Origin of the sequence: Gordonia sp. Z-3, from assembly GCF_036233855.1 — a bacterium.
In the GTDB taxonomy this organism is placed as follows: Bacteria; Actinomycetota; Actinomycetes; order Mycobacteriales; family Mycobacteriaceae; genus Gordonia; species Gordonia tangerina.
Genome location: NZ_JAZARS010000008.1, coordinates 57672 through 173014, shown reverse-complemented (window position 1 = coordinate 173014; position 115343 = coordinate 57672). Strand labels below are relative to the sequence as shown.

The 115343-nt window shown below is 67.1% G+C and carries 103 protein-coding genes and 1 pseudogene (2 of these 104 cut by a window edge); 20 read left to right on the top strand and 84 right to left on the bottom strand.

Features of this window, described 5'->3' with window-relative positions:
* A protein-coding gene (locus VX037_RS11560) for a hypothetical protein (protein ID WP_372474986.1) crosses the window boundary here: on the bottom strand, positions 1-88 show its beginning. The gene continues 188 nt to the left of window position 1, outside the view; 88 of the gene's 276 nt are visible here — the first part of the coding sequence; the start codon lies at positions 86-88; its stop codon lies off the left edge, out of view.
* A gap of 132 nt (positions 89-220) precedes the next feature.
* Between VX037_RS11560 and VX037_RS11555 the strand changes: the two genes are divergently transcribed.
* On the top strand, positions 221-643 hold the full coding sequence (locus tag VX037_RS11555; RefSeq protein WP_266061071.1) for a DUF1801 domain-containing protein: 423 nt from the start codon (positions 221-223) through the stop codon (positions 641-643).
* Between the two features lie 41 nt (positions 644-684).
* On the opposite strand, the gene VX037_RS11550 is transcribed toward VX037_RS11555, so the two are convergent.
* Positions 685-1452 (bottom strand): glutamine amidotransferase, encoded by a 768-nt coding sequence (locus VX037_RS11550; RefSeq protein ID WP_328714317.1) that lies wholly within the window; start codon positions 1450-1452, stop codon positions 685-687.
* A gap of 134 nt (positions 1453-1586) precedes the next feature.
* Between VX037_RS11550 and VX037_RS11545 the strand changes: the two genes are divergently transcribed.
* Positions 1587-2240 (top strand): MBL fold metallo-hydrolase, encoded by a 654-nt coding sequence (locus VX037_RS11545; RefSeq protein ID WP_328714316.1) that lies wholly within the window; start codon positions 1587-1589, stop codon positions 2238-2240.
* Here VX037_RS11545 and VX037_RS11540 read toward each other — a convergent pair.
* From VX037_RS11540 to VX037_RS11530, 3 genes are all read right to left on the bottom strand, one after another.
* A complete protein-coding gene (locus VX037_RS11540; protein ID WP_235723117.1) occupies positions 2224-2673 on the bottom strand; it encodes a DoxX family protein in 450 nt (149 codons plus the stop codon). The two genes, VX037_RS11545 and VX037_RS11540, sit on opposite strands and share 17 nt — an antisense overlap.
* Before the next feature lie 105 nt (positions 2674-2778).
* Positions 2779-4392 carry an SLC13 family permease gene (locus VX037_RS11535; protein WP_328714314.1) on the bottom strand — a complete coding sequence of 538 codons (1614 nt, stop codon included), beginning with the start codon at positions 4390-4392 and terminating at the stop codon, positions 2779-2781.
* A 143-nt stretch (positions 4393-4535) separates the two neighbouring features.
* Positions 4536-5213, bottom strand: a complete 678-nt coding sequence (locus tag VX037_RS11530; RefSeq protein ID WP_235723119.1) for a phosphoribosyltransferase — start codon at positions 5211-5213, stop codon at positions 4536-4538.
* Between the two features lie 114 nt (positions 5214-5327).
* Here VX037_RS11530 and VX037_RS11525 point away from each other — a divergent pair, with 114 nt between their 5' ends.
* Positions 5328-5954 (top strand): DUF2461 domain-containing protein, encoded by a 627-nt coding sequence (locus VX037_RS11525; RefSeq protein ID WP_266061150.1) that lies wholly within the window; start codon positions 5328-5330, stop codon positions 5952-5954.
* A gap of 3 nt (positions 5955-5957) precedes the next feature.
* Here VX037_RS11525 and VX037_RS11520 read toward each other — a convergent pair whose 3' ends face one another.
* A complete protein-coding gene (locus VX037_RS11520) occupies positions 5958-6368 on the bottom strand; it encodes a YchJ family protein (protein WP_235723135.1) in 411 nt (136 codons plus the stop codon).
* Positions 6369-6503: 135 nt separating this feature from the next.
* On the opposite strand from VX037_RS11520, the gene VX037_RS11515 reads away from it, so the two are divergent.
* From VX037_RS11515 to VX037_RS11505, 3 genes are all read left to right on the top strand, one after another.
* A complete protein-coding gene (locus VX037_RS11515; protein ID WP_235723136.1) occupies positions 6504-6845 on the top strand; it encodes a hypothetical protein in 342 nt (113 codons plus the stop codon).
* A 137-nt stretch (positions 6846-6982) separates the two neighbouring features.
* Positions 6983-7801 carry an SDR family oxidoreductase gene (locus VX037_RS11510; RefSeq protein ID WP_235723137.1) on the top strand — a complete coding sequence of 273 codons (819 nt, stop codon included), beginning with the start codon at positions 6983-6985 and terminating at the stop codon, positions 7799-7801.
* 192 nt (positions 7802-7993) lie between these two features.
* Positions 7994-10105, top strand: a complete 2112-nt coding sequence (locus tag VX037_RS11505; protein WP_235723138.1) for a glucose PTS transporter subunit IIA — start codon at positions 7994-7996, stop codon at positions 10103-10105.
* Between the two features lie 21 nt (positions 10106-10126).
* Here VX037_RS11505 and VX037_RS11500 read toward each other — a convergent pair whose 3' ends face one another.
* The 3 genes from VX037_RS11500 to VX037_RS11490 are packed head-to-tail and all read right to left on the bottom strand — an operon-like array spanning position 10127 to position 12529.
* Entirely contained in the window at positions 10127-11017 is an 891-nt protein-coding gene (locus VX037_RS11500) for a sucrase ferredoxin (protein ID WP_328714312.1), read from the bottom strand.
* Positions 11010-12266 carry a cupin domain-containing protein gene (locus VX037_RS11495; protein WP_235723140.1) on the bottom strand — a complete coding sequence of 419 codons (1257 nt, stop codon included), beginning with the start codon at positions 12264-12266 and terminating at the stop codon, positions 11010-11012. Before VX037_RS11495 ends, VX037_RS11500 begins: the two co-directional genes overlap by 8 nt.
* Before the next feature lie 8 nt (positions 12267-12274).
* The gene (locus VX037_RS11490) at positions 12275-12529 is read right to left on the bottom strand and encodes a BatC protein (protein WP_235723141.1); all 255 of its coding nucleotides are present in this window, start codon (positions 12527-12529) and stop codon (positions 12275-12277) included.
* A gap of 210 nt (positions 12530-12739) precedes the next feature.
* Here VX037_RS11490 and VX037_RS11485 point away from each other — a divergent pair, with 210 nt between their 5' ends.
* On the top strand, positions 12740-14377 hold the full coding sequence (locus tag VX037_RS11485) for an MFS transporter (RefSeq protein ID WP_328714310.1): 1638 nt from the start codon (positions 12740-12742) through the stop codon (positions 14375-14377).
* A 7-nt stretch (positions 14378-14384) separates the two neighbouring features.
* Here the strand turns inward: VX037_RS11485 and VX037_RS11480 are convergent, their stop codons facing one another.
* The 27 genes from VX037_RS11480 to nadA all read right to left on the bottom strand — a co-directional run bounded on the left by VX037_RS11480 (position 14385) and on the right by nadA (position 44853).
* Positions 14385-14687: an SHOCT domain-containing protein gene (locus tag VX037_RS11480; protein WP_328714308.1), complete on the bottom strand. Its 303-nt coding sequence runs from the start codon at positions 14685-14687 to the stop codon at positions 14385-14387.
* A gap of 44 nt (positions 14688-14731) precedes the next feature.
* Entirely contained in the window at positions 14732-15169 is a 438-nt protein-coding gene (locus VX037_RS11475) for a DUF6325 family protein (RefSeq protein ID WP_235723144.1), read from the bottom strand.
* A gap of 115 nt (positions 15170-15284) precedes the next feature.
* On the bottom strand, positions 15285-17120 hold the full coding sequence (locus VX037_RS11470; RefSeq protein ID WP_328714306.1) for an AMP-dependent synthetase/ligase: 1836 nt from the start codon (positions 17118-17120) through the stop codon (positions 15285-15287).
* Positions 17121-17262: 142 nt separating this feature from the next.
* The gene (locus VX037_RS11465; RefSeq protein ID WP_235723146.1) at positions 17263-19116 is read right to left on the bottom strand and encodes an ABC transporter ATP-binding protein/permease; all 1854 of its coding nucleotides are present in this window, start codon (positions 19114-19116) and stop codon (positions 17263-17265) included.
* A 142-nt stretch (positions 19117-19258) separates the two neighbouring features.
* Positions 19259-19735, bottom strand: a complete 477-nt coding sequence (locus VX037_RS11460) for a hypothetical protein (RefSeq protein ID WP_328714304.1) — start codon at positions 19733-19735, stop codon at positions 19259-19261.
* 25 nt (positions 19736-19760) lie between these two features.
* The gene (locus VX037_RS11455; protein ID WP_235723148.1) at positions 19761-20636 is read right to left on the bottom strand and encodes an acyl-CoA thioesterase; all 876 of its coding nucleotides are present in this window, start codon (positions 20634-20636) and stop codon (positions 19761-19763) included.
* Between the two features lie 227 nt (positions 20637-20863).
* A complete protein-coding gene (gene pyk / locus VX037_RS11450; protein WP_266061050.1) occupies positions 20864-22297 on the bottom strand; it encodes a pyruvate kinase in 1434 nt (477 codons plus the stop codon).
* A gap of 104 nt (positions 22298-22401) precedes the next feature.
* Complete coding sequence (locus VX037_RS11445; protein ID WP_328714302.1) at positions 22402-23907, bottom strand: glutamate synthase subunit beta; 1506 nt, start codon at positions 23905-23907, stop codon at positions 22402-22404.
* Positions 23900-28471 carry a glutamate synthase large subunit gene (gene gltB, locus VX037_RS11440; RefSeq protein WP_328714300.1) on the bottom strand — a complete coding sequence of 1524 codons (4572 nt, stop codon included), beginning with the start codon at positions 28469-28471 and terminating at the stop codon, positions 23900-23902. Before gltB ends, VX037_RS11445 begins: the two co-directional genes overlap by 8 nt.
* A 208-nt stretch (positions 28472-28679) precedes the next feature.
* Positions 28680-30068: a prolipoprotein diacylglyceryl transferase gene (gene lgt, locus VX037_RS11435; RefSeq protein ID WP_442903658.1), complete on the bottom strand. Its 1389-nt coding sequence runs from the start codon at positions 30066-30068 to the stop codon at positions 28680-28682.
* Positions 30069-30102: 34 nt separating this feature from the next.
* Positions 30103-30924, bottom strand: a complete 822-nt coding sequence (gene trpA, locus VX037_RS11430; RefSeq protein ID WP_328714298.1) for a tryptophan synthase subunit alpha — start codon at positions 30922-30924, stop codon at positions 30103-30105.
* Complete coding sequence (gene trpB / locus VX037_RS11425; protein ID WP_328714296.1) at positions 30921-32237, bottom strand: tryptophan synthase subunit beta; 1317 nt, start codon at positions 32235-32237, stop codon at positions 30921-30923. The genes trpA and trpB overlap by 4 nt, the downstream gene beginning before the upstream one ends.
* A gap of 61 nt (positions 32238-32298) precedes the next feature.
* A complete protein-coding gene (gene trpC / locus VX037_RS11420; RefSeq protein WP_328714294.1) occupies positions 32299-33117 on the bottom strand; it encodes an indole-3-glycerol phosphate synthase TrpC in 819 nt (272 codons plus the stop codon).
* 78 nt (positions 33118-33195) lie between these two features.
* Complete coding sequence (locus VX037_RS11415; RefSeq protein WP_442903657.1) at positions 33196-34092, bottom strand: TIGR02234 family membrane protein; 897 nt, start codon at positions 34090-34092, stop codon at positions 33196-33198.
* Positions 34089-35642, bottom strand: a complete 1554-nt coding sequence (locus VX037_RS11410; RefSeq protein WP_328714292.1) for an anthranilate synthase component I — start codon at positions 35640-35642, stop codon at positions 34089-34091. Before VX037_RS11410 ends, VX037_RS11415 begins: the two co-directional genes overlap by 4 nt.
* Positions 35639-35818, bottom strand: coding sequence for a tautomerase family protein (locus VX037_RS11405; protein WP_066162994.1), 180 nt, complete (start codon positions 35816-35818; stop codon positions 35639-35641). The genes VX037_RS11410 and VX037_RS11405 overlap by 4 nt, the downstream gene beginning before the upstream one ends.
* A gap of 82 nt (positions 35819-35900) precedes the next feature.
* The gene (gene hisI, locus VX037_RS11400) at positions 35901-36248 is read right to left on the bottom strand and encodes a phosphoribosyl-AMP cyclohydrolase (RefSeq protein WP_328714290.1); all 348 of its coding nucleotides are present in this window, start codon (positions 36246-36248) and stop codon (positions 35901-35903) included.
* Complete coding sequence (hisF, locus tag VX037_RS11395; protein WP_235723158.1) at positions 36248-37021, bottom strand: imidazole glycerol phosphate synthase subunit HisF; 774 nt, start codon at positions 37019-37021, stop codon at positions 36248-36250. The genes hisI and hisF overlap by 1 nt, the downstream gene beginning before the upstream one ends.
* The gene (locus VX037_RS11390) at positions 37018-37878 is read right to left on the bottom strand and encodes an inositol monophosphatase family protein (RefSeq protein ID WP_235723159.1); all 861 of its coding nucleotides are present in this window, start codon (positions 37876-37878) and stop codon (positions 37018-37020) included. Before VX037_RS11390 ends, hisF begins: the two co-directional genes overlap by 4 nt.
* Before the next feature lie 14 nt (positions 37879-37892).
* Complete coding sequence (gene priA / locus VX037_RS11385; RefSeq protein ID WP_328714288.1) at positions 37893-38636, bottom strand: bifunctional 1-(5-phosphoribosyl)-5-((5-phosphoribosylamino)methylideneamino)imidazole-4-carboxamide isomerase/phosphoribosylanthranilate isomerase PriA; 744 nt, start codon at positions 38634-38636, stop codon at positions 37893-37895.
* Positions 38629-38982: a hypothetical protein gene (locus VX037_RS11380; RefSeq protein WP_328714286.1), complete on the bottom strand. Its 354-nt coding sequence runs from the start codon at positions 38980-38982 to the stop codon at positions 38629-38631. The genes priA and VX037_RS11380 overlap by 8 nt, the downstream gene beginning before the upstream one ends.
* The gene (gene hisH / locus VX037_RS11375; RefSeq protein ID WP_328714284.1) at positions 38979-39623 is read right to left on the bottom strand and encodes an imidazole glycerol phosphate synthase subunit HisH; all 645 of its coding nucleotides are present in this window, start codon (positions 39621-39623) and stop codon (positions 38979-38981) included. The genes VX037_RS11380 and hisH overlap by 4 nt, the downstream gene beginning before the upstream one ends.
* Positions 39623-40249: an imidazoleglycerol-phosphate dehydratase HisB gene (gene hisB, locus VX037_RS11370; RefSeq protein ID WP_235723163.1), complete on the bottom strand. Its 627-nt coding sequence runs from the start codon at positions 40247-40249 to the stop codon at positions 39623-39625. The genes hisH and hisB overlap by 1 nt, the downstream gene beginning before the upstream one ends.
* On the bottom strand, positions 40246-41385 hold the full coding sequence (locus VX037_RS11365; RefSeq protein ID WP_328714282.1) for a histidinol-phosphate transaminase: 1140 nt from the start codon (positions 41383-41385) through the stop codon (positions 40246-40248). Before VX037_RS11365 ends, hisB begins: the two co-directional genes overlap by 4 nt.
* A complete protein-coding gene (hisD, locus tag VX037_RS11360) occupies positions 41382-42722 on the bottom strand; it encodes a histidinol dehydrogenase (protein ID WP_328714280.1) in 1341 nt (446 codons plus the stop codon). Before hisD ends, VX037_RS11365 begins: the two co-directional genes overlap by 4 nt.
* A 159-nt stretch (positions 42723-42881) precedes the next feature.
* Positions 42882-43796: a carboxylating nicotinate-nucleotide diphosphorylase gene (nadC, locus tag VX037_RS11355; RefSeq protein WP_328714278.1), complete on the bottom strand. Its 915-nt coding sequence runs from the start codon at positions 43794-43796 to the stop codon at positions 42882-42884.
* Positions 43789-44853 carry a quinolinate synthase NadA gene (gene nadA, locus VX037_RS11350; RefSeq protein ID WP_328714276.1) on the bottom strand — a complete coding sequence of 355 codons (1065 nt, stop codon included), beginning with the start codon at positions 44851-44853 and terminating at the stop codon, positions 43789-43791. Before nadA ends, nadC begins: the two co-directional genes overlap by 8 nt.
* Positions 44854-45103: 250 nt before the next feature.
* On the opposite strand from nadA, the gene VX037_RS11345 reads away from it, so the two are divergent.
* Positions 45104-45667, top strand: a complete 564-nt coding sequence (locus VX037_RS11345; RefSeq protein ID WP_328714274.1) for a helix-turn-helix transcriptional regulator — start codon at positions 45104-45106, stop codon at positions 45665-45667.
* A gap of 54 nt (positions 45668-45721) precedes the next feature.
* Complete coding sequence (locus VX037_RS11340; RefSeq protein ID WP_287015015.1) at positions 45722-46435, top strand: NUDIX hydrolase; 714 nt, start codon at positions 45722-45724, stop codon at positions 46433-46435.
* Positions 46436-46489: 54 nt separating this feature from the next.
* Here the strand turns inward: VX037_RS11340 and map are convergent, their stop codons facing one another.
* A complete protein-coding gene (map, locus tag VX037_RS11335; RefSeq protein WP_266061035.1) occupies positions 46490-47263 on the bottom strand; it encodes a type I methionyl aminopeptidase in 774 nt (257 codons plus the stop codon).
* 126 nt (positions 47264-47389) lie between these two features.
* On the opposite strand from map, the gene VX037_RS11330 reads away from it, so the two are divergent.
* Complete coding sequence (locus tag VX037_RS11330) at positions 47390-47665, top strand: helix-turn-helix domain-containing protein (protein ID WP_235723171.1); 276 nt, start codon at positions 47390-47392, stop codon at positions 47663-47665.
* 86 nt (positions 47666-47751) lie between these two features.
* On the opposite strand, the gene VX037_RS11325 is transcribed toward VX037_RS11330, so the two are convergent.
* From VX037_RS11325 to VX037_RS11300, 6 genes are all read right to left on the bottom strand, one after another.
* Entirely contained in the window at positions 47752-48390 is a 639-nt protein-coding gene (locus VX037_RS11325) for a DUF2567 domain-containing protein (protein WP_328714273.1), read from the bottom strand.
* A complete protein-coding gene (gene bsaP / locus VX037_RS11320; RefSeq protein ID WP_328714389.1) occupies positions 48387-48674 on the bottom strand; it encodes a biotin synthase auxiliary protein BsaP in 288 nt (95 codons plus the stop codon). The genes VX037_RS11325 and bsaP overlap by 4 nt, the downstream gene beginning before the upstream one ends.
* Before the next feature lie 16 nt (positions 48675-48690).
* Complete coding sequence (bioB, locus tag VX037_RS11315; protein ID WP_328714271.1) at positions 48691-49731, bottom strand: biotin synthase BioB; 1041 nt, start codon at positions 49729-49731, stop codon at positions 48691-48693.
* 102 nt (positions 49732-49833) lie between these two features.
* Positions 49834-50577, bottom strand: a complete 744-nt coding sequence (bioD, locus tag VX037_RS11310; RefSeq protein ID WP_328714269.1) for a dethiobiotin synthase — start codon at positions 50575-50577, stop codon at positions 49834-49836.
* On the bottom strand, positions 50574-51785 hold the full coding sequence (locus tag VX037_RS11305) for an 8-amino-7-oxononanoate synthase (RefSeq protein WP_328714267.1): 1212 nt from the start codon (positions 51783-51785) through the stop codon (positions 50574-50576). Before VX037_RS11305 ends, bioD begins: the two co-directional genes overlap by 4 nt.
* On the bottom strand, positions 51785-53086 hold the full coding sequence (locus VX037_RS11300) for an adenosylmethionine--8-amino-7-oxononanoate transaminase (protein ID WP_328714265.1): 1302 nt from the start codon (positions 53084-53086) through the stop codon (positions 51785-51787). Before VX037_RS11300 ends, VX037_RS11305 begins: the two co-directional genes overlap by 1 nt.
* Before the next feature lie 136 nt (positions 53087-53222).
* Between VX037_RS11300 and VX037_RS11295 the strand changes: the two genes are divergently transcribed.
* The 4 genes from VX037_RS11295 to treY all read left to right on the top strand — a co-directional run bounded on the left by VX037_RS11295 (position 53223) and on the right by treY (position 61103).
* A complete protein-coding gene (locus VX037_RS11295) occupies positions 53223-53819 on the top strand; it encodes a TetR family transcriptional regulator (protein ID WP_328714263.1) in 597 nt (198 codons plus the stop codon).
* Positions 53820-53997: 178 nt separating this feature from the next.
* Positions 53998-56193 (top strand): acyltransferase family protein, encoded by a 2196-nt coding sequence (locus VX037_RS11290; protein ID WP_328714261.1) that lies wholly within the window; start codon positions 53998-54000, stop codon positions 56191-56193.
* Between the two features lie 70 nt (positions 56194-56263).
* Positions 56264-58747, top strand: a complete 2484-nt coding sequence (gene glgX / locus VX037_RS11285) for a glycogen debranching protein GlgX (RefSeq protein WP_328714259.1) — start codon at positions 56264-56266, stop codon at positions 58745-58747.
* A 10-nt stretch (positions 58748-58757) separates the two neighbouring features.
* Complete coding sequence (gene treY / locus VX037_RS11280) at positions 58758-61103, top strand: malto-oligosyltrehalose synthase (RefSeq protein ID WP_328714257.1); 2346 nt, start codon at positions 58758-58760, stop codon at positions 61101-61103.
* 52 nt (positions 61104-61155) lie between these two features.
* On the opposite strand, the gene VX037_RS11275 is transcribed toward treY, so the two are convergent.
* The 9 genes and pseudogenes from VX037_RS11275 to VX037_RS11235 all read right to left on the bottom strand — a co-directional run bounded on the left by VX037_RS11275 (position 61156) and on the right by VX037_RS11235 (position 70599).
* Positions 61156-62049 carry a hypothetical protein gene (locus VX037_RS11275; protein ID WP_328714255.1) on the bottom strand — a complete coding sequence of 298 codons (894 nt, stop codon included), beginning with the start codon at positions 62047-62049 and terminating at the stop codon, positions 61156-61158.
* Positions 62050-62063: 14 nt separating this feature from the next.
* Positions 62064-63248, bottom strand: a complete 1185-nt coding sequence (locus tag VX037_RS11270) for an MlaD family protein (protein ID WP_328714253.1) — start codon at positions 63246-63248, stop codon at positions 62064-62066.
* Positions 63245-64381 carry an MlaD family protein gene (locus tag VX037_RS11265; protein WP_442903662.1) on the bottom strand — a complete coding sequence of 379 codons (1137 nt, stop codon included), beginning with the start codon at positions 64379-64381 and terminating at the stop codon, positions 63245-63247. The genes VX037_RS11270 and VX037_RS11265 overlap by 4 nt, the downstream gene beginning before the upstream one ends.
* A gap of 14 nt (positions 64382-64395) precedes the next feature.
* Positions 64396-65517 (bottom strand): MlaD family protein, encoded by a 1122-nt coding sequence (locus VX037_RS11260; protein ID WP_328714251.1) that lies wholly within the window; start codon positions 65515-65517, stop codon positions 64396-64398.
* Positions 65511-66500 (bottom strand): MCE family protein, encoded by a 990-nt coding sequence (locus tag VX037_RS11255; RefSeq protein WP_328714249.1) that lies wholly within the window; start codon positions 66498-66500, stop codon positions 65511-65513. Before VX037_RS11255 ends, VX037_RS11260 begins: the two co-directional genes overlap by 7 nt.
* Positions 66497-67531: an MCE family protein gene (locus VX037_RS11250; protein ID WP_266061013.1), complete on the bottom strand. Its 1035-nt coding sequence runs from the start codon at positions 67529-67531 to the stop codon at positions 66497-66499. Before VX037_RS11250 ends, VX037_RS11255 begins: the two co-directional genes overlap by 4 nt.
* The gene (locus tag VX037_RS11245) at positions 67528-68868 is read right to left on the bottom strand and encodes an MlaD family protein (protein ID WP_328714247.1); all 1341 of its coding nucleotides are present in this window, start codon (positions 68866-68868) and stop codon (positions 67528-67530) included. Before VX037_RS11245 ends, VX037_RS11250 begins: the two co-directional genes overlap by 4 nt.
* 10 nt (positions 68869-68878) lie before the next feature.
* Positions 68879-69745, bottom strand: coding sequence for an MlaE family ABC transporter permease (locus tag VX037_RS11240; RefSeq protein ID WP_266061009.1), 867 nt, complete (start codon positions 69743-69745; stop codon positions 68879-68881).
* Between the two features lies 1 nt (position 69746).
* A pseudogene (locus VX037_RS11235) lies at positions 69747-70599 on the bottom strand (MlaE family ABC transporter permease).
* Between the two features lie 290 nt (positions 70600-70889).
* Between VX037_RS11235 and treZ the strand changes: the two are divergent.
* A complete protein-coding gene (gene treZ / locus VX037_RS11230) occupies positions 70890-72707 on the top strand; it encodes a malto-oligosyltrehalose trehalohydrolase (RefSeq protein WP_328714245.1) in 1818 nt (605 codons plus the stop codon).
* Here treZ and ilvA read toward each other — a convergent pair.
* Positions 72695-74080, bottom strand: coding sequence for a threonine ammonia-lyase IlvA (gene ilvA / locus VX037_RS11225; RefSeq protein WP_287015028.1), 1386 nt, complete (start codon positions 74078-74080; stop codon positions 72695-72697). The genes treZ and ilvA overlap by 13 nt on opposite strands.
* Positions 74081-74326: 246 nt before the next feature.
* Between ilvA and VX037_RS11220 the strand changes: the two genes are divergently transcribed.
* On the top strand, positions 74327-75268 hold the full coding sequence (locus tag VX037_RS11220; RefSeq protein ID WP_266061145.1) for an SMP-30/gluconolactonase/LRE family protein: 942 nt from the start codon (positions 74327-74329) through the stop codon (positions 75266-75268).
* Between the two features lie 15 nt (positions 75269-75283).
* On the opposite strand, the gene VX037_RS11215 is transcribed toward VX037_RS11220, so the two are convergent.
* The 4 genes from VX037_RS11215 to lspA all read right to left on the bottom strand — a co-directional run bounded on the left by VX037_RS11215 (position 75284) and on the right by lspA (position 80983).
* Entirely contained in the window at positions 75284-75538 is a 255-nt protein-coding gene (locus tag VX037_RS11215; protein ID WP_235723192.1) for a hypothetical protein, read from the bottom strand.
* A 112-nt stretch (positions 75539-75650) separates the two neighbouring features.
* Complete coding sequence (gene dnaE, locus VX037_RS11210; RefSeq protein ID WP_235723193.1) at positions 75651-79196, bottom strand: DNA polymerase III subunit alpha; 3546 nt, start codon at positions 79194-79196, stop codon at positions 75651-75653.
* A gap of 271 nt (positions 79197-79467) precedes the next feature.
* Positions 79468-80394 (bottom strand): RluA family pseudouridine synthase, encoded by a 927-nt coding sequence (locus VX037_RS11205; RefSeq protein WP_235723194.1) that lies wholly within the window; start codon positions 80392-80394, stop codon positions 79468-79470.
* Positions 80387-80983, bottom strand: a complete 597-nt coding sequence (gene lspA, locus VX037_RS11200) for a signal peptidase II (RefSeq protein WP_235723195.1) — start codon at positions 80981-80983, stop codon at positions 80387-80389. Before lspA ends, VX037_RS11205 begins: the two co-directional genes overlap by 8 nt.
* A gap of 54 nt (positions 80984-81037) precedes the next feature.
* Here lspA and VX037_RS11195 point away from each other — a divergent pair, with 54 nt between their 5' ends.
* Entirely contained in the window at positions 81038-81964 is a 927-nt protein-coding gene (locus tag VX037_RS11195; protein WP_287015031.1) for a hypothetical protein, read from the top strand.
* Between the two features lie 98 nt (positions 81965-82062).
* On the opposite strand, the gene VX037_RS11190 is transcribed toward VX037_RS11195, so the two are convergent.
* Positions 82063-82605: a hypothetical protein gene (locus VX037_RS11190; protein ID WP_235723197.1), complete on the bottom strand. Its 543-nt coding sequence runs from the start codon at positions 82603-82605 to the stop codon at positions 82063-82065.
* 240 nt (positions 82606-82845) lie between these two features.
* Here VX037_RS11190 and VX037_RS11185 point away from each other — a divergent pair, with 240 nt between their 5' ends.
* Positions 82846-83802: an asparaginase gene (locus VX037_RS11185; protein ID WP_287015032.1), complete on the top strand. Its 957-nt coding sequence runs from the start codon at positions 82846-82848 to the stop codon at positions 83800-83802.
* 25 nt (positions 83803-83827) lie between these two features.
* On the opposite strand, the gene VX037_RS11180 is transcribed toward VX037_RS11185, so the two are convergent.
* A complete protein-coding gene (locus VX037_RS11180) occupies positions 83828-85222 on the bottom strand; it encodes a DNA polymerase IV (protein ID WP_396572170.1) in 1395 nt (464 codons plus the stop codon).
* 104 nt (positions 85223-85326) lie between these two features.
* Positions 85327-85776: a nitroreductase/quinone reductase family protein gene (locus VX037_RS11175; RefSeq protein WP_235723199.1), complete on the bottom strand. Its 450-nt coding sequence runs from the start codon at positions 85774-85776 to the stop codon at positions 85327-85329.
* 112 nt (positions 85777-85888) lie between these two features.
* Here VX037_RS11175 and VX037_RS11170 point away from each other — a divergent pair, with 112 nt between their 5' ends.
* A complete protein-coding gene (locus tag VX037_RS11170) occupies positions 85889-86590 on the top strand; it encodes a TetR/AcrR family transcriptional regulator (RefSeq protein ID WP_328714243.1) in 702 nt (233 codons plus the stop codon).
* A 13-nt stretch (positions 86591-86603) separates the two neighbouring features.
* On the opposite strand, the gene VX037_RS11165 is transcribed toward VX037_RS11170, so the two are convergent.
* The 24 genes from VX037_RS11165 to VX037_RS11050 form a co-directional block, all read right to left on the bottom strand.
* Positions 86604-87506, bottom strand: coding sequence for an RNA polymerase sigma-70 factor (locus VX037_RS11165; RefSeq protein ID WP_328714241.1), 903 nt, complete (start codon positions 87504-87506; stop codon positions 86604-86606).
* Positions 87503-88696, bottom strand: a complete 1194-nt coding sequence (locus VX037_RS11160; RefSeq protein WP_328714239.1) for an NAD(P)/FAD-dependent oxidoreductase — start codon at positions 88694-88696, stop codon at positions 87503-87505. The genes VX037_RS11165 and VX037_RS11160 overlap by 4 nt, the downstream gene beginning before the upstream one ends.
* Positions 88697-88779: 83 nt before the next feature.
* The gene (gene ileS / locus VX037_RS11155; protein WP_328714237.1) at positions 88780-92007 is read right to left on the bottom strand and encodes an isoleucine--tRNA ligase; all 3228 of its coding nucleotides are present in this window, start codon (positions 92005-92007) and stop codon (positions 88780-88782) included.
* Between the two features lie 364 nt (positions 92008-92371).
* Complete coding sequence (locus VX037_RS11150) at positions 92372-93166, bottom strand: hypothetical protein (protein WP_328714235.1); 795 nt, start codon at positions 93164-93166, stop codon at positions 92372-92374.
* 24 nt (positions 93167-93190) lie between these two features.
* Positions 93191-94021, bottom strand: coding sequence for a DivIVA-like cell division protein Wag31 (gene wag31, locus VX037_RS11145; protein WP_328714233.1), 831 nt, complete (start codon positions 94019-94021; stop codon positions 93191-93193).
* A gap of 381 nt (positions 94022-94402) precedes the next feature.
* Positions 94403-94723 (bottom strand): YggT family protein, encoded by a 321-nt coding sequence (locus VX037_RS11140; RefSeq protein WP_235723206.1) that lies wholly within the window; start codon positions 94721-94723, stop codon positions 94403-94405.
* Positions 94724-94812: 89 nt separating this feature from the next.
* Positions 94813-95550: a cell division protein SepF gene (locus VX037_RS11135; RefSeq protein ID WP_328714231.1), complete on the bottom strand. Its 738-nt coding sequence runs from the start codon at positions 95548-95550 to the stop codon at positions 94813-94815.
* 93 nt (positions 95551-95643) lie between these two features.
* Entirely contained in the window at positions 95644-96399 is a 756-nt protein-coding gene (locus tag VX037_RS11130) for a YggS family pyridoxal phosphate-dependent enzyme (protein ID WP_328714229.1), read from the bottom strand.
* Positions 96386-97120: a peptidoglycan editing factor PgeF gene (pgeF, locus tag VX037_RS11125; RefSeq protein WP_235723209.1), complete on the bottom strand. Its 735-nt coding sequence runs from the start codon at positions 97118-97120 to the stop codon at positions 96386-96388. The genes VX037_RS11130 and pgeF overlap by 14 nt, the downstream gene beginning before the upstream one ends.
* Before the next feature lie 8 nt (positions 97121-97128).
* The gene (gene ftsZ / locus VX037_RS11120; protein ID WP_235723210.1) at positions 97129-98301 is read right to left on the bottom strand and encodes a cell division protein FtsZ; all 1173 of its coding nucleotides are present in this window, start codon (positions 98299-98301) and stop codon (positions 97129-97131) included.
* A gap of 190 nt (positions 98302-98491) precedes the next feature.
* On the bottom strand, positions 98492-99208 hold the full coding sequence (locus VX037_RS11115; RefSeq protein WP_328714227.1) for a cell division protein FtsQ/DivIB: 717 nt from the start codon (positions 99206-99208) through the stop codon (positions 98492-98494).
* Entirely contained in the window at positions 99205-100791 is a 1587-nt protein-coding gene (murC, locus tag VX037_RS11110) for a UDP-N-acetylmuramate--L-alanine ligase (protein WP_328714225.1), read from the bottom strand. Before murC ends, VX037_RS11115 begins: the two co-directional genes overlap by 4 nt.
* Before the next feature lie 64 nt (positions 100792-100855).
* On the bottom strand, positions 100856-102055 hold the full coding sequence (murG, locus tag VX037_RS11105; protein WP_235723213.1) for an undecaprenyldiphospho-muramoylpentapeptide beta-N-acetylglucosaminyltransferase: 1200 nt from the start codon (positions 102053-102055) through the stop codon (positions 100856-100858).
* 108 nt (positions 102056-102163) lie between these two features.
* The gene (ftsW, locus tag VX037_RS11100) at positions 102164-103840 is read right to left on the bottom strand and encodes a putative lipid II flippase FtsW (protein WP_328714223.1); all 1677 of its coding nucleotides are present in this window, start codon (positions 103838-103840) and stop codon (positions 102164-102166) included.
* Positions 103837-105408 carry a UDP-N-acetylmuramoyl-L-alanine--D-glutamate ligase gene (gene murD, locus VX037_RS11095; RefSeq protein WP_328714221.1) on the bottom strand — a complete coding sequence of 524 codons (1572 nt, stop codon included), beginning with the start codon at positions 105406-105408 and terminating at the stop codon, positions 103837-103839. Before murD ends, ftsW begins: the two co-directional genes overlap by 4 nt.
* Entirely contained in the window at positions 105401-106495 is a 1095-nt protein-coding gene (gene mraY / locus VX037_RS11090) for a phospho-N-acetylmuramoyl-pentapeptide-transferase (protein ID WP_235723216.1), read from the bottom strand. Before mraY ends, murD begins: the two co-directional genes overlap by 8 nt.
* A 168-nt stretch (positions 106496-106663) precedes the next feature.
* A complete protein-coding gene (locus VX037_RS11085; protein WP_328714219.1) occupies positions 106664-107119 on the bottom strand; it encodes a UDP-N-acetylmuramoyl-tripeptide--D-alanyl-D-alanine ligase in 456 nt (151 codons plus the stop codon).
* Positions 107119-108753: a UDP-N-acetylmuramoyl-L-alanyl-D-glutamate--2,6-diaminopimelate ligase gene (locus tag VX037_RS11080; protein ID WP_328714216.1), complete on the bottom strand. Its 1635-nt coding sequence runs from the start codon at positions 108751-108753 to the stop codon at positions 107119-107121. Before VX037_RS11080 ends, VX037_RS11085 begins: the two co-directional genes overlap by 1 nt.
* Positions 108754-108904: 151 nt before the next feature.
* On the bottom strand, positions 108905-110809 hold the full coding sequence (locus VX037_RS11075; RefSeq protein WP_235723219.1) for a peptidoglycan D,D-transpeptidase FtsI family protein: 1905 nt from the start codon (positions 110807-110809) through the stop codon (positions 108905-108907).
* 21 nt (positions 110810-110830) lie between these two features.
* Positions 110831-111727, bottom strand: coding sequence for a hypothetical protein (locus VX037_RS11070; RefSeq protein WP_328714214.1), 897 nt, complete (start codon positions 111725-111727; stop codon positions 110831-110833).
* Positions 111724-112671, bottom strand: coding sequence for a 16S rRNA (cytosine(1402)-N(4))-methyltransferase RsmH (gene rsmH / locus VX037_RS11065; RefSeq protein ID WP_328714387.1), 948 nt, complete (start codon positions 112669-112671; stop codon positions 111724-111726). Before rsmH ends, VX037_RS11070 begins: the two co-directional genes overlap by 4 nt.
* A gap of 312 nt (positions 112672-112983) precedes the next feature.
* Positions 112984-113424: a division/cell wall cluster transcriptional repressor MraZ gene (gene mraZ / locus VX037_RS11060; protein WP_235723221.1), complete on the bottom strand. Its 441-nt coding sequence runs from the start codon at positions 113422-113424 to the stop codon at positions 112984-112986.
* A 517-nt stretch (positions 113425-113941) separates the two neighbouring features.
* Positions 113942-114346, bottom strand: coding sequence for a DUF3040 domain-containing protein (locus VX037_RS11055; RefSeq protein WP_328714211.1), 405 nt, complete (start codon positions 114344-114346; stop codon positions 113942-113944).
* 162 nt (positions 114347-114508) lie between these two features.
* Positions 114509-114982, bottom strand: coding sequence for an SAV_6107 family HEPN domain-containing protein (locus tag VX037_RS11050; protein WP_235723223.1), 474 nt, complete (start codon positions 114980-114982; stop codon positions 114509-114511).
* A 314-nt stretch (positions 114983-115296) separates the two neighbouring features.
* On the opposite strand from VX037_RS11050, the gene VX037_RS11045 reads away from it, so the two are divergent.
* A protein-coding gene (locus VX037_RS11045; RefSeq protein ID WP_328714209.1) for a GNAT family N-acetyltransferase crosses the window boundary here: on the top strand, positions 115297-115343 show its beginning. The gene runs 628 nt beyond the window's last position; the window shows 47 of its 675 coding nt (coding positions 1-47); its start codon is at positions 115297-115299; its stop codon lies beyond the right edge, outside the window.

Sequence of the window (115343 nt, the reverse complement as noted above, 5' to 3'; positions counted from 1 at the left end):
GTCGCACGGCATCGACATCCCCGTAATGCGCCTTCAGCGTGACGAGGTGATGCCGCAGCGCCCCGATGCTGCGATGGAGATCCTTCATGTCGGCCGCTACCATGGTTTTCCCTCCAGAATGATGTGACAAACACCACACTACTGGGTGGGTCGGCCGAGTCAACGGCTTTGACCGAACGTGTCCCGTGACTTCTCGACCGGCGCACAATACGTTGTTGCCATGACGATCAAGACCCAGCCGACCGATGCGTCGGTGCAGGAGTTCCTCGATCGCGCCACACCCGCCCACCGGGTCACCGAAGGGCACCGCGTCGACGAGATCATGCGTACGGAGACCGGCGTGGAACCGGTGATGTGGGGGCCTTCGATCGTCGGGTACGGCTCGTATCACTATGTCTCACCGTCGAAAACCTCTCGTACGGAAGGAGACTGGCCCAAGGTCGGTTTCTCCCCCCGCAAGTCGGCACTATCCTTCTACGGCCTGAAGGATCTCCCCGAAGGAGCTGCGCTGCTTCCCGACCTCGGCACCTACACCGAAGGCGCCGGGTGTGTGTACGTCAAACGCCTGGAGCAGATCGACCTTGATGTGCTACGCCGACTGATCCGCATCGCCTACAGCCGAGGCGACGATCCACGTAGCTGACCACCGAGGTGTATGTGTCCGATTCACTTGCGGCGGGCCACTCAACGCCGGTAGCGCTCGGTGAAGCGCTTCAGAATGGTGGGCGGGTGCTGTGCGTCGGTCGCCCGCGCGGTGGCCTGTAGCGCGCTCGCCTCGCTCGGGTCGAAGTAGCCGAAGTCGCGGTAGACGTCGATGCGCGTGCACAGACTCTCCGCGTCGAGTTCAGGGTGGAACTGGGTGGCATAGACATTGGTCCCTACCCGAAAGGCTTGCACCGGACAGTCAGGTGAAAAAGCGAGGTGTACCGCGTGCTCAGGTAGCCGCGTCGCTGCTTCTTTGTGCCCGCCGTAGGCCGCGAAGCCGACCGGTAGATCGGCGAACAGCGGATCGTGGTGCGCAGCGTCGGTCAGGGTGACCATCAGCGGCCCGACCGGCTCGCCGTGGGTGCGGTCGATTGCGGCACCGATCGCCGAGCCCAGTGTGCCCACGCCGTAGCAGCAGCCCAAGAAAGGGAAATCCGCGGCGACGATCCGTTCGGTCAGCTCAGACAGCTCCGCCTCCACGCGACGCTGGGTCGCGTTCTTCGCCGCGATGGGGTCGCTCACGTTGTAGGGTCCGCCGCCGAGGATGATGCCCGACCAGTCGTCGAGATCGACGTGTCCCAACGGCCGCTGGGTCAGATTGATCGCGCGTAGTTCGTTCTCGGCCAAGGCACCCAACCGCAACACAGACCGATGCTCGTCCACGGCGGCCGCCGGCTCGGCGCGGATGGACAACAGCAGGAAAGGGCGCGCACCAGCTGTCGTCGGCGGATCCTCTCGTCTGGGCACGAACAATCATTGTGCCCTGACCGATCATCGTTGCCGCCCGAATTGCCAACGGCAGACCCGAATTGTCTCCGGCAGACTTTGTAGAGTCGGTGACGACAGTCAACCGCCGATTCAACCCTCACGCCGGAGGAATCATGCGCCTCACCAAGCACACTCACGCGACCGTCACCCTCGACAAGGGTGCGGGCGTGCTGCTGATCGATCCGGGGGCGTTCACACCGAATGCGGCAGAGCTGCTGAGTCAGGCCGACACCGTACTGATCACCCACGAGCACTTCGATCATTTCGACGGTGACGCGATCGTGGCGGAGATGCAGCGCCGACCTGAGTTGCAGCTGTACGGGCCCGCCGCCGTCACCCGCACGCTCACCGACGTCGCCGACCGCGCGCATGCGGTCTCGAGCGGGGATACGTTCACCGCAGCCGGATTCGACGTCGTCGCCTTCGTCGCCGATCATGCCGTGATCCACCCGGAGATCCCGATGGTCGACAACGCGGGCTTCCTCATCGACGGGCACGTCTTCCATCCCGGCGATGCGTACCTCAACCCCCACTGCGCGGTCGAGGTGTTGCTTCTGCCCATCAGCGGTCCGTGGATCTCGACGGAGCAGGCGATCGACTATGTACGAACGCTCGCCCCGAAACGCACGATCGCGATTCATGACCTCATGCTCAGTGACACCGGCAAGACCAGTTCGGAGATGTTCCTCGGCGAGAACTCGCTGACGAAGACGCCGATGGAGATCATGGGTGTCGGCGAGGTCACCACTCTTATCGTGTCGGGCTGATCTGCTCGACTCGTCGATCACCTCGCCTGCCGTCGGACCCGGCGATCAGCGCCCACAGGACCAGTACCGGCTGGAAGAAGAGACGCACCAGTCGCTTGGTGTCGGTGTCGAGCCCGAATGCGTCGATGTGCTCGAGGTATTGATATACGTTGCCCGGGAACACGGCGACGAAGAACGCGGCCGCGATCCAGGACACGAGCTTGCGATACCTGGGCAACGCGATCAGCGCCAGACCCAGCACGATCTCGACACCACCCGACGCAAGCACGACGAAGTCCTTGTCCAACGGCACCCAGTCGGGCACCTGCGCCTGGAACTCGGCCCGTTGGGCCGTGAGATGCCCCACGCCGGCGACCACCAGCACGACGCCGAGCGCCACGCGTGCGATCGCTCGTCCGAGAGACTGACGAGTGGTGTTCGGTGACAACAACATTGATCCCCCAGACGCTCGTTCTCGGACGTCGCGACACCGTCCCGGCACGTCATCGACGGTAGCCGAGATTTATGTGGTGCACAACAATGTTGCACACCATAGAGATCAGAAGGAGATTCCTAGCGACCAGGCGAACAGCGTGTACCCGGCAAGCGTGATCAACACGATCCCGATGAGGTTGAGCCAGACGCCACCGCGGATCATCTGACCGATCGTGACGTATCCGCTGCCGTAGGCGACCGCATTGGGTGGGGTGGCCACCGGCAGCATGAACGCACACGTCGCCGCGAGGGCGACCGGCACCGTCAACGCCAGTGGGTCGATGCCCATCCCCATCGCCACCCCGCCCGCCACCGGCAGGAAGGTCGCCGCTGTCGCGGTGTTGCTGGTGATCTCGGTGAGAAAGATGATCGCCGCGGTCACCACGATGATCAGGACGATCACCGGGATGGCGTCGAGGCGTGCGGCGACGTCACCGATCCATGTGGTCAGGCCGCTGGAATCGAACTGTTCCGACAAGGCCAACCCACCGCCGAACAGCAACAGGACACCCCACGGCAGCCGCACCGCCGTCTCCCAGTCGAGTAGCCGGACTCCTGGTGTGACGCCACTGGGGAGCAGAAACAACAGGACCGCGGCCGTCATGGCGATCCCGGTGTCGGAGATGGGTGGGTCCTCATCCCAGATCAGCGGAACCGCAATCCACGAGGCAGCGGCGAGGGCGAAGATCACCGCCACCCGGATCTCGCCCTGTGACATCGGTCCGAGGTCGTCGAGTTCACCTCGGATCAGCTTCCGACCGCCAGGAATGTCATCGATCTCCGGTCGGAACAAGACGTGCGACAACAGAAACCAGGCGATGACGAGGAACACCACGGCCAGCGGCACCCCTGCGATCATCCACTCCAGGAAACCGATGTCGATGCCTTCGCCCTCCAGGTACCCCACCAGCAGTGTGTTCGGCGGCGTGCCGATGATGGTGCCCAGCGATCCGATCGATGCGGCATACGCGATGCCCAACATGAGCGCGGTGCCGAAGTTGCTGGTGATCACGGCCTGGGTGATCGCGTGCTGATCGCTTGCTGTCGCCGCATCGGTGCCCTCGGTCGAGTCCGACGTCTCGGTGTTCGACCGCAGATCGAGGACCAGGATGAGTACCGACACCCCGATCGGGATCATCATCACCGCGGTGGCCGTGTTCGACACCCACATCGACAGGAATGCCGTGGCGATCATGAAGCCCGCGATCACCATCGTCGGCTTCGTCCCCATGGCGCTCACCGTGAGCAGGGCGATGCGGCGGTGCAGGTTCCACCGTTGCATCGCCAGCGCGAGGATGAAACCGCCCATGAACAAGAAGATGATGTTGTTGCCGTAGGAGGCACCGACGTCGTTGACCGAGACGTCGGAGTCGAACACCGGGAAGATGACCAGCGGAAGCAGCGCCGTCGCCGGGATCGGGATCGCCTCGGTCATCCACAGCACGCCCATCAGCACGGCGGTCGCAGCGGTCAATCGCGCGGGATGGTCGACATCTGAGGGCAACACGAGGTAGACGATGACCGCGAGGAGTATGCCCGCGCCGAGTCCGAGCCACTGACGTCTGCGCCGGCCCGGCTTCACCTCCTCGGCCCGCTCGCCGGCGGATCGGCGGTCGACCTCGTCGAACTGATCGGCCGATCGCTGATCGTTGTGATCGCCACCGCCAGCCTGTGCCATGCGACCTCCTCGTCTGCGGTCACCATGGCACGTTTCCTGTCCGCAGCACGCGGGAATGGCCATAACATCGTTGCCAACCACGTGGCGAGATCGCTCCTACCAGCCGGTACGAGGTGCGATCGACGCGTCGGGCACGACTGCGCTCAACGGGTGCCGGCGTAGCTCAGCAATTCTCGGATGTCCGCATCGGTGATCGGCTCGAATTCGTCGTAGGCCGCGCACGCACCGCGGAAGGACTCCAACAGAGTCGGGCAGATGACGTGGTCGACATCGCCGAACCTCTCCGACATTCCCGGCGGCCCCACCGGGACCGCAACAGTCACCTGTGCCGCACCGAGACGGCGTAGCGCGCCGACCGCCGCGCGCATCGTCGCTCCCGTCGACACCCCGTCATCGACCACGACGACGTGAGCGTCACGGACCGCAATCCCGGCACGTCCATGACGATGGACACGGGTGCAGCGTTCGAGTTCGGCCCGCGTACGACGTACCAGCGTGTTCCATTCATCCGGAGTGATGCCGAGGCCGCCGATGATCTCGTCATTGGTCACCATCACCCCCGGGTACGCGATCGCACCAGCCGCGAGCTCCGGTTGATCCGGTACACCGATGGTGCGCACGGGCAAGACGTCGAGGGGGGCGTCGAGGTGTTCGGCAACTTGTCGAGCCACCGGCACTCCCCCGCACGGCAGCGCAATCACGGACGTCTCGGCGGCCGGTGCGGGCAGAGCGGAGAGGTGCCGCTCGACGTGCTCGGCGAGGATTCGCCCGGCATGCACCCGATTGCGGTACGCCCGCCCGGCGAAGATGTGGCTCGTCATGACAACCTCGTTTCAGCTCAATGCCACGCGACCGGTTGTCTGAAGCCGCACCAACGCAAATGAGACTACCCGCGACGAACGGTCCGAAACATGACTGCGCGTAGGCTGCCGGTCATGGCCTTCACCGGTTTCCCCGAGGCTGCACTCGACTTCTACGACGACCTGGAAATCGACAACTCCAAGGTGTATTGGGAGCTCCACAAAGGGACCTATCGCACTGCGGTCGCCGTGCCGATGGCTGAACTCACCGACGAGTTGGCCGCCGAGTTCGGCTCAGCCAAGATCTTTCGCCCCTACCGCGATGTTCGGTTCTCCAAGGACAAAGCCCCTTATAAGACCCATCAGGGAGCGTTCGTCGCGGTCGGTCCGGCGACCGGCTACTACGTCCAGATCGGAGCGCCCGGCGTGCGGGTGGGCGCCGGGTTCTACGAGGCTTCCGGCGAACGTCTCGCCGCTCTGCGATCGGCTATCGACAATGCGATTCACGGCGCCGAACTCGAGCAACTGGTCAACAAGTACACCCGAACCGGATGGGAACTCGGCGGTGACGTGCTCAAGACCGCGCCGCGGGGTTGGTCAACCGATCATCCGCGTATCGAACTGTTGCGACACAAATCGTTGACGATCGCCCGCGACTACGGCTTCGACGAGATCATCCACTCGGCGGCCCTGGTCAAGCAGATACGCAAGGACTGGCGTGCCGCAACGCCGCTCATCGACTGGGTGTGCCGGCACGGGTGACGCTCAGCCTTCGACGGTTCCGTCCAGGTAGACCCACCGACCGTCGCGCCGTTCGAACCGGCTGCGCTGGTGCAGCGCTTTGCGCTCGCCGTCCGCCCGATAGTGCGCGGTGAACGTCACCTCGCCGGTGTTGTCGAAAGGCGTTCCCCCCGAGGCGGACTCGACATCGAGTCGATACCACTGGATGCCGTCGTCGACGACGAGCCGACGCGGACGGGTCCGCGGGTGCCAACTGTCGAGGATGTGGTCACGATCGCCGATGGCGAAAGCGCTGAACCGCGACCGCATCAATGCCTCGGCGGTCGGCGCGCGGCGTGCGCCACTCAGGATCGGACCACAGCATTCGCCGAACGTGAGACCCGAGGTACAGGGGCAGCGTCGATCTCCATCCGCAGCACCGGTCACGTCACTCATGTCGGCGAGGATAGCGCCGACCGCCGGGGTCGCCCGCCCCAGGTGCTCGCACAGACGTCCCCGGCCGGGCAGTGCGCAGCGAACTGACAGCCACGCCACACGTCCATCGCAGGGCGCGACGATGACATGGGTGCCATGAACAACACACGACAGCTCCATACGACCACTCCCACCGCCACCACAGACAGCATGCTGGTCGTGATGGACGGCAGTACCCGGGCGCAGTCGGTGGTGCACGAGATCCTGCGGTCTGGCCGTCGAGTCGTGTTGACCTCCGCCATCTCCCACGACCTCGTTCCGTTCATTGACGCGTCGGTCAGCGGCCGGGTGTGGGCGGTGGTGTCCGACCCGTCCGATCCGGTCCAGATCGAGTCGATCATCGAGCGCGCCGAGGACCGGATCGGTCCGGTGGTGATGATCGTCGATCCGGGTGGTCTGCTCACAGACGTGGCGGCCGCCGATCGTCGCGTGGCCTGACCGCGAGTCGTCTGACCGCGAGTCATCTGACCGGCTCACCGGCCCCGTACGAGGACATAGCGGGACCATCGACTCTGGTGCCACACATGCGAGATGACAGACTGTCGAAGGTGATTCGTCGACAGTGAGGAAGCGACATGCCGGACAGCATCGTGGTGGTCATCGGTTCGGGCGGCATGGGTCTGGCCATCGCCCGACGTCAGGCCTGCGGGCGTAAGGTCGTCCTCGCCGACGTCGACGACGCCCGCCTCGAACGGGACGTCGCCGCCCTCGGCGACGAGGGCTTCGATGCGGTCGGACGCACGGTTGATGTCGGATCGGCGGACTCGGTGACAGCGCTGGCGGAGTTCTCGGCGTCACTGGGCAACGTCGACCAGGTGATCCACACGGCTGGGCTCTCCCCGGTGCAGGCACCGGTGGAGGCGATCCTGCGGGTCGACCTGCTGGGCGTGGCGTTGTCGCTCGACGCGTTCGGCGCCGTGGTCGCCCAACGCGGTGCCGGGGTCGTCGTAGCCAGCATGGCGGGCCACATCTATCCCCCACTCGCGGCCGACCACGCCGCCGCGCTCGCCATCACCCCGAGTTCCGAGCTGCTGTCGCTTGACTTCCTGACCGAACTGGCCGGGGACCCGGGAAGCGCCTACGCGATTGCCAAACAAGCCAACCATGTCCGGGTGCGTGCCGCGGCCGGCGTATGGGGTGCGCGTGGCGCCCGCGTCAACAGCATCAGCCCCGGGGTCATCGCGACCGCCATGGGGCAAGCCGAGCTCGGCGGCGACAGCGGTGATGCCATGCGTGCCATGATCGCGATGTCGGGAACCGGCCGACTCGGAACCGCCGCCGACATCGCCGACGCCACCGCTTTCCTGTTGAGTCCGGCGGCCTCCTTCATCACCGGGACAGATCTGTTGGTCGACGGTGGCGCCGTGGCAGCGATCGCCACACCACGCGAGTGAGTCGATTCGCGTCGCAACAGCACTGAACTGCGCCCCGGATGGTCACTGTTGGCCATCTCCTTTCCGATCCGCCCTCGCAGGTCCGGTGCCACGGGATAGCATCCAGAACGCCGTCGATGCCGCTCCGGACATGACTGCCGGCGGGCTTCGCGGTCGCCCACACCTGCAGACTGGACAGCTCAAGGGAGAGTCATGTCTACCTCGACCAACACGGCATCCGAGATCGTCACGGGCGTCGGCGGCGCCGGCAACATCGAGAGTCTGACGCACTGCGCGACCCGTCTGCGTTTCCAATTGCGCGATGCCTCCGAGGTCGAGCAGGGCACCCTGGAAGCGATCGACGGCGTCATGGGCGCGGTACCCCAGGCAGGCAACCGCTACCAGATCGTCATCGGCGGTGCCGTACAAACGGTCTACAACGAGATCATGGCGCTGCCACAGATGGCCAACGCCGGCGGTGACGCGGCGGCCATCAAGGCGGCCGCACGGGCGAAGGGACCGCGCGGCAAGAACGCGTGGTTGGATTCCCTGTTCGAATACCTGTCGGATTCCTTCCGACCGATCCTGGGCGCTTTGCTCGGCGCCTCTTTGTTCATCACGTTCATGTCGCTGATGAGCACCCTGGACATCATCGGCAACTGGGCCGACCCCCGCACCGACCTGTCCCCGTCGTGGCAGTTCGTGAACCTCTGTTGGCAGTGCGTGTTCGTGTTCCTGCCCCTGATGATCGCCTACAACGCGTCGAAGAAGCTGGACGCGGATCCGTGGGTGGGATTCGCCATCATGGCCGTACTCATGCTGCCCGGCTTCACCGCGTTCATGGATCAGGCGACCACCAACACCGTCTTCGGCTTCGAAGTCCAGACCATCGATATCTTCGGCATACCGCTGACGGTCTTCGACTACAGCTCCCAGGTGTTCCCGCCGCTGCTGATGGCAGCCGTTCTGGGCCCGCTGTACAAGTACCTCAAGAAGATCATCCCGGAGAACGTGCAGCTCATCTTCGTGCCGTTCCTCGCCATGCTCATCATGATCCCGTTGACGGCGTTCATCATCGGGCCGATCGGCGTCTACGTCGGTGCGGGTCTGGCCGACGTCCTCAAGTCGATCAACGACTTCTCCCCGTTCATCTTCGCGATCGTGATCCCGCTCGCCTACCCGTTCATGGTCCCGCTGGGCCTGCACTGGCCGATCAACGCGATCATGCTGCTCAACATCCAGACCATCGGCTACGACTTCATCCAGGGACCCATGGGCGCCTGGAACTTCGCGTGCTTCGGGGCCACTGCCGGTGTGCTGCTCATCGCGTGGCGCGAACGCGACATGCAGATGCGGCAGACCGCCACCGGCGCGCTGGCCGCCGGACTCCTGGGCGGCATCTCCGAACCCTCGCTCTACGGTATCCATCTACGCTTCAAACGGATTTATCCGAGAATGTTGGTCGGCTGCTTCGTCGGCGGACTGATCATCGGTATCGGCGGCGGCGTGACCACGAACGCGTTCGTCTTCACGTCGCTGCTGACGATCCCCGCATTCGACAGCATCGTGCTCTACGGCATCGCGGTCGCCGCCGCTTTCGCCGTGGCGATGATCCTGGTGGTGTTGTCCGGGTACCGCACTGCCGAACAGCAGGCGCAGTTCGAGGCCGCCCGCGACGCCGGACTCGAACGTGCCGGCGCGATCCCGATCGACGATTCCGCTGAGGGGGTGGCCGCGGCCGCCGCAGCCGCCGCGGTGCCGAGCGGCGCCGCCACCGCCGTGAGCACCGCGCCCGCCGCGACCGCCACCGCGCCGTCCACAGCCGAGTCGGCCGCCCCCACCGAGCGGGGCGTCGTCACCGAGATCGGCGCTCCGCTCGAGGGAACCGTGGTGGCGCTGTCTGATGTACCCGATCCGGTGTTCGCCAAGGGCACCATGGGTGGCGGCGTGGCGATCGAACCGTCCGGCGATACCGTCTACGCTCCCGCAGCGGCGATGGTCGTCGCCGCGCAGCCCACCGGTCACGCCTTCGGCCTTGTACTCGACGGTGGCATCGAGCTGCTCATCCATGTCGGCATCGACACCGTGCAACTCAAAGGCGAAGGGTTCGACGTCAAGGTGAAGGCGGGACAGAAGGTCGATGCGGGCACCCCGCTGGTGACCTTCGACCGAGCGGTGATCGAGAGGGCGGGCTACCCGCTGATCACACCCGTGGTGGTGATGAACACCAAGAAGTTCGCGTCCGTCGATCAGATCGCCGAGGGCACCGCCACCGTGGGCACCCCGGTGATCGCAGTCGAGGCCAAGCCCCGGCCGCCGGCCTGAGCCGCCGCCCGACCGGACGGCTCAGCTTGTCACCCGGTTCATCCCTACCATCACGAACTGCCGGACGCGCCCGGCCACCGATGCCGCACACGTCGAGTGCAGCGGATCAGACATGTGCTCTGCCAGGGTCACTCCGATGGGTCCATCCGGCCCCGACAGCACGACCTCGATCTGGTGGTCGCCTCGGCGGACGTCGACCGGACTGAGCGCATCGATGCGGTCGTCGCCGGTTGCGCGACGCACGAAATACTGGGCGGCCTGCACCGCGTGTGGCAACGACGTACGGCCGCGAAGGAACTCGTTGTCGAGCCGACCATGCGTGTAGCGACGCACGATGGCCGACGGTTCGTCAGCGGAATCGACTGCGCCATAGCAGAGCCCATGCGGAAACAGGATCATCGTCGCGGCGAATCGATCCCCACCGAGGTGGGAGCATTCCCACGTCCACTCCGGGTACTCCGCCGCTATTGCCGCGGTGGCGGCGCGCCCCCGCACCGCGCAGCACTGGTCATGTTTGCCGTGCGCGCACACGGCCACGAGCGGATCATCGAACCGTTCGCCGTCCGTCCCATCGAGCGCCAAGTCGAGATACTCCGCCGGTGAGGCGACCTCACCGTGGTGCACCGTTTCTGATCCAGGACGCGCGTCGACGATGAACCACCGCCACCGGGGCACCGATGGGCGCCGACCGGGACGACGAATCGCGACGATCCGCATTCGCTCGGTCTCCACGCGCCGCACGATCGCGCGGCCGAGCCGGGGGTCGAGGATCCGCGGGGATTCCAGGAACGCTGACGGACCCCACGCACCGCTCATCTCGAGGAGCACCCACTTGTTCCCGGCCGACGCGGTGCCGAACATGGGATCACCGCGGTCGCGGGCGGAGTCGCTGCACGGGAGACGATCACCCATCGGACTCGGTGCTGTCGTGGGGCGTCGGCTCGATCGGGCACGGCTCGACGGGCACCAGCACGGCCTCACGCAGTAGTCTGCGCACCAGCACACATCCGTCGGAACCGTCAAGCCCGGGCAGGTTTCCTGCCATCACGGGTTGCCCGGACCGGATCGCCACGAGCGCGTCGGCGCATGAGGCCGGAAAGGTGATGCTACGGTCCGGAAGCCGAAGTGTGACAGAGCTGTTGGAATGCCGGAGGGAACCGATCAAACCGGGTCGCCAGCGGAACGCCGTCGTTGTGTCCACTCGGCCGATCGCGTCGAGCGTCGCCAACGGTGCCACCGCCACCGCACGGGTTCGTTCGGCGTGGCGTCGTGACAGACGGGTCGCTGCCGCATCGGCGAGTTCGTCGGTTTCCTCGCGCAGCACGTCGATCACCGAGGTGAGTACCGAGCGGGCGGTGACCGCGGTCTGATCATGATCGGCCAAATCCAGTGGAATGGCCAGAGATTCGCGAAGCATGTCGTTGTCGCCGAGCGCGTCGACGATGGCTCGGACGACGTCGTGTCGGGTCACTGCGGAGACGCCCACGGTGAGGTGAATCGAGGTCTCCCCCATCGCCTGCGCCGAATGCACCCAACCGCGCGGCAGGTACACCGCATCGCCGGGCTCGAGGACCGTGTCGATCACCGGCTGTTCGCGCGCCCGCGCTTCGATGGCGGGCCGGTGATCGGTCCACGGCTGGGTGTCGAGCGGATCGCGGTGCACCGGATCGTGCACCAACCACCGTTTGCGGCCGGACACCTGAAGGACGAACACGTCGTGGACGTCGTAGTGCGGGTCGAATCCACGATTGGCGGGTGGGGTGATGTAGGCGTTGGTCTGCACCGGGTGGCCGAGATCGTCGACCATGCCCCGCGCGAAGTCGATCACCGGCGGCCACAACCGGTGCAGTCCCTGCAACACGATCGTGGCACCCTCGGCAAAACGCGACAGCACCTTCGCCGAGTCCACTTGATCGCCGATCTCCGCTCCGAAGCCTGCCGGACCGACATAGCAGTCCCGAGCCAGCAACCCGCCGTCCTTCGCCATCCGGATGAAAGGGGCACGCACCCCGCGTGCGGTGAGCAGTTCGTCGACGGTCGCCGGCGAGAGCAGATCACCGAAGTCACGCGGGAGCGTGTCGGCCCGGCTGAGCAACGGGCGCCGGCCCCAATGATCGCGTGCGAAATCCGCGGCACCGATCGAGATACAGCGGCTCAGCATTCCGTCGTTCAGGCGGTGCCGTCGGCGCCGCCGTCATGACCGTCCGGGTTGGAGCCGCCGTCGGCAGGACCCTCACCGGCATTCGCGGTGCCATCGGCCCCACCGTCGTGTCCACCCGGATTGGAGCCACCATCGGCAGGACCCTCACCGGCATTCGCGGTGCCATCGGCCCCACCGTCATGTCCACCCGGATTGGAGCCACCATCGGCGACGCCTTCGCCGCCGGAGTCGGATGTCGTGATGTCATCGTCGTCGAGGGCCATCGATCGTCCTTTCGTCGGCGGAGCCGTGGTTGTCACGACTCCTCTTCCACTATGGGCACTGCCTCGGGCGCGCGGGTCCGGTTCACGAGATCGCCTCCGGGCCGACGCGTCGACCTACCGGCGTACCGGGCTCACCCGTTTTGGATGATTCCCCGCGGCCAGCCGCGACAAACATCCGGCGCGCGCGAAACCGGGCGTAGCGTGAACGCGGTGCGAAAGTGGAGCGTTCTCATCATCTTGTGCGCCGCACAGTTCATCATGGTGCTCGACACGACCGTGATGAACGTGTCGGTGTCCAGCGTGGTGGAGGACCTCGACACCACGCTGACGCAGGTTCAGTTGGCAATCACCCTGTACACGCTGGTGATGGGCTCGTTCATGTTGTTCGGCGGACGGCTCGGCGATCTGTTCGGCCGGCGGAGGGTGTTCGCGATCGGGTTGCTGGTCTACGGGACCGGTTCACTCATCACCGCCTTCAGCCCCAACATCGGTGTGCTGCTGTTCGGTTGGTCGTTTGTCGAGGGCGCCGGTGCGGTGCTGGTGATGCCGGCGATCATCTCGTTGACCGCCGCCAACTACGAGGGGCGCGAGCGTGCCACCGCCTACAGTGCCCTCGGCGGGATCGCGGCCGCGGGCGCCGCCGCCGGCCCGCTCATCGGTGGATGGGTGACCGAGACGTTGACCTGGCGGGTCGTTTTCGCCGCCGAGACGGTGGTCTGCATCGTCGTCATCGCATGCGTGAGGGTCATCGCCGACACCAAAGTGTCGGGCTCGCGTCGCCTCGACTGGGGCGGCACGGCGCTGTCGGCACTCGGGCTGGGTCTGATCGTGATCGCCCTGTTGCAGGCCGGTTCGTGGGGCTTCATCCGTCCCTCCGGCGCATTGACCGTCGCGGGGACCGAGATCACGCCGTTCGGTTTCTCGGTGGTGCCGTTCATGATCGCGGCAGGCGTCTTCGTCTTGATCGGGTTCGTCGGTTGGGAGAACCATGTCATCTCGCGCGACGGCACACCGCTGATGCATCCTCGGCTGCTGCGAACACTGCATCTGCGCAACGGATTGGTGATGCTCATCGCCCAGCAGACCATCATCGGCGGGATGTTCTTCGTCATCCCGATCTATTTGCAGTATGTGCTGCTGAAGGACGCGTTCGACACCGGCCTGAAGTTGGCTCCCATGTCGGTGGCGATGCTCATCGCCGCCTTCGCCAGCCCGAAACTCGCTGCGACACAGTCGCCGCGGCGAATGGTCCGGATCGGTTTGGTACTGGTGATCATCGGATCGTTCACCTTGGTGAGCACCATCGAACCGCAACTCCAGGGTGTGCCCTTCGCCATCGGGATGGCGGTGTTCGGCGCCGGTTTCGGCTTCATCGCATCGCAGTTGGGCAATGTGATCATGTCGTCGGCGAGTGAACGTGACCGCGGTGAGGCAGGGGGATTGCAAGGGACCGCGCAGAACATCGGAACCTCGGTGGGGGTCGCGATGCTGGGTGCGCTGCTGATCGCCTCCCTCAGTAGCGGCTTCAACCAAATGGCACAAGCCGACCCCGACTTGTCCGAAACGACCAAGAGCCAGATCGCCGACGCATCTGCCGACGGTATCGAGATCATCAGCAGAGATCAGCTCGATGATGTCGCGGCGGCGAACGCGATCCCGGAGCAGGAGGTCGCAACGCTGATCGACAGTTATGTCGACGCGCAACTCACCGCGATCAAGGGAGCGATCCTGTTGGTGATCTTCCTCGCTGCGCTCGGCCTGGTGATAGCGCGACGACTGCCGCGGATTCCGGGGGCCGAACTCGGCACCCCGGATACCGACGACAGTCGTCGCGTCTCGAACGGCTGAGGACCCGTCAACTCCCGAGGATCTTGGCCTTCTGGGCAGCGAATTCCTGCTCGGTCAAGATGCCCTGCTGATAAAGCGCACCGAGTTCTTTGAGTTGTTCGATGGTGTCCTGTTGCGGTGCCGCTGCCGGGGCGGGTGCAGGAGCCGGGGCGGGAGCGGGAGCCGGCGCGGGCTGCGCGTAACGCTGCTGGTTCTCGTACTCCTGTTGCGCCCAGCGGTTTGCCTGGCGACGTGAGACACGATTGCTGACCGAGGTTGCGGTACCGGCGATGACCGCGGTGCGCGCGGCCGCGCGGATGAGTCCGGGCATGAGGTTCTCCTTGCTGTGAGTGGTCAGGGGGGACGGCCGAAGCGTCAGGCGTCCGCGGCGTCGGCAGCCTCGACGGCTTCGACGAAGGCATCCATCGGGATGCGACCGGACGCCACCATCTGGGCACCGTTTCGGCGTAGGGCACCGGCAAACGGTGCCGCCCAGGCATTCTCGTAGACCATGATCGCCGCGGCGGTTCCAGGTTGCAGGACCGACGCGGCCTCGGCGATGTCGTCCTCGCCGATCAGATCGCTCGCCGCACCGTCGAGAACCTCGAAATCGACGCCGAGTTGGTCGATCTCGAGGTGCGTCAGGGTCCCGTCCTCACCCTTCTGCACAAACGCGAGATCGATGACGCGGATGATGCCGCGGTCGACCAGTTCGACGAGGTACGGGATGGCTTCTCCGGTCGGCTGCTGCCCACTCCACTCCAGAACTATGTAATCGATGGGTCCGATGTCGGGAACGACTTCTTCGGTCATGACGACTTCCTCGCTGCGTCGCGATTGACAGGGCAGTGTCCGGTCGCGGCATGACGCACCTACCCCGACCGTCCTCCACGATCCTAGTGTCCCGCGCGACGCGCGTGGGTACTTCTCAGCGCAGGTCGATCACGTCGGCGTCGCCGGCATCGTCGTACAGCTTGCCGATCCGCTCGGCGTACTTGGTCGCAATCGGCTTACGACGAAGCTTCATCGTCGGGGTGAGTTCGTCCCCACCCGGGTCCCATGCCGCCGGGACGATCGTGAACCGCTTGACCTGCTCGACCTGAGAGAGTTTGCCATTGCCCTGCCGTACTGCCGCGGTGACCTCGTCGATCACCTCAGTCCTGCTCGACAGGGTCGCCATGTCGGCGTCGGGGATGTTGAGCATCTTCGCCCGGGCAGCCGCCGCGTCGGGGTCGAGCACCACCAAAGCCGAGATGTAGGGCCGCCCATCGCCGATCGCCACCACCTGGCCGATGAGTGACGAGGCGGCCTTCATGGCGTTCTCGATGTTGGTCGGCGACATGTTCTTGCCCGACTCGTTGATGATCAATTCTTTCTTGCGATCGACGATGGTCACGTTGCCCTCGTCGTCGATCTTTGCGATGTCGCCGGTCGCAAGCCACCCGTCCGCGTCGATGGTCTCCGCGGTCTTCTCGGGCTGCTTGCGGTAACCCCGCATCACCACGGGCCCTCGGATGAGCAGCTCGCCGTCGTCGGCGATCTTTGCCTCCACCCCGGTGACCGTCTTGCCGACGGTACCGATCCTGAGGTTCTCCGAGGTCGTCATGGTCGAGACACCGGTGGTCTCCGACATCCCCCACACCTCCAGGACGGGGACGCCGAGGCCGAGGAAGAACTCCAGCACCTCTGCGGGGATGGCCGCGGCACCGGAGCCGGCGAAGTGGACCTGGTCCATGCCGATCGCCTCACGCACCTTGTGCAGGACCAGCTTGTCGGCCAGGCCGTGTTGCAGCCCGCCGACCCGCCCCGGGTCGCGGCCTTCGAGGTGGGCACGTGCGGCCGAGGCGCCGGCGCCCAGAGCCCATGCCGCCAGGTTCTTTTTCACGGGGCTGGATTCCTCGGACATCTTCGCCTCGATACCGGCGCGGATCTTCTGCCACACACGCGGCACGCCGAAGAAGAACGTGGGACGCACTTCTGGCAGCGCAGCGGCGATCTCCCGCGGATCGGGAACCGTGGTGATCTGGATACCGCGCACCATGTTGGCGGCGTGCGACGATACGCGATCGGCGATGTGCGCGGCGGGGAGATACGAGATCACCCGGTCGTCGAAGCCTGCCTGGACATGCTCGGCGAGTGCCGCGAGTTCGGCGATGATGTTGCGGTGGGTGATCTCGACACCCTTGGGCGGCCCGGTGGTCCCCGACGTGTAGATCAGGGTGGCGAGGTCGTCGGGTTGCACCGCGCGCCACGACGCCTCGAAGTCGAAACTGTCAGGTGCGGCGGCCTGTTCGAGGTCGGCAAGCGACATCGCATCACTGGCCGTGCCGTCGACGACGATCGTCGTGGTGACATTCGTGGTCGCCGCGCGAATCGCCGGCAGGAACACCTGTTCGGTGACCACGACTGAGTTCTCCGCGTTGCCGAACAGGTACTCGATCTGGTCCGACGCGCTGGTGTTGTAAATGGAGAACGGAATTGCGCCCAGGTGCAGGGCGGCCGTGTCGACGAGATGGAACTCGGGGCGGTTGGTCAGCATGATGCCGACGGTGTCGCCGTGGCCGACACCGAGTGTCGCGAGCCCACGGGCGATCGCCTCCACCCGCCGCCCGTACTCCGCCCACGTGATCTCCTGGATTCCGCCGACTGTGCGCAGGGCTACTGCGTCGGGGCGGACGGTGATCGACTGTTGGAACGCCTCGGGCAATGTGGCCACCTGGGCCCCCGTCTCGTGGGGAAAGGTGATCTGTTCTGTCTGCGTCATGACCGATGTCCTCGCTCGTCTGGTCAGAGTGGTCGACATCACAGTACCGAGCACTGTGCGGCGCCGACAGACTTCCGTGAGAATGGTAATCCGAAAGTAAAACGACGTCGTCAGACGATCATTCGCGATCGGCCGAGCAGACTCAGGTGGTCACCGGGCGCAGCTCCCACTCGCCACCGCCGGTGAGTTCGAGGACCTCCGTGTGGTGCTGATCGGTGGTACTGCGATGACTCACCGACACCAGGATCGTCTCCGGCAGTTCCGCGCGGATCAGCGAGTACAGCGAGTACTCGAGCCCCTCGTCGACCGCCGAGGTCGCCTCGTCCATGAACACCACCTCCGGACGGGTCAGCAAGATGCGCGCGAATGCCACCCGCTGCTGCTCCCCCGGTGACAGCACCTTCGACCAGTCCTCTTCCTCGTCGAGACGGTCGACGAGATGCGGAAGGAAGACCCGCTGCAAGGCGGAGCGGATCGCGTCGTCGCCGACGTCGTCGGGCGCGGCCGGGTAGGCGACCGCGGTGCGTAGGTCGCCGAGCGGGATGTACGGGATCTGGGACAGGAACAGGGTGCGTCGTCCGAGCGGACGATCGACCTCGCCGTCGACGAACGGCCACATCTCGGCAATGCCGCGCAGCAGCGTCGTCTTTCCCGAACCGGAACTGCCCTTGACCACCAGTGCGTCTCCAGGTGTCATCGACAGCGACAACGACCTCACCAACGGACGGTCATCAGGTGTGGTGATGTCCACGTTCTGCAGCGCAAGACGCCGCTCTTGGCTCTCCTCCGTCGGTATCCGCCTCAGCTCGCGTGACTTGTTGTTCGCGTCGTGCAGACCGTCGAGACGGATCAGCGACGCTCGCAGTTCGGTGAACTCGTCATAGGACTCGCGGAAGAACGAAAGCGAGTCATGCATGTTGCCGAAGGCTGTCGACGACTGCATCACCGCTCCGAGGGTGATCTCGCCGGCGATGAACCGAGGAGCCTGAACTATCAGCGGGAAGACGACAGCGGTCTGATTGACCGTGAGGTTCCACCCGTTGAACTTCAACGTCCGGAAGACAATTCGCCAGAAGTTCCGAATGACCTCAGCAAAGCGAGAGAGCAGGCCCGCACGCTCCACCCCCTCCCCGCGATAGAACGCCACGTTCTCGGCGCCATCGCGAATGCGGACCAACGCGTAGCGGAAATTGGCGGTGAGACGTTCGTTCAAGAAGTTCAGTCGAATCAACGGTCGGCCGATATAGAACGCGATCACTGTGGTCACCAAGACGTAGCTGAGGACGATCCACATCATCGCGCGCGGGAACGTGACACCGAGGATCGTCAACGGTCCCGAAAGGTCCCATAAGATCTTGGTGAACGACACGATCGAAACGACGGCGGAGACGGCACCAAACGCGAGGCCTCGCGAATACGTGACGAAGTTGGTGATGTCTGCTTCGATGCGCTGATCCGGGTTGTCGATGTTGGCCTCGCCGACGAAACGGTTGCGGTAGTAGGCCTGTCCGTCGAGCCAATCGGCCGTCATCCGGTCGGTCATCCACGTTCGCCATCGAATATCAAAGGCCTGACCGGCATAAAAGTCGACGAGAGAACGAATGACGTGGAGGGTGGCCAACAAGCCAAAGATCCCGATCGCACGCCAGAACGCGGACGCGGCGGAGTCGCGCGCAGCGAGATCGCCCTGGACGAGTCCCTCGGCGATACCCTGCATTGCGGTGTACATGTCGTTGTACTGGTAGGAAATCAGAACGTTGAGGCGCACGCTGAGCAGGGTCAACAACAGCAGCCCGGCAAGGATGGTCCACGTGAGCCACTTGCCTGGGCCGGTGAAAAAGCCCCGGGACAGACGCCAGAATTGACGGCCCCACTTCGTGTATCGCGCAAGCGCGGCGCAGATGGCGATTCCGGCGGCAGCCGAGATCGCGAACGCGATGGCCAGCCAGATCGTCGAGGCAAGCCACTCGTGGCTCCAGTCGATGCTCTCGTCCACGCATCCCCTCCATGCACACGTCAGCGCAAGCCGACGACCGACAGATCGCCGAAGTCTAACCCGGGTGAACGCCACGCACCGGACAACGGCACATGGGACAAGGGCACATGGGACAAGGGCACATGGGACAAGGGCACACGCGTCACGACACGGGTCGCAGCACTGCCCCTTCGCTGAGCGCGGTTTCGGACACGGTCTCCTGGAGGGAATCTCCGATGCGTACGACGTAGCCACCCCGTGCGGCGGGCACATCGTCGGCGGTGAACGGCATCTCGCAGCGCCCGTCCTCGGTTCGCGGGGCACCGAGCCGGGTGGACGCCAGTTCTTCGCCGGTCTCGTCATAGATCCGCACCGGCGATCCGGGGGCCACGTCGGCGGCACCGGTCGCGCAGAGCACGACCCCGTGCGCTTCGAAGGAGGCCGCGGCGACCGAACCCACCATCACCGCGAGCACAGCGACCGCGGCCAGCACCAAGCCTGCGACCGCACTGACGAGGATGATCGGCGAGCGGGTACGTCGTTGCCAGGTACGTTGCGGCAGCATCGGTCCGGGCTGCAGCCAGTATTCCGGCTGTGTATGCGGCCACCCATCCGACCGGGGCGGCTGGGCTGAGGTCATGGCGACCAGTGTGCCATCTGTGCGGTCAGCTCTTCGGTGGGAAGTATTTGATCAGCGCTTCTTGCACCACCGAGGTCGCCAGCGTGCCGTCGCGCATCCAGAAGCGTCCCGATCCCATGCCGCGCGAGCCCGATGCCACCGGAGAGCGGGTGGCGTAGAGCAGCCAGTCATCGAAACGGAACTCGCGGTGAAACCACATCGAATGGTTCACCGTGGCGGCGAAAAGACGGTCGATCCCCCACGACAACCCGTGCGTGGTGATGATCGAGTCGAGGACGGTGGTATCCGAGGCATAACACATGGCGGCCACATGCATGATCGGATCGTCGGGCATCTCACCGTCGGTCTTCATCCAGACCCGATTGTCCTTGAGCTTCTCCCCTGCGTCGCGCACCTTCCAGGTCGGGTCGTTCGCGAAGCGAATATCGATCGGGTGCATAGCGTTCACGAAGGTCGCGATCCGATCCTCGAAACCCTTGAAATGCTCGCCCAACGGTGGCAATTCCTCCGGGTAGGGCACCTGCGGGATCTCCACCGCGTGCTCGAGCCCGGCCGCATTGTCCTGAAAGGCCACCAGCATCGTGAACACCTCGGCACCGTCCTGCATGGCGGTGACCTGACGGTTTGCGAAGGCTTTTCCATCGCGGAACCGCGCGACGTGGTATTCGAGCGGCTTGTTCACGTCACCACCGCGGATGAAATGCGCGTGCAACGCGTGGATCGGCGGGTTGCCCCGGGTGAGGGTGCGCGATGCCGCGACCACACCCTGCCCAAGGAGCTGTCCTCCGAACGTGCGGGCCGTCTTCTGCTCGGGGTGCTGCCCGATGAAGAGGTCGTCGTCGCGCTGTTCGACGTCGAGCAGGGCGAGCAGTTTACCGAGGTCCTCGGATTGTGCGGTCATGAGAGCACACCCTATGTGTTGAGGGTGCGGGGTCTCGATACGCCTCCTCGCTGCCGCTCGTCGGCTACTCGACCAGCGGAAAGGGCGCGCACTCCTCGGCTACCCGACCAGCGGAAAGCGCGCGCACTCCTCGGCTACCCGACCAGCGAAAAGGGCGCGCACTCCTCGGCTACCCGACCAGCGGAAAGGGCGCGCGCTCGGTGGCTACTCGACCTGCGGGAGGTGGGTTAGTGATCCTGTTCGCCGATGCGGTGGACGTGGATCATGTTGGTGGAGCCGACGGTGCCGGGCGGTGCGCCCGCGACGATCACCACCACGTCACCCTCCTTGAGGCGACCGATCTTCAGGAGCTGATGATCCACCTGGTCGATCATGTGGTCGGTGGTGTCGACGTGATCGACGATGAACGTCTCCGTGCCCCAACTCAATGCGAGCTGACTGCGCACCGCCTGGGTCGGGGTGAACGCGAGCAACGGTAGCCGTGAATGCAGTCGGGCCAAGCGACGCACGGTGTCACCGGACTGGGTGAACGCCACGAGCGCCTTGACCTCCAGCCGCTCGCCGATGTCGCGGGCAGCATAGGAGATGATGCCCCGCTTGGTTCGCGGCACATGCGACAGCGGCGGCACATCACGCGAGCCGCCCTCGACGGCGCGGGCGATCTTGTCCATGGTCAGCACCGCATCGATCGGCCACTTGCCCACCGAGGTCTCACCGGAGAGCATTACCGCGTCTGCACCGTCGAGCACGGCGTTGGCGACATCAGAAGCCTCAGCGCGGGTCGGGCGCGAGTTCTCGATCATCGAGTCGAGCATCTGGGTCGCCACGATGACCGGCTTGGCGTTCTCGCGCGCCATCTGAATGGCCCGCTTCTGCACCAGCGGCACTTCTTCGAGGGGCAACTCGACACCGAGATCGCCGCGGGCGACCATGATGGCGTCGAAAGCCAGGACAATCGCCTCGAGGTTGTCGATCGCTTCCGGCTTCTCGAGCTTCGCGATCACCGGCACGCGCCGCCCGACACGGTCCATCACCTCGTGCACGATCTCGATGTCGGCCGGGCTGCGCACGAACGACAGAGCGATCATGTCGACGCCGAGTTTCAGGGCGAATTCCAGGTCGGCAATGTCCTTTTCCGACATCGCGGGCACCGAGACGTTCATGCCGGGCAGTGATAAACCCTTGTTGTTACTGACCGGACCGCCTTCGGTGACCCGGCAGACGACGTCGTTGCCGTCGATCGCGGTCGCGGTCAGCCCGACCTTGCCGTCATCGACCAGCAGGCGATCGCCCACCGATGCGTCCTCGGCAAGCTGTTTGTAGGTGGTCGACACCCGATCCTGGGTACCTTCGATGTCGTCGACGGTGATCCGCACTTCGTCGCCGGTGTCCCACATGACCTCGCCGTTGAGCGTCCCTTCGTCGCGGAACTTCCCCAGCCGGATCTTGGGTCCCTGCAGGTCAGCCAGCACACCCACCGCTTTACCCGCGGCGTCGCTGGCCTTGCGCACACGCGCATAGACCTCTCGATGGACATCGTGGGTGCCGTGGCTCATGTTCATCCGAGCCACATCCATGCCCGCCTCGACGAGCTCTTTCAGTTTCTCGTCCGAGCTTGTGGCCGGTCCGAGGGTGCAAACGATCTTTGTACGACGTGTCACTGTGATCACCTTAGTCCCGTTGCCACGCCATCTCTATCCCGGTGACGATTGGTCATCCGCTCGCCATGTCGGGTTGTCGAAATCACCATCGGATGAGTGAACACTCATCGCACCGACAGCGGCAAGGCCGCCGGCCGGACCGGTGACGGCAGGTCCGATTCACCCATCAGGAACTCATCGACGGCCCGGGCGGTGGACCGTCCCTCCGCGATCGCCCACACCACCAGCGATGCCCCACGATGCGCATCCCCACACACGAACACCCCGGGCGCGTCGGTTTGCCAGTCGCTTCCACACGAGAGCGCCCCGCGCCGATTCGGCTCGATACCGAGGTCGTCGAGCAACTGACCCCTACGCACACCGGCAAAGCCGATAGCGAAAAGGGCCAATTCACAAGGGATCTCGAACTCCTCACTGACCGGTGTCACCACTCGGCGACCATCGGGCTCCCGGGTGACCTCGACTTCCGCGAGGACCATCGCCGCAACGTTGCCGTTGGCATCGCCGACGAAACGCTGCACTGCCACCTCGTACTTGCGCACACCGCCCTCGGCGTGGGCCGAGGATGTGCGCATCACCAGTGGCCAGGTGGGCCACGGTGATCGGTCGTCGTCGCGGTCCTCGGGCAGCGCCGGGTTGTAGTCGAGCTGCACCACCGATGCGGCACCTTGGCGATGTGCCGTACCCAGACAGTCCGCACCGGTGTCACCGCCGCCGATGATGACCACGTGTTTACCGGCCGCGGTGACCGGCGAGAGCCCGTCACCTTCGCATTCCTTGTTGGCCGGCACCAGATGCTCCATGGCCAGGTGTACGCCGGCCAGGTCGCGTCCGGGGACAGGGTTGTCGCGTGCCTCCATCGCACCGATGGCCAAGACCACCGCGTCGTGCTTCGCCTGCAGATCGGCGACAGACAGATCAACACCCACATCACAATTGACGACCAATTCGGTGCCCTCGGCTCGCATCTGCGCGACCCGGCGATCGATGTCGGACTTCGGCAGTTTGTACTCCGGGATGCCGTAGCGCAGCAATCCGCCGATCCGATCGTCCCGCTCGTAGACGGTCACGTCGTGACCGGCCCGGGTGAGCTGCTGAGCGGCCGCCAGACCCGCTGGCCCCGACCCCACCACACCGACCGACTTGCCCGATCGCGATGCCGGCGGCTCGGGCCCGATGATCGCCTCCGCCCACGATTCGTAGGCGATGGTCTTCTCGATGCGTTTGATGGTGACGCTGCCGCCGGTGGTGGCCTCCGAGATCGACAACACGCATGCGGCCTCACACGGTGCCGGACACACCAACCCGGTGAACTCGGGAAAATTGTTGGTGGCGTGCAACCTTGCGCTGGCCGCATCCCATCGTCCGCGACGCACCAGATCGTTCCACTCTGGGATCAGATTCCCCAGCGGACAACCGGCAGTGCCGGAGTGACAGAACGGGATCCCGCAGTCCATGCACCGGCGCGCCTGTTCGGACACATCAGTGAGCTCGAGCATCGGGTTGTCGGGATGGGCGTACACGTCGCCCCAGTCCTGCACCCGCTCGGCGACGGGACGGTACTTCGATTCCTTCTTCGGAACCTCCAGAAATCCGCGCGGATCAGCCACGTGCCGCCTCCATGATCGCTGAATCGACGTCGCGGCCTTCGGCTTCGGCCATCCGCGCCGCATCGAGAACCCGTTTGTAGTCGGTCGGCATCACCTTGGTGAAGCCCAGGCATCGCCGCGGCCAGTCGGCCAGCATCGACGCACCGATCGCCGAGCCGGTCAGTTCGGTGTGTCTGGTGATCGTGTCGTGCAGGAACTGTAGGTCGTCGGGATCCGGGCGAAGCAATTCGACCATGGCCATGTTCACCTTGGACTCGTCGAGGTCGTAGACGTATGCAATGCCGCCGGACATACCCGCCGCCAGATTGCGCCCGGTGGGTCCGAGGATCACCACCCGACCGCCCGTCATGTATTCGCAGGCATGGTCACCCACACCCTCGACCACCGCTGTGGCACCCGAATTGCGGACGGAGAACCGCTCGCCGACCCGTCCGCGCAGGTACACCTGACCCGACGTCGCGCCGTACAGGATGGTGTTTCCCGCGATCACCTGGTCTTCGGCGATGAACCACGCGTCGGGATTGGGCCGGACGATGATCTTGCCGCCACACAGCCCCTTGCCGACGTAGTCGTTGGTGTCGCCGGCCAGGCTGATGGTGACGCCCGGGGGCAGGAATGCGCCCAGCGACTGTCCGGCCGAACCGGTCAGGTTCACCGTGATGGTGTCCTCGGCCAGCCCCTCGGCACCGTAGCGGCGGGTCACCGCCGATCCGAGCAGGGTGCCGACTGTGCGGTTGACGTTGCGCACCGGCAGTTCCAGGGTGACCGGGTGGGCGTCCTCGAGCGCTCCTTCGGCGAGCTGGATGAAGGTCTGATCGAGCGCACGGTCCAGGCCGTGATCCTGACCGCGCAGCCGGCGGGTGGGACCTTTGTCCTCGAACTTGCGGAAGATGGGAGCGAGGTCGAGGCCCTTGCTCTTCCAATGCGCGACGGCCTCATCGGTGTGCAGCCGCTGCGACTGCCCGATCGCTTCATCAAGCGTGCGATAACCCAACTGCGCCAGATACTTCCGGACGTCCTCGGCGACGAAGCGGAAGAAGTTGACCAGATGTTCGGCCTGACCGGTGAAACGTGAACGCAACACCGGGTTCTGCGTTGCGACACCTACCGGGCAGGTGTCGAGATGACAGACCCGCATCATGATGCAGCCGGCCACGATCAACGGGGCGGTGGAGAATCCGTACTCTTCGGCACCGAGCAGCGCCGCCATGATGACGTCGCGGCCGGTCCGCAGCGCACCATCACACTGCACGGTGATGCGGTCGCGTAACCCGTTGAGCATCAATGTCTGTTGGGCATCGGCGAGGCCGATCTCCCAGGGGGTGCCGGCGTGTTTGAGCGACGTCAGCGGCGACGCGCCGGTGCCTCCGTCGTGACCGGAGATCAGCACCACGTCCGCGTGTGCCTTCGACACACCGGTGGCCACCGTGCCGACTCCGACCGCGCTCACCAGTTTCACGTGGATCCTCGCGTCGGCATTGGCGTTCTTGAGGTCGTGGATGAGCTGGGCGAGATCCTCGATCGAGTAGATGTCATGATGTGGCGGCGGTGAGATGAGTGCAACGCCGGGCGTGGAATGACGGGTCTTGGCAATCCACGGGTACACCTTGTAGGCGGGAAGCTGGCCGCCCTCACCGGGTTTCGCGCCTTGGGCCATCTTGATCTGGATGTCGGTGGCGTTGGTCAGATAGTCGCTGGTCACGCCGAAACGACCAGAAGCGACCTGCTTGACCGCACTGCGCCGCTCCGGGTCGTAGAGCCGGTCGACGTCTTCGCCGCCCTCACCGGAGTTGGATCGGCCGCCGATCCGGTTCATCGCGATGGCGATCGTCTCATGCGCCTCGGCCGAGATCGATCCATAGCTCATCGCGCCGGTGTTGAACCGCGTCATGATGGCTTCGGCCGGCTCGACCTCTTCGAGCGGGATAGGGTCGCGGGCACCGAGGTCGAAGTCGAACAGCCCGCGCAGTGTGCCACCTTCGCGGGACAGTTTGTCGACCTCGTCGGAGTACTTCTGGAAGACCTCCGCCTGGCCGGTCTTCGTCGCATGCTGCAGGAGGAAGATCGTCTCGGGGGTGAACAGATGCAGTTCACCCTCGCGGCGGTACTGGTATTCACCACCGACGTCGAGGCGCCGGTACACCTGTTCGGTCGGGTTCTCCGGGAACGCGCGGTGATGCCGCATACGTACTTCTTCGGCGAGTTCGTCGAGGCCGACACCCTCGATGCGCGACACGGTCCGCGTGAAGTACTCCTTGACCACCGCCGACGACAGGCCGACGGCCTCGAAAGCCTGTGCCCCGGTGTATGAGCTGATGGTGGAGATACCCATCTTGCTCATCACCTTCAGCACGCCCTTGCCGAGCGCTTCGAGATAGTTGCGGGAAGCCTTCGACGGCGACACACCGATGAGTTCACCCTCGGCGATGAGGTCGTCGATCGTCTCCAACGCGAGGTACGGATTGACTGCGGCGGCACCGAAGCCGATGAGGGTGGCGATGTGGTGGACCTCGCGGGCATCGCCGGATTCGATCACCAGCGCGACCTTCGTGCGCTCCTTGGTGCGCACCAGATGGTGATGCACCGCCGATGTCGCCAGCAGCGACGGGATGGGGGCATGGTCGCGGTCGGTGTGGCGATCGGAGATCACCAATGTGGAGTGCCCCTCGGCGATCGCCTGACTCGCCCGGGTACGCAGATCTTCGAGGCCGGCGGCCAACCCGGCACCGCCGTCGGCGACGTCGTACAGGCTGTGCAGCACCTTCGCCGACAAACCGGGGTTGTCGCCGTCGTCATTGATGTGCACCAGTTTGGCGAGGTCGTCGTTGCCGATCACCGGCCAACGCAGCAGGATCTGGCGGCATGAGGCCGCGGTCGGGTTCAGCAGATTCTGTTCGGGTCCCATCACCCGTGCCATCGAGGTGACGATCTCCTCGCGGATGGCGTCCAATGGTGGGTTGGTGACCTGCGCGAACAGTTCGACGAAATAGTCGTAGAGCAGCCGGGAACGTTGGGACAACACGGCGACGGGGGTGTCGGTACCCATCGAACCGAGCGGCTCGTAGCCCGACGCGGCCATCGGTGTGAGCAGGACACGGAGATCTTCTTCGGTGTACCCGAACGACAGTTGCCGGCGGACCACGGTGTCGTGGTTGGGTTTGTACACCGGTCGCGCCGGCAGCGTTGCGATGTCGAGAAGTCCGGCGTGCAGCCACTCGTCGTAAGGTTCGGCGTCGATGAGGTCGGCCTTGATCTCCTCGTCGGGGACGATCCGGCCCTGCCGGGTGTCGACCAGAAACATCCGGCCGGGTTCGAGTCGCCCCTTGGCGATCACGTCGTCGACCGGGACGTCGAGGACGCCGGCCTCCGATGCCAAGATGACGCGGCCGTCGCGGGTCTGCCACCAGCGTCCGGGGCGCAGTCCGTTTCGATCGAGGACGGCGCCCACCACCGCGCCGTCGGTGAAGGTGACACACGCGGGACCGTCCCATGCCTCCATCATCGAGGCGTTGAATTGCAGGAACGCGCGGCGCTTGGACTCCATGTGGGGCACGTTTTCCCATGCCTCGGGCACCATCAACATCACCGCGTGATGCACGCTGCGACCGCCGAGGTGTAGCAGTTCGAGTACCTCGTCGAGGGACGCCGAGTCCGACGCCTCCGGTGTGCAGATCGGGAATGCCCGCTTCAGGTCTCCGGGGATGAGGTCGGTCTCGAGCAGCGCCTCGCGCGCCCGCATTCGGTTGCGATTACCGCGCACGGTGTTGATCTCACCGTTGTGGGCAACGAACCGGAACGGGTGGGCCAGCGGCCACGAGGGAAAGGTGTTGGTGGAGAAGCGCGAGTGCACGATCGCGATGGCGCTGTGGCAGCGATCGTCGCGTAGGTCGTCGTAGTACAGCGGCAGCTGCATCGTGGTGAGCATGCCCTTGTAGACCATGGTCCGACTCGACAGCGACGGGAAGTACAGCCCGGTCCCGGCTTCGTCGATCTCGGCGGTGACACGTTCGGCCTGTTTGCGGAAGGGGTAGATGAAGCGGTCGAGTTCGAGGCCGCCAATGCGGCCGGCGCCGGCGGCGGGCTCGACGGTGACGAACAGCTGCATCATGTAGGGCATGCAGCCCAGTGCGGTTTCACCGATGTCGGCGCCGTCCGGGTCGACGGGCAGGTCGCGCCAACCGAGGATCGTGATGCCCTCGTCGGCGGCGAGTGCGGTCACCCGCTCGATCGCGCGTTCCCGCAACGCCGGGTCGACCGGCAGGAAGCAATTCCCGGCGGCGTAGGTGTTGTCCCCGGCGGCGGTGGGTGCGGGCAGGTCGAAGTCGACCACTGCCCGCAGCAACTCGTCTGGCAGCTGGATGAGGATGCCCGCACCGTCGCCCGAGTTGACCTCCGCGCCGGCAGCGCCGCGATGCTCGAGATTCTCAAGGGCGAGCAACCCGTCGGCGACGATCGAATGGGACCGACGGCCGTACACGTCGGTCACCATGGCAACGCCACAGGAATCGACTTCTGCTGCGGGGTCATACAACCCCTGTTTGGCCGGCAGCGCAGAAAACAACATCTCGAACCTCCACTCGACTCGTGACGAATCGCAATGCTCGATTGTCCTCAGGGACAACGCTGGCCCGTGGAGCAACATCGGCGACCGAGTCGGATGGGCTGATCCGGGACGCCGTGAAAAACCACTCTATCCGACCGAAACCAGCGGTGCCGATTTCCGCGCTGTGATCGATGCCGGATCGTCGTCCGGACGTGTGCCGGGCGGGCTGCTACTTGGCGTCGGTGTCGTCGGCGGTGTTGTCGGCGTCGTCCGAGGTTCCCTCGACGACATCCGGGGTTCCCTCGGCGTCCTCGGGGGTTCCCTCGGCGTCCTCGGGGGTTCCCTCGGCGTCCTCGGGGGTTCCCTCGGCGTCCTCGGGGGTTCCGTCGGCGTCCTCGGGGGTTCCCTCGACGACATCCGGGGTTCCCTCGGCGTCCTCGCGGGTTCCCTCGGCCTGCTCGGCGGTGTCGCGGTCGGACTCGAGGACCCACGCGTCGCTGCTGCTCGACGACGTGATCGGTTCACCTTCCGCGTCCCGTGGGGTGTGCCGGGCGATGGCGGCAGCCAACGCGTCCTGCGCAGAGCTCGGTTGTCGGTCGGCGGCGCGCGCTTGTTCGTCGACCTCATGATCGGGGCCGTCGGCGCGGTCGTCGATGTAACCGACCGCACCCATCGCCTCGAGTTCCTCGGCGCGGTCGGCGTGGTAGATCTCGAGTCCCTGCTCGCGACCTTTCGGCGCGACCAGGAAGTAGGCGGCCGCACAGGCGAACACCAGCACGGCGGTGAACACGTTGATGCGGGTGCCGAAGATATGGGTCGCGGGGTCCGAGCGCATCAGTTCGATGCCGAATCGACCAACGCAGTAGCCCGCTACGTACAACGCGAACAGGCGCCCGTGGCCGATCCGGAACCTCCGGTCCACGGCGACGAGCACGATCACCACCGCGACGTTCCACAGCAATTCGTAGAGGAACGTCGGGTGCACCACTGCGACGACGGTCCCGTTCGACGTGCCCGAGATCAGGCCGGGGTCGGCGAAGCCGTTGGCGTCGACCCGCTCGTAGATCTCCAGTCCCCACGGCACGGTGGTCTCGCGGCCGTACAGTTCCTGGTTGAAGTAGTTGCCGAGTCGACCGATGGCTTGGGCCAGCAGGATCGCCGGGGCCAGTGCGTCGCCGAACGGCGGCAATCTGATGCCGTGGTGGCGCGCGCCGATCCAGGCCCCCAGCGCACCGAGCAGGACCGCACCCCAAATGCCGAGTCCGCCGTCCCAGATCTTGAGGGCGTCGATCGGGTCCTTGGGCCCGTCCCCGAAGTAGGTCTGCCAGTCGGTGGCGACGTGATAGAGCCGTCCGCCGATCAGGCCGAACGGCACCGCCCAGATCGCGACGTCGAGGACCTCACCATCCTGGCCGCCGCGGGCGATCCAACGCCGGTTGCCCCACCAGACGGCGACGATGATCCCGACGATGATGCACAACGCGTACGCCCGGATCGGCACCGGACCGAGATGCCAGACACCCTCAGGAGGGCTCGGGATGTAGGCCAGGATCGTCGATGTCGGATGCGTCGATCCGGTGATCGTCGTCGGCCCAGCGAGGAGTGTCGGCACCGTCACGCTGCCACCCTAGCCGACCCGTGGTCGGCCCAGATCAGGGTGCCGTCGAGACCGGGGAACGCACCCCGTCGGCCAATTCGGTGACAAGAGATGCGAGGGCGTCGACACCTGTCTTCGCCGCGCTGACCAACGCCGACCCGACGATCACGCCGTCCGCGTAGCCCGCAATCTGCGCCGCCTGCACCCCGCTGCGCACACCGAGACCCACGCCGATCGGGATGTCGGAGTGGGCGCGAACCCGCGCGCACAGTTCCGGTGCCGCGTCGGACACGGCGTCGCGCGCCCCCGTGACACCCATCGTGGACGCGGCGTAGATGAATCCGCGCGAGGCGTCGACCGTCATGGCCAGGCGCTCGGCCGTCGAGGACGGGGCGACCAGATAGATCCGGTCGAGGTCGTGCTCATCGGAGGCGGCATGCCATTCGGCTCCCTCTTCGGGAATGAGGTTCGGGGTGATCATTCCGGCCCCACCGGCCGCAGCCAGGTCGCGCGCGAACCGATCCACCCCGTACTGCAGAACTGGATTCCAGTAGCTCATCACCACGGCCTGCCCACCGGCATCGGCAATGGCCTGCACGGCGGTGAACACGTCTCGAACGCGGACCCCGCTGCTCAGGGCGGTGTCGGCAGCCTCTTGGATGGTCGGTCCGTCCATCACCGGGTCGGAGTACGGGACGCCGACCTCGATGATGTCGCAGCCGGCGGCCACCATCGCGCGGAAGGACTCCAGCGACGTCTCCACGGTGGGATAACCAACCGGAAGATAGCCGATCAGGGCGCCGCGGCCTTCGTCACGGCACCTCGCGAAAGTGGCGCCGAGCCGGGACGGAGCGGTGTGTCGGATCGTGGCGGTCATACCGTCTCCCCCGTCTGTTCGCCGCCCGCGGACGCCTCGTCCTGTGACGGCGGTTTGTCGAACAGCTCGAACCAGCGGGCAGCCGTGTCGACGTCCTTGTCTCCGCGACCGGACAGACTCACCACGATGATCGCGCCGTCACCGAGCTCACGGCCCAGCTTCAGCGCACCGGCCACCGCGTGCGCGGACTCGATCGCGGGGATGATCCCCTCCCGACGACTCAACAGGGCCAACGCATCCATCGCTTCGGCATCGGTGATCGGCCGGTACGCGGCCCGCCCGATGTCTTTGAGGTAGGCGTGCTCGGGTCCGACCCCGGGATAGTCGAGTCCGGCCGAGATCGAGTGCGACTCGGTGGTCTGCCCGTCTTCGTCCTGCAACAGATAGGAGTACGCGCCCTGGAATGCGCCCGGGGTGCCGCCGGTGAACGTGGCCGCATGCCGACCGGTCTCGACGCCGTCGCCGGCCGCTTCGAACCCCACCAGGCGGACGTCGGTGTCGTCGATGAACGGGTGGAAGATGCCGATGGCGTTGGACCCGCCACCGACACAAGCGGTCACCGCGTCGGGGAGCCGCCCGGCCTGCTCCAGGATCTGTGCGCGTGCCTCCAACCCGACCACCCGCTGCAGATCGCGCACCATCATCGGGAACGGGTGCGGGCCGGCGGCGGTGCCGAAGCAGTAATAGGTGTTGTGCGCGTTGGTGACCCAGTCACGCATGGCCTCGTTGATGGCGTCCTTGAGGGTCGCCGAGCCGTTGTCCACCGCGATCACGTCCGCGCCGAGCAGCCGCATCCGCGCCACGTTCAGGGCCTGCCGGTCGGTGTCCACGCGGCCCATGTAGACCACGCACTCCAGGCCGAGCAGTGCACACGCGGTCGCCGTCGCCACCCCGTGCTGTCCGGCACCGGTTTCGGCGATGACCCGGGTCTTGCCCATCCGCTGCGCGAGCAGCGCCTGACCCAGCACGTTGTTGATCTTGTGGGATCCGGTGTGGTTGAGGTCTTCGCGCTTGAGGAAGATCCGCGCCCCACCGGCCGCCTCACGCAGCCGCTTCGCCTCGTACATCGGAGACGGCCGTCCGGTGTAGTCACGCTGTAACCGGTCGAGTTCGGCGAGGAAGTCGTCGTCGGACCGGACCTTCTCGTAGGTGGTGGTGACCTCGTCGATCACCGCCATCAGGGCTTCGGGTACATGACGGCCGCCGTACACACCGAAATGCCCGCCCTGATCGGGTTCGATGGAGGTGCGCGATGCCAAGCCGGCGCTCGCTGTCGGATACCTGACGTCTGAGCTGTGGGTGTTGGCGGTCACTGTTCTCTCGTCGTACTGGCAGGGGTGGGAAGCAAGGGTTTCGCCGGGACCGAACCGCCGGTCAGCGAACCGGTTTCGGGCAGGACGGATGCGTACCGGCGGTAACCAACTCCGAGACGGCGGCCCGCGGATCACCACTGGTGACGAGTCCCTCGCCGACCAGCACGGCGTCCGCGCCGGCACCGGCGTAGGCGAGCAGGTCTGCCGTGCCGCGTACACCCGACTCCGCTATTCGGATCACCTGGGTGGGCAAGCCGGGGGCGATCCTGGCGAAACTGTCGCGATCGACCTCGAGGGTCTTGAGATTGCGGGCGTTGACGCCGACCACCGATGCTCCGGCCTCCAGCGCGCGGTCGGCTTCTTCTTCGGTGTGCACCTCCACCAGAGCGGTCATGCCCAGACTCTCGGTGCGGTCCAGCAGTGCGGCGAGAACATTCTGTTCCAAGGCCGCCACGATCAGCAGGATGACATCGGCGCCGTGCGCGCGGGCCTCGTGAATCTGGTAGGGCCCGACGATGAAGTCCTTGCGCAACACCGGGATGTTCACCGCGGCGCGCACACTGTCGAGGTCGGCCAGCGACCCGCGGAAGCGCCGTTCCTCGGTGAGCACGCTGATGATGCGCGCACCACCGGCTTCATAGGCGCTCGCGAGTTCCGCCGGATCACCGATGGCGGCCAGATCACCCTTCGATGGGCTGGCCCGCTTGACCTCGGCGATCACGCCGATGCCGGGCTGACGCAATGCGGCCATCGCGTCCTTGGCTTCTGGAGCCTTGGCCGAGGCCGCCTTGATCGCGGCATAGTCGATGACGGCCTCGCGTGCGGCCACGTCGGCTCGCACTCCTTCGATGATGGAGTCGAGGACAGTTGGCGTACTCACGCGGGTGGCCCCCTTTCGGTGTTCGTGTGCTCTCAGCGTAAACCGGTGCCGGATCTGCGTTGTGCCCGGGTTGGCCGATCAGCCGCGGTCGGATCGTCGGTTGTCGGGCTCGTCGGATCGACCGTCCGATGGCGCCTGTGGCGGGTCCGCGCGGGGCCCGGCCTCGGGACCGGTGGCCGAGGTGTCGCCGTCGACGTCGGTGGGGTCGATCCCGGTGTCCAACGCGTCCCACATCATGCGTTCGTTCGCGGGCGGTGCGTCGTTACCTCCCGCAGGGTCGTCGGCACGCGCGGGGCGGCGCGCGGGCGCCACACCACCGTCCTGGCCGTCCGGCTGGTGTCGGCGCTGCTCGTGCTCGGCGAAGATCTGGCGTTCCAACTCTTCCCGACGCGCGCCCGGCGTCTGGTACTTCGATGACATGCCCGACGCCCCGCCGGCAACCCGCAGCAGCAGGACCCCGGCCAGCACCGAGCACAACGACCCCACCAGAACGACAGCCGCAGCCCAGTCGACAGTGGTGATGAGCAGCACCTGAAAGCGCCCGGGGATGTCGGCGGCGCTCGCGGCGTAGTCGGAATCGGCGCCGCCGGTGATCAGGGAGAGCGCCGGTACCGCCGAGAGCACTCCGGCCGCCGCCACCAGGATCGCGATCACGCGCAATCCCCAACCACGCAGCGAGAAGGCGGCCAGGATCGCCGCCAACAAGACCAGCGCGAGCGGGGTCAGCCAGGGACTCCAGTCCGAGCCTTTGACCTCGAATGTCCGCGGCGGCGCCAACCCGTCGGAGGCGAGCACCCGACACCACACCAGCCGCGACGCCGACCACAGCGCGAGCGCCGACACCGCCAGCAGAACGGCGGCCAGCACCTGGCGCCGACGCAGATACGACTTGGTCGACATGGCCGGATCGAGACGCGAGGGCGCCGAGCCCGACGGCGTCCGCCCGGCGGATTCGGCCGGCTCCGGGGTGCTCATTGCGACGCCTTCCCGGTGCCGGACCCGACCCGCTCCATCGTCGCGGCCGCCGCCACCGCATTGAGGACCGCGGTGGCCTTGTTGCGCGCCTCGTTGTATTCGTATTCGGGTTCGCTGTCAGCGACCACACCGCCGCCGGCCTGCACGAAGGCCCGACCGTCGGCCATCAGGGCGGTACGGATCGCGATGGCCGTGTCCGCGTCGCCGGCAAAGTCGAGATAGCCGACGATGCCGCCATACAGTCCGCGGCGCGTCAGTTCGTGCTCATCGATCAGTTCCATCGCGCGCACCTTGGGCGCCCCGGTGAGTGTGCCCGCCGGAAAGCATGCGGTGACCGCGTCGAGCGCATGCTGATCGTCGCGCAGTTCGCCCGAGACCGTGGACACCAGGTGCATGACGTGGCTGTAGCGCTCGACGTGACGGTAGTCGCCGACCTTGACGGTGCCCGGGCGGCAGACCCGGCCGAGGTCGTTGCGCCCGAGGTCGACGAGCATGAGGTGTTCGGCGTTCTCCTTCTCGTCCTCCACGAGTCCCTTGGCGAGCAGGTGGTCCTCTTCCTCGGTGGCACCCCGCCACCGGGTGCCGGCGATCGGGTGGGTGGTGGCGACGCGGTCCTGCACCGTCACCAACGCTTCCGGGCTGCTGCCGACGATGGTGAACGGCCCTCCGCCCACGGGTCCGCTGCCGAGCGCACCGGGCATGCGCAGCAAATACATGTAGGGACTCGGATTCGATGCCCGCAACACCCGGTAGACGTCGATCGGGTCGGCGTCGGTGGCCATCTCGAAGCGCTGGGACGGCACGATCTGGAAGGCTTCGCCTGCCTCGATCTCGCCGACCAGGTCGGTGACGATCCCGCTGTACTCCGCGAGGGTGCGCTGCGCCGAGTACTCCGGGGTGGGCCGATCGTAGTGCGACACGGTCGACGGAGCCGGCGCGGCGAGTGCCTCGGTCATCCGGTCGAGCCGGGCGACCGCGTCGACGTAGGCCTCGTGGACCCGGTCGTCGGACCCGTCCCAGTTCACCGCGTTGGCGATCAGGGTGATGGTGCCCTCGTGGTGATCGACTGCGGCGAGGTCGGTGGCCAGCAGCATCATCATGTCCGGTAGGCCGAGATCGTCGACGGTGGTCTCGGGGAGGCGCTCGAGTCGTCGCACCATGTCGTAGGCGAAGAATCCGACGAAGCCGCCGGTGAGCGGTGGCATGTCCGGGAACCGGTCGGTGGCCAGCAGTCGCAGCGACTCGGCGAGCACCGCCAGCGGATCGCCACCGTCAGGCGCGCCGTTGGGGACTTCGCCCCACCAGCGCGCTTCGCCATCGACGACGGTGAGCGCGGACGGCGACCGCACCCCGATGAACGACCACCGCGACCACGAGCGGCCGTTCTCCGCCGACTCGAGCAGGAAGGTGCCCTCCCGGTCACCGGCGAGTTTGGCATATGCCGACAACGGGGTCTCGGAGTCGGCGAGGACCTTTCGGGTCACCGGCACCACTCGATGATCGGCGGCCAGATCCAGGAACTCGTCGAGGGTGGTGGTCGCGGCGCTCATCCCAGCGGCTCGCCGCCGACGCCCCACTGCTGGCGGGGTACCTCGGTGATGGTCACCCACACCGAGTCGGGGTTCTTCCCGGTCGCCTTGGCATACGCCTCGGTCACCGCCGCGATGGTTTCGCGCTTGACCCGGTCGGACAGGCCCGGGGTCTGCGAGATCTGGATCAGTGGCATGGACGCCGTCACCGCCTTTCTGGTGGAGGACAGGGCTCGTTCATTCTCCCGCGGTGCCGGACTGCCGACCGGCAGGGGTGGGTCAGTCGGTCGACGGCAACAGCGAAGGAGTGTCGAAACAGCTGTGATTGCCGGTGTGACACGCCGCGCCAACCTGGTCGACGACCAGCAACACGGTGTCGCCGTCACAGTCGAGGCGGACATCGTGCACGTACTGGGTGTGTCCGCTCGTCTCCCCCTTGACCCAGTACTGCCGGCGCGAGCGCGAGTAGTAGGTCGCGCGCCGGGTGGTCAGGGTCTGTTCGAGGGCGGCGTCGTCCATCCACGCCATCATCAGCACGGTGCCGGTGCCACGTTCCTGGGCGATGGCGGCGAACAGCCCATCGTCGTTGCGCTTGAGCTGTGCGGCGAGGTCGGGGTCGAGGGCCATCACCGCACCGTGATTCCCTCGGCGTTCATCGCGGCCTTGACCTCACCGATGCCGAGTTCGCCGAAGTGGAAGACCGACGCCGCCAGTACGGCGTCGGCTCCGGCCTGGACTGCGGGGGCGAAGTCGGCGACAGCGCCGGCACCGCCGCTGGCGATCACCGGGACCTCGACGGCTGCCCGCACTGCGGCCAGCATCCGGAGGTCGAATCCCCGTTTGGTCCCGTCGGCGTCCATGGAGTTGAGCAGGATCTCCCCCACGCCCAGTTCCTGACCGCGCCGCGCCCACTGCACCGCGTCGATCCCGGTCCCGCGCCGGCCACCGTGAGTGGTGACCTCCCAGCCCGACGGTGTGGGCTGTTCCCCGGCCGGGACCGTGCGGGCATCCACCGACAAGACTATGCACTGGGAGCCGTAGCGTCGGCTCATCTCGCCGAGCACCTCCGGCCGGGCGATGGCCGCAGTGTTGACGCTGACCTTGTCGGCACCGGCGCGCAGCATCGCATCCACGTCGTCGACGGTGCGGATGCCGCCGCCGACAGTGAGCGGGATGAAGATCTGGTCGGCGGTGCGCTTGACCACGTCGATCATCGTCGCGCGACCGGAACTCGATGCGGTGACGTCGAGGAAGGTCAGTTCGTCTGCCCCCTCGGTGTCGTACCGGGCGGCGAGCTCCACCGGATCGCCCGCATCGCGCAGGTTCTGGAAGTTGACCCCTTTGACCACACGGCCGTCGTCCACGTCCAGGCACGGGATCACTCGGATCGCGACAGTCATGAGGCTCCTCCGGTTGTGTCGGGTCGGGCGCTGTGCGGCTGCGCGCCCCATTCGTCTCCGACGACCTCGGCGATCACCGCCATCAGTTCGGTGTGCAGGCGCGGCGCCGCGCACACCAGCGACGGCGACGAAGCGGTCCAAGGCGCTCCGCTGAGATCTGTGGCGACCCCACCTGCGGCACGTACGAGTGCCGCTCCGGCGGCGTTGTCCCACGCGTGCCGGCCGAATGCGATCGCACCGCCGAAGACGCCCGCCGCGGTGTAGGCCATGTCCACGCCGGTGCTGCCGGTCATCCGCAGTCGGGACACCCGTGAGCTGAGCGCGCTCAACACATCGGCGCGACGCGCACCCGGGTAGCGGCCGTGGCCCGCCACATTGAACGGGCCGTAGGAGACCACCGAAGACGCCAGTTCGGTGGGCTCCAGCGGTGCGACGGGGTGGCCGTCGACGTACAGCGGGCCGTCGACGTGTCCGGCGTAACGACGGCCCAACAACGGTAGCCAGGTCAGCCCGAGCACGGGTTCGCCGTCGACGAGCAACCCGAGCAGTATGCCGGTCAACGGCATCCCGGACGAATAGTTGTAGGTGCCGTCCACCGGGTCCAGCACCCAGACGGCGCCCTCGGTGACCGGCGGTCCACCGAACTCTTCGCCGTGCACCGGGATTGCGGTGCGTTCGGTGAGGTCCGCGGCGATCCGGCGTTCGAGGTCGAGGTCGACCTGGGTGGCGAAGTCCGTCGCCCCCTTCTCGACCGCGCTGGGCGCCCCGAGGCCGTCGACGAAGTACTCGGCCACCGAGTCCAGGATCTCGCCCGCGGTGTGGAGCAGGGCCGTGTGGTCGGTCACGCTGCCATCCATCGCGCTGTCATCCATCACGCCCCGGCGACGGCGGCCAGTGCGTCGGGCAGGGTGAAGCGACCGGCGTAGAGGGCCTTGCCGACGATCGCGCCCTCCACCCCCTGCTCGACGAGACCCGAGATCGCGACGAGGTCGTCGAGTGCGGACACACCACCCGAGGCGACGATGGGTGCGGACGTGGCGGCGGCAACCTCCGCGAGCAGGTCGAGGTTCGGTCCGCCGAGAGTGCCGTCCTTGGAGACGTCGGTGACCACGTAGCGGGCGCAACCGTCGCGGTCGAGTCGGGTCAACACCTCCCAAAGGTCACCCCCGTCGGTGACCCAGCCGCGGCCACGCAACCGATACGACTCGCCGTCCCGGATGACATCGAGACCGACGGCGATGCGGTCACCGTGGCGGTCGATCGCTCGCGCGCACCAGTCCGGGTTCTCCAGCGCGGCGGTACCGAGATTCACCCGCGCACACCCGGTGGCCAACGCGGCGTCCAGCGAATCGTCGTCGCGGATACCGCCGGAGAGCTCCACCTTGACGTCGAGCTCGCCGACGACCCCGGCGAGGAGCTCACGATTGTTACCCCGACCGAAGGCCGCGTCGAGGTCGACCAGGTGGATCCACTCGGCTCCGTCGGTCTGCCAGGCCAGTGCCGCGTCTCGTGGCGACCCGTACGACGTCTCGGTGCCGGCGGCACCCTGGACGAGGCGGACGGCCTGACCGTCGGCGACGTCGACGGCCGGGAGGAGTTCAAGGGTCTTACCCATCGGTGGCGGAGTTCCTGTCTGTCGGTTCGGTGCGGCCCGGGTTCGGGTTGGGCGGTATCTGGGGCGAGGTGGGCGGCGCCTGAGGCGGTCGGGCGGTGTGCTGTTCGGTGGCCGCACGCGCCGCAAGGATCTCGCGTTCGGCCGTGGCGATGATCCGGCGAGACACCGTACCGATCGCCGCGATCATCGCCAACACGGCGATCAGCGCGACGACCAGGCCGGCGACGGGTGACCACTGCGCGATGAGCAGGATGATCGGGATCGACACCAGCAGCACCAGCACCCCGGCACCCAGGGAGTACAGCACCATCTTGCCGAAGGAGAAGTGCGTGTCGTGAAGGCTCATCGGAGCGATTGCACCCAATTGCGGAGCAGATGGGCCCCGGCGTCTCCAGATTTCTCGGGATGGAACTGTGTGGCTGCGAGCGCACCGTTCTCGACTGCGGCGAGGAAGCGGCCGCCGTGGTGGGCCCAGGTCAGTTTCGGCGCAGCCAACGGGGTGCCCTCGTTGTCCATCTCCCAGCTCTGTGCGGCGTAGGAATGCACGAAGTAGAAGCGGGTGTCGTCGTCGAGGCCATCGAACAGCAGCGAGTCGGCCGGGGCGTCGACGGTGTTCCAGCCCATATGGGGCAGCACCGGGGCGGGCAGTCGGCTGACTGTGCCGGGCCACTCGCCGCAGCCGTCGGCCTCCACCCCGAACTCGACGCCGCGTTCGAACAGGATCTGCATACCCACGCAAATACCCAGAACGGGCCGTCCGCCTGCGAGGCGCTGGTCGATGATCCAGTCGCCCTTGACCTCCACCAGGCCCTCCATGCAGGCGGCGAACGCACCCACACCGGGTACCACCAGGCCATCGCAACCGATGGCGGTGTCGCGGTCGTCGGTGACCGTGACGTCGGCGCCGGCGCGTTCGAGCGCCCGCTGGGCCGACCGCAGATTGCCCGAGCCGTAGTCGAGGATCGTCACCGCGGGGGCGCCGGCCATCACAGCGCTCCCTTCGTCGACGGCACACCCGTAACGCGGGAGTCGTACTCGGTGGCCGCGCGTAACGCGCGGGCGACCGCCTTGAACTCGGCCTCGGTGATGTGATGCTGATCGCGTCCGTAGAGCACGCGGACGTGCAGTGCAATCCGTGCGTTGAGCGCGATCGATTCGAAGACGTGGCGGTTGATGACCGTCGAATACGGCACGCCCGGGTAGCCGCCGATCACCGCGGTCAGCAGGTGATCGGGTTCGCCGGTGTGCACGCAGTACGGCCGGCCGGAGACGTCGACGACGGCGTGCGCAAGCGTCTCGTCCATCGGGATGAAGCAGTCACCGAAGCGGCGGATGCCCTTCTTGTCACCCAGCGCCTCCCCCAGAGCCTGCCCCAGCACGATGGCGGTGTCCTCGATGGTGTGGTGACCCTCCACCTCGACGTCGCCGGTGGCCTCGACAGTCAGGTCGAAGCTGCCGTGCTGACCGAAGGCGGTCAGCATGTGGTCGAAGAACGCGATCCCGGTCGACACGTTGGTGATGCCGGTGCCATCGAGGTTGAGCTCGACGACGATCGACGACTCCTTGGTGGCGCGTTCGACGCGCGCGATCCGCGGTGCGGGCGTGGTGGTCACTCGGTTCTCTCCAGGTCGGTGGCTGCCAGGGTGCGGCTGACGGCGAGAAACGCGTCGTTCTCGGCTGCCAGTCCGATGGTGACACGCAGGTGTCCGGCGATGCCGACGTCGCGGATCAACACGCCGTCGTCCAGGTAACGCTGCCAGCTCGCCGGGGCATCCCGGAACGGGCCGAACAGCAAGAAGTTCGCGTCGGAGTCGATCACCCGGTACCCGGCCGCCTCGAGTTCGGCCGCGACCCGCTTGCGTTCGGCGATGATCGCCGCGACACCGGCGAGGGTGTCGTCGCGGTGGCGGAGCGCGGCGCGCGCGGCTGCCTGGGTGAGCACCGACAAGTGATATGGGAGCCGCACCAACTGCAACGCGTCGACGATGGCCGGCGACGCCGCGAGGTAGCCCAGACGTCCGCCGGCGAAGGCGAACGCCTTGCTCATCGTGCGGCTGACGACCACCTTGGTCGGGTACTCGTCGATCAACGCCACGGCACTGGGTTGTTCGGAGAATTCGCCGTAGGCCTCGTCGACGACGACGATGCCGGGCGCCACCCCGACGATGGCGCGCAGTTGGTCGTTGTCGATCGATCCCCCGGTGGGGTTGTTCGGCGAGGTCACGAAGACGACGTCGGGGCGCCGGTTGGTCACCTCGGCGACCGCGTAGTCGACGTCGAGCGAGAAATCGGACGCGCGCACCGCGTGCAGCCAGGTGGTGTCGGTGCCGTCGGAGATGATCGGGTGCATCGAGTAAGAAGGGACGAACCCGAGTGCGCTGCGGCCCGGCCCGGCGAAGGCCTGCAACAGCTGCTGCAGGATTTCGTTGGAACCGTTTGCCGCCCAGAGATTCTCGGTGGTGAGCGCAACCCCGGTCGCCTCCGTGAGGTACTGGGCCAGGTCGGCGCGCAACGCGACGGCGTCACGGTCGGGGTAGCGGTGCAGTTCCGCGGCCGCCGTGCGTACCGATTCGGCGACGTCGGCGATCAGGGCGTCCGACGGCGGGTGCGGGTTCTCATTGGTGTTGAGCACCACGGACACCTTGAGTTGCGGTGCGCCGTAGGGGCTCTTGCCGCGCAGATTGTCGCGCAACGGCAGGTCGTCGATGGTCACGCCGAGCCCGGGAACCACCGTCTGCGGAGTGCTCACGCCTGCCCTCCGACGAATCGCTGCTTGATCGCATCACCGTGCCCGGGAAGATCTTCCGCATCGGCCAGGGTCACGACGTGGTCGGCGACATCGCGCAGCGCAGCTTCGTCGTAGTCGATGACGTGCACGCCTTTGAGGAAGGTCTGCACCGACAGCCCGGAGGCGAATCGAGCCGAGCCCGACGTCGGCAGAACGTGATTGGACCCGGCACAGTAGTCGCCGAGGCTCACCGGAGCGTAGGGCCCGACGAAGATCGCGCCCGCGTTGTGCACCCGGTCGGCGACTGCGGCGGCCTCACGGGTCTGGATCTCGAGGTGTTCGGCAGCATAGGCGTCGACCACGGCGAGGCCCGCCTCGAGGTCGTCGACGAGCACGATGCCGGACTGCTTGCCCGACAGCGCGGTGGTGACCCGTTCCCGGTGCTTGGTCGCGGCCACCTGCGCATCGAGCGCCTCGTCAACGGCGTCGGCGAGTTCGGCACTGTCGGTGACGAGCACCGAGGCCGCGAGCACATCGTGCTCGGCCTGACTGATCAGATCGGAGGCGAGGATGCCCGGATCGGCGCTGTCGTCGGCGAGGATCGCGATCTCGGTGGGTCCTGCCTCCGAGTCGATGCCGACCACACCTCGGCAGAGCCGCTTGGCGGCGGTGACATAGATGTTGCCCGGACCGGTGATGAGGTCGACCGGGTCGAGAACCGAGCGCGGGTCGTCGGCCGCATCGGTGTCGATGCCGCCATAGGTGAGCAGTGCGACACCCTGCGCACCACCGACCGCCCACACCTCGTTGACGCCGAGCAACGCGCACGCGGCGAGGATCGTCGGATGCGGCCAGCCACCGAACTCCTTCTGCGGCGGCGAGGCGATGACGAGCGAACCCACCCCCGCTTCTTGTGCGGGGACGACGTTCATGATCACCGACGACGGGTACACGGCGTTTCCGCCGGGCACATAGAGCCCGACCCGACGGACCGGAATCCACTTCTCGCTGACCACACCCCCGTCGACAACCTGTGTGCGCGTGGTCTCACGGCGTTGATCGGCGTGCACCATCCGGGCGCGGCCGATCGACTCGCGCAGCGCGTCGGCGACCGCCGGATCGAGCCGGTCGAGGGCGTCGGCGACAACGGCCGCGGGCACCCGCACCGACGGCGGACGCACACCGTCGAACTTCTCGCCGAAGCCGAGCGCCGCGTCGGCGCCCTGCTCAGAGACCGCGTGCACCACCGGCGCCACCGTATCGAGGACGGCGTTAACATCGGTGCCCCCGCGCGGCAGCGCACGTCGCAGCTCGGCGAGCGTGGGCGCGGTGCCGCGCAGGTCGGTTCGGGCGAGCATGATCATCTCCTGTTGTGCTGGGATTTCCCGTCCAGGATATGGGGTGACACCACCCGGTTTCGAATCCGGTCGGTGGCGCCGAACGCAAACGCGCAACCGCCGCGTTCTCGCGCATGTCGCGAGGTGCGCCCGAACGCGATGGCGGCGCGGATGATCCGGTCAGTTCACCGGCGTCGGCGCGGCGATGTCGAGCCCGAGATCGAGTGCGGTCACCGAATGCGTGAGTGCACCGACCGCCAGGTAGTCCACACCGGTGCGGGCGTAGTCGGCGGCCATGTCCAGCGTCAGGCCACCGGAGCTCTCCAGTTTGGTCTGCGGCGAACGCGTGTTGCGTCGCTGCACGGCCATCTGCGTCTCCCAGAGAGCGAAGTTGTCGAGCAGAACCAACTGCGGTTCGAGTGCCAACACCTCGTCGAGCTGGGCCAACGAGTCGACCTCGACCTCGACGGGGAGGCCCGGCGCGGCCGCCCGGACCGCGGACAGGGCCGCGCTGACCGATCCGGCCGCGGCGACGTGGTTGTCCTTGATGAGTGCCGCATCGCCGAGCCCCATGCGGTGGTTGACTCCCCCGCCCGAGCGGACCGCGTACTTCTGCAGGTGCCGAAGCCCCGGCAGGGTCTTGCGCGAGTCGCGGACCTGCGCTGCGGTGCCGTCAACAGCCGCCACCCACCGGGCAGTGGCGGTCGCGATTCCCGACAGGTGGCAGATGATGTTGAGCGCAGTCCGTTCCGCGGTGAGCAACGAACCAGTGGGTGCATGTACGCCGAGCACCACCTCACCGGGCCCGACGTGCGTACCGTCCACGACTGCCGAGGTGACCTCATAGGCACCGGCACCGATGACCTCATCGAAGACGGCCAGCACCACCGGAAGCCCCGCGATGACACCGGCGCCACGGCTCGCGATGGCGGCATCGGTCATCGCGTCGGCGGGCACGGTCGCCGCAGTCGTCACATCCGGCCGGTGACGCAGGTCCTCGTCGAGGGCCGTCCGGATCAGCGTGCGGACCTCGTCGGTGATCTCCAGACCGAGTTCATCGACGGCACCGAGTTGTCCGACGAATCCCTCACTCACCGGAACCCGGATTTCCGATGGCGATCATCCGTTCCACGCTCTTACGCGCTCGCTCGGCCACATCGTCGGCGACGAACACCTCGTCGCGCCCCTCGCGCAGTGACCGCAGTAGCGCGGCGGGCGTGATCATCTTCATGTACGGGCAGGATGCGCGGTCGTTGACGGCCTGGAAGTCCACCCCCGGCGCCGCCTTGCGCAGCTGGTGCAGCATGCCGATCTCGGTCGCCACCAGCACCTGCTTTGCGCCGGTTTCGCGAGCAGCGTCCAGCATGCCGCCGGTGGACAGGATCTTGACCTTGTCGGCGGGCACCGCACCTTCGCCGGCGAGGTACAGGGCCGAAGTGGCGCAACCGCATTCGGGATGGATGAACAGGTCGGCGTCCGGATGACTGCCGGCCTGGTCGGCCAGTTCGTCACCGTTGATGCCCGCGTGCACGTGGCATTCACCGGCCCAGATGTGGATGTTGTCGCGCCCGGTCACGCGCTTGACGTGCGCGCCGAGGAACTGATCTGGCAGGAACAGCACCTCGCGGTCGGGATCGATCGACGCGACCACGTCGACGGCATTGGACGAGGTGCAGCAGATGTCGGTGAGCCCCTTCACCTCGGCGGTCGTGTTGACGTAGGAGACGACGACGGCGTCGGGGTGCTCGGCCTTCCACTCGCGCAACTCGTCGGCGGTGATCGAGTCGGCCAGCGAACATCCGGCGCGCTCGTCGGGGATCAGCACCCGCTTGCGGGGGCTGAGGATCTTGGCGGTCTCGGCCATGAAGTGCACACCGCAGAAGATGATCTCGTCGGCGTCGACCTCGGCGGCGATGCGAGACAGCGCCAACGAGTCGCCCACGTGGTCGGCGACGTCCTGGATCGCCGGCAGTTGATAGTTGTGCGCCAGCAGCTTCGCATTGCGCGCTCGGGCGAGACGGCGCACCTCGTCGGCCCATTCCGGTGTGGGCTCCACTCCGGTGTATCCGCCCGGACCGTCGGTCCAGTGCCCATCGGGCAGCCCCACGGTCTGCGTCTCGACCATGACGGGGCGGTCGCTGGTGATGCTCATCTGACACTCCTCACACGTGCGGGTCCCGGGTGGCTGTTCCCGGCACCAGAGTTTTCGACTGGCGATCGAAAACGCTGCCCATGGTAACACCGGTCACAGCTGCGGCATTCCCGTGCACGATTCGAGTAGTCGACTACGCGTTTGCTTCGCACGAGCGAAACCTAGCGTCGGGGATGTACCACTCATCCGCCCAGGTCCGGCCGCAACAACCCTGGCGAGGCGGGCCGTAAAGAAGATTGCGAGCAGCGTGATGACCGTTTCCCCGTACGACGACGCACTGTCCACTCCGCCGCGCACCATCCTGCCGCCACGGACATCGAATCCCGCGGATCGCCGCGCCGACGCCGCCGTCGCGCGCCGTGAGGCGGCGCTGGCGCGGCTGGCCGCTCGCCGGATGCCGTTGCCCGGACAGCCCGCACCACCGCACGCCCAGCACCGCCCGACGGTACGGCGCCCCCTCGACGACGCACGTGTTCGAGGACATGTACGGCTGGTCGTCGAGCCGCGCGACATCGTCGAGCAGTCGGCTGCCATCCCGGCCGCCACACCCCGCCCGGCCACAGCCGTGCCCGAGGCGGCACCCCGACGCCGACCGGGGCTGACCGAGCGCGAGATCCAGGTGTTGCGGACCTGGTTGCTCACCGACTCCAAGATCGTGGTCGCCGAGGAACTGTCGATCTCGATCGGCACCGTCAACACCCACCTGACGCGTATCCGCGCCAAATACACCGCGGTGGGACGGACAGCACGAACCAAGGCCTCGCTCGCGGCACGCGCCATCCAGGACGGCATCATCGCTCTCGACGATCTCTGAGACCCGGATGGTCGGTGCGGGTCGGCGCGACGTCGCCGCCATACAATCGACGCCATGCCGACGCCCCCGCCGAGTGCGCCATCTACCGGCGGGCCGCCCGTCGAAGTCGAGACGCTGACCGCTGTGTTCCAGGTCCGCGACATCGCTGCGGGCACCGAGCCGGCGCTGTGTGTCCTACTCGCCGATGACGGGAACTCGGCTTGGCGCCTGCCCGGCGGCGCCGTGGCGGCCGAGGAACCACTGGACGTCAGCGCACGCCGGGCCGTGGCCGACACGGTGGAGATCACCACCATCGCCCACCTCGAACAGCTCGCCGTGTTCTCCGATCCGGCCCGGGTCCCCGGCATCCGCACGATCGCCTCGACCTACCTGGGCCTGGTGCCCAGCGATGCCCCGACCGAGCTCGCCGTCGACTCGGCGTGGCATGCCGTCGATCACCTCCCTGCCCTGGCCTATGACCACGATCGGATCGTGGACGCCGCGCGCCACCGGCTGGCCGCAAAGCTCTCCTACACCAACATCGCCTTCGCCCTGGCCCCCGCTCGCTTCCCGATGTCACAGCTTTCGGAGATCTACTGCGCCGCTTTGGGTTATCCAGTGGACACCACCAACCTGCTCCGCATCCTGAGCCGCCGCGCCGTAGTGGTGGCCACCGGCACCGTCGGCAAGACCGGACGCACCGGCGGGCGGCCGCCGGCGCTGTATGCGTTCGCCGACGCACAGTTGCGCGTCACCGACGAGTTCGCGACGCTGCGGCCGCCGATGTGACCGGACGTGCGACCACACGTCCCGCTGATCACCCGCGCACAAGCCCTTATCTCCTCACCGACCGCTGGACCGCGTCAGTATCTCGGCGGCCCCGTCGGTGACGGCGATCGTGTGCTCGCTGTGCGAGGTACGGGACCCATCGGCCGACCGGATCGTCCAGCCATCCGGGTCATAGATGATCCGCGAGGTGGATTGGGCCAGCCACGGTTCGAGCGCCAGGGTGAGCCCGGGCCGCAGCGCCAGCCCTTTGCCTCGACGTCCGAGGTTGGGCACATGCGGGTCCTCGTGCATGGTGCGACCGAGGCCGTGGCCGCCGAACTCGGTGTTGACCCGAAAGCCACGCGAGGTGCAGACCTTGCCGATCGCCGCCGAGATGTCGCCGAGCCGATTACCCGGGCGTGCCGCGTCGATTCCGGCGGCCAATGCCAGCTCGGTGGTCTGCACGAGAAACTCATCCTCGTCGCGGGCGGCGCCCACGATCACGGTACGAGCCGAATCGGCCACCCAGCCATCAATCGAGACGGCGATGTCCATACTCAGCACGTCGCCGTCGGCGAGCGCGCAATCAAACGGAAGGCCATGCAGCACAGCATCGTTGAGGGATAGGCAGATCACATTGCGAAACGGCCCACGCCCGAAGGACGGCGCATAATCCCAATAGCAGGACACCGCACCACGCCGACGGATGAGCTCGCGGGCCCGCATCTCGAGGTCGAGCAGATTGACTCCGGGAGCCGCCAGACCAGACAGGTCGTCGAGCAGGTCCGCGATGAACCCACCGGTGGTTCGCATCGCGGCGATTTCGTCACGCGACTTCAGTTCGATCACAACGCCCTCTCCAGGTCACCCGCCCATGGTCACCCGATGGCGGTCGGTATTTAAATACCACAGTAGAAGAGGTGGTGGTATTTTCATACCGGTGCAGCTCAGCGGCTGGACCACTAAGGTGAGTGCATGGTTCGCGCACCGCTGACCCCAGAGCAGATCGCCGCCGGACGCCGGCTCGGCGCGGTGCTGCGGGAATGGCGCGGCCCTCGCACCGTGGCCGAGGTCGCCGAAGGGGCCGGGATCTCACCCGAGACGCTGCGCAAGATCGAGAGCGGGCGGCTGCTGACCCCGTCGTTCGCCACGGTTGTCGCGCTGAGCCATTCGCTCGATGTACCGGTGGAACTGCTCGCCGACGCGGTTGCCGGGGCCGCCCCGATGCCGAGTGCCCGGTCGACCGTCTAACGGGTACTACTTGCCCTTCGTGACGCCCTCCGCAAGCTCCAGGCTCCTCAGGGAACAGTAATCACGCTCGGCCAACGCCTCGCTACTCAGGGAGCGGGTGCCGACAGCGTGTTTTCGGGTATCGAGGGCAGATCTCCGACGCCGAGATCGGCCCGGCGAGCCGCGAGCGTGACGCCGAGATACACCAGCGCGGCGGCCAGCGGCGCGCACACGAACAGAGCCCAGGGACCGCCCGTGCCGCCGCGGACCGCACCGTCGAGCCAGAGGTCGGGCACCACGTCGAAGGTCGAGCCGACCGGCAGGGCACGCGGGTCGTCGAAACGCCAGTCCGCCACCCAGGTGCCGACGGCGGCCGCGATGAGCGACCCGATGGTGGTGGCCACCACGAGCACCCCGAACCCCACCGGCCCGCGCCATGATCGAGCAGTTGTCCACCCGATGATCACCGACACCACGCCGTAGCCGAACAGCAAAAGGGCAAAAGTACCGACAGCCGCGAACTCGGACCCGAATGCGCTGGCCGGCACCACGGCAGAGCCCTCCGACACCACGCGCCCACTGAGCGCCGGGGTCACCGCCGCCCAGAGCGCGCCGAGCACGACTCCGAGCAACATCACCGTCACGGCCACCGCCACGAGCCCGGACACCGACCGGTGGACACCGCGGCGTGCATCCGCACCGCCAGACAGATCGTCGTCGGAGACGACCGGTGCCGGATCGGTCATCGTTGCCCCAGCTCGGTCGAGTCGACCGTCCCGTGCCGCGAACATCGTGCTCCCCAGCCGTCCGGGCGTACCTGCACCACCATGCGCCGGCCGCATTGCCCGCAGAAGCGCGGTGGCTCCAGACCGAGGCGGGCGGCCGCCGGTATCGCGTCGGCCGACTGCAGCTCCAGTTCCAGTCCCGTGTACACACCGAAGCGGCAGGGCTGCGCAAGCGGGCCGGGGACCTCGAGCGTGGAGTGCAACGGTCGGGGCATTGCCGCCGAACCCGGATTCGTCATCGACATGGTCACCTGTTCGAGCCTAGATGCTGTCGTTGAGTGCCTTGATGGGCATCGACAGATCGGTCAGCAGGTCGAGGTCTTCCTCGGCGGGCCGTCCCAGGGTGGTCAGGTAATTGCCGACGATGACGGCGTTGATGCCGCCCAGGATGCCCTGCTTGGCGCCGAGGTCACCGAGGGTGATCTCGCGTCCGCCCGCGAAACGCAGGATGGTGCGCGGCAGCGCCAGACGGAACGCGGCCACCGACTTCAGCGCCTCGGCCGCCGGAAGCACGTCGAGGTCGCCGAACGGGGTGCCGGGACGCGGGTTGAGGAAGTTCAACGGCACCTCGTCGGGCTCCAACGCCGCCAGGTCGGCGGCGAACTCGGCTCGCTGCTCGAGACTCTCACCCATCCCCAGAATGCCGCCACAACACACCTCCATGCCGGCTTCACGCACCATGCGCAGCGTGTCCCAGCGCTCCTCCCATGAGTGGGTGGTCACCACATTCGGGAAGTGGCTGCGCGCGGTCTCGAGGTTGTGGTTGTAGCGGTGCACGCCCATGTCCTTGAGCTGATCGACCTGCTCCTGGGTGAGCATGCCCAGGCTGCAGGCGATCTGGATGTCCACCTCGTTGCGGATGGCCTCGATTCCCGCGGCGACCTGGCTGAGGAGCCGCTTGTCCGGGCCCCGCACGGCGGCGACGATGCAGAACTCGGTGGCGCCGGTCTTGGCGGTCTGTTTGGCGGCCTCGACGAGCGATGGGATGTCGATCCAGGCACTACGCACCGGGGAGGTGAACAGACCGGACTGCGAACAGAAGTGGCAGTCCTCCGGGCAACCGCCGGTCTTGAGCGAGATGATCCCCTCCACCTCGACTTCCGGCCCGCACCAGCGCATCCGCACATCGTGCGCGAGCTGCAGCAGTTCGGTGAGTCGATCCTCGGGCAAACGCAGCACCTCGAGCACCTGGGCCTGATCGAGGGCCTGGCCCTTCTCGAGAACCTGTTCACGGGCGACGGCAAGAATGTCGTCGGCGGTCTGCAAATGCGATGTGCCGGGGGCGACGGGGGCCTGGGTCACGGGAGAACTCCTTGTCTGGACTGTTGAACGATGGGCTGGGTTGCTGTCGGCGAGAATCGGGTGCCGTCGGCGAGAATCTGGGAGGCTTCGGCGGGCAGAGATCTACAGTGCCGTCGGGGCGACGTGGGTTGCCGCCGGCCGGGTGGGTGCGAGTTCGCGGGCCGTCCATTCCCGGTCGAACCAGGCCGGCGCCCGCCGACGGAACTCCGCCGGGTCGAGGGCACCGGCACCGTCCGGGATGACCCCGACGACAGGGGCTCCGCTCAGTCGGGGCAGGTCGTCGCGGTTGCAGCGCATGGCGAGATCGGGTTCCGTCGGCCAGGAACCGATCACCAGACCCGCGACGCGCAATCCGCGTGCGCGGACGGCGCCGACGGTCAGCTCCGCATGATTGAGGGCCCCGAGTCCGGCCGGGACCACCACCAGAACCGATGCGCCGACATCGGCGCACAGGTCGAGCAGGGTCAGCTCCGGCGCCAAGCGCACCATGACCCCACCGGCGCCCTCGACGAAGGTCACGTCGTGGTTCGCGGCCAGGCGATCGATGGCTGCGCGGGCGACGGCGCGCTCGAGCGGCGGCACACCGGCCAGCCGCGCGGCGGTCTCCGGCGCGAGGGGATCCGGATAGCGGGCACACTCGGCGGTGCCCAGCGGCCCGACGAGGTCCTCGATCACAGCCAGATCGCCGGGTTGTCCGGGCATGACGCCGGTCTGCGCGGGTTTGCACACCGCAGGGTTCACACCCGCCGCGCGGGCGGCGGCCACCAGCGCAGCGGTCACGATCGTCTTGCCGACGTCCGTCGAGGTGCCCGCAACCGCCAGCACGTTCTCCGACGCCGCGGTCATCGGGCACCCACCGTGCGCAAGGCATCGAGCACGATGCGCGCGACCCGGTCGATCGTCACGTCGTCGAGATCGGCACGCACTGTCAGCCGCAACCGCGAGGTCCCGGCGGGCACCGACGGCGGACGGAAACACCCGACGAGCACACCTCGTTCGCGGCACGCAGCAGCCGCGGCCACCGCGGCGTGCGGATCCCCGACGATCAGCGAGACGACGGCAGCAGCGGGCGCCGGGGCACCGATGGCGTCGGCCAGTCGAGCCGCGTTCTCACGCAGTCGGTCCGGCATGGCGGGATCGGCACGTAGCAGCCGCAGCGCGGTGTGGGCCGAGCCCACCGCGGCCGGGTTGAGGCCGGTGTCGAAGATGAATGTGCGCGCGCGGTCGACGAGGTGCGATCGAAGCAGCTCGGGTCCGAGCACGACGCCGCCCTGGGCACCCAACGACTTGGACAGCACGGTGGTCATGATCAGGTCAGGGGCACCGGACAGGCCGTGTTCGGCGATGAGCCCACGCCCGCCCGGACCGCGCACGCCGAGCGCATGCGCCTCGTCGACGAGCAGCGCCGCCCCGCAGTCGCGTGCGACGGCATACAGGTCGGCCACCGGTGCCGGTTCGCCGTCGATGCTGTACACCGAGTCGGTCACCACCAGCGCGCGCTGCTCGGTGCGAGCGCGCAGGGCGTCGTGAACGGCCTGGTGATCACCGCGGTCGACCACGACGACGCGTGCGCGCGAGAGCCGACATCCGTCGATCAACGACGCGTGGGTCCCGGTGTCGCTGACGATCAGGTCGCCGCGTCCGACGAGGGCGGTGATGGCGCCGACGTTGGCGAGATATCCCGACGAGAAGGCCAGCGCGCTGTGGAACCCGAGGAAATCGGCGAGGTCGTTCTCCAGCTCGATGTGGGCCTCAGTGGTTCCAACCACCAGTCGCGAGGCTGTGGCACCGGCCCCCCACTGCGCCAACGCCGCCTGCCCACCGGCGACGACCTCGGGGTGCGTGCAGAGCCCGAGGTAGTCGTTGGAGGCGAGGTCTACGACCGGGGTGTCGGCGCGTCGAACGATGGGATCGCGATGCAGACCGGCGGTCCGCACCCGGTCGGCCTCGTCGGCGAGCCACCCGAGCGCCCCCTGTTCGGTGGCGCCCGCGCCGATGGCCGGATCGGCTCCACGAGTGGCGATGTCGGTATCGGTGAGCTCGGTCGTGGTCATCAAGACATCACTCCCACGGTGTGGTCGGCGGACAGACTGGCGGCGACGGCGGCGTGAACTCCACGGCAGATGGTGGCGATGTCGTCGGCGGTGCAGATGAACGGCGGCATCACGTAGACGTTGTTACGGAACGGCCGCAACCAGACCCCCGCGTCGACGGCCGCGGCCGTGGCAGCGACCATGTCGACCGGGCGGTCGAGTTCAACGACCCCGATGGCTCCGCGGACGCGGACATCGGCAACCCCCGGCCGCGCCGCGAGATCGCCGAGCCCGGCGCGCAGACCCGATTCGATGGCCTGCACGCGGGCCCGCCAGTCCGAGGCGAGCAGTTCCTCCACGGAGGCGACGGCCACCGCACAGGCGAGTGGATTGGCCATGAAGGTCGGGCCGTGCGCGAGCCCACCGGCCTCCCCCGCGCTGATCACCTCGGCGATCTCACTGGTGCACATGGTGGCCGCCAGCGTCAGGTAGCCGCCGGTCAGCGCCTTGCCCAGGCACATGATGTCGGGGGTCACGCCGGCATGGTGGGCGGCGAACAGTTCGCCGGTACGACCGAATCCGGTGGCGATCTCGTCGAAGATCAACAGCACACCCGACTCGTCGCAGATGCGCCGGAGTTCGGAGAGATAGCGCGGGTCGTGGAACCGCATACCGCCCGCCCCCTGCACGACGGGCTCGACGATTACCGCGGCGAGCCGTTCCCGGTGCTCGGCGACGGCTGTTTCCAGGACGGCGACGTAGCGCTCGTCGAAATCACGCGGGGGCGGGGGCACGAACACCTGATCGGTGAGGACGTCGGTCCACATCGCATGCATCCCGCCGTCGGGATCGCACACGCTCATCGGGGCGAAGGTGTCACCGTGGTAGCCACCCCGCCAGGTCAGCAGTCGATGTCGCCGGGGTTCGCCGCGGCTGCGCCAATACTGCACGGCCATCTTGACCGCGACCTCTACCGACACCGAGCCGGAGTCGCAGAAGAAGATCTTGCGCAGATCGGGCGGGGTGATCTCGACCAGCAGTTGAGCCAGTCGCGCCGCGGGTTCATGGGTGAGACCGCCGAACATGACATGTGACATCGATTCGACCTGCTCGGCGAGCGCCGCATCGAGCACCGGATGCCGGTAACCGTGGATCGCCGCCCACCACGAACTCATCCCGTCCACCACGTGTCGCCCGTCGGCCAATTCGATCCGGACGCCCCGGGCACCCCGAACGACGATCGGCGCCACTGCCGCCGGCAGAGCGCCGTACGGATGCCAGATGTGCTCGGCATCGATGCGGCTGATGGTGGCATCGTCCACGCCGGATCACCCTCACGAGTTTGTCGGGGCGCGTATGCGCCGGGATTACCTGATCCTGAACGCTGTACAGGATCAATGTCCTGGACACTGTACAGGTATTTTCCTGAACGGTGTACAGGACCCTTATCCTGGCCGGGTGAGCAACAGTCGAGCAGACGTCCTGCAGGCGGCGCGGGAGATCCTCGCCGAGCACAGCCTGGCCGATCTGTCGATGCGGCGTCTGGCCGCCGATCTCGGCGTCCGCCCGAACGCCCTGTATTGGCATTTCCCCAACAAGCAGTCCCTGCTGGCGGCGCTGTCGGACGACATCCTCGAGCAGATCCCAGCGGCACCGCAGGATCTGGGTTGGGATCAGCGCCTGGCCTACCTCGCCACGGGCCTGCGCGCTGCCCTGCTCGACGTCCCCGACAGCGCGGAGATCGTGTCCTCGAGTTGGGCCAGCGGACTGTCGGCGCGGACCATTGCGGGGCAACTGGCGGCGGTGGCGCGGGACGGCGGACTCGACGAGCGTGACGCGCAGGCCGTGGCGACCGCCGTGTGCCAGCTGACCATCGGGTTGACGATCGAGGAGCAGACCCGGTCGCAGATGGAACGACTCCAGGTGACCGGACCATCCGGACGCGACTTCACCGCGGAGTTCTCCGGCGGTCTGAGCGTGATCCTCGACGGTGCCCGGATGCGGGCACAACGTCTGACGACCGTCGCCGGCGTACCGCAAGGTAAAGAAAAGTAAAGGTCAGCGCGGGTACGACACTCGCCTCGGCACGCCGCGTCGAATCGAGATCTCGGTGCGGCGGCATGTAGATTGCTGGGCGGACCTACGGCCTCTATCACGTGGTGACCACCGGCCGGGTCCGATTGCGACAACCCGGCCCCAGCGGCCACCGATAACAGAAGGACGCATCCAGGCAGTGGCAGCCCCTATCCACACCGCCACCCCGGCCGGTCCGGCTCCGGCGGACAACGTGCCCGCGTACCGCACCGACCTCGACGGTCTGCGCGGCATCGCGATCGCGTTGGTCGCCTGCTTCCATGTGTGGTTCGGCCGGGTGTCGGGCGGGGTGGACGTGTTCCTGGCCCTGTCCGGCTACTTTTTCCTGGGCTCGCTGCTGCGTCACGCCATCCACAGCCAGGCCACCCATGTGACGCTGCGCGACACCATCAATCCGTGGCCACGTCTCAAACGCCTGCTGCGGCGCCTGATCCCGGCACTGTTCACGGTACTGATCGCCGTTGCCGTCCTGACCGTGATCATCATCCCGCAAACCCGCTGGGTGAGTATCGGGCGCGAACTCATCGCCAGCGCCCTCTACTACCAGAACTGGCATCTGGCCTTCAATTCCCAGGACTATCTGGCGGCCAGCTCGGCGAACAGCCCGTTGCAACACATCTGGTCGATGTCGGTGCAAGGCCAGTTCTTCGTGCTCACCATGCTGGTCGCGCTCGCCTTCGCGGCATTGATCAAGCTCTGCGCGCGGTTTCTCGCGCCGGTGGCCGAACCCCGGGTGATCCGGGTTGTGGTGGGTGTCGCCGTGCTGGCGGTGGCGCTGGTCTCCTTCTATTGGGCGCACATGCGGATGGGCGTCAACCAGCAGTTCAACTACTACGACACCTTCTCCCGCGTCTGGGAGCCGCTGGCCGGGGGCCTGCTCGCCATCTGGTTGCCCAGTTGGCGCGTACCGCGATGGCTCCGGACGGTTGCCGCGATCGTCGCGCTGGCCCTCATCGTGACCTGCGGCTGGTGGATCGACGGCGTGAACGCGTATCCGGGGCCGTGGGCGCTGGTCCCCGTCGGTTCCACGCTGCTGATCATCTGGGCGGGTGCCACCGCGTTGGAGCGTCCGCGACCCGGCTCCGATGGTCCGCAGGGGCTGCCGCCGGTCAATCGCATGCTCGCCAGTCGGTGGCCGGTGTGGCTGGGCAGCATCGCCTACGCCCTCTACCTCTGGCACTGGCCGCTGTTGATCTTCTATCTGACCTGGCGAGAGAAGAACCATGCGAGCGTCCTCGAAGGTGTCGGCCTGCTCACGGTGTCGGTCGGGTTGGCATGGCTCACCAAGCGCTACATCGAGGACCCGCTCCGTGGCGGGCGCTCCGAGCCGTCGCATGCGCGTCGCGACGGTCGGTATCGGTGGCTGACCTACACATCGGTTGTGACATCGATTCTGGTCATCGGCACGTTGGTGACCGGCATCGGCATCAAGGTGTGGGACCACCGGGTGTCCACGATGGTGGTGGACACCAGAAACCTGGACCCACGGACCTACCCGGGGGCCCGCGCGCTGCTGAACGGGTGGCCCGTTCCCGCGGTCGACCCGCAGCCGTCGCCGCTGATGGTCACGCAGGATTTCCCGGAGACTTCTACCGATGGCTACATGAGCAACTTCGAGGACCCTGAGATCCATGTCGGCGTCTACGGTGACCCGAACGCCACCGAGACCGTCGCACTGATCGGCGGATCACACGCCGAGATGTGGATCTCGGCGCTCGACGAGCTGGGCCGGCGTAACCACTTCAAGGTCACCACCTACCTCAAAATGGGGTGCCCGATGTCGACCGAGCTGGTCCCGAAGCAAGACGGCGTACCGTATCCGCAATGTCACGACTGGGTGATGCGGGTGATGAAGAAGGTGATCGCCGACAAGCCGACCGCGGTGTTCACCAATTCGACCCGGCCGCGTGATTATCAGCCCGGCGACTGGGTGCCGCCCACCTACACCCCCATCTTCGACGAGTTCCTCGACGCCGGCATCGAGGTGTTCGGCATCCGCGACACACCGTGGCCGCACAACGCGAAAGGCTTGATCGACACTCCGACGTGCCTGGCCGACGGCGGCACCGCGACGAGCTGCGCCACGCGCCGCGACGTCGCGCTCGCCCCGAAGGACCCCGCGCTGGCCCTGGCTGCCACCCGCCCGGGCTTCCATGCCCTGGACCTTTCCGACGGGGTCTGTGACGCCGAACTGTGTCCGGCGATCGTCGGCAACATCGTGGTTTACAAGGATTGGCACCACCTGAGCGCCACCTATGTCCGTAGCCTCACCGATGAGCTGGGACGGCAGATGGCCGCGGCCGCTCCATGGACCGGCCCAGCGGCGCCGAGATAGTCGCCCACGCCACACCAGCGCGCGATCGCTCCGAGATGAACCCCCGACCATTGACGGCTAGTGTCATGTCATGGAATCGCCGAAGGCCGAGATGACCCCGTCGCCGGCCCCCGACGCGGATGGGCGGGACTCAGCCGAACCCGCCGAGATGGTCGACATCCCCACACCCGGCACCTGGTCTCCCAGCAGTACGGAATCGACACCGTTTGTCGTCTGGCCGGGCAACGCTTACCCGCTGGGCGCCACCTATGACGGTGTGGGAACCAATTTTTCGCTTTTCTCCGAGGTCGCGACCGCGGTCGATCTCTGTCTGATCGACGCGACCGGCGTGGAGCAACGAATCCGACTCGAAGAGGTCGACGGATACTGCTGGCATTGCTACCTGCCCAACATCGGGCCGGGTCAGTTCTACGGGTTCCGGGTACACGGCCCCTACGACCCGGCGCAAGGTTTACGGTGCGACCCGAGCAAGCTGTTGCTCGACCCGTACGGCAAGGCATTCCACGGCGATTTCGACGGCGACCCGGCGTTGTTCTCCTACGCCATGGCCGACCCTGACGAGCACGCCCCGGAACCCGAACCCAGCGCCGAATCCGGCGAGGGGCCCTCGGGCACGGCAACGTCGTCCGCAGCACCGGCCGCCACTGTCGAGGACGCGGAAAATCAGGTCGATGCAGCAGTCGACGCCGACACGCCCGTGCAGACCGACCCCGTGCGAGCCACCAGCGGTGAACCGAGCCCGGCAACGACGAGTACCGCCACCCCCAGCGTGCCGATGGCGTCGGCACATCCCACCGACATGCCGCAACTCGACTCGCTCGGCCACACCATGGTCTCGGTGGTCATCAACCCATACTTCGACTGGCAGAACGACCGACCACCACGTCACCCCTACCACCAGACAGTCATCTACGAGGCGCATGTCAAAGGGATGACGGCGACTCATCCCGACGTACCCGAACATCTCCGCGGCACCTACGCCGGATTGTGCCACCCGGTCATCATCGATCATCTGAAATCACTCGGGATCACCGCCATCGAACTGATGCCGGTGCACCAGTTCATGCAGGATTTCGTCCTGATCGACAAGGGCCTCCGAAACTACTGGGGCTACAACACTTTCGGCTTCCTCGCGCCGCATCTTGAGTACGCCTCGCAACCCGAACAGCCGGCCGCGGCGGTAACCGAGTTCAAGGCCATGGTGCGCGAGTTCCACCGCGCCGACATCGAGGTCATCCTCGACGTGGTCTACAACCACACCGCCGAGGGCAATCACCTCGGCCCCACGATCTCGTTCCGCGGTATCGACAATGCCGCGTATTACCGTCTCGTGGACGGCAATGCCGAGATGTACATGGACTACACCGGGACGGGCAACAGCCTCAACGGACGTCACCCACACACCCTGCAGTTGATCATGGACTCGCTGCGCTACTGGGTGCTCGAGATGCATGTCGACGGGTTCCGCTTCGATCTGGCGTCCACGCTCGCCCGCGAACTGCACGACGTGGACCGGCTCTCGGCGTTCTTCGATCTGGTGCAACAAGATCCGGTTGTCAGCCAGGTGAAACTGATCGCCGAACCATGGGACGTCGGCGAAGGCGGCTACCAGGTGGGCAACTTCCCACCATTGTGGACCGAATGGAACGGCAAGTACCGCGACACGGTTCGCGACTACTGGCGCGGGGAACCGTCCACGCTCGGCGAGTTCGCGTCCCGCCTCACGGGCTCCTCCGATCTCTACGAGGCCACCGGTCGACGGCCACTGGCGAGCATCAACTTCGTGATCGCCCACGACGGTTTCACCCTGCAGGATCTGGTGTCCTACAACGAGAAACACAACAGCGCCAACGGTGAGGACAACCGGGACGGGGAGAGCCACAACCGCTCGTGGAACTGTGGGGTCGAGGGACCGACCGACGACCCGGATGTGTTGGCGCTGCGTGGCCGCCAGCAACGCAACATCCTGGCCACCCTGTTCCTCTCCCAGGGCACACCGATGTTGGCCCACGGAGATGAACTCGGCCGCACCCAACAGGGCAACAACAACGTGTACTGCCAGGACTCCGAGCTCTCCTGGATGGACTGGGCGCTGGCCGAGAAGAACGCCGACCTGCTCGAGTTCACCCGCAAGGCGATCAACCTGCGCACCCGACACCCGGTGTTCCGTCGGCGGCGGTTCTTCGCCGGCAAACCGATCCGATGGGGCGAGCAGACGCTGGACATCTCCTGGCTGACCCCGGCCGGCCAGGAGATGACCTCCGAGGACTGGGACAGCGGGTTCGGCCGCAGCCTCGCGGTGTACTTCAACGGTGACGGGATCGGAGAGCCGGACGAGCGCGGCGAGAAGATCGTCGACGACAGTTTCATCGTCTGTTTCAACGCCCACGACGGCGACATCGACTTCACGCTCCCACCGTCCTCCTGGGGCACAGAATGGGTGGGCGAACTCGACACCACCGATCCGACCGGCACCACCGACATGACCGCCACCGCCGATTCGGTGGTCACCGTGGGCGCGCGCTCGGTGTTGGTCCTGCGCAGGACGTCGTGAGTCGACGGTGATGGCCACTCCCTCACCACCCGGCGTCGGCGGGCAGCGGGAGCCCGTCGCCACCTACCGGATCCAACTCACCCCCGACTTCGGTTTCGCTGACGTCATCGGCATCCTGGATCACCTGGTGTCCCTCGGGATCAGTCACGTCTACCTGTCCCCGATCGGACGGGCCACGGCCGGTTCGACACACGGCTACGACTGGGTGCCGCCCCCGGCGGTGTCGCCGACGCTCGGTGGACTCGACGGGCTCCGGGAGCTCCGCGCCGCGGCACGTACCGCCGGTCTCGGCCTGATCGTCGACATCGTCCCGAACCACACCGGGGTCGCCGACGTCACGCAGAACCCGTGGTTCAGCGACCTGCTGCGCTACGGTTCGGCGTCCCGCTATGCCTCGTGGTTCGATGTGGACTTCTCCACCGCCAACGGGGCCGACGGCAAGATCGCCCTGCCCGTCCTCGCGGCCGACGGCGACCTGTCCTCGCTCACCGTCTCCGATGGTCACCTGCACTATTACGATCACGCATTTCCCATCACTCCCGGCTCGGCCGCGGCCGGCAACCCGATCGACGTCCACGAGCGACAGCACTACCGACTGGTCCCCTGGAACAGCGGACTGATCGGGTACCGCCGATTCTTCACCGTCAACGAACTCGCCGGACTGCGGCAGGAGGAGCCGGCAGTCTATGCAGCAACTCACGACTGGCTGCTCGATCTGATCGACGAGGACCTCATCGACGGTGTGCGCGTGGACCATCCCGACGGACTCTGGGATCCGCAATCTTATCTGCGTAGGCTGCGCAGCGACGTAGGCGAACGCCGGTTGCTCTACATCGAGAAGATCCTCGCCCCCGACGAACCACTGGAACCGTCACTGCCGGTCGACGGCACCACCGGCTACGATCAACTGCGCATCATCGACGGGGTGTTCACCGCGCCGAGCGGAATCGTCGAACTCGGGGAGATCCATGAGCGGATCACCGGGCAACCCGGTGACTCCGACTGGCTGCACCGCACCGAACGCGCACGCAAACTGGCCACGTTGCGCGAGATGTTTCCCACCGAGCATCGTCGGCTGGTTCGGGCGATCACCCACTCCGATCCGTCTGCCGACGCGGCAGCCGTGGCCGATGCCACGGCCGAACTCATCGCCGAACTCGGTGTGTACCGCGCCGACTATCCCGCGCTGCGCTCCCGGCTCGAGCGGGTGGCCTCGGCCATCGCCGTGCGGATTCCGCGGCTCGCCGAGGCGCTGGAGTTGGTGGTCCGCGCCACCGCGAGCCCCGGTGCGGCAACCTCGCGACTGGCCCAGACGTGTGGCGCGGTGACCGCCAAGAGCGTCGAGGACAGCCTTTTCTATCGCACGGCGCGGCTGGTGTCGGCGCAGGAGGTGGGTGGCGATCCGGCCGACCCCACGGTGAGCATACGAGACTTTCACGCCCACAACATCCGTCGTGGCACGCAGTGGCCGTGGGCGATGACGACCACCGCCACGCATGACACGAAGCGCGGCGAGGATGTCCGCGCTCGCATCGCGATACTGACCCAGGTGCCCGAGCGATGGTCGATGGTGGTATCCGACCTGTGGAAGATGGCTCCGCCACCCGACGATCTCACGGGATACTTCCTGTTGCAGAACATCATCGGAGTGTGGCCAATCCAGGGGCCGGTCGACGACATCCTGCGCACCCGCATCACCGATTACGCGACCAAGGCGGCCCGAGAGGCGGGACTGCACACCACGTGGACCGAGGTGAACGAGGAATTCGAGTCCGACCTCGCCGAGTGGATCATCGCGATCACCACCGGTACTGCGGCGCAGACGATCTCGGCGCTGGTCACCGAGATCACGCCGAGCTGGCAGTCCGAAGCGTTGGGCCGCAAGTTGATCGCCCTACTCGGACCGGGCGTCGGCGACATCTATCAGGGCACCCAGTGGTGGGATGACTCGCTGGTGGATCCGGACAATCGCCGCCCAGTCGACCACAACCGCTCGACAGAACACCCGAAAACCCACCTGATCCAGGCTGCGCTACGGGCGCGCACCGCCCATCCCACCGCATTCGGCGCAGGCGGCGACTACACGCCGATCCACGCCGACGGTCGGGGTGCCGACCACGTGATCGCGTTCGCACGCGGAGCGAGCGGCCGCGCCGAGGTCATCGTGATCGCAACCCGACTCACCCACAGCTTGTCCGACACCGGCCGCGCGGCAACGACCCTCACCCTTCCCACCGGCCGGTGGGAAGACGTGCTCGGGCCCGCCCCCGGACGGACGATCGACGGCGGTGTGCCGACCGCACTCACTGAGCTCGCCACTTTTCACGGTGTGGCGTTGCTGACCCGAACCGACTGACAAACGGATCGTCACCGGCCGGCCGGTGGCCACGGTGCTGCCTTGGCCAACCTCAGCCGGCGGGAGCGGGCGCGGCAGGCGCCGGTTGGGCGCCATTCGCACCACCCTGTTCCTCGCCGATGCCGGCCTGGGCCCCACTGAGTTCCGACACCAGCCATCGCCCGTCCTCGTGGCGCAGATCTAGCCACAGCAGCATCAGACTCTTGCCACCTTCTGGGGCGATGGCGCTCTTGCCACTGACCTCCATCAGGACCGCCGTACGGGCGGAGTCGGTGTCGAAGGTCTCCACCGACACCGACTTGACCGCCGACTGGGCGTCCTGCAGGTTGAGTTGCTCGACGGCCTGCGCGGTATCGGACTGCTGCTGCTCGAGATGCTGTCTGAACTCGCCGGTCGACAACGGGCCGAGCAACTCCTTCATACTGCCGACACCGTCCTTGGTCATCGTGCTGACCAACTTCGTGACGAACTCCTCGGACGCGGCCTTGCTGCCATCGAAGGCGTCGAGTCGCTGTCGCTCCTGGTAGTAGCCCCACCCGAGCAGCGCCACCCCCACCACGGCCGCGATCACCACCACGACGGCGAGCACCTTGGCCAGTCCGGCAGTGGTGAAGGTCAGCGAGATCTGACGGGGTTGTGAGGTCGGCCCCGGTACCGCATCAGACGAATCGCGACTGTCGGCGCTGGGGCCGCCGGTGTCTGCGGTGCCACTGTCTGCGGTGCCACTGTCTGCGGTGCCACTGTCTGCGGTGCCACTGTCTGCGGTGCCACTGTCTGCGGCGCCGGAGTCGGCTGCCGACGACCCGGTCCCCGCCGCGCGATTTCGTGCGGACTTGTTTCGCGGTCGAGGCGGGGTCGGCGCGGTCTCGGCACCCCCGCTGTCGGAGTCCGGCTCGGGCACCTCGGGGGTGCGGTCGGGGTCAGTCGGCTTGTCCTGCTCGGTCATTCCTACTCTTCACGTCATTTGTCGAGCGGCACGGTCCGCGCGTTCGGGTCGAAATTCGGCGGCGGGCCGGCGGTGTCGTCGCCAGGCGGGCGCGGCGCATTGGCCGATCCGCGGATCTGCTGATTCGGATCTTCAGTGACACAGTACAGATTGGTCGGAACGCTCAGTTCCAGGATCTTGGTCGGGCGCACCGGGGTGACCGCGTAGTTGCAGCTCGGCCGTGGGTAGACCGATCCGAACGCCCACCATGCCCCGTCGTGGAACATGCTCAGACTCTTGATGCTCGCGTCCCGGATCGACGGCAACAGATTGGCGATCGCGGGCGCTCGCAACGCACCTTGGCGCGCGATGTCGACGAACTGGGCAAGGACGTCGGTGATCGGATCACGGATCTGGTTCATCGAACCGGTCAGACTCGTCAGCTGCGTGGGTCCCTGATCGAGCAACACCCGTAGCTCTTTGTCGGCGGCCACAGCAGCGTTGACGAGGGTACTCATCGAGTCGACCGTGGTGCCCAGATCGGGTTGGATGTCGGCCGTCGTCTTCAGGATGGTGCCGGTGTCGGAGATCAGTTTCGTGGTCTGCGGCAACACCCGGGCCAGATCGGCGAAGATCGTTCCACCGGAGACGAACAGCGATCGCAGAACGTTGTCGCCCGAACCATCCGCCCCGAGAGCCACCTCCAAGTTGTCGATGGCCGAACGCAATTCGACGGGATCGATCTGGTCGACGACATTGAGCGTCGCCTCCAGTGTCTGCGGGAACGGCGCGGTCACGCGAGTCTGGTTGATGGCGATCTCATCGCCGTTCACGAAGTACGGGCCGTCCGCCGTCGCGGGCTGGAAGTCCACGTACTGCTCGCCCGCCGCGGACAGCCCGAGCGCGGCCACCACCGCGTTGCGATTGATCTGGACGTCCTCGGCGATCTCGACGGTGACGTCCACCGATTCCGGTTGCACCCGGATCTGCTGGACATCACCGATCCGGGCGCCCCGCAAGGTGACTCCCGATGTCTCCTGCAGACCGCCGGAGTTCGGGAAGTGCACGGTCAACTGATAGGTGCCGCGGAACGGGTCCCAGCGCAACGCCCCGAAGGACAGATACGCCAAACCCACCACCATCACCAGGATCAGTCCGATGTTGTCGACCAGGATCGAATGCTTGCGCACCCAGGTGATCGGACCGGTCACCGCGCTCATCCGCAGCACCCCTTCGTTCCGGACAGTCGTGCCAGCAAGCGGGTCAGCGTCTGCTGCAACGACTCCGACGCCGAGTCGACGTCCTCCAACTCCGGCAGACGCGTCGCCGCGTCGAAACCGACGCCCGGATTGAGGTAGTACACCTTCGACGACAGCGCCGCCGCACTGCCCGGAGTCGCCTTCACCCATTTCGGGGTCAGCTCGGCCAGGTTGTCGGCCAGCGGACCCAAGGTCTTGGCGCCTTCACGCAAACCGCCGAGGGCGGTGTTCAGATTCGCCAGCAGTTCGACGAGGTTGCCGCCGTCGGACTGCAGGAAGTCGTTGGTGGCCGCCGTCACCTGATTGGTTTTGTCCAGCGTCGTCAGGATCTGGCCGATCTGGCCGTTGACCGCGTCCACGGCGGGACCGAGTTTGTCGATCGAGGCCATGATCTGAGCGCGGCCGGCGGCGAGCTGACCGGTCAGCACCTGGGTGTAGCGCATCGATTCGTCGACCCGGGCGGCGTTCTCGTTGAACTTGGTGATCGCGGTGGTCAATCCTTCGATCGAGCCGGACAGCGCATCGGGATTCGGGGCGACCGCATTGCTCAACTCGGTGAGGATCACCGTCAGCGAATTGAGCGATCCGCTGTCGACCACACCGGCCGTGCTGACCAGTAGGTCCTCGACTGTCGCGGCCGCCGACGTCGGGCCGGTCAGTTGGTCCCCGTCGCCGAGGTAGCCCTCCGGGCTACCCGGCGGTGGCAACAACGCGACGAACACGTCGCCGAGCGGGGTGGCCTGCCGTAGTTCGGCGCCGGTACCGACGGGCAATTTGGTCGCGGTCCCGACCTGCATCGTGACGATGGCGCTGTAGTTCTCCGCCTCGATCTCCGACACCTGCCCCACGTTCATGCCGTTGAGCTTCACCTTGGCGCGAGTGGGCAGGTTGAGCGCGTTGTCGAAGTCCGCGGTCAACGTGATGGAGTCACCGATGCCGCCGGGCGCCGGCAGCGGGATCTGCTCGACGGTCAGTCCGGGAACGACTCCGCATCCCGACATGGCCAGCGTGGCCGCAGCGGTGAACGCCACCACCCAGCGGCGCCCGATTCGGCGATCACGGCGCCACCCATGCACGGTCCGGAACGGACGCATCTGATCACGGCCGGTCATTTCGTGAGCTCCAGCATCGCCGAGAAGACCCCGAGGTCCGGACCGAAGTCCTTGAGTTGACCGGTGCGACAACCGTTCTTCTGCAGGTTGATCGCCTGACAGAACGTCGACACGAGTTCGGTGTCGATCAGCGACTTGTCGAGCAGGACCTGTGCGCGCCAGGCACCCTGTTCCGCCGAGACCGAATTGCTGAGGTTCTGGAACAGCAGCGGTGCGATGTCGATGGTCTCGACCACCTGACGGGAGAAGTCGCTCAGGTTGGCGGTCAACGCCGCGAGCCGTCCCGTCGACGAGCTGATGGTGCCGGAGTTGTTCTGCAGGAACTCCGACGTGTTCCGCAGCGTGGCATTGACGTCGGCCAGAGTGGCCTGTAGCCCCGGTGCCTGCCTACCCAGCATCTCCGCCACGTCGTTGATGGAGTTGGAGAAGGCGGTCATCTTGGGATAGTTGTCCACCAGCGTCGTGGTGAGCGCCTGAACGGTCCGGATGATGTCGACGAGCGCGTCCCCGTTGCCCGAGGCCACTTCGGCGGCCTTGCCCAGTTCGTCGAGGGCCACCCGCATCCGCTCACCGTTGCCACTCGTGATGCCCGAGGTGATGTCGATCATGTCGGCGATCGGCCCCTCACCGGGCGCATCCCCCGACAGCGACTCCATCAACCGGTCGATCGAGTCGAACAGCTCACCCACCGACACCGGGCTCTTGGTCTCGGGAATGACACCTCCGTCGGCGAGTTCTGGCCCCTCGGTGTAGGCCGGCGAGAGTTCGATGTGCCGCGTCGTCACGATGGACGTGTTCACAATGGCTGCGGTCGCGTCCGCTGGCACCGGCACGTCCTTGTCGACGGTGAAGGTAACCTTCACCCGGTTGCCCTGCTGCTGCACCGACGTCACCTGACCCACCGGCATCCCCAGCACGGCGACGTCGTTGCCTTCGTACAGCCCGGAGACATCGTCGAAGTACGCAGTGGCCTCGATCGCCGAGCCGAACGCGGCGGTCCACGACGCAGGGATCAGCGAGCAGCCGGACAGCCCGAGCACCGCCAACAACGAGACTGCGGTCAACGCCAGCGAGCGACGCATCCGGTTGGCACGCCCCCGCCTGGTGGTGATCAACATCCGTCCACCACCCGTGCGGTGCACAGCCAGTTGTCCGGGAAGATGCCCCACGGCAGATAGCCGTTCGCGTATGGACCGTCGCCCATGGTGTTGTTGGTGACCCGGGCCGTGACCGGCAGAATCTCGAGCATCTTGCGCAGATTCTCGCGGTTCTTCTCCAAGCCCTGCGACATCGTGTTGAGGTTGGCCATGATCGGTGCGAACTGATTGCCGTTCTCCGCGGCCACCGCACGCGCCTGCTCGGTGAGCTGGGCGATACCGTCGAGCATTCGGGTCACCAACGCCTCACGCGCGGCGATCTTCTCGGCCAGTTGCTGCCCCTGACCGACGATGATCGACAACTGCGCCTGACTGTCGTCGACGATCCCGGTGACCGCTTTGGTGTCACTGACCAATTGGTTGATCTGATCGCGGCGATTGGTGATCACCTTCGACATCTCGGTCAGCGAGTCGAGGGTCGGTTTGGTCACCGCGGGCGCTCCGGCCAGTTGCCGGTTGAGCGTCCGAATACTCTCCGACAGTTCCACATCGTCGATTCCGGCGATGATCGGTGTCCCCTCCTCGATCGTCTTCTGCAGGTCGTAGGGTACCCGGGTGTCGGTGATCCGCTCGCCGTCGAGTGGATCGGGTGAATCACCCAGCGACACATCGACATAGCGCTGCCCGAGCAGCGTCGACATCTTGATCTCCGCCGATCCGTTCGCGGTGACGTCGACATCCTGGTCCACCTTCATGGTGACGTCGACCTGATTGCCGGCGAGTTCGGTCGCGCTGACCTCACCGACGTCGATACCGGCCACCCGCACCTTGTCGCCCGGGCGGATTCCGCCTGCCTGGGCGAACTCACCGACATAGGTTTTCTTGCCGAGATGGGCCTGGGCGAGCCCGACCACACCGAGCGTCAACAGCACGATCACCACCGCGCCTATCGCCCCGTACCACATGCGCCGGTTCTCGTTGTAGTGGTTGCGCCATCGTCTCATCGGCACACCTCCGAGTGTTTCGTCCCGCCGATCTTGTTGATGATTCCCGGAGGGAACAGGACGTCGCCGATGGCGATGTCGAGATCGCAGGCGTAGATGTTCAGGTACGCGCCCTGCCCCTGCACCAGCGGGAAGTGGCCGAGGAAGATCGGCAGCTGCTGTGCCATGTTGTCGAGTTTCGCGCCGTTGGCGATGAGGGTGTCGGTGGCGGCGCGCGCGTTGTCGGCCGCGTCGGCGAGCGACGACCGGCTCTGCGCCAGGACATCACCGAAACCGGTTGCGGTCTCACCGATCTGCGACACCGACTGGCCGAACGCAGCCGAGTTGCTGTTCAGGTTCTCGATGAGGCTGCCGATGCTGTCGATCACGGTACTCACCTGACTGCCCTGCATCGCGAGATCGCGCATCACGCCGCTCAGATTGTCGATGATCGCGCCGATCACCGCGTCGCGGTCGGCCATGTCACTGGCGACCTGACCCACCTCGGCGACGGTGTAGCTCAGCGAGACCGCGTTGCCCTGGAATGCCTGCACCAGTCCTTCGGACAGCGCGTTGACCTGTTCGGGGTCGAGCGTCTCGAAGACCGGCTGAAAACCGGCGAGCAACTTGGTCACGTCGAAGGAGTCCTCGGAGGGTTGTTGCAAACTCGCACCGGCGGCCAACGGGGTACTCGGCTCATCCGGCACCAGCGTCAGGGACAGATACCGTTGCCCGATCAAGTTCTGATACCTGATCGCCGCCATCGTGTTGGTGAACACCGGCTGGTCGGTCTGCACCTCGAACGTGACACGGGCCCGCCCGTCGTCGAGGGCGATGTCGGACACCCGACCGACCCGCACCCCCGCCATCCGGACGTCGTCACCGGAGGCGAGTCCCGAGGCGTCGTTGAAGTAGGTGCTGTACGACGCCGTGTCGCCGGGCAGGGACCGTTCCAGCGTGGAGTAGATGATGTAGGTCAACAGCAGTGCGACGACCGCGAACAGCGAGAACCCGATGAGCGGTTTGCGGATACTGGCCTGGCCGTGACTCATCGGCCCCCTCCCTCGGCCTGTGCGGATTCGCCCGGTTCGGACTCACCCGGCTTGATGGTCGAGGACTGCACGAGTGGCCCCAGCATCAGCGTGTCCGCGGCGTTCGGTTGACGCTTGAGCGCCTCGGCCAACGTCAGATTGTCCGACGAGGTGCTCACCGCACCGAAGGTCTGTGCGGCACGCCGCATCCCGTCGGACGGGTAGATCAGCAGCGGCCCCGAGCTCGTCGGTCCGGTGCCGGTGCCCGGACCCTGACAGTTCGGTCCGCGCATGGTGCCGTACTCGCCGGCGTTGTAGACCGGGCAGTTCTGGCGTGTGTATCGCTGGAACGCACCGAAGTTCACGCCGATGTTCAGCTGGGGGTGCCCGTTGACGCCGGTGAACACCGTCAGCACCCGCGCAGCGAGGTTGTTCAGCGCGTCGAGCGCCTGCGGTAGCGATTCCGGCTCCAACACCGCGGCCCCGACGGTGCGATTGAGGTCGCGCACGACGCTCTTGCCGCGGTCGCCGTTGGCGGCGAACAACGCCTGGGTCTCGTCGAGCAGGCCCTGGCCGGCCGACAGCATCGCAGTGAGATCCTGCTGCTTCTCGGCTATGGTCATCGCCGGGATAACGCTGCGGCCCAGAGTGTCCAGGAGCTCGGGAGTGCTCTCCGACAATCCACGTACCGCATTGTCGAAGTTGTCGAAACCGCCAGGTGCACCGGGTGGGAACTGGGCGTTGATCTTCTGCCAGTAGTTGTCCAGCAGCGGCACGAATGCGCCGAACACCGCGCCACCGCCTTCGAGCGCGTCGGCGATCACCCCCAGTACCGACGCGAGGTCTTCCGGCGGCACCGCACGCAGCAGCGTGCGCAGCTCATTCTGCGCGTCCTGGAGTTTCAGCGTCGCCATCGATTCGTCGGCGGGGATGACGTCGCCGGAGGACAGGTGCTCGGTGCTCACGTCGGCGGGCCGGACCAGCTGCACCGAGTTCACACCGAAGAGGTTGGCGGGCACCGTACGCGCCGTGACGTTGGCCGGAATTCCCTCGGCCTGCGCGGGATCGACGTCGATCTCGACGTTCTTGTACTGCAGATTGCCCGGGCCGACCTCGTCGCTGAGTTCGATCGACTTCACCGATCCGACGATCAGACCGTTGTAGCGGACGTCGGCCTGCGTGATCAGTCCGTCGCCGACATCGGTCAGTTTCGCGGTGACGGGAACCGTGGAGGTGAACACACCCTGATAGCGCATGAACAGCAGCACGAACAGGATGAGCAACGCCACCAGAAAGGCGACCCCACGCAGGATGTACTGCACCAGCGAGGGATTCCTGCCGTCGGTGTCGATTTGCATCGGTCTCCCCCTAACCCGAGATCTGGATTCCGGGTGACGTGCCCCAGAACACCAGTGTCATGACCAGATTGGCGAAGACGATGACGATGATCGCCATCCGGATCGCGTGACCGGCCGCCACGCCCACCCCCTCGGGACCGCCCGACGCGAAGTATCCGTAGTAGCACTGGATGAACGTGGTCAGCAGCACGAACACAATCACCTTGACGAACGAGAAGGCCATGTCCCCGGACACCAGGAACTGGTTGAAGTAGTAGGTGTAGGTGCCCGCGCCCTGTCCACTCTGTACCTGGAACATCAGCTGACAGGCGATGTAGTTGGCGGCCAGCGACACTGCGTACAGCGGGACGATCGCCAGCACGGCCGCCGACATCCGCGTGGTGACCAGATACGGCAACGGCCGGATCGCGATGGACTCCAGCGCGTCGATCTCTTCGCTGATCCGCATCGAACCGAGCTGGGCGGTGAAGCGGCAGCCCGATTGCGCGGTGAACGCGGTCGCCGCCAGCAGCGGCGCGATCTCGCGTGTGGTCGCGAACGCCGAGAGCCCGCCGGTCACCGGCCCCATGCCCAGCAAGTTGAGGGCGGTGTAGCCCTCGATGCCGACCGTGGCTCCGCCCATGACCCCGAGGATCACCATCACCCCGACCGTGCCGCCGCCCACGACGATGGCTCCATTGCCCCATGCGACATCGGAGAGCAGGCGCCACACTTCCTTGCGGTAGTGGGTGAACGCGATGGGCACGGCACCGATCGACTTGACCAGGAACGTGATGAGGTGGCCCATCGCGGCCAGCCCGGAGCGCGGTCCGCGGTAGATCGATTTGGCGGCCTCCAGTGGCCGCAGGGCCGGCGGGACGTACCGTGATGCCGTCAACTCACACCACCTTCGCCGGGAAGAGCATCGCGAACAACTGCGTGAGCACGACGTTGACGGTGAACAGCAGCAGCACCGAGTTCACGACCGCGGCGTTCACGGAGTTCGCGACGCCGGCCGGCCCGCCCTTGGTGCTCAGACCACGGTCACAAGCGACAATCGCCACGATCGCGCCGAAGATGACGGCTTTGGCTATTGCGAACACCAGGTCGGAGACCGAGGCGAAGGCCGCGAACGTACCGGTGTAGCTACCCGGGGTACCACCCTGGAAATAAACGTTGAACACGTAGCCGGTGATGAACCCGACGAAGCAAACGAAGCCGCACAGCAGAAAACTCACCACCATCGTCGCCAGCAGACGTGGCGAGATGAGCCGCTGGATCGGGTTGACCCCCATCACCCGCATGGCATCGATCTCGTCGCGAATGGTGCGCGATCCCAGGTCGGCAGCGATCGCCGACCCCACCGCGCCGGCGAGCAACAGCGAGGTCACCAGGGGTGCGCCCTGCCGGATGACGCCGAGACCGGTGGCCGCGCCCGAGAACGAGGTGGCACCGATCTGCCCGGCGATGTTGGAAACCTGGATCGACACGATCACACCGATCGGGATGGCGACCAGAAACGTCGGGAACACCGAGGTGCTCGACATGAACGCACACTGCCGGATGAACTCACCGAACGGGAAACGGCGCTTGAAGATGTCCACGATCAGTACGCGGAACACCTCGACGAACATCCCCATCTGACGTCCGAACGTCGAACGACGCCAGCACGTGGTCACCGAACCACTTCCGTATCCCCCCGGCGCGTGCACGTGTTCCCTCGCCATTCGAGGTCACCGCGTCAGTAGTCACTCCCCTGCCCCTGCTGTCGGCTGCTTCCGTAGAAGGCTCGTCGTATCACATATATGTTCGGTGAAGGCACTGCTGCGTGCAGATGCTTTCACTCGTTCTCCCCCTCGAGGACGAACCCCCGGCCGGTAATATACCCCGCTTCGCCATCTCCGCTGTGCCACGGCTCACATTACCGATATCTGCGCCGCCATCACCGGCGACATACCTTGTGTTGGGTGACAGATCAGTCAGGGACTCCCGACACCATAACTGGGACGAGCGACCAAGGTGGCCAAAACACTCCCATCGAGGTGTCGACTGCGCCGTTCACCCCACCACGGACCGCTGCCGACATCACGGTCTGGGCGCCCACTGCGGCCTCGGTGACACTGCTGATCGGCGGAGACGTCGGTCAGGACGAGATCGAGGTGGGGCTCGTGCCGCTGTCGACGTCGCCGGGCTGGTGGGGCGCGGCACCGGGGTCGGCCGCCGCCTCGGCCACGAACTCCGCACCTGCGCGGTATCGGTTTCGCATCGACGGCCGCGACCCGGTGCCCGATCCGCGCGCGGTTCGACTACCCGACGGTGTACACGGCGCGGCCGAACTACACCGGCTCGACGAGTTCGGGTGGACCGATCACGATTGGGCTGGTCTCGACCTACGGGGTGCGGTGCTCTACGAACTGCACATCGGGACGTTCACCCCTGCCGGGACCTTCGACTCCGCAATCGAACAGCTGCCGCACCTGGTGGCGCTCGGCGTCGATGCGGTCGAGGTCATGCCCGTCAACGCGTTCAACGGCACACATGGCTGGGGCTACGACGGCGTCGCCTGGTACGCCGTCCACGAACCCTATGGCGGGCCGGATGGATTCGCGCGCTTCGTCGACGCCTGTCACGCCCTCGGCCTCGCTGTGGTCCTCGACGTGGTCTACAACCATCTCGGCCCGTCGGGGAACTACCTGCCCGAGTTCGGCCCCTATCTCACCAGCGGCACCAACAGCTGGGGATCATCGCTGAATCTGTCCGAACCGGATTCCGACGCCGTACGCGCCTACATCGTCGGCAACGCTCTGAGATGGCTGCGTGACTTCCATGTTGACGGCCTGCGGCTCGACGCCGTGCACGCGCTGATCGACCACCGCGCGCTTCACCTGCTCGAGGAGCTCGCGATCGCCACCGACGCACTCGCCGCCGAGCTGGGTCGACCGCTCACCCTGATCGCCGAGAGCGACCTCAACGACCCGCGGTTGATCATGCCGCGGGAGGTCGGGGGGTACGGGCTCGGTGCCCAGTGGGACGACGATATCCACCACGCGATCCACGCCACGGTCTCCGGCGAGCGACAAGGCTATTACGCCGACTTCGGCGGCCTCGACGGCCTGGCGAAGGTACTGACCGGGGGCTTCTTCCACGACGGCACCTACTCGTCGTTCCGGCGCCGACGACACGGTCGCCCGATCCCCACCGAGATCGTCGACGCCGACGCGCTGGTCGCCTACACGTGCAATCACGACCAGGTGGGCAACCGGGCGGTCGGCGACCGGCCATCGGCATACCTCGACGGCGGGCAACTGGCTATCAAGGCCGCACTGGTGCTGTTGTCGCCGTTCACCCCGATGCTGTTCATGGGCGAGGAATGGGCGGCCGACACCCCGTTCGCGTTTTTCACCTCACATCCGGAGCCCGAACTGGGCGAGGCCGTGCGCACCGGTCGGCGCAGCGAGTTCGCCGAGCACGGTTGGGATGCCGTCGATGTCCCCGATCCGCAGGATCCGGCGACATACGAGCGCTCCAAGCTCGACTGGTCCGAACCCACCGATGCCGGCCATGCCCGAATGTTGCAGTTCTATCGGGATGTGATCGCGCTGCGAAAGTCCACCGACGACCTGATCCGGGGCGACTTCGGTTCCGTGCGATGCACTTTCGATGCCGACGCGGGTTGGTTCGCGATGCTCCGCGGCTCATGGGCAGTGATCTGCCTACTCCGCGCAGACGAGGTGCCCGTGCCGATCGGGCTCGACCCGGTGCTGTGGTGGGACGAGGTGACGCCGATGGCCAGCGGGATACTCAGCGGTGGCCCCAACGTCGTGATCGGACGGCTGACCGACGTGGATCAGGTCAGGTAGTCATACGCCGGTGTGCCAGGTTCCAACCGCTCGCAGTGCAGGCGGGAATGGGCCATCCGGTCCATCAGGTCGGCGAGTCCGGCCGGCTCACCGAGTTCGATACCCACCAGCGCTGCGCCCGTTTCCCGGTTGTTGCGTTTGACGTATTCGAACAGGGTGATGTCGTCGTCGGGGCCGAGCACCTCGTCCAGGAAACGCCGCAGCGCGCCCGGTTCCTGCGGGAAGTCCACCAGGAAGTAGTGCTTGAGGCCGCGGTGTACCAGGGATCGCTCGATGATCTCGCCATAGCGCGAGACATCGTTGTTCCCACCCGAGATCAGGCACACCACGGTGGCATCCGACGGCAGCTGAAGCGACGACAACGCGGTCACCGCCAGGGCGCCCGCGGGCTCGGCGATGATGCCCTCATTCTGGTACAGCGCCAGCATCGTCGTGCAGATCGCCCCTTCGTCGACATGGGTGATGTGCGCGGTGCCCGGCGAGGTCACGTGGCGTGCCGACGCGTCGACGACCGGTACCGCCGCCGGCGACGCGACCCGTGACAGCACCGGATGGTCGGTGATCGTCGCCCCGAGTTGCGCCATCACGCGGTGACCGATGGACCCGATACGTTTGACCGCGGCGCCGTCGACGAACGGATCGATCGTCTCCAGGGTGACCGGCTCCCCAGCGGCGAGCGCGGCACTCAAGGAGACCGCTCCGGTGGGCTCCACTCCGACGATGGCCACATCGTCGGACAGCGACCGCAGATACGTCGCCATGCCGGCGAGACAGCCGCCGCCGCCGACCGGCGCGACCACCACGTCGGGGACCGCACCGAGCTGTTCGACGATCTCATGGGCGATCGTGCCCTGCCCGGCCGCCGTCCGCGGATCGTCGAACGCGTGGATCCACGAGGCGCCCGTACGGATCACGTCCGCCTGCGCGGCTGCCGCAGCGGCGTCGTAGGTTTCTCCGACGGCGAGTAGCTCCACATAGTCGCCGCCGTGCCAGCGAATTCGGTCACGCTTCTGTTTGGGCGTGGTGGTCGGTACGTAGATCCGACCGGGCACGCGCATCGACCGGCAGGCGAAGGCGACACCTTGCGCATGGTTCCCGGCGCTGGCGGCGACCACCCCGCGGGCGAGCTCGGTGTCCGACAGCTGCGCCATCACGTTGTACGCACCGCGGATCTTGTAGGAGCGAACCGTCTGCAGGTCTTCACGTTTGAGCAGAACCCGGGCGCCCGCGGCCGCGGAGATGCGCGGCGCGTCCTCCAGCGGGGTGCGGGCCACCGCGTCGGCGATCCGCGCGACCGAGGCGCTGACGGCATCACCGGTCAGTGCGTGGTCGTGCTGATGAACCGGCGCCTGCTGAGTACTCACGATCTCCATGCTCTCACCTGCCGCGATCAGCGGCGCGGGGGAGGTCGGGCCACTACACTGCACGACAGGGGATCGACCAGATCGCCTCTTCGGGATACGTTCGATGGCGTCGGCTCAGGTCGACGCTGCCCGACCGGGGTGGCCACCATCGACGCGGAGGTCGACATGTTCGGACACGCTCACTCGAATCCTGCTCCCCCCGCCCGATCAGCCCCGGCGCCACGCTCGTCGCACCACTCGCGACGACGCCGTCAGATGATCTGCGCGGTTGCCGTCGGCACCCTGGCCGCCGGGCTGATCACCGCACTCACCCCGGCGAGCGCGTCGGCCGCTCCGGTGTGTCCGGGCGCCGGGCAGGCACCGCGCGTGGTGGGCACCGTACCCGGCGCCGCACTGGAAGGTCTGACGGTCGACCGGGCCGGTCGGCTCTACACCACAGATCTGATCTCGGGCAGGGTATTTCGCCTGTCGTCGCCGGGCGCGCCGGCCGTGCCGATCGCCCGCGTTCCCGACGGTGGGGCCGGCGCACTGGCCTGGGCTCGCGACGGGGCACTCCTGGTCGGCTACGGAGCCGACGCCCGGGTCATCGTGGGTGACGCCCTGCGCCATGCCGGGATAGCGCGGATCGACGTCGGCACCCGGACCCTGCGACCGTGGGTGCGTGGGTTCTCGGCCGCCAACGGCATGGATGTCGCGGGCAATGGGATCGTCTATGCCACCAACGACTTCGGCAATCTGATCGGACGGGCGTATCCGAACGGCGTGGTGCAGGCGGACTGGGGTTCGCTACCGAGCGCCAACGGCGCCGTGCTGAGTCGTGACGATCGGTGGCTCTATGTCTCGCGAACCTTCGTCAATCCCGGCGTGAGCCGGATCTCGACGTCGAATCCGCGGGTTGTGCAGAGTCTGCTGAACCTGGGCGGCGACATCGCGGCCACCCCGGATGGCTTGACCCTGGACTCCCGGAACAGGCCGGTGGTGCCTTTCAATGCGGCCGGCCAGGTCGTACGGATCACCTCGCCGGGACGGTACTGCGTCCTCGGATCAGGGATGCCACTGTCGAGTGTGGTCTCCTACGGCCGCGGGGACCGCGGCTTCTCCGCGGGACGGCTGTTCCGGGCCGGATTCGACGGACGAATCTATGAGGTGCCCGGCGGATTCGATCGTGGTGCGACCGCCGCGTACCCCGGTCGCTGACCGCGCCGCGGTCGGCTATACCCCGCGACGGTGCGAGAACCAGATCCGCTCTCCCCACCAGGTGGCGAGCAGCACGGCCGCCGACGTCCAGGCGACGACGAGTCCGGAGCCGGTGAGCGCGAACACGAGCACCGCGACGACGACGGCGAGCAGCACCGCATGCAGTTTGTGGACCGGCCAGCGCACCCCGGCGACCTCGACGGTCGGCGTCGGCGTGTGCCGCGCCTCGGAACGCACTTCGACAAACGCGGTCGGATTCGCTGCGGTCATCGTCACTCCTCGCGGTCGGCGGTGATCATGGGCTGGATGATCTCCACTGTCCCGAGTGTAGCGCGAAGTGAACTCAAATGTTCGGGCACCCGAACATTGCCGTTGGGGCCGCCTACTGCCCCAGGCAACTGGGCCCGAGCAACGCCTTGAGATCGCCCATCAACGCCGAACTCGGGCTGACCCGCAGCGCCTCGGTCAGCCGCAGGACCGTGGACCGCTGTTCGCTGACCAACGTGACGTGCACGTCCGCGGTACCCGGGTGGCGGGACAGCACCTGTTTGAGTGCCTGCACACGGTCCGGGGTGCAGATACGTGCGCTGAGCGTCAAGGCCACGGGTTTCGCCGTCCCGACGGCAGCCAGATCGGGTACCGCGAGATCGTTGGCGCTGATCATCGTGGAATCGTCACGCACGTTGACCCGCGCCTTGATCAGCACGATGTTGTCGGGGACGATGTCCATCCCGTACACGGAGAACGAGCGCGGGAAGAAGTAGACCTCGACACCGCCGACCATGTCTTCGAGGGTCACCACCGCATACGGCTCGCCCTTCTTGTTCACCCGCCGGTTGACCGCCGAGATGATGCCGCCGATGGTGATCTGCGCCCCGTCGGGCACCGTCCCCTCCAACAGCTGGGTGATCGACGTGTCGGTCTGCGCGGCGATGGCGTGCGCGACACCGGCGAGCGGGTGGTCGGACACGTACAGACCGAGCATCTCGCGTTCGAGAGCGAGTTTGTGCTTGGACTCCCACTCCTCGTCGGGGATCTTGACCGCGAACACCTCCGCCATCGAGTCATCCGCGCCCCCGGCATCGCCGAAGAGGTCGAACTGGCCGATGGCCTCGGCCTTCTTGGTGCCGATCACCGATTCGACCGCGTCGCTGTGGACGAGGAACAACCCCTTGCGCGGATGGTTGAGCGAGTCGAAAGCACCCGCCTTGATCAGCGACTCGGTGACCTTCTTGCTGCAGGCGGTCACGTCGATCTTGCCGAGGTAATCGGAGAAGCTGGTGAACTTTCCCTTCTCGTCGCGCGCTGCGAGGATCGAGGACACCACGCCGGTGCCGACGTTGCGCACCGCGGCGAGACCGAAGCGGATGTCACCGCCGACGGCACCGAAGTTGCGCTGCGACTCGTTGACGTCCGGCGGGAGCACGGTGATGCCGAGTTTGCGGCAATCCGACAGGTAGATCGCGGCCTTGTCCTTGTCGTCGCCCACAGAGGTGAGCAGACCGGCCATGTACTCGGCGGGGTAGTTCGCCTTGAGATAGGCGGTCCAGAAGGAGACCAGCCCGTAGCCGGCGGCGTGCGACTTGTTGAACGCATACCCGGCGAACGGGAGGATCGTGTCCCAAAGCGCCTTGATCGCGGCCGAGGAGAAGCCGTTGGACTTCATCCCCTCCTCGAAGCCCTCGAATTCGGCGGCGAGGACCTCGGCCTTCTTCTTGCCCATCGCGCGGCGCAGGATGTCGGCTCGGCCGAGCGAGTACCCGGCCACCTTCTGCGCGATCTGCATGATCTGCTCTTGGTAGACGATCAGGCCGTAGGTGTCGGCCAGGATCTCCTTGAGCGGTTCCTCGAGTTCCGGGTGGATCGGCTTGACCTGTTGGCGCCCGTTCTTGCGGTCGGCGTAGTCGTTGTGGGCGTTCATGCCCATCGGGCCGGGGCGATACAGCGCCAACACGGCGACGATGTCCTCGAATCCGGTGGGCTGCATACGTTTCAGGAGTTCACGCATGGCGCCGCCGTCGAGCTGGAACACACCGAGGGTGTCACCACGGGCCAACAGTTCGTAGGTCTTGGGGTCGTCGAGGGGCGCCGCATCGAGGTCGAGGTCGATGCCGCGGTTGGTCTTGATGTTCTCGATCGCGTCACCGATGACGGTGAGGTTGCGCAGCCCGAGGAAGTCCATCTTCAGCAGGCCTATCGCCTCACACGACGGGTAATCCCAGCCGGTGATGATCGCGCCGTCCTGTGCACGCTTCCACACCGGAATGGCGTCGGTGAGCGGCTCCGAGGACATGATCACCGCGCAGGCGTGCACGCCGGCGTTGCGGATCAGTCCCTCGAGACCGAGCGCGGTGTCGTAGATCTTCTTGACATCCGGGTCGGTCTCGATGAGGGTGCGGACCTCGGTGGCCTCGGCGTAGCGCTCGTGATCCGGGTCGGTGATGCCCCAGACCGGGATGTCCTTGGCCATGATGGGCGGCGGCAACGCCTTGGTGATGCGGTCGGCGATCGCGAAGCCGGGCTGGCCGAACTGGACGCGAGCGGAGTCCTTCAACGCCGCTTTCGTTTTGATGGTGCCGAAGGTGATGACCTGGGCGACCTTGTCACTGCCCCACCGGTCGGTGGCATACCGCACCATCTCACCGCGGCGACGGTCGTCGAAGTCGATGTCGATATCGGGCATCGACACACGTTCGGGATTGAGGAATCGCTCGAACAGCAGCCCGTGCGGGATCGGGTCGATGTTGGTGATGCCCAGCGCCCACGCGACCAGCGAACCGGCCGCCGAACCGCGCCCGGGGCCCACCCGGATGCCGACCTCGAGAGCGTGCTGGATGAGGTCGCCGACGACGAGGAAGTACGCCGGGAAACCCATCTGGATGATGACGTCGAGCTCGTAGTTGGCCCGACGCTGGTATTCCTCGGGCACCTCGGTGCCCGCGAAACGGGTCTCGGCGAGGCCCTTGGCGACCTCTTTGCGGAGCCAGGTCTGCTGCGATTCACCTTCTGGGACCGGGAAGATGGGCATCCGGTCGCGGTGGGTGAACACATCGGCGTAGCTCTGCACGCGCTCGCCGATCTCGACCGACGAGTCGCACCCACCCGGGACCATGGAGTCCCACAGTTCACGCATCTCGGCAGGTGACTTCAGGTAGTAGCCGTCGCCGTCGAACTTGAATCGGGTGGGATCGGACAGCGTCTTGCCGGTCTGCACGCACAGCAAGGCCTCGTGGCTCTTGGCGTGTTCCTGCGTGACGTAGTGGCAGTCGTTGGTGACCAGCGGCTTGATGCCGAGCTTGCGGCCGATGTCGAGCAGACCGTCGCGAACCCGTCGCTCGATCTCCAGACCGTGTTCCATCAGCTCGAGATAGAAGTTCTCCTTGCCGAAGATCTCCTGCCACTTCGCCGCGGCCTCGAGGGCCTCACGTTCGTGCCCGAGTCGCAGCCGGGTCTGCACCTCACCCGACGGGCAGCCGGTGGTGGCGATGATGCCCTCGGCGTATTGCGCGATCAGGTCGGCATCCATGCGCGACCATTTGCCCAGCTGCCCCTCGATCGACGCCAGCGACGACAGCTTGAACAGATTGCGCAGACCGGTCGCATTCTCGGCGACCATCGTCATGTGCGTGTAGGCACCGCTACCGGAGACGTCGTCGGACTTCTGGTCGCGGGTGCCCCAGGTGACGCGCTTGGTGTTGAACCGCGACTCGGGGGCGACGTAGGCCTCGATGCCGATGATCGGCTTGATGTCGTTGCTCACCGCGGTGTTGTAGAACTCGCTCGCACCGAACATGTTGCCGTGGTCGGTCATCCCGATTGCCGTCATGCCGAGGCGTTTGGCCTCGGCGAACAGCGGCGACACCTTCGCGGCACCGTCGAGCATCGAGTACTCGGTGTGGTTGTGCAGGTGCACGAACGAATCGGCCACGGACGTCTCTCACCTCTGATGTTCGCTGACGTGTCGGTGCGCTTCGAACACGTCCGGTGTGTGCACCGCACGGTCTGAAGAAGCGTCCCCAACTCTATGTCCACGCCCCGACAGACCCGGGCATGGCACGCCCTATGTGACAGATGGGGCGACGCGGTGCGGTGTGTCGGCCCGGCGTGTCGACACACCGCCCGGACTCCTCGGCGCGATTCGGGGTTCTGTCGGCGCGATTCGGGGTTCTCTCGGCGCGATTCGGGGTTCTGTCGGCGGGTCAGGCGTCGCGGAGGACGTCGAGAGCGTGCTGCAGGTCGGCGGGGTACGGGCTGGTGAACGTGACCTGCCGCCCGTCGACGGGGTGCGCGAACGACAGCGAGCGCGCGTGCAACCACTGCCGCGCCAGCCCGAGCCGCCCGGCGAGCACCGGATCGGCGCCGTAGGTCAGATCCCCGCAACACGGGTGGTGCAGCGCCGAGAAATGCACGCGGATCTGATGGGTCCGCCCGGTCTCGAGGTGGACGTCGAGAAGCGACGCCGAGGCGAACATCTCAACCGTGTCGTAGTGGGTGACCGACGGCTTGCCGGCTGCGGTCACCGCGAACTTCCAGTCGCTGCCCCGGTGGCGACCGATGGGTGCGTCGATGGTGCCCTCCGGCGGGTCGAGATGCCCCTGCACCAGGGCGTGGTAGCCCTTGTCGACCTCCCGCTCCTTGAACGCGCGCTTGAGCAGCGAGTACGCACGCTCGGAGACGGCCACCACCATGACCCCCGATGTCCCGACATCGAGACGCGACACGATGCCCTGCCGTTCGGAGGCACCCGAAGTGGCGATACGGTAGCCGGCCGCAGCCAGCGCACCGACAACGGTTGGACCCGTCCATCCCTGCGACGGATGGGCGGCGACGCCGATGGGTTTATCTACCACGATGATGTCGGAGTCGTGGTAGATGATGTCCATCCCCTCGACCGGGGTCGGCTCGATCCGCAACGGCTCGTCCGGTTCCGGCAGCGTGACGTCGAGCCAGCTCCCGGCGGCGAGCTTGTGCGATTTTCCGACCGTCACACCGTCGACGGTGATGTCGCCGTCTTCGGCGAGCGCGGCGACGACGGAGCGGGACAACCCGAGAATGCGCGCGACACCGGCGTCCAGCCGCATCCCGTCGAGCCCGTCTGGCACGGGCATCGATCGTGACTCACGCATCGGCGTCCTCCGCCGCGGACCGATCTCGGTCGCCGCGCCGCCGCGCCGCCCATCCGGTGCGCGAGCCGTCGTACTCGAATCCCAGCAGCGACAGGGCGACCAGCAACACCGCGCCGCAGACCACCGCCGAGTCGGCCACGTTGAACACCGGCCACCACCCCACCGACACGAAGTCGACGACGTGCCCGCGCAACGGCCCCGGCGATCGGAACAGCCGGTCGGCGAGGTTGCCCATCGCCCCACCCAGCACCAGACCGAGCCCGAGGACCCACCACATCGACCGCAGGCGACTGCTGTAGCGGATGATTCCGAGCACCACGAGCAGGGCGACGATGGTCAACACCCAGGTGTAGCCGGAGGCCATCGAGAACGCCGCGCCGCTGTTGCGGACCAACCGTAGCGTGACCGCGTCACCGATGATCCGGACCGGCTGCCCCGGGTCGAGCAGGTTGACCGCCAGCGTCTTGGTCAGCAGGTCCAGACCGATGACGGCGGCCGCGATGGCCAGCAGGGTCCCGACCACCCGGCGGCTCTGGTGGGTAGGCGACCGATCGCCTTCGTCGACCGGACCGGGTGTCGGTTCGCTCATGACTCCATCATCCACCCCATCATCATCCACGAGCCCTCCAATACGCTGACTGCCGTGTACCCCCGTCGCGCCGGCCTCATCATCACCGCAACCCTGCTGATCGGCCTCACCGCCTGCGGCTCCGACGACCCGAACTCCGACACCGCCGGCCCCGCGACGGCGTCGGCGGGTTGCGCACAGGAGTCGACCTCGGGACTCGACGGAGTGAACCTGCTGCCGATCCCACCTGCGAAGGTGACCGTCCTCGACGCCGGGACCGGCGAGAAGCGTCTCCCCGCCGCGGCACCCGATCGCAGCGCCGCGCAGACGGTGACCGTGACGACGACGTCGACCGTGCGATCGCCGGGTGCCGACGAGGCCCAGACCGTGGAGATGCCGCTGCGCGCACTCTTCCACTGCACCGACTCCACCGATCTGGAGATGACACTGGGCGAGGTCACCTCGCCCGATGCCACGTTGACCGATCAGCTTGCCGCGACCTCCGGCTCCCGGGCCGGATTGGCGATCGGCCCCGGTTCCATGCCGATCTCGCTGCGCCTGTTGCCCGCCGAGGACGCCGGACCCGAGGCCCGCCTGGCGGTGGAGCAGACGCTGGTCCAAGCACTGCAGATGTCGGTACCGCTGCCGACCGAGGCGATCGGTGCAGGTGCGCGCTGGCGGATCGAACGCACCATCGATTCCGCGGTCACCGTCACCCAACAGATCGACGCCACTCTCACCGCCTGGGACGGCGATCGGATGACGATCGACGTGACCGTGGATCAGACCCCGGTGAATTCGGTTTTCACCGTTCCCGGCGCCGGCGGCTCATTGAACATCGCCCGGTTCAGCAACTCGGGCAACGGTGAGATGACCCTCGATCTGACCCGCGGTCTACCGATCTCGGGGTCGATCGAGCTCAGTGGCGCCCGCGAGCTCGTGGGTGCCGATCCTGCTCGACCGTTGATCCAGCAGACCGGGTTGTCGGTCGGCTGGCAGTGAACGACGTCACTCCCCCGTTGCGCTCGGGCTGCTTCTGGCGAAGCAGCGGGGCGCCCCGAAGGAGCGACGTGTGGTGACGGGTCGTCAGCGACGAATGATCAGTTGCCCGATTCCGAAGCCGCTGCCGAATCAGTACACATCGGCGTCTGCACATTGTTCGCCGAGATCAGCGGGCAGACGGTGTCGCGCGACAGCTTCCAGCGACCGTCGACGTAGACGATGCTGGCATCGAGCTTCGTCGGCGGGTTGTCGGGGAGCTTGACCTGCACCTTGACCGTGGCCTTGTTGGGCCCGGCCGGGATCACCGGCGGGAAGATCTCGTAGGTGACGTCGGGATTGTCCTGCTTGGCCTTCACAAGTTCATCGAAGATGGCCGGGTCCGCCGCCGAGCCCTCGACGAGTTCGGTCTTCTCCGAGTTCGGCACGTTCGGGTCCAGGGCCTCTTCCAGCATCTGGTTCAGCACCGCCACCGACGGCTGGGTGTCGGGGTCGTTGACGCCCCCGCCCTCGCCCGAGGCGGCTGCGGTCGCCGACGACACCGTCGGGACCTCTGGGACGTCGCTGTCGTCACTGCCACAGGCGGCAACCGATGCCACTGCCCCCGCAATCAACGCGGCGGTCACGATCTTCGGAAACTTCACCGAACATTCCCCTCACTAGTCGTTCGTCCGGTCTGCGTGTTCGTCTCGCAGATCCCGGTGGATTCTGGACGCTCATCCCCTGCGGGGCCGCCAAAACTCCCACCACTATGCCAAACCGACGAGAACGCACCCAACATTCGATGCGGTTCGTCGCACGTCGGAAGCGCAACGGTCGGGAGGCGCCGTGGGTTCCCGGGCCCCGAGACAGTACGCCGCCCCGAGACCATACGCTTGGACACCATGACGGCCACCCGCATCGTCCTGATCTCGACCGGCGGCACGGTATCGGCCCGGACGACCGCCGACGGCGCGGTTCCGGCCCTGTCCGGGCACGACCTCCTCGGCACGGCCGACGGCGATCACCTCGCGTTCGACGAGGTCGAGGTGACCACGACGGATCTGATGTCCGTGGACAGCTCGGCGATGTCGGTCGCCGACCAGTTCGCGATTGCCGCCACGGTCCGTGACGCCCTCGCCGATCCCGCCGTCACCGGCGTCGTGGTGACCCACGGCACCGACACGATGGAGGAGAGCGCCTACCTCGTCGACCTGTTCCACACCGATGACCGTCCGGTGGTCTTCACCGGAGCGCAACACACCGCGGACTCGCCCACCGCAGACGGTCCGCGCAACATCGCCGATGCGATCCGGGCCGTCGCGACCGCCGACCACCGGGGTCGCGGCGTCCTCGTCGCGATGGGTGGCCGAATCCATTCGGCACGTGGGCTGTTCAAATCCTCCACCACCGCGCTCGAGGCGTTCGACACCGTTCACGACGCCATACCGAGGGTCGTCCTCGACGTAGCGCCACCGGCCACCGGTCACGTCCGAGTCGACTCCTTCGGCCTCTACCCCGGCGTGTCCCCGGGACTCATCGCGGCCGCGATGAGCCAGCACGCGGCGGGAATCGTGCTGGCGGGCACCGGTTCCGGGAACACCCACCCGGACATCACGGCCGAGGTGAGCGCGGCGGTCCGGGAGGGGATCGTGGTCGTGGTGTCCACCCGGGTGCCGTTCGGTCGGGTGGTGCCGACGTACGGGGGCGGCGGGGGTGGGGTCGATCTCGAGCGCGCGGGCGCCATCGTGTCGCGTTGGCTGCGTCCGCCGCAGGCCCGGATCGCGTTGTTGGCGTTGCTCTCCACCGGTGCCACGGCCGAGGAGGTCCGCGGCTTCTTCGCCCGGATCGACCCCTCCTGACCCTGCCGCGCTACGGTTCGGCGGATCAGTCGTCGTCCACTGTGGGACGGACGTCGGGCCACGCGAGGCTGGCGATGGGATCCGCGCGGGCAAGGGCCGGTTCGTCGACCGGGAACGTCACGGCCCGGCCGGGTCCGGTGGCCCGTGTCTCGAATCGCACCGTCACCACACCGTGCCCGCTGCCCTGCACCCAGCCGTGACCGTGTTCGGGGTGTGCCACGTCGGTCCCGGTCTCCCAGCGCGGGGCCGACGTTTCGTCCGGCGGTCCGGCGGTCGGCTCCGCCACGTCGGGTGCGGGACCCGCGGTGACGAACGCCGCCTCCACGTCGTCGACGTCGCCGACCTCGACGACGGCCTCATCGGGCCGGTCGTCCAGGTCGGTGAACAACGAGAACTGCTGCACCGCAGTCAGTCCCGAGTATCCGACGCCGACCAGTCGGATCGGTCCGATGCTGCGCGGATCGAGGGCCAACCGCTGGGCCGCCGTCGAGAGCACCGACAGTTCGCTGGTCGCCGCGGGCAGCGTCGTCGACCGGGTGAGGATCGAGAAATCCGAGCGCCGGAGTTTGAGCACCACGGTCCGCGCGCCCCGGCCGTCGGCGAGCAGCCGCCGGTGCGCGCCCTCGGCGGCGGCGTCGATGGCGGGCCGGAGTTCGTCGAGGTCGACGAGGTCGCGGGGAAAGGTCGATTCAGCGCTGATCTGCTTCGCCGATGCCCGTTCGGTGACCGGACGTTCATCGATGCCCTGGGCCAGACGATGCAGCGCCGGGCCGAGCGTGGCCCCCAGCACCGAGACGACCTCCAGGTCGGACATCGCGGCGAAGTCGCCGATCGTCTCGATGCCGAGCCGATGCAGCCGGTCACCGGAGACGGGACCGATCCCCCACAGCTTGCGCACGGGCAGCGCGTGCAGGAACGCGAGTTCACGGCTCGGTGGAATCGCCATAACCCCATCGGGTTTGGCGAGGCCAGACGCGATCTTCGCGATCTGCTTGCCACTGCCGAACCCGACCGACGCCGAGATGCCCACAGTGTCGCGGATTTGCTCACGGAGCCGTTCGGCGAACGCGGTCACGTCCTCGACGCCGGCGCCGGAGAGTTCCGCGGGCTCGCCGAACGCCTCGTCGAACGACAACATCTCGATCACCGGTATCGCATCCCGCACGAGCCGGAACACCCGGGCACTGACCACCCGGTACACCCCGCCTCGAGGCGGCAGCACCACGACTCCCGAGCCCACGAGTCGTCGCGCCTGGTGCATCGGCATCGCCGACCGGGCACCGAATGCGCGCGCCGCGTAGCTGGCACCGGCAACCACTCCCCTACCGCCAGTGCCGCCCACCAGCACCGGTCGGCCACGCAGGGTCGGGCGAGTCAGCTGCTCCACGGAAGCGAAGAACGCGTCCATGTCGAGATGCATCACCCACCGCGCACTGCGTTCGGTATCGGCGTGCCCGGGCTCGGCCTCGGGCGGGACGGCGGAGTCCACCCCCGCATCGTATGCGGCCGCAGATCGGCGATTCCTCAGCGGATCTCGAAGACGGGCAGGTCGTCGACGTGCCGGGCGAGGGTGGCATCGTCGGGCTCGGTACCCATCCCCTCGGGCAGGAACCGCTTGACCTCCCATCCCCATTTGTCGAGGTAGGCGCGGATGATCGGCGCGCGGTCGGCCGGTGCCACCTCGACCAGCCGGACCGACCGGCGACGACGGCCGCGGCGCAGCTTCGCCGCGTCGTTCACCCGGGCGTTGCGCGCCCATTGGGTGTTGCCGCGCGGCGAGACCAGGTACTCGCGGCCCTCGAACGGCATCGGGTTGACCGGGACGGTCTGGGGCGTGCCGGACTTGCGTCCGGTGACGGTCAGCGTCTGTGCGCCCGCAAGGTTCACCCCGCGTTCGACCAGCCATCGAGCGACCCGGTTGAAGGCGGCGTCCATTCCCTTGGGCCCGCGATAGTGCGGCTGAGCTGCGTGCATGATGAGTCCCCTTCGTGAGATCAGAATCGAGAGCACCGCTCTCGTTTTCTAGTGTGCGCGCCCCCGCGGGAAAATTCAAGAGCACTGCTCTCAGTTGTGCGACGATGTCCTCATGGCCACCACCACACGCGCCGCGAATCGGGCGGCGATGGAATCGGAGATCCGACGACTCGGCCGCGAGCACCTGCGCACCTACGGCGCCGCAGGCCTCTCACTCCGTGCGGTCGCCCGCGATCTCGGCGTGGTCTCCTCGGCGGTGTACCGCTATGTCCCGAGCCGCGACGACCTGCTCACGTTGCTACTGGTGGAGGCGTATTCCGACGTGGCGGACTCCGTCGAGCAGGCGATGGAAGCAGTCCCACCGGACCGTCATCGGGACCGCCTATACGCCGCAACCCGCGCACTGCGCGCCTGGGCAGTCGACGACCCCGCCCGGTGGGCACTCCTCTACGGAAGTCCCGTCCCGGGATACTCCGCCCCCGCCGAGCAGACCGTGGAGCCTGGCACCCGGGTGGTCGCGATGCTCATCGACGAGGTCGCTCGCGCCGAGGCCGACGGCGCACTGCAGTGCCGGCAGCAGGACCTGACCGCCGGCCTCCGCAGCGACCTCGCCACGATCCGGGACGAATTCGGCGTCGAACTCTCCGACGCCGCGCTCGTGGTGGCGACCACCCTGTGGTCGACCGCCATCGGTGCGGTCAGCCTCGAGGTGTTCGGCCAGTACGGCGCGAACACCTTCAGCGATCCGGCCGCGTTGTTCGACGTCGCCATCGAGCGCGCACTGGCTCCTCTCGCCGAGGCGCCCCGCGACTGAGCAACGTCGGTGCTCAGCGGGCGATCGGTCGCTCCGTCTCGATCCCGGTCAGCTTCTCCGGATTCCGGACGGCGAAGATGTCGTGCACCACCCCGTCCGCGAAGTCCAGTACGAACACGCCCTGCAGACGGCCGTCGAAGTAGATCCGCAGGCCGGGCAGGCTGTTGAAGATCCCGGCTTCGAGCCGGAAGTCGGGATGTATCGACCCGACCCGGTTGAAGCCCGACAGCAACCGCGCCACCGCGAGCGCGCCTTTGACCGGCCGCCGCACCGCCGTGGCCTTTCCGCCCGAATCGGCGGTGAAGACCACATCCGGCGACAGCAGGGTCATCAGCTGCTCGACATCGCCGGACGACGCGGCCGCCAGGAAGGCCTCGGTCACCTCGGCGGTACGCGCCGAGTCGACCGGCTCGAAGCGATGCCGGCGGGCGTGCACATGCTCCCGGGCGCGGTGTGCGGTCTGGCGCACCGCCGGCACGGACTTGCCGACCATGTCGGCGATCTCGTCGTGGGCGAACCCGAAGACCTCCCGGAGCACGAAGACGGCGCGCTCGTCGGGCCCCAGGCTCTCCAGCACGACCAGCATCGCCGTCGAGACCGATTCCGCGAGAACGACATCCTCGGAGGCGTCGCGCTCGTCGAGCAGGATCGGTTCGGGCAGCCACGGCCCGACGTACTCCTCGCGCCTGCGCACGGACGTGCGCAACATGTTGAGTGCCTGGCGGGTGACCACCTTGGCGAGATACGCCTTGCTGTCGGCGACGGCGTCGAGATCGACGTCGGCCCACCGCAGATAACTCTCCTGCAGCACGTCGTCGGCGTCGGTGGCCGAACCGAGGATCTCGTAGGCGACGGTGAACAGCAGTGGCCGCAGTTCGGTGAACCGTTCGACGTGCGCGTCGGTACCGGCCGTCATCCGGTCGCCTCCAGGCGCGGTGGCTCAGCGAGTTCGCGTGGCCGGCCGAACGACGGCGTGACACCCGGATGACGCCCTTCCAGGCGCAGGCTCAGGATGACGCCGCGGCACACGAGTTCCTTGATCGCAGCGGCGGTACGGCCGGTGATCGCGGTCTCGAGCGGGCTGTCGTCACGTCGCGTCGGCTGGACGACGGCGGCGTGGCGACCCAGGGAGGTGCATTGGCCTAGGAACGCGAGTGCGACGGGTTTCGGCAGCGCACCGGCCAGTCGCGCACGGACGGTGTCGGCGGCGTGCGGTCCGAGCTGATTGGCCGCCTGGCAACTCATCCGGAACGGTTGCCCCGACGGCGCCACGGAATCCCCGGCACCGACGATGCGCGGATCGTCGACACTGGTGAGTGCCTCGTCGGTGACCAGTCGCCCGATCCGGTCGGTGGTCAGGCCGCTCTTCGCGGCGAGGTCCGGCGCCCCGAACCCGGCGGCCACGACCGTGGTCGCACTCGGCAGTATCGCGGTGGACTCACCGGTGGACACCGTCACGGTGTCGGGGCCGATGCTGTGCACCCGGTGGTCTTCCATGATCTCGACGCCCAGCTTGGTCAGCCGTCGGCGGGTGGCGCGTCGCGCGCGCTGCCCGAACGACGGGGCGAGCACGCCGCGGCACACCAATCGAACCGGCCGTCCGGCGTCCGCGAGCTCGGCGGCCGTCTCGATCCCGGTGAGTCCGCCGCCGATGACGGTGACCGACGCATCGTCGGCGAGGTCGGCCAGCCGGGCACGCAGTCGCTCGGCGGTCTCCCATTCACCGATCGGATAGCCGTGTTCGGCCGCACCCGGAATCGTGTTCGCGGACAACGCGGTCGAGCCGACGGCGTAGACCAGATGGTCGTAGTCGAGCGTTTCACCGCCGGCAAGCTCGACCCGGCCGCCGGCCACGTCGATGCGGGCGGCAGAGTCGACGACCAGACGCACGTCGGGACCGAGCACCTGGTCGAAATCGCGCTCGGCCTCCCCGGTTCCGGTGGCCCACTGATGCAGCCGGATGCGATGGACGAAATTCGGCCGCGGGTTGACCAGCACCACGTCGGGTGCCGGTTCGGTACCTGCGCCCGCGATCCGGTTGGCGGCCATGGTCCCGGCGTAGCCTCCGCCGAGGACGACGACCCGCGGGCGTCGAGTGGTCTTCATGGGTTGCTCCTCTCGAAAAAGGTGGACAACCTCTCAGACACCGTACGCCCGCGGGACGTGACAGCGAGTGACTCAGATCACACTCAGGCGCGCGCCACCTTCGTGACGTCCGCGGTGATCCCGTCGCCGAGTTCGACGCCACCCGCCGCACCGGCTTCCGCGTCCACGACGTCGAAGGAGACCGCGAGAATCTCACCGGCGATCAGATCGGCGTGCGTGCGTGCCCAGTCGGCGCGGTTCGCCGGCACCACGAGTCGGACGCCGATCCGATCGGAGACGTCGAGACCGAGAGTGCGCCTGGCGTCCTGCAGTTCGCGGATGCGGTCCTTGGCCCAACCCTCGGCCTCGAGTTCCGGGGTGACGGCGGTGTCGAGGACGACCAGGCCGCGGCCACCCGGCAGTTCCGCGGTCGAGTCCGGCTCCACGGCGACGAGGCGGCGGGTGTATTCACCGTCGTGTAGTTCGATACCGCCGGCGATGACGACCTCGCTTCCGTCGGCTCCTGCACCGACTGTCCAATCCCCGCTCTTGACGGCCTTGATGGCGGCCTGGACATCCTTGCCCAGGCGCGGTCCGGCGGCACGCGCGTTGACCGCGATCTCGTAGCGCCCGTAGGCATCCGCGTCCGTGGCCAGTGACACCGACTTCACGTTCATCTCGTCGGCGATCAGGTCCCGATACGGCGTGAGCTGTTCGGCCGTCGGCGACGCGACGGTCAGACCCGGTAGCGGCAACCGCACTCGCAGTTTGTTGGCCTTGCGCACGCTGGATGCGACCGAGCAGACCTCCTGCACCTCGTCCATGGCCGCTACCAATGCGGTGTCCGCGGGCAGGTCGTCGGCCGCGGGCCAGTCCGTCAGGTGCACCGACCGGCCACCGGTCAGACCGCGCCAGATCGCCTCGGTGGCCAGCGGTAGCAGCGGAGCGGCCAGGCGAGCGGCCACCTCCAGCACCGTGTAGAGGGTGTCGAACGCGTCCGGATCGTCGTCCTGCCCGGCCCAGAACCGAGCCCGGGAGCGGCGTACGTACCAGTTGGTCAACGACTCGACGAACTCCCGGAACGCCTCGCAGGCACCGGCGATGTCGAAGGTGTCGAGTGCCTCGGTCATCGTGTCCCGGGTGACCGCGAGCTTGGCCAGGATGTAGCGGTCGAGGACGTGCGTGGAGTCCGTCCGCCACGTCGCGGGTCGCTCGGCGTAGAGCTGCAGGAAGCTGTAGGCGTTCCACAGCGGCAGTAGCGCCTGGCGAACTCCTTCCCGGATACCGCGTTCGGTGACCACGAGGTTGCCACCACGCAGCACCGGCGATGCCATCAGGAACCAGCGCATGGCATCGGAGCCGTCGCGATCGAACACCTCGTTGACGTCGGGGTAGTTGCGCTTGGACTTCGACATCTTCTGACCGTCGTCGCCGAGCACGATCCCGTGGGCGATGACGCTCTTGAACGCCGGCCGGTCGAACAGTGCGGTGGCCAGCACGTGCAGGTTGTAGAACCAGCCGCGACTCTGCCCGTTGTACTCGACGATGAAGTCGCCCGGGTTGTGCGGCACATCGCCCGAGTCGCTGTTGCCGTCGAACCAGTCGGCGTTCTCGAACGGATAGTGCACCTGCGCGAACGGCATCGATCCCGACTCGAACCAGCAGTCGAACACCTCCGGCACCCGGCGCATGGTGGAGTTGCCGGTCGGGTCATCGGGATTGGGACGCGTCAGCTCGTCGATGTAGGGCCGGTGCAGATTGTCCGGCCGGACGCCGAAGTCACGTTCGAGCTCGTCGAGGGAACCGTAGACGTCAGTGCGCGGGTGCTCCGGGTCGTCGGAGATCCACACCGGGATCGGCGCGCCCCAGAAGCGATTCCGGCTGATGTTCCAGTCACGCGCCCCTTCGAGCCACTTGCCGAACTGGCCGTCCCGGATGTGTTCGGGCGACCAGGTGATCTGCTTGTTCAGCTCGAGCATCCGCTCCTTGATCGGGGTCACGGCGACGAACCATGACGGAACGGCCATGTAGATCAACGGCTTTCCCGATCGCCACGAATGGGGATAGGAGTGCTCGATGGTGTCGTGCCGCAGGATCTTGCCGATGGCCTTCAGGTCTTTGATGATCGCCGGATTGGCGTCGAACACCATCTGGCCCTCATAGGGCGGCACCTGCGCGGTGAACCGGCCGCCCGGATCCAGCGGCTGCACGACCTCGATGCCGTTGGCCATTGCGAGGTCCATGTCCTCCTCGCCGAACGCCGGCGCGAGGTGGACGACGCCGGTGCCGCTGTCGGTGGTCACGTAGTCACCGAGCAGCACCCGGTGCGCGTTGGGATGACCGACGAAGAAGTCGAATGGCGGCAGGTAGGACATTCCCTCCAGATCCGCGCCGCCGTAGCTGCCGAGGATCTCGGGCTCGACGATCTCCTTGGCATAGCCTGCCAGCAGCGCCTTCGCGAGCAGGTACTCCTGGCCGTCGGCCGCACGGACGTGTACGTACTCGACATCCGGGTTGACCGCGATCGCCAGGTTGGACGGCAGCGTCCACGGCGTGGTGGTCCAGATCAGTGCGTTGACGCCGTCGAGTTCGGGGTGGGCATCGGTGCCGACGAGCGGCATCCGCACGGTGACGGCCGGGTCCTGACGCATCCGGTAGGCGTCGTCGAGCTTGGACTCCTGGTTGCTCAGTGGCGTCTGCTCGTACCAGCTGTAGGGCAGCACCCGATAACCCTGGTAGACCAGACCCTTGTCGTGGAGACGTTTGAACGCCCACATGACCGACTCCATGAAGTCAAGATCGAGCGTCTTGTAGTCGTTGTCGAAGTCCACCCACCGGGCCTGGCGGGTGACGTAGTCACGCCACTCACCGGTGTAGCGCAGCACCGAGTCACGGCAATAGTCGTTGAACTTCTCCATGCCCATCGACTCGATCTGCGACTTGTCGGTGATGCCGAGCTGACGCTCCGCCTCGAGTTCGGCGGGCAGACCGTGGGTGTCCCAACCGAAGCGACGCTCCACGCGCTTGCCGCGCATCGTCTGGTACCGCGGTACCAGATCCTTGACGTAACCGGTGAGCAGATGCCCGTAGTGAGGCAGGCCGTTGGCGAACGGCGGGCCGTCGTAGAAGACGAACTCCTCGGCGTCGGCCCGGTTCTCGATGGAAGCGGCGAAGGTGTCGTCGCCGGCCCAGTAGGCCAGAACATGCTGCTCGACGTCCGGGAAGGACGGAGCGCTGCGACCGCCGCCGGCGGTCATGTCGACGACGGGATAGACGCGGGCGTCGGCGGACGTATCCACCTGCGGGGCCTCGGTTCGGGCGGTGTCGGCCATGATGCTTCTCCTCGTGCCTGGCATGTGCGCAACTGCTCTGGCACGGGGACGCTCACCGGCTGATTCGACAATCATCCGATCCGCGCGGTACCACCCCGCTTGCGGTGAACGCCTACTGAGCCGTTCACCGCCACTCACCGGCCCGCGATGCGGCGCGAGCCCACGGCTGTCACGGGCCGCTCCCGCCCGGTTCTACTGAGAACCTGCCACGCTGCGGTGTCGGTCCCGTTCTTCCGAGTGCTCCCCGGTGATGGCCGGATCCACGCAGCAACGAGTGTAGCCGTCACCGGCCGCGCACGACGAATCGCTGGTGCGACCGGCGGGGCCGAACGCCGAGGTGACGGCGGCGTGGACCCGACCGCGGTCAGTCGAGCGGCGGGCGCCAGTTGGGATCCAACGGATCGAACCGTGCCCGGCGCTGCTCCCGTGGCTCGTCCGACGCATCGGATTCCTGGCCGTGAGTCGGCGACGTGGACGACGCGGACGGGGATGGCGAAGAAGACGATGGCGAGGAAGACGATCGCGAGGACGGGAAGGACTCCGTGACGTCGTCGTCGTGACGGCCGGCACCACCGGTGGATGCACCGTTGGTCCCGGGTGCCGGCTGCGGCGCGGGATAACCGCCCACCGACCTCAGATAGTCGTCATAACCACCGTCTCGACCGACCCCGGCTTGTGGCGGCGGTTGCGGCGGTTGCCCGTGGCGGCCGACTCCCGGCGGACCCGGCGGCGGGACCGGACTCTGCGGGGTCGGCGCTGCGGCTGACCCGTACTGCGACGGCGGTATCGGTGACTGGGGTGTCGGTGCCTGGGGTGTCGGTGACGGGGGCACCGGTGACTCGGGTGTCGGCGACTGGGGCACCGACGAATGCGGCCGGGCGACCGGCTCGTTGTCGATGCGACGATCGGCCGGGGTGCCCCGGTCACCCGACTCGCCGTCCGGCGTCTGCCTTTCGGCCTGATCAGAGTCGACGAAGTCGGCCAGTGTGGGCTCGTCGTCGCCGCGGCGCCCGGCCCCGACCACATCTGCGATCAGGAAGCCGAGGCCCGCCAGACAAACCACGATGCATGAGATCGCCAGCCATACGGTGCCGGTGATCAGGCCCAACACCAGCAACACGAACCCCACGAGCGTCGCCGCGAGGGCCAGTGTCAACACCAGAAACCTCCCGCTGGTCCCGGATCAGCTCGGGGAGTAGCTGGTGAAACCACCGTTGCCGGGATCTGATGAGAACGAATCGGACCGACCACCCTCGACCGGAGCGGCGCTACCGCGCTGCTGCAGTTCCTCGAGCTGGGACTCCAGGTAGGTCTTGAGACGGGTGCGGTACTCGCGTTCGAAGGTCTTCAGCTGCTCGATCCGACCCTCGAGCACGGTGCGCTGCTGATTGATCGTGCCCATGATCTCGCTGTGCTTGCGCTCGGCGTCGCTCTGCAGCGCGTCGGCGCGCTCCTGGGCCTGGCGGACCTGGGCCTCCGAGCGGGTCTGCGAGTCGGCGAGGATGGCCTCCGACCGCTGTCGGGCATCCGACAACAGGGCGTCTGCCTTGGACTGCGCCTCCGACACCATGGCGTCGGCACGCGAACGCGCGTCGGCGACCAGCGAATCCGCCTCTTGACGAGACGTCGAGGTCAACCGGTCCGCGGTGTCCTGGGCCAAGGCCAACACCCGCGCCGCGCGCACGTTCGCATCGTCGTCGCTGAACTCGGGCTGCGGTGCGGCCGCAGGGGCCGGCGCCTCGGCGACCGGGGCCGAGGCGAACACCTGGGTCCGCTCCTCGGCCGACGGCGCGGCGGCCGACTCGGCGGCGGGTGCGCCCGACCGTGCGTCGGCGAGGTCGCCCTCGAGCTCGTCGACGCGCTGCTTCAGGTCGCCGTTCTCCTCGATGAGTCGCGCCAGTTCGGCCTCGACAAAGTCGAGGAACTGATCAACTTCATCCTCGTTGTAGCCGCGTTTACCGATAGGCGGTTTGCTGAACGCGACGTTGTGCACATCAGCTGGTGTCAGCCGCATGTCGGTTCCCCTCATTTGTCAGTCGAACTGTCTGTATTTGGTAGGCCGGATCAAGCCCGTATTCAGTTGGCAGCATCACCCGCTCGACGACCGTCTCAGCCAGTGTTCGACACTCGCTGCTCTCCACATCGAGAGTCATGGGTCTGCACAGTCTTTGCTACAGGCTGTCACTGTTTATTCATACCAGTCCACTGGGTAACTGGCGTCAAATCCTGTCACACGAGAACCGTTCGTAGCAGACGATCGATACTGTCTCGCAATCGAACGGTCACTCGATGATGACACTCAACGGTAAACCACTGCGGGCCAATGGTCACGAAGTGGTCACGGTTGGCGTGTCGGAAACGACGAGTCAGCGGGCGCCAAGCGGAGTTGCAGAACTCACCCGAGCCCGACCAGAGCCGAGGCCGAACTGCGACTGAGCGAACTGACCACCTGCATCGCGATGAGCACCACGATCATCACGATCATCAGAGACAGATCCAGGCGCACCGGCCCCAGCGGGATTGGCGGCAACACGCGACGCAGAGCACGGATCGGCGGATCGGTCGCGGTGAACACGATCTCGATGACCACCACCGCCACACCGGTGGGTCGCCATTCACGCGCAAACGACCGGACCAGCTCCACGACGAGTCGCGCGAGCAGCAGCAGCCAGTAGATGAACAGGACGTAGTACAGAACCTGGAACAGAATCGTCACGACTCAAGGTTGCCTGATATGTCGCACCCGCGCCGCAGCCCCCCGTTGACCGGCGTCGGAGCGCATGTGGTGGCGAGTGCGAGCGCGGATCAGGAGTGGTTGTAGAAGCCGGTCTCGGCGATCTTGCGTCGATCCTCCGGCGAGACGTCGACGTCGGCGGGCGAGAGCAGGAACACCTTGGTGGCCACCTTGTCGAAGGAACCCCGAAGCGCGAACGCCAATCCGGCGGCGAAGTCGACGAGCCGCTTGGCGTCGTCGTTGCTCATGTCGACGAGATCCATGATCACCGGGTTGCCATCGCGGAACCGCTCACCGATCGTGCGGGCCTCACCGTAGTCCGAGGGCCGCAGCGTGGTGATCTTGTGCAGGGGCCCGTCGGCGAAGACCCGCTCGAGCTCGGCGCGCTGATCGGAACCCGCGGCCGAACGCGCGACCCCGGCGGTGCGCATCCCCGATCGCTGCAACGGTTCGAGTCGATGCGGAGCCCGCATCCGATCGACCGGCTCGCCTCCGTGCCGCCCCCCGGCATAGGCGTACTCCGGGACCGGCTCGAAACCCGCGTCATAGCCGTTGGGGTCGTAGCCGGCAGGCGCGAAGCCATGTGGTTCGAACTCCCCGGGAAAGCGTCGGTCGTCGACGTAGGCGAAGTCGGAGTCGCGGGGACCGTCGCGGAAGCCGGGTTCGCGATAGCTCGCGTCACCGTAGTACTCGTCCCGATAGGAACGTCCACCGCGAACGGGACCACCCGGCTCCTCCAGGTAGTCGTCTTCGTAGTCACCCGGAGGCACCATGCCGAAATATGCCTTGAACTTCTGCATCGTGGTCATAGCTGGCCTCTCTGTCGTCCAACGCTGCCGGGGAGCAGTGCAGTGGTGCAGTTGTTGATCTTGGTTTCGTTGGTTCTCGTGTGACCAATGTGATTACTGAGAGACTAACGGCCGCGGTCCCATGATCGCGGTACCGACACGCACGCATGTCGATCCGTGCGCCACCGCTTCCTCGAGGTCACCCGACATGCCGGCAGAGAGCTCCCGGGCGTCGGGATGGTCGGACACGAACGCGGCGTGGATCTCCTGCGCGCGGGCCATCCATCGCTGCGCTGCACCGTCCACCGGCGCGATCACCATCAGCCCCTGCAGGGTCAGTCCATGAGCGCCCCGGACGTGTTCGGCCAGCTCCGGCAGCTCCTCCACCGTGACCCCGCCGCGGTGCGGATCACCATCGAGACTGACCTGGAGCAGGATGCCGAGGTCCGCGCTGCGCGAACCGGTGTCGCAGGCCTCCTCGACCCCAGACGACAGGGCGTCGACGACCTTTGCGCGATCGACCGAGTGCACCGTTCGCGCCCACCGCGCAACGGATTTCGCTTTCTTCGACTGAACACTGCCGATCATGTCGAACTCGGCGGCCGCCACCGCGGCGTCGGTCGCGTCGGCCTGCCGGAGTTCGGCGATCTTGCGGCCCGCCTCGGGCTCGCGCGACTCGCCGAAGGTCCGCACCCCGAGGCCGATCAGGTGGCGGACATCTGCAGCCGGGAAGAACTTCGTGACCACCAGCAATTGCACGTCACCGGGACTGCGTCCGGCGGCCGCGACCGCGGCATCGAGTCGCTCGCGAGCGGCCGTGTACCCGCGCGCCAGCTCCGCTCGCCGCGCGTCTGACTCAGGTGGGGTCATCGCCGTTCCCGGGCGCGACCGGATCGATCCAGATCACCGACGCCAACCGGCCCGTCGGGGCGCCCCGCCGGTGACTGAAGAGCTCGGGGTCCTCGATCGTGCAACGCGGATCGGCAGCCACTGCGGCAACTCCGGCCGCGAGCAACTGCCGTCGCAATCCGGCGCGCAAGTCCAGTCCACTGGTCCCCTTCTCGGTGACACATGCACTGCCCGGGAGATGCTCTTCGACATCTCGCTGCATAGGGGCCGGCACCTCGTAGTGCCGCCCGCTGGCGGCCGGTCCGAGCAGTGCCCCCATCCGTTCCGGGCGAGCACCGAGCCGAATCATCTCGCGCAGCGTCGCGGGCACGATCCCCACTCGGGCGCCGACCCGTCCGGCATGGATTCCCGCGATCACGCCTGCCTCGTCATCGGAGAGCAGCACCGGGACGCAGTCGGCCGACAGCACCGCCAGCGCCAGCCCCGGCTCCGTGGTGACGAGCGCATCGGTGGCCGGGACCGGTTCGTCGACCGGCCCGGTGACGACCGTGACGTTGCGGCTGTGGATCTGCTCCATCCAGACGATCCGCCCCGGTGCCAGACCGATCTGCTCGGCCAGCCGAGCGCGATTGTTGGCGACTGACTTCGGATCATCCCCCACGTGGTCGCCCAGGTTGAACGAATCGTAGGGCGCCACCGAGACGCCGCCGGAGCGACTGGTGACCACTCGGCGTACCCGCACAGCGCGGCTCAGCGCTTCATGAACGACGGCACGTCGACGTCGTCATCGTCGAGGGTGACGTTGTTGCGGCGCGGCCGCTCGGGCTGCTCCTCGGTGAACGGATCCCCCGACCCGGTCGGCATCTTGCCGAACAGCGGGTCGTTGTCCTTCGACGGGGACGCCACGGACCCGGCCTGACCGGACCCGACCGTCGACTTGCCTGCCGCTGCCGGGACGTCGGTGCGCTTGCGCGGTGCGCCGCCGTCGAATCCGGCCGCGATCACCGTGACGCGGACCTCGTCGCCGAGGTTGTCGTCGATGACCGTGCCGAAGATGATGTTGGCGTCCTCGTGGGCCGCCTCCTGCACCTGCGTGGCGGCGTTGTGGATCTCGAACAGTCCGAGGTCACTGCCACCGGCGATCGAGATGAGCACTCCGCGAGCACCTTCCATCGACGCCTCGAGCAGCGGCGAGTTGATGGCCGCCTCGGCGGCCTTCTTCGCCCGGTCCTCACCACGGGACGACCCGATACCCATCAACGCGCTGCCGGCGTCACTCATCACGCCCTTGACGTCGGCGAAGTCGACGTTGATCAGACCGGGGGTGGTGATCAGATCTGTGATGCCCTGAACACCGTTGAGCAGTACCTCGTCTGCGCTGCGGAACGCGTCCATCAGGCTGACCTGCGCGTCACCGAGCTGCAGCAGCCGATCGTTGGGGATCACGATCAGGGTGTCACAGGACTCCCGCAGGGCAGTGATGCCCGCTTCGGCCTGACCGCCACGACGCTTGCCCTCGAAGGAGAACGGCCGGGTGACCACGCCCACGGTGAGGGCGCCGAGTTTGCGAGCGATGGACGCGACCACCGGCGCACCACCGGTGCCGGTGCCACCGCCCTCCCCCGCGGTCACGAAGACCATGTCCGCGCCCTTGAGGAGTTCCTCGATCTCGTCGCGGGCGTCCTCGGCGGCACGGCGTCCGACCTCGGGATCGGCACCCGCGCCGAGACCACGGGTCGAGTCACGTCCGACGTCGAGCTTGACGTCGGCGTCACTCATCAGCAGGGCCTGCGCGTCGGTGTTGATCGCAATGAACTCAACACCTTTCAGCCCCTGCTCGATCATTCGGTTGACGGCATTGACGCCGCCGCCGCCGATGCCGACGACCTTGATCACGGCCAGGTAGTTGTGCGGTGGCGTCATGTGCCCGCCTTCCTCGTTCGATCCGAAACCCTAAACCTGAACCATAGATTTAGAGTTATGTCAAGTAGTTGGATGTTGGGGATGACGCTAGGCATCCGATGGCCGGGCCGCCAGCAAGCGCGCGGCGTGTCGCGAACTTGACCGGCATTTTTTGCTCAACCCAGTGATTCGGATGCGCCGCGCCACGGAATCACTTGAACGCGGGAAACTCCGGACTCGAGACGTTGTACGTGGAAGCGGGGCGCGTGAGGATGGCGGTGAGGGTGCGGGCCTTCTCCGCGCCGCGTTCGCTGTCCCCCCACACGACGGTCTTGTCACCCTTCAACGTGAACTGGATGTCGACCGGCGACGACGCCGTGACCGCGACGAGTTGACCGAAGATGGATTCCGGGAGTTCATGGACCGCACGCAGGGTGGCCACCGTGGTGGGGTCGCTGGGACCCGGGTTGGGTGTGGAGAACTCGGGCAAAGCGTTCACCTCAGGTGGCACACCGGTCGTGCTGTCGTAGGTCAGGTAACCGACCCCGGACCGGTCGAGCACGTGGACCTTCTGCCCATCGGTCACCTTGACCACCGGCTGACGCTCCACCACGGTGATGGTCAACGACGACGGGTAGCTGCGCTGCACCCGCACCGACTCGATGGACGGGATCGCCGCGATGCGCTGCGCGACAGCCGCGGTGTCGACCTGTAGCAGCGGAGTCCCGTCGGCCACGTCGGCGGCACCCACGATCTGATCTGCCGGCACCGCCTGGTTGTCTCGGACATCCGTCGAGCGGACGGCCATCAGCGGGGTGTAGTAGGCGATGAGCCCGAGCCCCACCACCACCACGATGACCGCCAGGGTGCCCAGCAGCAATCGTGGGCGAGGAAGAGTACGCCCGGTGCGTGCCCCGGGGGTGGTCACGGTGGGGATCCCGCGGCGTCAGCAGGTGCCGGCCCGCTCACGGTCGGCGGCATCTGTGCCTCGGCGCCGGGAGCGCGGCGCAGTTCGGCGAGGATCTCGGGCCCCTGCATGGTGATGTCGCCGGCGCCGAGTGTCAGCACGACGTCGCCAGGTTTGACCCGATCGACGACGAGCTGCGCCAACGTCGAGAGATCCGGCACGAAGAACGCCGGTCGGTGCACCCGATCGGCGATCGTCGCGCCGCTCACACCGGGGATCGGTTCTTCCCGGGCCCCGTACACATCGGCGATCACCACCTCGTCGGCGAGGTCGAGAGCCGCCGCGAACTCGTCGGCGAACTCACTTGTGCGCGAGTAGAGATGGGGCTGAAAGACCGCGATCACCCGGCCACCGTCGTCGCCACCCGGCGCTTCGACCGCCTCGGCGGCTCTGGTCTCGACGGCCTGCCGTGCCGCGGTGAGCACGGCCCGTACCTCCGTCGGGTGATGCGCGTAGTCGTCGTACACCTCGACGCCGCCGGCGCGGCCACGCAACTCGAAGCGCCGATGCACACCACTGAACGCCGCCACCCCGTCGATGACCGACGACAGCGCACTGCCGGTCACCCGACAGGCGACGGCGGCACCGATGCAGTTGAGCGCCATGTGCTTACCGGGCACCGTCAACTGCATATCGCGTTCGGCGGTGGGCTCTGCCACCGGCGCACCGAACCGCACCCGGGCCAGTCCGCCGGCACCGCGCGGCGACCAGGACACCAGCTCGGCGACATTCGACACCGACGGCGCGAGTGCGGCGTGACGACCCTCGCCATAGCCGAGGACGGCGACGCCGCGTTCGGCAAGCCCATCGGCACATCGTCCCGCGAAGGCCGCTGCGCCCTCGTCGTCAAGGCACACCACCAGCGACCCACCCGGCCGAATCCGCTCGGCGAAGGCATCGAAAACCTGCACATAGGCTTCCCGGGTCCCGAAGAAGTCGAGATGATCCGCCTCGATGTTGGTGACCACCGCAACATCGGGTTCGTACTCGAGCAGGGATCCGTCACTCTCGTCGGCCTCCGCGACGAAGATCGGGCCGCTGCCGTGGTGGGCGTTGGTGCCTGACTCGTTCAGCTCGCCGCCCACCGCGAACGACGGGTCCTGACCGCAGTGCTGCAGGGCCACCACGGCGATCGACGTGGTCGAGGTCTTGCCGTGGGTGCCCGCGATCAACACCGTGCGGTAACCGGCCATCAGCTGCGCGAGGACATGCGGACGCAGCAGGATGGGGATGCCGCGTGAGCGCGCCGCGACCAGCTCCGGATTCGTCTTCGGGATCGCGGCGTGGGTGGTGACCACGGCGGTGGGCCCGCCGGGCAGCTGATCGAGCGCCGACGGATCGTGGCCGACCTGGATCCGGGCGCCCCGGGTGCGCAGGGCGAGGATGCCGCGACTGTTCTTCGCGTCCGATCCCGACACCTGACCGCCGCGGGCCAGCAGGATTCGGGCGAGCCCACTCATCCCGGCGCCGCCGATCCCGACCATGTGCACTCGCCGCAGCATCTCCGGCAGGTCGCCGACGGGGGCGATCGGTCCGCTGCTCATCGTCTCACCTCCGCAGCCGAGCGCCGGCGAGCGCCGCCGGTCACGTCCAGTCCTCTGCTCATTGTCACCGTTCGTCCGGTGATGCGGGCGAACGAAACGCGGTTCGCAGACGCGCCCGGTACGAACCCGAGCGACGGCGGGCGGCGAGCTCGAGCGCTGCGGTCGCGACGGCGTCGGCTGCATCGCGGTGGCCGGTACGGCCGGCCGCGGTCGACATCGCCGACAGCCGATCGGTGTCGGCGAGCATGGCCGGCACCTCGCGGGCAACCCAGTCCGACGTCAGGTCGACATCGTCGACCAATACCCCACCGCCGCCGTCGACGACGGGCAGGGCGTTGAGTCGCTGTTCCCCGTTCCCGTGGGGCAAGGGGACGTAGATCGCGGGCAGGCCGGTCGCCGATATCTCCGCGACGGTCATCGCGCCGGACCGGCACATCACCAGATCGGCGGCGGCGTAGGCGAGGTCCATCCGTTTGAGGTAGCCCACCCCGCGATAGGGCGGCGCCCCCGGCGGCGAGACCGGAGAGATCGAGTTCTTCGGCCCGTAGGCGTGCAGGACACCGATACCGGCGTCACCCAACGCCCCGGCCGCGCCGGCGACCGCGTCGTTGAGTCGCTGGGCGCCTTGTGAGCCGCCGAAGACGAGCAGCGTCGGCGCATCGGCGTCGAGACCGAAATAGTGACGAGCCTTGGCGCGCAGCCCGGGACGGTCGAGTTCGGTGATGACCCCGCGTACCGGGATGCCCACGACCTCGGCCTCGAGACCGGAGCCGGCCACCGCGGCCATCACCCGATCGGCGAACCGGGCGCCGACCTTGTTCGCGATCCCGGCACTCGCATTGGCCTCGTGGATGATGATGGGCAGCCGGCTGCGGCCCCGCACCCGCATGCGGGCCGCGAGGTACGCGGGCAGCGACACGTAGCCGCCGAACCCGATCACCACGTCGGCGCCGACCGCGGCCAGCACCGATCGGGTCGCCGAGACCGCACCGACCAGCCGCGCAGGCGTCTTGGCCAGTTCCATCCCGGGCTTGCGCGGCAATGGCACCGGCGGAATGAGTTCGAGTTGGTAGCCCCGTTCGGGGACCAGCGTCGTCTCCAGACCACGGGTGGTGCCCAGCGCCGTCACCTGAGCCGTGGGGTCCAGCCGGGTCACCGCGTCCGCCACGGCGAGAGCCGGTTCGATGTGTCCGGCCGTCCCGCCTCCGGCCACCACCACCGACAGTGGTCGATCCGACCGCGACCGACCTCGCTCAGCACTCACCGCTGCCCACTCCATTCACGTTCACGTCGTCGTTCGCCGGTGCCCCCGCGGTCCGGCCCCACGGTCGGTGCCGCGACACGTCGACCGACAGCGGGGTCTCGACCGGTGTCAGCGACGGGCGCCGGGGCCGCGTCGCGCCGATGCCCACGGGCCGGCCGATCCCGACCGGCTGCCCCACGCGTTAGCCGCGCCGGCACCGTCGGCTCCCCGACGGTTCGGCCCACCGCGCGTGCGTGGGCCGGCCGATGCGCGATCACCGCTGCCGCGGCTGCCGGAATACCCCGTACGGTAGTCGACCCGGACGGCGGAGGTGCGCGGTGCCCGGCTGCGTCCCGCCTGACGCCGATCGGCCGGGGCGCCGGGCTCGGGCACACCGCCGGGCCGCAACCGCGACCAGACCGTCGCACCCGCGGTCGCCGACGGCGTTCGACGGGCCCGCTCGGGCCGCTGCCGGTCGAGCCGGTCGCGCAGTGCGTCGGCACGACTGGGCCGGTACGGCACCGGAGCGGGCACCCGCAGCCATCTCCCGAACCTGCCACGTTCGCCGCCGGCGAGCGCCGCCACCGCCTCGGGTTCGTGTCGCGCGGCGTTGGCCAGCAGGCCCAGCATCGCGAGCACGGTCAACGTCGATGTACCGCCGGCCGAGAGCAGAGGCAGCTGAATACCGGTCACCGGCAACAACCCGATGACGTAGCCGATGTTGATGAACGCCTGCGCGGTGATCAGCACGGTGACGGTGGCCGTCATCAGACGTAGGAACGGGTCCACCGATCGCGCCGCGATCCGGAAGCCGATGAAGGCCAGGATCGCGAACAGGAGCACCACCAGCAATCCGCCGACCAGTCCGAGTTCCTCACCGATGATCGCGAAGATGAAGTCGTTGTGGGCATTGGGCAGATAGTTCCATTTGGCACGGCTCTGTCCGAGTCCGACGCCGAAGACCCCACCGTTGGCCAGGGCGAACGTCGCCTGGCGGGCTTGATAGCCTGCGCCCTGCGGGTCGTCGATGCTGCCGAGGAAGCTCATCACTCGCTGCGACCGGTAGCCCTCGACCAACGCCAGCACCACCGCCAGCGCGGCGCCGACGGCGGCAAAGGAGAGAAACACCTTCACCGGCAGGCCGGCGAACCACAGCAACGCACCGACGATGATCGCGATGGTGATGGTGGTGGACAGATTCGGTTCCAGGATGATCAACACACAGATCAGCAATGACACCGGCAGCAGCGGGATGAGCAGTTCCTTCAGCGATGCGTTCTCCCGGCGCCGCGACGCGAGCAGGTGGGCACCCCAGACACAGAGCGCCACCTTGACCAGCTCCGAGGGCTGCACCGACAAACCGCCCACGACGAACCAGCGCCGGGCACCCTGGCTCAGCGTACCGATACCCGGGACGAGCACGAGCGCAAGCAGGACCGTGGTGATCACGATCAGCGGTGCGGCCACTCGACGCAGCAGCCGCACCGGTAGCCGCACCATCACGTAGAAGCCGAACAGACCCAGCAGCGCGAAGATGACCTGTGTCGCGAACAGCCCGTAGGCCGATCCCTGCTTCGAATAGCCCTCCACCGAGGAGGCCGAGAGCACCATCACCAGACCGAACGCGGTCAACAGGAACGCGATGGTCAGGATCAGGTGGTACGACGCCAACGGTCGCGAGAGCAGATTGCGGATGGCCTCGACCACGGCGGCCGGCCAGGAGCCCTCGAACGTCGACCGGGAATCGGATCGTGTCGTCGACTCGGATCGACCGGCCGACGACGCCTGCTCGGTCGGCGAGCTCACTGCGACGACCCGCCCGCCCGTCGGGCGTCTGGCAACGCCCGGGCCGCGTCGGCGAAGGCATCGCCGCGGGCACCGTATCCGGCGAACATGTCCAGCGATGCGGCTGCCGGCGCCAGCAGGACCGCGTCCGGGCGATCGTCGGCACGTGTCGCGAGGTGGGTGGCCACCTCGACCGCGCGGGTCATCACCGCGCCCGCGGGCTCGACCGACCCTCCGAAGGGGCGAGAATCCGCCGTGATGATCGCCGGGAAATCCGCGGTGCGGTCGCTCACCGGGGTCGCAGAAGCGTGCTGAACGGTCACCCGCCCATCGTCCCCTGTGAACACTGTGACTGCTGGGACTTCTGGGGCGTGTCGCGCGATCGCCTCGACGATCAAGTCTCGGTCCCGGCCGATGGCCACGACACCGGCCAGTCGGTCCCGGGTGTCGCGGATCATGTCGTCGACGGCCGCACCCTTGAGCAGCCCACCGGCCACCAGCACCACCCGGCGATGGCCGAGGATCGCGGCGTGGGCGGCGTGCGGATTGGTCGCCTTGGAGTCGTCGACGTAGTCCAGACCCGCCGCCGTCGCCACGATCTCCCCGCGGTGGGCGGCCGGACGGAATTGCCGCAGGCCCGAGGCCACCTGGTCTGGCGTCAGACCCGCGGCCAGCGCCAACGATGCGGCGGCCAACGCGTCGGCCACCCCGGACGGCCCCGGCGGGTGGATCGCCGACGCCTCGATGAGGTCCCGCGACGAGTCATCGGGCCCGAATGCGCGGTCGACGAGGATGCCGTCGCGCACACCGAGTTCGCCATGGCGCCCGGGCGGGCCGAGAGTGAAGCCAACTCGGCGGCCGACGACCGGCAGCCCCGACGCGATCGGATCATCGAGACCCACCACCCCCACGGCTCCGTGCAATGCGTTGGCCTTCGCGTGCGCGTAGGCGTCGAAGGACCCGTGCCAGTCGAGATGGTCCTCCGCCACGTTGAGCACCACGCCCGCCTCCGGCGCCACCGAGGGTGCCCAGTGCAACTGGAAGGACGACAGTTCGACGCAGAGGATGTCGACCCGCGGACGCCGGTTCATGGCGTCGAGGACGGGTAGGCCGATGTTTCCGCAGGCCGCGGCGGCGCGACCGGCACCGGTGACGATGTCGGCGAGCATCGAGGTGGTCGTGGTCTTCCCGTTCGTGCCGGTCACCACCAGCCAGGTGCGTGGCGGACCGAGCAGACCTGCCCGGTCGATCCGCCACGCCAGTTCCACCTCACCCCACACCGGCAACCCGGAGCCGTGCAGCCGGGCGATCAGCGGGTGCGTCGGCGCGAAACCCGGTGACACGATCACCAGTTCGAACGCCTCGAGCCCACCGTCGGCATCGGCCAACGCGTCGATCGCGATCTGGTTTACGCCGGCGGCGGTGAGCTCGTCGTCGATCTGGTCGGCGAACCGGGCATCGACCACGGTCACCACCGCTCCCATGGCGATGAGGTGATGTGCCGCGGACCGGCCGGCGGTCCCGGCACCCGCCACCAGCACGCCGGACCCGGCGATGGCGGCGACGTCGATGTCGGCGCGCTCAGCCACTGACGGCCAGGAACTCGCTGTAGAACAGGGACAGGCCCAGCGCACACGCGATGGCGGTGAGCAGCCAGAACCGGATGATCACCGTCGTCTCCGCCCAACCGCCGAGTTCGAAATGGTGATGGAACGGGGCCATTCGGAACACACGGCGACCGGTGGTCCGGAAGAACGCGATCTGGATGACCACCGACACGATCTCGGCCACGAACAGCGCGCCGATCACCACGGCGAGCAGTTCGGTGCGCGTCGTGATCGACAACCCGGCCAGCATGCCGCCCAGGGCCAGCGATCCTGTGTCGCCCATGAAGATCTTGGCCGGCGCCGCATTCCACCACAGGAAGCCAAGGCAGGCCCCGCCACCGGCCACCGCGATCAGCGCGAGGTCGAGCGGATCGCGGACCACATAGCAGCCCGGCGTGATCTCCTGTGTCGTCTTCGGTCCCCCCGTGCATGCGTTGCGGTACTGCCAGAACGTCACCAGCACATAGGAACCCAGCACCATCGCCATCGAACCGGCCGCCAGGCCGTCGAGACCGTCGGTGAAGTTGACCGCGTTCGACCAGGCGGCGACGACCAGCCAGCAGAACACCACGAAGACCGCCGACCACATCGAGATCGCATCGATGTCGCGGACGTAGGACAGGTTCGTGCTGGCCGGGGTGTAGCCCGCATCATTGCGGAACTGCAGCACGAGCACTCCGAACAGAATCGCTGCGGCGAACTGCCCGATGGATTTGGCGGTCTTGTTGAGCCCCAGATTGCGGTGCTTGCGGATCTTGATGATGTCGTCGAGGAAGCCGACTCCGCCCAGGGCGGTCGCGAGCCCGAGGACCAGCAGGCCGGAAGCAGTGACGCCCGTGCCGCCGGTGAAGAGGCCCACGAGGTGAGAACCGAAGTAACCCGCCCACAGGCCGACCAGGATCGCCACGCCACCCATCGACGGGGTGCCACGCTTGGTCTGATGGCTCTGTGGGCCCTCGACGCGGATCTCCTGGCCGAAGCCCTGTCGGGTAAATAGCCGGATCAAGACCGGCGTCAGCAGGATCGACACCGCCAACGCGATCCCGCCCGCGATCAGGATCTGGGTCACCGGCGCATCCCAGTCTGCCCGGGCGCCATGAGTCCCCCAGTCAACCTGCCTGCTTCCCGTCTGACCGCAGTCGTCTGCTCGAGGAGTCGGTCCCCTGTCACGCTCGTCACTGCCTCTCGTCCGTCGTCATCTGTCCCCGCCGCACGGTCCCCCACACGACTTGCCGGCTCATACCCGGCCCTCCTGCCAGATCCCGGCGAGCGCCGTGACGGCCGGGTCGGCGCCTGCCACGAGGATCACGTCATCGGGCCCGGGCCGCCACCCGGAGTCGTCGGCGAGCACCGCACCGGCCTCGTCGGCAGTCGCGACCATACGCACCTCGTCTCCCCAGGAGCCTTCCATCACCGCGCCCTGATGCAGCGCCCGCACCGCGCGCGATTCTCCCACGCACAAGGTCTTGTCGACTGCCAGACGGACAGCCTGGCGACCGATGCGGTCGTGCTCGATCACACGCTCGTTCTCCGACGTCTCGCCGCTGACCGTGAGTTCGCCGAGGACTGCCCACGTACGGACCCCGTCGGCGGACGTGCGGGCAGCGGCCGCGGCCTGCACCAGGTCACGCAACATCACGCGCACGTCCTCGACTCCGCCTCGGGCCGGCGCCACCAACACCGTGGGCGCCATCACGAGTCCTCGGCGCCAGTGGACGCTTGTATGGAGTCGAGTGCCTCGGCGGCCACCACGCGATCGTCGAACGGATGCTTCACCCCGTTGATCTCCTGTCCGGTCTCGTGTCCTTTACCGGCGATCAACACCGTGTCCCCCGGCTGCGCCCACTGCGTCGCCGCGCGGATGGCCGCAGCGCGATCACCGATCTCCCGGACCTCGGCGCCACCGGTCTCGTCGACCGACCGGGCTCCGTCGAGCATCTCCGATCGGATGGCGGCCGGGTCCTCGGTGCGCGGGTTGTCGTCGGTGATGATCGCGAGGTCGGCTGCGCGCGCCGCGATCTCGCCCATCATCGGCCGTTTCCCGGTGTCGCGGTCACCACCGGCGCCGACCACCACCGCGACCCTGCCACGGGTCTGCTGCCGCAGCGTCGCGATCACCGCCTCGAGGGCCGCGGGTTTGTGCGCGTAGTCGACGACGACGAGGAAATCTTGTCCCCGATCCACCCGTTCGAGGCGGCCGGGCACCGACACCTCGGCGATTGCCTGTGCCGCGGTCGTGGTGGGCACCCCCGCACCGACCGCGATCGCGACGGCCATCGTCGCGTTGGCGACGTTGTATCGGCCGGGCAACGGCACGGTCAGCTCATGGTGCGCGCCACCCGCCACGGCGATCTGTGCATGCTGGCGACCGTCGGCATCGATCGCCGAGGGCCCGGCATGCCACTGAGCCGGCACGGGACCGGTGGAGACGGTGACCGGCGCTCCCGGACGGTCCACGGTCCGCGGGTCGCCGCGCGCGACCTCGACCATGCGCCGGCCCCAGTCGTCGTCCACGCAGATGACCGACCGCACCGCCGCGGTCGGCGAACCGGGGGCAAACAGTTGGGCCTTCGCGTCGAAGTACGCGCGCATCGTCCCGTGGAAGTCGAGATGATCCTGCGACAGGTTGGTGAAAGCGCCGACCGCGAAATGCGCGCCATCCACCCGACCGAGCGCGAGCGCATGGCTGGACACCTCCATCACCACGGCGTCCACCCCGCGCTCGAGCATCATCGCCAGCAACGCCTGCAGAGTCGGTGCCTCCGGCGTGGTGAGGGTGCTCGGTTGCGCCACACCGTCGATCCGGGTCTGCACGGTGCCGATGAGCCCGACCGAGTGACCCGCCGCCAGCAGCGCGGCCTCCACCATGTAGGCGGTCGTGGTCTTGCCCGAGGTGCCCGTGATACCGATCAGCTTGAGGCGGCGTGACGGATGGCCGTAGATGCGCGCGCTGAGCTGACCGAGAACGGCGCGCGGATTCGGGTGGACGAGCACCGCGCACGCGACGTCGGGACCCAGCACCCCCGCCAACTCCGCGCGGCCCGCAGGGTCAGTCACTATCGCCGTCGCGCCGGCGGCAACGGCCTGATCGGCGAACCGGGCGCCGTGCGTCCGGTCGCCCGGCAACGCCGCGAACAGATCACCGGGGCGGACGTCCTGGCCACGCAAGGTGACCCCGGTGACCGCCACGTCTGTGGGTACCGTGCCGACGAGGTCCACGCGGGCCCCGGTGGACGCCGACAACACCGACACCGGGGTCGGGGACACGGTGGTCGGCCGAAGCATCTCCGCAGCGACCTTCGAACGCTTACGGCGAGTCGACGCCATCTCCTTGCTCCCGCCTCCTCGCTGATCTTCTCGTCACTACCCGGGTCGGGCACGCCGGAACTCACTCACGATACAGTCAGCCACACCGACCCCGTGTACCGGAGAGGCCGATCTGGACATGCATGCGCCGGCCCGGACACCCCGTGAGCCGTCAGTCCGCCTGCAGGGTCAGCCGCGCCTGCGGCTTGGCCGACAGCGGCACCCGGTCACGCTGCATCAACCAGGAGGCGAGAGTCCCGAACATCGGCGCGGCCGACTGGCCGCCGGAACCGTCCGAGCTGCGTTTGGGATTGTCGAGCATGATCCCGATCACGTAGCGCGGATCGTCGGCCGGCGCGATCCCGGCGAAGGTGATGTTGTAGCGCGAGTTCGAATAGCAGCCGCAGTCGGGGTCGACCTGCTGCGCGGTGCCGGTCTTGCCGGACATCTGATACCCCGCAACCGCACCCGTGTAGCCGGTCCCCTGCTGCACACCCATCGGGTCCTTCTGGAGCACCGCTCGGAACATGTCCCGCACAGTGCCGGCCGTCTGCGGACTCACCACCCGCACTCCCGCCGGCCGGGTCATGTCGTCGACCGGTTGCCCGTCACGCTGCTCGGACAACAGGATTCGCGGCGGTATGCGTAAGCCGTCGTTCGCGATCGCCTGATACATCCCGGTCATCTGCAGCAGAGTCATCGACAGACCCTGCCCGATCGGGAGGTTGGCGAAAGAGCCGCCGGACCATTGGCTCAGCGCCGGAACCTCACCAGCGCTCTCGGCCGGCAGGCCGACGCCGGTGCGTTGCCCCAGACCGAATCGGTTGACCATGTCGGCGAAGCGCTTCTCGCCGACCTTGCGGGCCAGCATGAGCGTGCCGACATTCGACGATTTACCGAAGATCCCGGTCGTGGTGTAGGGCTCCACCCCGTGCGCCCAGGCGTCGTTGACGGTCACCCCGGCCATGTGGATGTTGCCCGGAACCCGATGCACCTCGGTGGGCGTGGTGACGCCGTACTCGATCGCCGCGGCGGCGGTGATGATCTTGTTCACCGAGCCCGGTTCGAACGGCGAGGTGACCGCGCGGTTGCCCAGATCGGCGTCCTGCTGGTCTTCGAGCGGTTGCGCCGCGTTGAAGGTGCTGTCGTTGGCCATCGCGATCACCTCGCCGGTGTGTGCGTCGAGCACCACCGCCGAGGCGTTCTGGGCGCCGGAGGCCGCCTTGGCGGCGTTGACCTGACTCTGCACGAACCATTGCACGTCCGAATCGATGGTCAGGCGCACCGCAGCGCCATTGATGGCGGGATGGACGTTGCGGGTGCTGCCCGGGATGACCGCGCCGTCCGAACCGCGATCGTAGGTCTTGGAGCCGTCGGTGCCGGCCAGGGTGGAGTCCAGTGACGCCTCGAGTCCGATCAGTCCGTTGCCGTCGTAGTTGACGTCGCCGATGATATTGGCTCCCAACGACCCGCCGGGGTACAGCCGGATCGCCTGGGGATCGGCGCCGACTTCGGGGAACTCCGAGGTGATGGCGCCGGCCACCTCGGGGCTGACCGAGCGGGCGAGGTAGACGAACGTGTCATCGCTCTTGAGTTTGTCGAGCAGATCCTGCTCGGCGATCGATCCCCCGAGCGCTGAAGACACCCCGCGGGCAATCTCGGCGAGTCGTTCGTCCACGTCTGGTAGCGCGTCGTCCTTCTCGTGCGCCTCCGCGATCGACTTGCGTACCGCCTGTGGCAAGAACGTCAACGCACGCGCCTCGTCGGTGTAGGCCAGAGGCCGGCCGTTGCGGTCGAGGATCGCCCCGCGTTTCGCGGTGAGCACCTGGGTGTACTCGCGCTGCAGCGCGGCTTCCGCCGAGATCGACGACGCCTCGATCGTGTGCACGACGATCATCCGAACGGCGACCGCGAGCACCGCCACGATCACGATGATCCCGGCGATCCGGCTGCGGCCGAGAAAGGAATCGGGACGGTTGGGTCTCCGGCCTGCCGAGCCCGAACCCCGACCGCGTGATCCACCTCGTCCACTCCCGGACCCACCCGCGTCGAGGCGCTGGAAGACGGCACGTGTCATGGTTGCCAATTGTCCGCTCGCTTACCGCGATTCCGCCGAATTTGCGCTCGGCGCGTTGCCGACGGTGGGCAACACATTCGGGGCCGGTGCTACCACGCCGGCGCTCGGCGGCGTGTCGGCCTCGCTATCGGCGCGCGAAGTCGACATGCCCCCGGATTCGGTGCCATCCGGTGAACTCGATTGTGACTGTTCGGAATTCGGCTGATCTCCGACGGATTGGCTGCCATTCGACTCGGCCTGTTCGGCGGAGCCGACAGCGGTGCCGGGCAAACCCTGGGAGTCGTCGACCTTCTCGGGGTCGATACTGGCAACCGGGTCCGGCTCGGTCGGCGGATTGATCGATCGCAACGCCTTGCCCTGCGCGGGTTCCGGATCGCCGACCACACGCGGCTTGCCCGGACCGTTCACGATCATCCGGGCCGGGTTGTTCGCGGGAATCAAGCCGAGACGAGAAGCCTTGTCGGACAGTTCCGGCGCCGAATCACTGGATTCATAAGTCCGCTTGAGGGAATCCCGCTTGTCCAGCAGAGCCTGGTTCTGCTGTCGCTCCTCACCGAGGCGGTAGGAGTCGGCGGCCGCCTTCGTCGACAACCAGAGACTGAGCCCGAGCCCGACGACGAGCAAGGCGATGATCGGGACGACGAATGGGACCGATGCGATCCGGTGACGCAGACCCGGGGAGGGGGCGCGGCCGGAGAATCTGGCAGCGGAGCGCTCGGCCACCCGGGCGGTGCGGGCCTCCCGTTCACGTCGCTTCGTGCGCCGGTCGATGGCTCGTTGCGCCGCAGCCGATCTGGTGGCACGCGAGGTGCGTTCGCCGGTCCGTCGTCGGGCTCGACCCGCACGCGGGGCATCGCTTGCTTCTTCGGCGGCGTCGGCGGTGGGCGTGGCGACGTCGGTGTCGTGCAGCACAGTCATCGGAGATCCTTTTCCTCGACCCGTTCGATCACCCGCACCCGGACCGGAGTCGATCGCGGGTTGCGGTCCTGCTCCGCTTCGTCGGCACGTTCCGCACCGCGGGTGACCAGCCGGAAGTCCGGCGCCGAACCCGGCAGTTCCACCGGGAGGCCTTTCGGCGATGTGGATGTGGTGCGGGACACGAACTCTCGTTTGACGATCTTGTCCTCGAGTGACTGGTAGCTCATCACCGCGACCCGGCCGCCGACGCGAAGCAGCGACAGCGCAGCAGGCAAGGCGCGCTCGAGCGCGTCGAGCTCGTGATTGACCTCGATACGCAGCGCCTGGAAGGTCCGCTTGGCCGGATGCCCGCCGGTCCGCCTGGTGGCTGCCGGAATGGTGTCGTAGAGCAACTGGACCAGCCGCGCACTGGTGTCGAACGGTCGGCGCTCACGCTCACGCACGACGGCCGACGCGATACGCCCGGCAAACCGTTCCTCCCCGTACTGCGACAGGATGCGCGCCAGGTCTCCGTGTGAGTACGTGTTGAGAATCTCCGCGGCGGTGAGGGTCTCGGTTGCGGTCATCCGCATATCCAGGGGCGCGTCGACCGCGTAGGCGAACCCGCGATCGGACTGATCGAGCTGCATCGACGAGACACCCAGATCGAACAACACGGCGTCGATCCGATCGATGTCGAGGTCGGCGACCACGTCACCGATCTGGTCGAAGCGCGCCTGACGGAGGACCAATCGGTCCGAGTGGCGCGCAAGCCGGTCCTCGGCGATGGCCAAGGCGGCACGGTCACGGTCGATGCCGATCACGCGGACCCGGGGGTGCGCATCCAACAGGAGTTCGGTGTGGCCTCCCGCACCGAGCGTCGCATCGACCACCACCGGATCGGTGTCACGCCGCGACCCGGTCAGCGCCGGCATGAGGAGTTCGATCATCCGGTCGGCCATCACCGGGAGGTGTCCGTGATCACCCGATCGGTGCCGCTGCGAGGAACCGCGGGATCGCCCGCCGGGCTCTCCCGGTTCCTCGTGACGTTCGTTCACCGACCCTCTCCTCGGACTGTGCGGTTCGGGACGCTCTCGACGAGAGAGTCGACCCCTGTGACGTTGGCGTCGGCACCAGCTGTGCCGGCGTGTCCGATGGGGCGGGGTCTCGACCCGATCACGCACCTGGCGTTGGGGAAGTACGCCAGGGTCGCGCCGGGCCGAGGCCTCGACCCACCCGATCCGCTGTTCAAATGTCTGTCTGCTGGTGGACGCCGCTCAGAGCAAGGCATCCAGCGCAGCAGATCCCGCGGCGGAGAAGTCCTCCTCGTGTGCACTCTGGTAATCACGCCAAGCCTGCGCATCCCAGATCTCGAGGTGGTCGAAACCACCGATCACCACGCATTCCTTCGACAGGCCCGCGTATGTCCGGTGTTCGGCCGACAGGGTGATCCGGCCCTGCCCATCGGGGCGCTGCTCATCGGTACTCGCGAAGAAGTACCGCTGAAAGGCCCGCGCTTCGGGGTTGTTCCGCGAAGCCGCCATGGTCTGCTCGGCGATCGCATCGAACTCTTCGGCTCGATACACCGACAGGCTGCGGTCCTGGCCTCGTGTGACCATCACGCCTCCTGCCAACGCGTCGCGGAACTTGGCGGGCAACGTCAGTCGCCCCTTGTCGTCCAACTTGGGCGTGTAGGTGCCGACAAATCGCACGGACATGTCGCCACCTCCTGCCCCACCGGGTTCGACGTCCGGTCCGCCTCACCCAGTGATGCCACAGTACCCCACTTTCCACCACTTTCCACCCCAAACACCCCACACTTGCCCCACACGATCGTAAAAGACCAGTTCAAACCCGTGATGTTTGGTGGCAGGAAGTTCGAGCGCTCGGCGTGTATAGGTCGACAACGTCGTTACTGCTGATACTCACGACATCTCAAGATGCTGGTGAAGCGACTTTCGACGGCCGGTGGGGGAAGGTGGGGAATCGGGTGGGGGAAGGTGGGGAGTCGGGTAGGGAATGGTGGCGACGACGACGGAATCCGACGGAGGACTCCATGGGGCCGCGCGGGACGACACGGGTCGCCGGTCGGTTCCGGTCACGCGGGTCGGTTCCGGTCACCACCGACGCCGACGCCGACGCCGGCAACAAGGGCCGAGCACGACGAAGGCCGCACACCGTTACGGTGTGCGGCCTCTGCGCAAGTGTGACCGATCAGTCGGTCTCAGGAGTGGTCTACTCCTGTTCGAAACGACGGTTGAAGCGGTCCTCCATGCGCTCGGAGAACTTCCGCTTGGCCCCGCCGGCCTTCGGCTGCTTGGCGGCGGACCCACCCGCCGACTGATTGCCCGTGGAGCCGCGGCCGTCACCACCCCACAGCGCCATCAGGCCCGCGCCGAACATCACGAGGAAGCCGATCAGGCTGATGATGGGGAACCCACCGACACGGACCTCGACGACGAGACCGCCGACGAGGAGTACCAGGCCGATGACGAAGATCGCCACCGCCTGCAGACGACGCCGACCACTGGACCTTCCGAGACGACGACGCTTGACGTTCGACGCGAACTTCGGGTCTTCGGCATACAGAGCGCTTTCGATCTGTTCGAGCATGCGCTGCTCGTGCTCCGAAAGAGGCACCGACCCTCCTTTATCCCAACTCCACCGACCCCGATCACAGACCTTGAAGGTCCGCGGTCGTCATCGACGCACCAAGAGCCGCTTGTACGGCTTCAATCCTCATGATACGAGCAGAATCATCCGCCGACCACCATTACCCGTGGTTGCGTCGAATCCCACGCCTCAGGCCGTCCGATCCGGACTGGTCTCCCGCTCGGACAACTTGCCCTGTTCGTGCGCGATGAGCAAGTCCTCGACATCATCGAGGAGCGCGAGCACCTGCCGACGAGTGAGCCGGAGGGTCGTCTCACCGACCGTACGGACGAGTCCGGACTCGATGTCGAGGCGGATGCCCGAATGGTGGGCGAAGTACTCGGCGTGGTCCGCGAGCTCGGGCACCACGATGGGCAGGCGGTTCCAGGCGCTGCGCGAATGCCGACGCCGAGTGGGCCGAATCGACGGCTCGTGGATCTCGAGCACGGCCCCCGCGGCTCGCAACGCGGTCAAGTAGTACTGACGAAAACGCTCTGCGGAGTCCTCGACCCCGTCGGCGTTGTCGAAAAGGATCAGCGCGCGATCGAACAGGTCGCGGCTGCGTCGGACCACGATCGGGTCGATGTCCGGCGTCGCATGGCGCGATGTCGGCGAATTCGGCATCTTCACCTCCCCTACTGATCACCGGTGATCGTGCTCGTCGAGACGATCACGGCACTGCCCGCTCTCGCTGTCACCCGCACGTTTCTCGTGCCGGTGCCGTGTTCAACTGCTTTGTACAACGCCGGTCCGACAGCAAACGCTTCCCTCGTTCGCACATCGGACCGGCGCCGCAGCGTCGTCGGGGCCGGAGAACAGCTTGCGGAGGCTGGTTCATCGAACACCCGTTCGACATATTCAATATAGCTAGCGGGTGTGACAGCTTCAAGCGGTCGACGACCCGGATACCGAGAGTTCGACGAGAGGACAGATCTTCGTTGACGATCCGCCTCGTTGAGCTGACCGGGCAGGACGCCCACGCCTG

What these genes read in the sequence shown, in the direction of transcription:
- VX037_RS11540 (WP_235723117.1), bottom strand. Translation starts at nt 2,673, where the DNA reads ATGTTGTTGTCACCGAACACCACTCGTCAGTCTCTCGGACGAGCGATC.
- gltB (WP_328714300.1), bottom strand. Translation starts at nt 28,471, where the DNA reads ATGTTGTTTTCTGCGCTGCCGGCCAAACAGGGGTTGTATGACCCCGCA.
- bioD (WP_328714269.1), bottom strand. Translation starts at nt 50,577, where the DNA reads ATGACCGCGGCGTCGGAGAACGTGCTGGCGGTTGCGGGCACCTCGACG.
- nadA (WP_328714276.1), bottom strand. Translation starts at nt 44,853, where the DNA reads ATGAGCATCACCAGCGACCGCCCCGTCATGGTCGAGACGCAGACCGTG.
- VX037_RS11185 (WP_287015032.1), top strand. Translation starts at nt 82,846, where the DNA reads ATGACGGCCACCCGCATCGTCCTGATCTCGACCGGCGGCACGGTATCG.
- hisI (WP_328714290.1), bottom strand. Translation starts at nt 36,248, where the DNA reads ATGGCCCTCGACCCCGACCTCGCCGCACAGCTCAAGCGCAACGACGAT.
- VX037_RS11545 (WP_328714316.1), top strand. Translation starts at nt 1,587, where the DNA reads ATGCGCCTCACCAAGCACACTCACGCGACCGTCACCCTCGACAAGGGT.
- VX037_RS11250 (WP_266061013.1), bottom strand. Translation starts at nt 67,531, where the DNA reads ATGAGTCACGGCCAGGCCAGTATCCGCAAACCGCTCATCGGGTTCTCG.
- VX037_RS11380 (WP_328714286.1), bottom strand. Translation starts at nt 38,982, where the DNA reads ATGAGCCTTCACGACACGCACTTCTCCTTCGGCAAGATGGTGCTGTAC.
- VX037_RS11490 (WP_235723141.1), bottom strand. Translation starts at nt 12,529, where the DNA reads ATGGCCCTCGACGACGATGACATCACGACATCCGACTCCGGCGGCGAA.
- VX037_RS11050 (WP_235723223.1), bottom strand. Translation starts at nt 114,982, where the DNA reads ATGCCGAATTCGCCGACATCGCGCCATGCGACGCCGGACATCGACCCG.
- mraZ (WP_235723221.1), bottom strand. Translation starts at nt 113,424, where the DNA reads ATGTCCGTGCGATTTGTCGGCACCTACACGCCCAAGTTGGACGACAAG.
- VX037_RS11260 (WP_328714251.1), bottom strand. Translation starts at nt 65,517, where the DNA reads ATGTTGATCACCACCAGGCGGGGGCGTGCCAACCGGATGCGTCGCTCG.
- VX037_RS11085 (WP_328714219.1), bottom strand. Translation starts at nt 107,119, where the DNA reads ATGGCGCCCACGGTGTTGGTGGCGCCGGCCCGAGGCGGAGTCGAGGAC.
- VX037_RS11175 (WP_235723199.1), bottom strand. Translation starts at nt 85,776, where the DNA reads ATGCACGCAGCTCAGCCGCACTATCGCGGGCCCAAGGGAATGGACGCC.
- VX037_RS11475 (WP_235723144.1), bottom strand. Translation starts at nt 15,169, where the DNA reads ATGACCGAAGAAGTCGTTCCCGACATCGGACCCATCGATTACATAGTT.
- VX037_RS11515 (WP_235723136.1), top strand. Translation starts at nt 6,504, where the DNA reads ATGAACAACACACGACAGCTCCATACGACCACTCCCACCGCCACCACA.
- VX037_RS11265 (WP_442903662.1), bottom strand. Translation starts at nt 64,381, where the DNA reads ATGCGTCCGTTCCGGACCGTGCATGGGTGGCGCCGTGATCGCCGAATC.
- hisF (WP_235723158.1), bottom strand. Translation starts at nt 37,021, where the DNA reads ATGACTGTCGCGATCCGAGTGATCCCGTGCCTGGACGTGGACGACGGC.
- VX037_RS11555 (WP_266061071.1), top strand. Translation starts at nt 221, where the DNA reads ATGACGATCAAGACCCAGCCGACCGATGCGTCGGTGCAGGAGTTCCTC.
- VX037_RS11330 (WP_235723171.1), top strand. Translation starts at nt 47,390, where the DNA reads ATGGTTCGCGCACCGCTGACCCCAGAGCAGATCGCCGCCGGACGCCGG.
- VX037_RS11220 (WP_266061145.1), top strand. Translation starts at nt 74,327, where the DNA reads ATGATCTGCGCGGTTGCCGTCGGCACCCTGGCCGCCGGGCTGATCACC.
- bsaP (WP_328714389.1), bottom strand. Translation starts at nt 48,674, where the DNA reads ATGTCGATGACGAATCCGGGTTCGGCGGCAATGCCCCGACCGTTGCAC.
- VX037_RS11535 (WP_328714314.1), bottom strand. Translation starts at nt 4,392, where the DNA reads ATGGCACAGGCTGGCGGTGGCGATCACAACGATCAGCGATCGGCCGAT.
- VX037_RS11405 (WP_066162994.1), bottom strand. Translation starts at nt 35,818, where the DNA reads ATGCCACTGATCCAGATCTCGCAGACCCCGGGCCTGTCCGACCGGGTC.
- VX037_RS11170 (WP_328714243.1), top strand. Translation starts at nt 85,889, where the DNA reads ATGGCCACCACCACACGCGCCGCGAATCGGGCGGCGATGGAATCGGAG.
- ftsZ (WP_235723210.1), bottom strand. Translation starts at nt 98,301, where the DNA reads ATGACGCCACCGCACAACTACCTGGCCGTGATCAAGGTCGTCGGCATC.
- VX037_RS11130 (WP_328714229.1), bottom strand. Translation starts at nt 96,399, where the DNA reads ATGACCCCACCTGAGTCAGACGCGCGGCGAGCGGAGCTGGCGCGCGGG.
- VX037_RS11075 (WP_235723219.1), bottom strand. Translation starts at nt 110,809, where the DNA reads ATGACACGTGCCGTCTTCCAGCGCCTCGACGCGGGTGGGTCCGGGAGT.
- VX037_RS11530 (WP_235723119.1), bottom strand. Translation starts at nt 5,213, where the DNA reads ATGACGAGCCACATCTTCGCCGGGCGGGCGTACCGCAATCGGGTGCAT.
- priA (WP_328714288.1), bottom strand. Translation starts at nt 38,636, where the DNA reads ATGGGTAAGACCCTTGAACTCCTCCCGGCCGTCGACGTCGCCGACGGT.
- ilvA (WP_287015028.1), bottom strand. Translation starts at nt 74,080, where the DNA reads ATGGAGATCGTGAGTACTCAGCAGGCGCCGGTTCATCAGCACGACCAC.
- VX037_RS11505 (WP_235723138.1), top strand. Translation starts at nt 7,994, where the DNA reads ATGTCTACCTCGACCAACACGGCATCCGAGATCGTCACGGGCGTCGGC.
- VX037_RS11455 (WP_235723148.1), bottom strand. Translation starts at nt 20,636, where the DNA reads ATGACCGCACAATCCGAGGACCTCGGTAAACTGCTCGCCCTGCTCGAC.
- VX037_RS11215 (WP_235723192.1), bottom strand. Translation starts at nt 75,538, where the DNA reads ATGACCGCAGCGAATCCGACCGCGTTTGTCGAAGTGCGTTCCGAGGCG.
- glgX (WP_328714259.1), top strand. Translation starts at nt 56,264, where the DNA reads ATGGAATCGCCGAAGGCCGAGATGACCCCGTCGCCGGCCCCCGACGCG.
- VX037_RS11520 (WP_235723135.1), bottom strand. Translation starts at nt 6,368, where the DNA reads ATGAGTGACGTGACCGGTGCTGCGGATGGAGATCGACGCTGCCCCTGT.
- lspA (WP_235723195.1), bottom strand. Translation starts at nt 80,983, where the DNA reads ATGAGCGAACCGACACCCGGTCCGGTCGACGAAGGCGATCGGTCGCCT.
- VX037_RS11275 (WP_328714255.1), bottom strand. Translation starts at nt 62,049, where the DNA reads ATGACCGAGCAGGACAAGCCGACTGACCCCGACCGCACCCCCGAGGTG.
- VX037_RS11340 (WP_287015015.1), top strand. Translation starts at nt 45,722, where the DNA reads ATGCCGACGCCCCCGCCGAGTGCGCCATCTACCGGCGGGCCGCCCGTC.
- VX037_RS11245 (WP_328714247.1), bottom strand. Translation starts at nt 68,868, where the DNA reads ATGCAAATCGACACCGACGGCAGGAATCCCTCGCTGGTGCAGTACATC.
- VX037_RS11480 (WP_328714308.1), bottom strand. Translation starts at nt 14,687, where the DNA reads ATGCCCGGACTCATCCGCGCGGCCGCGCGCACCGCGGTCATCGCCGGT.
- VX037_RS11345 (WP_328714274.1), top strand. Translation starts at nt 45,104, where the DNA reads ATGACCGTTTCCCCGTACGACGACGCACTGTCCACTCCGCCGCGCACC.
- VX037_RS11305 (WP_328714267.1), bottom strand. Translation starts at nt 51,785, where the DNA reads ATGACCACGACCGAGCTCACCGATACCGACATCGCCACTCGTGGAGCC.
- ileS (WP_328714237.1), bottom strand. Translation starts at nt 92,007, where the DNA reads ATGGCCGACACCGCCCGAACCGAGGCCCCGCAGGTGGATACGTCCGCC.
- VX037_RS11270 (WP_328714253.1), bottom strand. Translation starts at nt 63,248, where the DNA reads ATGAGCGCGGTGACCGGTCCGATCACCTGGGTGCGCAAGCATTCGATC.
- trpA (WP_328714298.1), bottom strand. Translation starts at nt 30,924, where the DNA reads ATGACCGCCACGATCCGACACACCGCTCCGTCCCGGCTCGGCGCCACT.
- VX037_RS11255 (WP_328714249.1), bottom strand. Translation starts at nt 66,500, where the DNA reads ATGAGACGATGGCGCAACCACTACAACGAGAACCGGCGCATGTGGTAC.
- VX037_RS11180 (WP_396572170.1), bottom strand. Translation starts at nt 85,222, where the DNA reads ATGCATCTCGACATGGACGCGTTCTTCGCTTCCGTGGAGCAGCTGACT.
- VX037_RS11500 (WP_328714312.1), bottom strand. Translation starts at nt 11,017, where the DNA reads ATGGGTGATCGTCTCCCGTGCAGCGACTCCGCCCGCGACCGCGGTGAT.
- VX037_RS11470 (WP_328714306.1), bottom strand. Translation starts at nt 17,120, where the DNA reads ATGACGCAGACAGAACAGATCACCTTTCCCCACGAGACGGGGGCCCAG.
- VX037_RS11080 (WP_328714216.1), bottom strand. Translation starts at nt 108,753, where the DNA reads ATGGCGTCGACTCGCCGTAAGCGTTCGAAGGTCGCTGCGGAGATGCTT.
- VX037_RS11205 (WP_235723194.1), bottom strand. Translation starts at nt 80,394, where the DNA reads ATGCGTGAGTCACGATCGATGCCCGTGCCAGACGGGCTCGACGGGATG.
- VX037_RS11460 (WP_328714304.1), bottom strand. Translation starts at nt 19,735, where the DNA reads ATGACCTCAGCCCAGCCGCCCCGGTCGGATGGGTGGCCGCATACACAG.
- VX037_RS11135 (WP_328714231.1), bottom strand. Translation starts at nt 95,550, where the DNA reads ATGACCACGATGCAGAAGTTCAAGGCATATTTCGGCATGGTGCCTCCG.
- murC (WP_328714225.1), bottom strand. Translation starts at nt 100,791, where the DNA reads ATGAGCAGCGGACCGATCGCCCCCGTCGGCGACCTGCCGGAGATGCTG.
- hisH (WP_328714284.1), bottom strand. Translation starts at nt 39,623, where the DNA reads ATGGCCGGCGCCCCCGCGGTGACGATCCTCGACTACGGCTCGGGCAAT.
- VX037_RS11495 (WP_235723140.1), bottom strand. Translation starts at nt 12,266, where the DNA reads ATGCTGAGCCGCTGTATCTCGATCGGTGCCGCGGATTTCGCACGCGAT.
- hisD (WP_328714280.1), bottom strand. Translation starts at nt 42,722, where the DNA reads ATGCTCGCCCGAACCGACCTGCGCGGCACCGCGCCCACGCTCGCCGAG.
- VX037_RS11070 (WP_328714214.1), bottom strand. Translation starts at nt 111,727, where the DNA reads ATGACTGTGCTGCACGACACCGACGTCGCCACGCCCACCGCCGACGCC.
- treY (WP_328714257.1), top strand. Translation starts at nt 58,758, where the DNA reads ATGGCCACTCCCTCACCACCCGGCGTCGGCGGGCAGCGGGAGCCCGTC.
- VX037_RS11525 (WP_266061150.1), top strand. Translation starts at nt 5,328, where the DNA reads ATGGCCTTCACCGGTTTCCCCGAGGCTGCACTCGACTTCTACGACGAC.
- VX037_RS11390 (WP_235723159.1), bottom strand. Translation starts at nt 37,878, where the DNA reads ATGGATGGCAGCGTGACCGACCACACGGCCCTGCTCCACACCGCGGGC.
- VX037_RS11165 (WP_328714241.1), bottom strand. Translation starts at nt 87,506, where the DNA reads ATGACGGCCGGTACCGACGCGCACGTCGAACGGTTCACCGAACTGCGG.
- VX037_RS11410 (WP_328714292.1), bottom strand. Translation starts at nt 35,642, where the DNA reads ATGAGCGCCGCGACCACCACCCTCGACGAGTTCCTGGATCTGGCCGCC.
- VX037_RS11160 (WP_328714239.1), bottom strand. Translation starts at nt 88,696, where the DNA reads ATGAAGACCACTCGACGCCCGCGGGTCGTCGTCCTCGGCGGAGGCTAC.
- wag31 (WP_328714233.1), bottom strand. Translation starts at nt 94,021, where the DNA reads ATGCGGCTGACACCAGCTGATGTGCACAACGTCGCGTTCAGCAAACCG.
- VX037_RS11510 (WP_235723137.1), top strand. Translation starts at nt 6,983, where the DNA reads ATGCCGGACAGCATCGTGGTGGTCATCGGTTCGGGCGGCATGGGTCTG.
- VX037_RS11415 (WP_442903657.1), bottom strand. Translation starts at nt 34,092, where the DNA reads ATGAGCACCCCGGAGCCGGCCGAATCCGCCGGGCGGACGCCGTCGGGC.
- VX037_RS11325 (WP_328714273.1), bottom strand. Translation starts at nt 48,390, where the DNA reads ATGACCGATCCGGCACCGGTCGTCTCCGACGACGATCTGTCTGGCGGT.